We start from the raw sequence: 115,343 nt of genomic DNA, 5'->3' as shown, positions 1-115,343 counted from the left end.
TCCTCCAGCTGTAACTGAAATGATTAAGCGCATGCAGTCTGAAAATCTCATCTTAAAAGATAAGAAGAAAGGATACTTGCTAACCGATATTGGGCTAACACTTGTATCAGAACTTTATCGTAAACATCGTCTGATTGAGGTTTTTCTGGTCCACCATCTAGACTATACCAGTGACCAAATTCATGAGGAAGCTGAAGTATTAGAACATACTGTTTCAGACTTTTTTGTGGAAAGATTAGAAAGTATGCTAGGTTTCCCAAAAACTTGCCCTCACGGTGGTACCATTCCTGCTAAAGGAGAGCTTTTGGTTGAAATCAACAACCTACCACTATCAGAAACCAAAGAAGCTGGAACCTATCTCCTAACTCGGGTTCACGATAGCTTTGATCTCCTAAAATATCTGGAAAAACATGCCATCAATATCGGAGACAAACTCCAAGTTCAACAGTTTGATGATTTCTCTAATACCTTTACTTTGATTCACAACAATGAAGAACTCTTGGTAAGTCTAGAAATCGCCAAACAGCTCTATGTTGAAAAAATGAACTAAATACGTCACAAAAAAACCAAGCTAACAAGCATGGTTTTTCTTATTTATTTTTTGTATCAAGGATGATAGTTACCGGCCCATCATTGACCAGTTCTACCTGCATATCTGCTCCGAAGACACCTGTTTCAACGGGAACCTCTTTGGCTAGTTCCTGGTTAAAATTTTGATAGAAGGCCTCAGCCATATCTGGTTTAGCGGCGCCTGTAAAGGCTGGACGATTGCCTTTTTTGGTATCAGCAAACAGAGTGAATTGAGAGATGGAGAGAATTTCTCCTTGGATATCCTTAACAGATAGGTTCATCTTGCCTTCAGTATCTGAAAAGATTCGCATATTGACAAGTTTTCTCACTGCATAATCCAAATCTTCCGGCTGATCCTCAGGTCCAACACCCACTAAGAGCAAGAGCCCCTGCTTGATTTGACCATGCATCTGCCCATCAATTGAGACATAAGCTTCCTTGACTCGCTGAACGATGATTTTCATAGAAATCCTTTCTGACTGTATCGAACATACTTAACCATTGGTCCGTTTGACTGAGTAGACTTCTGGTACACTCTTAATCTTATCAACCACAGTTGTCAACATTGAAAGGTTAGAAATTCCAAAGGATACATGGATATTGGCAAATTTCATATCCTTGGTCGGTTGGGCATTAACTGACGAGATATTCTTAGTTGTGTTTGATAGGACTTGCAAGATATCATTCAAAAGACCAGAACGGTTGAGTCCATAGATATCGATATGAGCCATATATTCCTTGGTTGAGAATTGGTCTTCCCATTCAACATCTAGCAGACGTTGCTCATAGTTTTCCTGTGAACGAAGGTTCATACAGTCCACACGGTGGATGGCAACTCCTCGACCCTTGGTAATATAACCAACGATATCATCACCTGGAACAGGGTTACAACATTTGGCAATCCGAACCAAGAGCCCCGAAGCACCTTGGATGACAACTCCACCCTCATGCTTCACCTTAAGCGTGTCCTTGTTCTCTACTTTGACTTCGCCACCCTTGACCAGTTCTTCAGCTTCTGCCTTAGCCTTGGCACGCTCTTCTTCACGACGTTCTTTTTCCGTCAAACGGTTGAAGACGGTAATGGCTCCGATTTCTCCAAAACCAATGGCTGCAAAGAGAGCTTCTTCTGTCTTGTAGCTGGTTTTTTGAAGAACTTCATCCATGTGGCGCTTGTCCATAAATTTATTGGCCACATAGCCGTTTTCTTGGAGCTGACTAATCAGCATTTCACGGCCTTTATTGATGGATAATTCTTTATCCTGGTTTTTAAAGAACTGACGAATTTTGTTACGGGCCTTGCTGGTCTTAACCATATTGAGCCAGTCACGGCTTGGTCCAAATGAATTTGGATTGGTGATGATTTCAACCTGGTCACCCGTTTTCAACTTGGTAGTCAAAGGTACCATACGACCATTGACCTTGGCACCAGTCGCTTTTTCTCCAATCTTGGTATGAATCTCATAGGCAAAGTCAATAGGTCCAGAATCCTTTGGAAGAGAACGAACCGCTCCATCTGGAGTAAAGACATAAATCTCTTCTGCCAGATAGTTTTCTTTGACCGTATCTACAAATTCCTTGGCATCATCCGCCTGGTCTTGGAGCTCCATCATCTCCTTGATCCAGTTCATCCCAATCGCAGATTCCTTGCTATTAACTTGGCCTTTCATTCCTTTTTTGTAGGCCCAGTGAGCCGCAACCCCGTACTCAGCAACCTCGTGCATTTCCTTGGTACGGATCTGGAACTCGATCGGTCCTTTTGGTCCATAAACAGTCGTATGGATAGACTGGTAACCATTGGCCTTACGATTGGCAATATAATCCTTGAAACGTCCTGGCATTGGTTTCCATAGCTCATGAACGTAACCCAACATGGCATAGACATCACTCTGAGTATCTAGGATACAGCGAATGGCAATCAGGTCATAGATTTCCTCAAAGCGTTTTTTCTTGTCCTGCATTTTACGGTAAATAGAGTAGATATGCTTAGGACGGCCATAGATTTTTCCTGTAAGATTGCGCTCAGATGAATACTCCTCAAGCTTCGTCACAACTTCATCGACCAAGGCTTCACGTTCTTGACGTTTCTCCTTCATCATATGAGTTATCTTGTAAAACTCTGTCGGATTGAGGTAACGGAAGGAAAGATCCTCTAGTTCCCACTTAACACTTGAAATCCCCAGACGGTGAGCAAGTGGTGCGTAGATTTCCATGGTTTCTCTGGAAATTCGTTCCTGCTTATCTTTACGAAGGTGATTAAGGGTTCTCATGTTATGCAATCGGTCAGACAGTTTGACCAAGATAACACGGATATCCTCTGACATAGCCATGAGCATCTTGCGGTGGTTTTCAGCTAGCTGCTCCTCGATAGACTTGTATTCGACCTTACCAAGCTTGGTAACACCGTCTACAATCACTCGAACATCATGACCAAACTCGCGCTCTAAGTCATCCAAAGTAGCATCTGTGTCTTCTACCACGTCATGCAAAAAACCACAAGCAACAGTGACAGCGTCTAGCTTGAGCTTAGCCAAAATACCTGCTACCTGAATAGGATGGATAATGTAGGGTTCGCCAGATTTACGACATTGACCACAATGGCATTCTACAGCATAAACCAAGGCCTTATGGACAAAAGCCACATCTTCTTTCGATAAATATTTTTGCGTTAAAGCGACGACTTCATCGCCAGAATAAATTACTTCTTTTGGCATGCATACTCTCCAGTTCTTCCTACCATTTTAACACTTTTTAGTGAATAAGAAAACTAGTAAAGTCTCCTTCTATCCGAGTTTCTAAACTTTATAAAAAACACTACTAGAAAAACTCTAGTAGTGTTGTTTTATTCAAATCTATCTTAGTAAACTGTCTTCTCAGTTTCTACATCGAAGAAGTGAGCTTTGTTCAAGTCAAATCCAAGTTCCACAGTTGCTCCAGCTTGCAAGTAGTCACGTGCGTCAACCTTAGCAACGAATTCATCTTTACCAACTTGGCAGTATAGGTGAGATTCTGAACCAAGCAATTCTGATACAGAGATAGTTGCTTTCACAACTGATTCTGGGAATGTTTCAAGGAAAGCAGGTTCTGCGTTCACGTCTTCTGGACGGATACCGAAGATCAATTCTTTACCTTCGTAACCTTTATCGCGAAGAACTTTCAAAGCACCTTCTGGAACTTTCAAGTTAAAGGCGTCACCAACGATGTGGTCACCGATCAATTTTACGTTGATGAAGTTCATAGCTGGGCTTCCGATGAATCCTGCTACGAATTTGTTAACTGGGTTTTTGTAAACTTCTTGAGGAGTACCGATTTGTTCAACACGTCCGATAGTACCAGTACCAGCAGGGTTTTTAGTAGCTGACATGATAACGATACGATCTGCAAGTGTCATCGCTTCTGTTTGGTCGTGAGTTACGTAGATAGTTGTAGCTCCGATACGACGGTGGATTTTAGCGATTTCAGCACGCATAGATACACGAAGTTTTGCATCCAAGTTTGACAAAGGTTCGTCCATCAAGAATACCTTAGCATCACGGACAATCGCACGACCCATGGCAACACGTTGACGTTGTCCACCTGAAAGGTCAGCTGGTTTACGATCCAAGAATTCTTTCAAACCAAGAATTTCTGCTGCTTCTTGTACACGTTTGTCGATGTCTTCTTTGCTGTATTTACGCAATTTCAAACCGAAAGCCATGTTATCGTATACAGTCATGTGTGGGTAAAGAGCGTAGTTTTGGAATACCATGGCGATGTCACGGTCTTTTGGAGCTACGTCATTGACAACAACGCCATCGATAGATGCAGTACCTTCTGTGATGTCTTCAAGACCTGCAATCATACGGAGAGTAGTTGATTTACCACATCCTGAAGGTCCTACGAAAACGATAAATTCTTTGTCTTTGATGTCCAAGTTGAAGTCTTCAACTGAGTAGTGTTCGCTGTTTGGATATTTTTTGTAAATGTTTTTAAGATTTAATTCTACCATTTCGGTGAACTCCTTTAATTTTTGATAGTTTTATTATAAATGAAAACGCTTTACATTTCTATGGCAAGGTGACCAAAAAAATAAAAAAGTTCTGTGCAACTTGCACAAAACTTTAAATAATATCTGGTAAAATCAATTGATAACACAAGGTCAAATCTGTCAATTCTTTCAACTGAATCCCTGTCAATTCTTCCCATTTATCAATCTTGTATTGGAGAGAATTGCGGTGCAAATAGAGTTGCTGAGCTGTTTTAGTTAGAACTGCACTATTTTCCCATAAGGAGAGAATGATTTCCTGAATTTGATCCTGATCCAAAATCATCTGGTGTAGATAATCTTTTATCATTCCGAGATCCACCATTTTTTCACCCATGCTCCAAAGGTAGAGCTGAGAAAATGTATGGAATCCTTGATGACCTTGACGCCACCAATTTTTGAACAAGTCACGTTCTGCTTTGATGAGATCTGTCAAACTTTGATTTCCTGATTGCGACCAAACCTGCCCCAGCATAATGGACAGACGAACCCCAAAGTCATACTCTACTGCTTCCAAGGTATCCATTAAGATAGAGCGAACAGAAGTGTATTTGTCCTGTTGGAGAACAAATAGGTAATCCTGAGCCCCCACCTGAAGCACTGTCTCGCAATTAGGAAAGAGGGTTCTCATCATATCCAACCAAGAAGTCAAGTTTTCCTGTTGGTAATAGGAAAGGTGACAATAGACAACTTGTAGCTTTTTAAAACTTTGCGGTGCTTGTCCCTTGCCCTCAATCAAATAACTATACCAAGGATTGAGCGAGATCGTTTGTTCCTGCTGGGTTAAGAGAGCTACCAACTGTTTCTCACGTTCACTTAGTCCAACTTCCTCCAGTAAAATCCACTGTTGCGAGGAAACTGGTAGCGTAAGAAAACCTTCCTTATCAATTGGCTGGTCTACGATTTGAGCTTGTGGAAACCAGTCTAGTAATTCTTTTGCAATCATTCCTAGCCCTCCACTTTTTGGATACACCAAGAGATCAAAGTTTCTAGGCGCTCCACATTTTCTGTCATATGAAGATAACCCATGACCGCTTCAAAACCTGTAGACATACGGTAGGTCACTACATCTGCGTTCTTTGCCTTGGTATGGCTATTGGTATTGCGACCACGTTTATAGATTTCTTCTTCCTTTTCCGTTAGGACTTCTTCTTCTAACATAAGGGAAATCAAGCGTGCCTGAGCCTTGGCTGACACATACTTGGTTGCCTCTTGGTGGAGTTTATTGGGCTTGGTCATACCTTTGAGGATGAGGTGACGGCGAATATACATAGAGTACACCGCATCTCCTTCAAAGGCTAGCGCAATCCCGTTAATGAGATTGACATCAATCACGTGTCCACCTCACTCCATCCTTGGTATCCAGTAGCTTAATCCCTTGAGCAGCCAGTTGGTCACGGATTTGGTCAGCTGTCGCAAAATCACGATTGGCACGCGCTTCTTGGCGTTTTTGAATCAAAACTTCAATCTCTTCATCCAAAACTTCCTCAACAAAGACAATACCAAAGACCTCTAACATAGCCGCAAGTGCTTCCTTAACCGCTGCATCATAGTTACCTGAGTTGATCCACTTGGCCATTTCAAAGACGACTGTGATACCATTTGCTGTATTGAAATCCTCATCCATAACAGCTACGAACTTATCTTTAAAAGCTTGCAATTCCCCCGCATCTACAGTTCCAGTAAATGGTTGCTCATAAGTGTTCTTGAGATACTTGAGATTGGTCTCAGCATCACGCACAGCTTTTTCCGTAAAGTTGATCGGTTTGCGGTAGTGTTGAGTCGCAAAGAAGAAACGAAGCACTTGGCCATCAATGGTCTTGAGGGCATCATGTACTGTGATGAAATTTCCCAAAGACTTAGACATCTTGACATTGTCAATATTGACAAAACCATTGTGCATCCAGTAGTTAGCAAAGGTTTTACCTGTCTTGGCTTCTGACTGGGCAATTTCGTTGGTATGGTGTGGAAACTCAAGGTCAGCTCCACCACCGTGAATATCGATGGTATCGCCTAAAATCTCCGTTGACATAACCGAACATTCGATATGCCAGCCTGGACGTCCAGGTCCCCAAGGGCTATCCCAAGAAATCTCACCTGGTTTGGCAGCTTTCCAAAGAGCAAAATCTACCGGATTTTCCTTGCGAGCTGTTTCTTCGTCTGTCCGACCTGAAGCTCCTAGCTCCAAGTCTTCTAGGGTTTTATTGGCTAACTTAGCATAGTTGTGGGATTTTTCCACACGGAAGTAAACATCCCCTTGACTCTCATAGGCATAGCCTTTTTCAATCAAGTCAGAGACAAAGCGGATGATATCAGCCATAAACTCGACTACACGAGGATGACGAGTCGCAGGCTTAACACCAAGAGCCGTCACGTCTTCACGGAAGGCAGCGATGTACTTATCCGCTACTTCTTGAGGTGTGATGCCTTCTTCCTTAGCACGGTTGATAATCTTATCATCCACATCCGTGAAGTTAGAAATATAGGCAACCTCATAGCTACGGTACTCAAAGTAGCGACGAATGGTATCGAAGGCTACTGTCGAACGGGCATTCCCCACGTGGATATAATTGTATACAGTTGGCCCACAGACATACATCTTAACCTTGCCGTCCTCGATTGGGACAAAATCTCGCAAATCACGAGACATGGTGTCATAGATTTTAATCACTCACTGACTCCTTTCTGTGTCTTGTTTATCGTAAAGAGTCGTTTCAATCCAACTCTCTAGCAATGACTAATGCTATCTCAAAGAAAGTCATAGCATCTGCTTTTCTTTCTTCGTATCTTGCATCCCACTCATGATTATGATGGTCAACATAATCAGCTGTATAAAAAAATTGATAAACTTTTGCTTGTCGAAATTGTGCCCAAGCCATGATTGCTGAGGCTTCCATATCTACAACAGTCGCACCTGCTGCTAGTCTTCGTTTGACCTTATCAGCTGTTTCACGATAGAAAGCATCTGTGGTCCAAGCCTTTGTTCGAATGTGCTCAATATCAGATTTGTTTAAAGCTTCTTCTATGGTTAGGAGTAGAGTTTCATCATAAGCTATTTCATCACTTGCAGGAGCGTAATGGTAACTTGTACCTTCATCACGTAGAGCTGAACTTGGTAGGATAATCTTATCTGCATGAATAGACTGATCTAGAACTCCGCAAGAACCCAAAACAATAAAGTTCTTAAATCCTCTTGCTTTGAGTTCTTCTAAGAGTCCAACAACCATCGGGGCTCCAATCGTAGCAATAGCAACTGCTACCTTACTCCCATCTTTTTCATAGATATACCATGGAAATCTACCATTTAGATTGGTTAGATAGCCACCTTCGTAAACATCTTCAAACTGCTTTACTCGTTCAACGATTTCTCCATTAAAAGATAAAATAATCGTATCACAGATTTCTCCACCACTAAGGAGGCTTCGATCAGTTGGTTCGATAACAGCAGGTACATTTTCGAATTCTTCTAATAGCATTTACCTAACCTCCTACCTAAAGCATTACTACTCTCTACAAACCAGACGACCTGTGGCTGGCTTCTCTAGCATGTTCAAGTTTATTGACGTAGTATTCGCGTTTTTCTTCGACTTCGTGAATGGTTGGTTCATCCTTTTGCCCGTGAACACGAACAATTTTAGCAGGAATACCGACAACCGTTACATCGCTAGGAACATCTGCCACAACGACCGCTGCAGCACCGACTTTGGCATTTTCACCGATTTCTACAGGTCCGATGACTTGGGCATGAGCAGAAATGAGCGCTCCTTTACGAACAGTCGGATGGCGTTTGCCACTATCCTTACCTGTCCCACCAAGAGTAACCCCATGGTAGAGAAGAACACCTTTTTCAACGATAGCTGTCTCCCCAATCACAAGTCCTGCCCCATGGTCAATAAAGACACCTGATTCAATCTGAGCTCCAGGGTGAATCTCTATCTGTGTCCAAAAACGCCAAAACTGGCTGTGCATACGAGCTAAAAGCTTAAAGCCATGTTTCCAGAGAAAATGAGAGAGACGGTGAGCAGCCAAGGCTTTGACACCCGGATAGGTCAGCAAGACTTCCAATGTAGTGCGAGCCGCTGGATCATTTTCTTTTACGATATCAATGGTTTCACGCCACCATCCCATACATTTCTCCTTTCTTATTCTGAGTCTTTTGGTGTTTCTGTAGTTTCTTTCTTAGGTTTGTGGTCCTTGTGGTGGTGACGAGGACGATCGCCATGACGATGACCTTTATCCCCTTTTTCTTCTGAACGTTCAGGTTTTGGCGGACGTGGCAAGAGTGCCTTCATAGAAGCATCTACACGACCTTTTTCATCGATCTTAATAACCTTCACATCTACAAAATCACCAATTTGAACTAAATCTTCTACATTGTTAGTACGAGTCCAAGCCATTTCAGAGATGTGAACGAGGGCATCTGTCTTGTCAAAGAGGTTGACAAAGGCACCAAATTTCTCGATACGAACAACTTTGGCATGGTAGACTTCGTCCACTTTGGCTTCACGAACCAAACCAGCAATGATTTCTTTAGCACGGTTGATAGCATCTTGGTCGCTAGAGTAGATAGATACGTTACCTTCTTCGTCGATATCAATCTTAACGCCTGTTTCAGCGATGATCTTATCGATGGTTTCTCCACCCTTACCGATGACAATCTTAATCTTGTCCACATCAATTTTGATGGTATCAATTTTCGGAGCTGTTGGAGCCAATTCTGGACGAACTTCAGGAATAGTAGCTTCGATCACATCAAGGATTTCAAAACGAGCTTTCTTGGCTTGAGCAAGAGCTTCCGTCAAGATTTCAGCAGTAATCCCTTGGATCTTGATATCCATCTGAAGGGCTGTAATACCATCGCGAGTACCTGCAACCTTGAAGTCCATATCTCCAAAGTGGTCTTCCAAACCTTGGATATCTGTCAATACTGTGTAGTTGTTTCCATCTGAGATAAGTCCCATAGCAATCCCTGCTACTGGTGCCTTGATTGGCACACCACCAGCCATAAGGGCAAGTGTTCCGGCACAGATAGAGGCTTGAGATGAAGAACCGTTTGATTCCAAGACTTCTGCTACTAGACGGATAGCGTATGGGAATTCTTCCAAGCTAGGCAATACTTGAGCAAGAGCACGCTCACCAAGAGCACCGTGACCAATTTCACGACGACCAGGCGCACCGTAACGACCTGTTTCCCCTACAGAGTATTGTGGGAAGTTATAGTGGTGCATAAAGCGTTTCTTGTACTCTGGATCCAGACCATCGATGATTTGTGTTTCACCCATTGGCGCCAAAGTCAAGATAGAAAGAGCCTGAGTTTGTCCACGAGTAAAGAGACCTGAACCGTGCACACGGGGAAGGAAGTCAACAACCGCATCCAAAGGACGGATTTCATCGACCTTACGACCGTCAGGACGAACCTTGTCTTCTGTGATTAAACGGCGCACTTCTGCGTGTTCCATTTGTTCCAAGATTTCAGCTACATCACGCATGATTCGGTCAAATTCTTCGTGGTCTGCATATTTTTCTTCGTAAACAGCTGTGACTTGGTCTTTTACTGCTTGAGTTGCAGCTTCACGAGCCAATTTTTCTTCTACTTGGACCGCTTTTTGAAGGTCGCTGTTATAGGCTGCGATGATTTCAGCTTGCAAGTCAGCATCTACATGAAGCAATTCAACTTCTGCTTTTTCCTTACCAACTGCCGCAACAATTTCTTCTTGGAAGGCAATCAATTCTTTAACGGCTTCATGTCCTTTGAGAAGAGCTTCCAACATGATTTCTTCTGACAATTCTTTGGCACCAGACTCTACCATGTTGATAGCGTGCTTAGTACCTGCTACTGTCAATTCAAGAAGTGATTGCTCTGCTTGTTCTTGAGTCGGGTTGATGATGATTTGACCATCAACATAGCCCACTTGTACCCCAGCGATTGGGCCGTCAAATGGAATATCTGAGATAGACAAGGCCAATGATGAACCAAACATAGCTGCCATTGGAGCAGATGCATTTTCATCGTAAGAAAGTACAGTGTTGATGACTTGCACTTCATTACGGAAACCTTCCGCAAACATTGGACGGATTGGACGGTCAATCAAACGCGCTGTCAAAGTCGCATCTGTTGAAGGACGTCCTTCACGTTTCATAAAGCCACCAGGAAATTTCCCAGCCGCATACATTTTTTCTTCGTAGTTGACTTGAAGCGGGAAGAAATCCCCAGTTGCCATCTTCTTAGACATAACGGCAGCAGTCAAGACAGTTGACTCACCGTAACGCACCACAACAGAGCCATTTGCTTGCTTAGCAACCTGACCAGTCTCTACGATCAACTCACGACCCGCAAAAGTCGTTTGAAACACTTGTTTTGTCATTGTAATCCCCTTTGGATTGATAAAATTATACGCCTTGCCTACAAAGATCAAGATATTTTGGACGGTTCGGTTTGCCGAACATTTCTGTAGAAAAATAGGAAGGTGACGCCGCACTCGATGAGTGCAAGGAAGCTTATCTTTTTTCCTAAGAAATGAGGCCAAAATTCAATTAAGAATTTTTTTGATATTTCACTAGAATAGTGCGGACGGGAGCAACTTCCCTCGGAATTTCATCCCTAATTTTTTAGCCTGAAGTCTAAAAAATTCCGTCCTAGATAATAACAGAGTTATTCTCTAGGATACCACTATAGCGTGAAATATCTTTTAATACTCACTTCGTTTTTTTTATAGACACCTATTATCTTATTTTGTTTAAAAATAATCCACTTTAAACAAACTTCTACAACCTAAATACCCTCATCTTTGTATCAAGTACGTACAGAGTCTATTTTATCATATTTTTCTTAAAAAGTACGGTCTTTTCTATCAAAAAGGAACCATTCCTCTATGAAAAGAAGAATGGTTTGCTTTTTAATATTTTAAGATTGGTGATTGAACAAGGCATGGGTTGCTTGGTGGATGTACTGAGCAGTGTCTGCATTGTTCATAGTGTAGAGATGTACCCCTGCTACGTCTTGCGTTACCAAGTCCACGATTTGGTCCACGGCATAGGCAAGTCCTGCTGCTCTGAGTGACTCAGGGTCATTCTCATACTTGTCCAAGATAGCCTTAAATTTACGTGGGAGATGGATATTCTCGCAAGTCTTCAAGAGACGAAGAGCTTGGTTACGATTGAGGATTGGCATGATTCCAGCATGGATAGGAACATCAATCCCAGCCAAGGTACATTTGTCTTGGAAATCGTAGAAACGCTCGTTGTCAAAGAAAAGCTGAGTGACAAGACTTGAACAGCCTGCATCTACTTTTTTCTTGAGATTTTGAATATCTGAGATTTGGTTTGGCGAATCAGGATGTCCTTCTGGATAACAAGCTCCAATAATCTCAAAGTGTGGCGCCTGTTCCTTGATAAACTCAATCAAATCAGTCGCGTAACGAAAATCTTTTTGTGGCTCCACATCCGGAATGATATCTCCACGAAGAGCCAAGATTTTCTGAACCCCAACCTTATCCAAATCTGCAATGGTCTCAGCTACCTTATCCTTAGTCAGATAGATAGCTGGCAAGTGAGCAATGGTCGGAATCTCCAAGTCATTTTGGATATAGTCTGCCAAACGAACCGTCGTCTCTTTGATATTAAATTTATTATTGCTAGCAGTCACACTAATGAAGTGGGGTGCCAAGCCCTGCATATCTTTTAGGGCTGCAATAATTTTTTCATTGCCTACTGCTGGGTTTGGAGGGAAAACTTCAAATGAGAGTGACGGTGTTTGACCTGACATATTCATCATCCTTTTCTAGTTGATTTTTTACTGATCAACCGTGTAGGGAGAACTGTCCTTTTCTTACAATTTCTCACGCGCAGCTTTAGCAGCTTCTACAAGGCGGATCAAGCTTTCTTTCGTTTCTGGAATACCACGTGTTTTCAAACCACAGTCAGGGTTGATCCAAACTTTTCTGCTTGGAACTTTAGCAAGGATTGCTTCGATGGTGTGGTCGATTTCGCCTTCGTTAGGCACACGAGGTGAGTGGATATCGTAAACCCCAGGTCCAACTTCTGTTTGGAAATTTTTCGCTTTGAGTTCGTCCAAGATTTCAAGGTTTGAACGGCTAGCTTCAAATGAGATAACGTCTGCATCCAAGTTGTCGATAGCTGGGATGATATCTGTAAATTCTGAGTAACACATGTGAGTGTGGATTTGTGTGTCTGGTGCTACTGTTGAGTGTACCAAACGGAAGGCTGGAATAGCCCAGTCAAGGTAGTCTTCGTACCAGTCGCTACGACGAAGTGGCAATTTCTCACGAAGAGCAGCCTCGTCGATTTGGATGATTTTCACGCCTGCAGCTTCAAGGTCAAGAACTTCATCCTTGATAGCAAGAGCGATTTGAAGAGTTGAATCCTTGATAGAGATGTCTTCACGTGGGAATGACCAGTTAAGGATAGTAACAGGTCCAGTCAACATCCCTTTAACAGGCTTGTCCGTACGGCTTTGTGCATAGCTAGACCATTTCACAGTGATAGGGTTGAGACGAGTCACATCACCCCAGATGATTGGTGGTTTAACCCCACGCATACCGTATGATTGTACCCAACCATTCTTAGAGAAGAGGTAACCTGACAAGTTTTGACCGAAGTACTCAACCATGTCGTTACGCTCGAATTCACCGTGTACAAGCACGTCAAATCCAACTTCTTCTTGCCATTTAATCCATTCGTCGATGGTTTCAGCAAGGAAGGCATCGTATTCCTCTTGTGACAATTCACCCTTACGGAAGGCCAAACGTTTGGCACGAACTTCCTTAGTTTGAGGGAATGAACCGATGGTTGTTGTTGGAAGAGATGGAAGTTTGAAAGCTTCTTCTTGGATTGCTTCACGTTCTGCGAAGGCTGGCAAACGAGTGTAGTCTGCATCTGTCAATCCTGCGATACGAGCACGAAGTTCCGCATTTTCACCAACACGTTCAGCCGCAAAGAGTTCTTTGTTTGCTGCAAGAGCTTCTGCACCTTGACCGTTGCGGATAGCATCCAAGTCACGGATTTCATCTAATTTTTCAACTGCAAATGCAAAGTGGTTCAAGATAGCTGGTTCAAATTCTTCGTTAGCAGTTGTAAATGGCACATGAAGAAGTGAACATGAGCTTGTCAAAACGATGTTTTCAGCTGGGATTTGCTCAAGAACAGCCAAGCTCTTTTCGTAGTTATTGCGCCAGATGTTCTTACCATTGACAATACCTGCATAGAGAGTCTTGTCAGCTGGGAATCCACCTTTAACGAGTTCAAGAGTTTTCTTACCTTCAACGAAGTCAAGACCGATCGCATCTACTGGCAATTTCACAAGGTCAGCGTAAACGTCACGAACGTCACCAAAGTAAGTTTGAAGCAAGACTTCAAGACCTTTTTTGTCAGCCAACAATTTGTTGTAGATGTTCAAGAAGAGAGCTTTTTCTTCTTCTGTCAAATCTTTGACAAGAGCAGCTTCATCGAGTTGGATACGAGTTGCACCAAGTTCAGCCAATTTAGCAAAAACATCTTGGTAAGCAGCTACTAAGCTATCTACGAAGTCTTCTGCTTTCACGCCTTCTTCATAGTCTGACAATTGAAGGAAAGTGAATGGACCTACAAGGACAGGACGAGTGTTAAGACCAAGTTCTTTAGCTTCTTGGAACTCATCGAAGATCTTGTGACCAGCCAATTTTACTTGAGTGTCTTTTTCAAATTTAGGAACGATGTAGTGGTAGTTAGTGTTGAACCATTTCTTCATCGGAAGGGCACGAACATCCCCTTTTTCTCCTTGGTAACCGCGTCCCAAAGCAAAGTAACGTTCAAGATCAGACAATTCCAAGTTTTGAACAGATGCAGGAACTACGTTGAAAAGGAAAGCAGCATCTAGGAAGTTGTCATAGTGAGAAAAGTCATTTGATGGGATTTCAGTGATGCCTTTTTCTTTGACGATGTTCCAGTGTTTAGCACGCAATTCTTTAGCCGCAGCCAAGAGTTCTTCTTCTGAGATTTCTTTTCTAAAGTATTTTTCAGTTGTAAATTTTAATTCGCGGAATTCACCCAAACGAGGGAAACCGATAATTGTAGTTGACATGTTTTGTCCTCCAAAAATTGTTGTTGAAACTATCTTAACAGAAAAGAAACTGTCTGTATAATTGTAAAAAATTAGGCTTTGATATAGTTTGAAACTATATCTCGATTTAAAAGACAAAAAAAGATTTAGAGAAGATTCCCCAAATCCTTTGGTATATAAAGATTGATAAGCTTTCAAGGTTGCTGTGTTCTGCGCAAAAAAATATTGAATTGAAAGCTACCTATGGCTTGTTATTAGAAAAGACTATAGGTTGATCCCCTTTTCACGGAGATTAGCCAGACACTCCTCATAGTAGGCATGGTCATGCTCACTATAGATAGGACTTTTCAGCTTTTCCTCTGCTAAGTCTTGATAAGGAGGGCAGGTCTTGCCACGGTAGTTCTTATCCAGCCACTCTGGACTGACATTGTAACCACGGCTAGCCATCTCCTCCATGATCAAACGATGATAGGCATAGAGACGATAGGGCGAGTGGGTAAAGACATAGTCCACCGTCGCATGCTTTCTGCCCCAGCCATTGCCACGCAGAGCGCAACACTCTCGATGCTGTCCCAAGAGCTGAGGACGGGGAAGTTGTGAAATCAAAGCCTCATGCCAAAGTCTCATGGGAGTCTCCTTTCAGCAAGGTAGAATGTTGCAGATAAGCATTTGGGTAACGCTCAAGCAAGTCTCTCGTCTTAACAATTAATTCTTCTTTGGTGACATGACCAGAGTGATAACGCTCCAGTAAAAACATATAATCCTTGCGTTCAGTTTCCGTTGCTTTCTTCTTGAAATAGCCCCAAATATGCTGAAAAGCATTGCAAACCTGACCCCTGTGCTCTGGAATCTGGCAGGCACGGTCAATCATCTCTTGAACCTGACTCAGCTCCACCACTTCTTGCTTGAGATACTGGCGAATGTCCTTGTAAATATTGCTGGAATGACTCAAAACAAGGTATTTGTTTTCCGCCCAGAGTTGCTGACAAAGGGCACGTTGGTTGTTAGTTTCCATATTTCTCCTAACCTTCTACTAGTTCCCAGGAAATACGGAAACAAAGTTATATCTATAAAATGAGCGAATTATGAGCGAATTATGAGCGAATAAATAGTGTTTTTTGTAGTTCCTGATTTTTCTAATAAACCTTGATTTACAAATAGTTGGAGATAACGACGCATAGTTGCCGCACTCAAACCTGTTAGTTCTTGTGCAATTGCATTTGTTATCTGATAATGCTCTATAAGATAAGACTCTATTTTTTCAAAAATAGCTAACTCACGTGGTTTCAAAAGCACTTTAACCGACTTGTCCTTACTATCAATTTTTTGCTGACTATAATCCAGCAAGGTTTCTAAAATCGCATCAAGCATAAATTGGATAAATTTTGTAGAATCATTAGCTTCATTACTATCAGTTAAGGCTTGATAATATCCTGACTGATGTCGGTAAATAACAGACTCGACAGGAAGCCACTCAAATAACGGATTCCATCTACTCAAAATTAGGCTCTGCCACATCCGACCCATACGACCGTTCCCATCCTCAAAGGGATGAATAATTTCTAACTCAAAATGCACGATGCAAGATTTGACAATATCAGATATATGGCTGGCCTCAGCCCAAACAAATAAATCCGATACCAGATTAGGAACAAACTGGGGTCTCGCTCCAAGGTGAACAACTTTCCCTGCTCCATCAAAAACACCCACATCGCCTAATCGAAACTGTCCAGGATGCTTGACCAAATCCTGGGTCAACAATCGATGAGCTAATAAAAAATCATCTATACTATATGGATTTAAGCGAAAAACCTTCTCATAAGCTTCATAAGCATTTTGGACCTCATGGATATCCTTAAGAGGGCCTAGAACTCTTTTTCCCTCTATAACATCAGTCACCTGCTCCAAAGAAAGACTATTATTCTCAATGGCAAGGGAAGACTGGATGGAGCGAATCCGATTTTCCTTGCGTAGGTGTAATTCCCTCGTTTCGAAAGAAAGCTGAGTCGCCAACTCAGAAATCTTCTGCACGAGATTCAATATTTCTTCTGTTATTTTATAGTTGGGGGTCATGGTCTTCCTTTCTAAGTAAATCTTCAAGTAAAATCTTTACATTCTATCTATTCTACCACATTAAACTAGTTAGGATTCCCTGTCAATTGTCGTTTCTTACAAAGCTATAAAACCTGTTGGAATAGGTATAGACTCTAGCAGAAATTTATTTTCCAAACATGCAAATCTCTTTTAGTTTAGATTCCCCTACTCCACCTTGACCTGTCCATTCATCAGCATTGGCAAGAGCCAGTCGCGAAGTTGGGTGAGTTCTTGATTTTGATTTTCTAGCATCTGCTGTTTTAACATTATGGGTTGTAGTTTAGCATCTAATTTTGAAATAAGATCAATAGGTGGAACTACAATCTTAGCCTGCTTTAAATGGTCCTGAGTAATATGTCCCATAGTTGTTTTTCTCAACTCAGCAATTGCTTTAAATACCTTCAAATAGCTTTTCAATTCAAAGTAGATGAAGGATTTTGGATAAGTATCCGAAGTAACTTTAAAAATATGTTGATTTAAAGCTCCTCTTTCTTTCCCCCAGATTATAACCTCTAATGTTGCAGACCAAGAAAATAATATATCTCCTCTCTCTACAATTGCTTCTGTTGGAATATCTAATCTCGCTTTTTCCGTATCCTTTGAGAAACCATTCATCATTTCTCGAATTTTAATGACAGGAAGGTAATCATCCTCATTTGTATCTGGTCTATATTTTTGCATAGCAAGACCATTATAAAAATTCGCTATATTCCATAAAGAATCCACTCCCCACCCCTCTGGGATTTCGCGTTTGAGTTCTGGGTGATAGACCATCTTTCCGCCGGATGATTTGTAGGGTTTGCCATTCTGGTCTGGGAAATCAAACTGCACAAACCAGTAGTCATAGAGGGTCTTAGCCATGGCTTCCAACTCTTGGTTGATTTGGTTGTTGATTTCAATCTTGTCATCAATTTTTGAAAGTATTGAAACCATTTTACGTTGTTGGTTTAAATCCAATTCAACTTTAAATCTCAAATTATCAAAATCAGTTTTATTTAGAATTGGAATTGCTGTACTACCTGATGCAGCATTTCTAAATACAGCATAGTTATTTTTAAAAAGATAATAAATATAGTCAGAATCAAAATTTTCATTAACTATAATAGAATTTATCTGCTGATTAGTAACTGAAGGCAAACTATTCTTTGCCACTTTTCCCATAGCTGAGCCTATACAAGTAACCATAATACTATCAGAAGAAATGATTTTATCTTTTAGACGGTCTGAACCTAAACGTGATAAGTATCTTTCTGGCCTACTTATGTATTTTTTCTCAAAGGAATCGGATGGAGTAATAAAAGGTACTTCATCTCCAAAATCCTCAGGATATTGAGACGATGGTGTTTTCCCAGTTATTGTTTTCCCTAATTCTGATAAACTTACTTCTTTCCACTCACTCATACTTCAACCCCTTCATTTGCTCTTCAATCTCCTGCTCCAGTACATGCGATTGCTGGAAGAGGTCTGAGAGTTTGTTTTGAAAGGCGGTCATCTTAACTTCAAACTCTTCTGCTGTGATGTCCACATAGTCAATCTTGATGTCAAAGTATTGACCTGCGCTGAGAGAGTAGTTTTTCTCCTTGATGTCCTCATAAGAGACAGTGACAGAAAAGTCCTCGACGGCTTCTTTCTTGATAAAGGTCTCGACGATCTTCTGCTCTTCCTCAGGAGAGAGTACAGTCTTTTGGTTCTTGCCTTCCTTGACCTTGGTTCCGAGGTTTGAGGCATCGATGAGGACGACGTCACCCTTGTTTTTCTTATCGATAAAGAGGATAGAGACGTTGGTACCTGTCGTCGCAAAGATATTGGACGGCATGGAAACGACACCTGCCAGCATTTGATTATCCACCAAGTGTTGACGGATGGTCTTGTCAATCCCTGACTGGGCAGTGATAAAGCCTGTCGGCAAGACAACAGCTGCCTGACCATCTGGTTTCAGGGAGTAGATGATATGCTGAACAAAGAGCTCGTAAATCGCCATCTTGTCCTTAGACTTGGCAGGAACCTTTGGCACACCTGCAAAGAAACGCTCACTGGCTTCTGGCAAGGTTTCCACTTGATCACGCCACTCTGAAAAGTCCAGCTTGAAAGGAGGGTTAGACACGATATAGTCCATCTTTTCAGGATGACGGTTAGCGATGATAGTATTTCCCTGTACGATATTATGAATGGAGTGTTGCAGTCCATTCAAGATCAGATTGAGTCGGAGGAGATTGGATGATTTTTGCGAGATATCCTGACTATAAACAGTGGTCTTATCCACACCGATACGACTAGCCAGATTCATCAGCAAGGTGCCCGAACCAGCAGACGGGTCATAGATCCGCACGTTTTGAGGTTTATCTTCTCCCACTAAGATATCAGCGATAATCTTAGCTACAGAGTGAGGTGTGTAGTACTCGGCATACTTTCCACCACCATCTTTGTTGTAGTCCTTGATCATGTACTCAAAGAGAGTTGAGAAAAAGTCAAAGCCTTGTGAAAAGATGGTCTCATCAAACTTGACGCGTGCAAGGAGATTGATGATGGCCTTAGCCACCTCGTTACGCTTACTGCTATCTGAAATGGTATCCGTAATCAAACGTTCATCAAAGAGACGAATGGCTGTGTCTCCTTCTGTATGAACCGAGAAGATATCGTTATTGTCAATGGCGATTTGGTTGAGGGTATTTTCAAAAGTTTCGTAAAAAGTCGCCTCATTTTGCTGACGGTGAAGCGTTTCGATCAACTGGTCTGGCTTGAGCCAAGCGGTGCTGGTACCGATATCCTCCAAAAGCCAGTCATAGTCTTCCTCGCTCATATCCAGCAGGTTTTCATAGGTGTTTGATTCATCTAGGACCTTGGCTTGATACAAAAACTTGTCGTTTAAAAATTTGTAGAGGAAGGATTGGGTGAGGAGTTTGTACTCACCCGCTTCTCCTCCTAGTCCCGCGTGGGTAAAGACAGCTTTCAAATCATCTACCAAGCCTTGGACTTGGACTTTGTATGTTTCATTCATTAGTGTTGGTATTCCTCTTCATATCCTTCAAATAGTGACTCGACGATATAATTAAAATCCTCTCTTGTCAAACTACTTGCAGATTGGTTGGTTTTCATTTCAATCCGAGCTTCTTCTCGAATCATCTTCTTGAGAAAGTCCTCGTTATCGAGTACTCCTTGGTTTTGACCGATTTTACGGTCTAGTCTAACTTTAGAACCCTTGATGACATGGTAAATAGCAGGAAACTCACTAACCATAGTCGAGTTGGTCACGTGCTTGTAGGAACGAGCTGCCATCTCATCTCCGTTAAAGTTCATAGCTAGGCGTCTCATACGAGTATGATAGTCCTCCACGGACTTAAAGAGCTCCTCATAGTCTTTTTGGATTTCTTTGATATTCTCCATGGTAAAGCCTTCTTGGCCATGGATCAGGTGTTTTTTCATGATGCGCTGGAATTCTTCGTAGAGAGTGACCCACTCAGGATCCTTTTCATCACGCTGGTTCTTAATACCACTTGCAACTCGACGTTTCAAATCTTCCAAGTCATTGGCTGCTAGACGAAGCTCTTCCTCTGCAATCTTGACAAAGCTAAAGCTAGTCTCAGACATGGCAAGATTTAAGAGAGTCCGACTAGAGAAGTCATCTGGTTTATCGATCAGAGATAGCGTCAGCATCCGTCTAGAGAGGACATTGAGCAGGGTTGCAATCTGAGCAATGTCAATCTGCTGGAGCAGGTGGTCGTAGCCGAGGAGACGGGCGATATTGTAGTACTGCTTAATAGACTCCAAGGCCTTACGAAGATCGATTAACTGCTTCTTGTCCTTGATATCATTGATGGCTTGGGAGAAGTATTCTAGATTGTCCGTTGGATAGTCGATGAGGATATGCTCGGTCTTGCTCAACTCTTGAGAAATCTCATCTGCTGACACAAAGAGCGAGCCAAAAACATCCTCGCCATTTTCCCCAGTCAGGGTCGAATCATACTCTTGATTGAGTTCTTCCAGATAGGCACGATTGGTCTTGTCAAACTCCTTGGAAATATCCGCAAAGTCAATGACATAGCCAAAGAGGTAGTCCTTGTAAGGACGATTGACACGGGTTAGAGTCTGTAAAAGATTGTGAGCCTTGATCTTGCGCCCTAGATAGAGGCGCTTGAGCCGAGGTGCATCAAATCCTGTCAGGAGCATAGAGTAGACGATGATAAGGTCAATTTTACCTTCCTTGTATGCATCTACCTTGTCCTTCTTCTCTTCCTTGTCTCCCTCATCATGGAGGATGAGAGCGGAAGTCAAGGTGGTTGAGCCAGCTTGACGTCGTTCTTTTAATTGCTTTTCAAGCTCACGCGCCTGCTTGGACGAGTCACAGACAATCATACCACCGATGGTCTGGTCATCAAAGATCAGATTACGAGCACGATTAAAGTCTTCAATGATAAAGTCCAACATAGGCTCTACGTAATGTGGATGGGCAAAGATATCTTCCTTGGACAGGTCGCCACGTTGGATTTCTTCGTTGATGGTTCTGAGATTATCCTTATAGGAGGTCTCGATATCTTCTCGCATCAGGCGTAGGGTAAAGCCGTCATCGATAGACTGGTTGTAGTAGTATTTGTGGATATAGTCTCCAAAGATATCACGCGTGGTCGCATGACTTTCCTTGGTCTTGCCATCTTTCTTATAGGTGATGAGAGGCGTTCCTGTCAAGGCAATCTTAATGGCCTTGGTGTCAGCCTGATAGAGATTTGGCAGGTAGGAACCTCGTTCATTGTAAGAACGGTGGGCTTCATCGATAAAGTAGATATTTTGACGATTGAGATCATAGCCAGATCGGTCTGTCAGATCCGAATCATCCTTAAACTTCTGGATATTAACCACAGCGACATCATAACTGTCTTGTTTTTGATTGAGTTCTTGTGGGTTATTGATGCGCTTAACCTTGAGGCCTCGTTTGGTGAATTCCTTAAAGGCTTGGTCTGCCAAGTCCAAACGATCGACGACAAAGTAAAACTGAGGAACGATTCCCTCTTTTGAGAAATAGTTGGTTAGATAGCGAATATTAAAGAAGGCCAAGGCAGTCTTACCTGAACCTTGGGTATGCCAGATAACCCCTTTCTTGACACCTTTTGCGATTGTTTCTTCGATAGCACGTGTCGCAAAATACTGAGGATAGCGCATGACGTGCTTCTGCAGTTGCATCTGACCGTCCTTGCTCTCTTCTTCGACATAGACCAGACCAAAACGAAGCATAAAGAGCAAGCGTTCCTTCTGGTACAAAGAAGACAGAAAGGCATTGCAAGGTGTATCAGGGTTTAGGTTTGTTGTAAACTCTGGCTGAGATTTGAGGGCAAAGCGCTTCATGTCTTCTAGGACAAAGTCGATTTGGTCCTCGGTTAGAGGGGAAAGGGAATGAAGGAAATCTTCTACTCTTTCTTCCTTGAAAGCATTAAATTTGGTTTTTGAATAGGCGTTTGAACCATAATAAGAACCCTGTTTTTGCTGACCTTGCCCACTGATATACGCTAAGTTATCAGATAAGGATATCAACTGGGTGATATTGTTAAAACGACGGAACTTACGATTTTCAAAACGGTATCTGGTTCTGTCCTGCTCTGACTGAATTCCAGTCTTGCCATCACGAATCGCATTTGGCTGTTTCACTTCGATATAAGAAAGAGGCAGACCATTGACAAAAATAACGATATCCGGACGAAATTCATCCTGACCATTTTGGCAAGTAACTTCAAGCGCCAGATGGAAGGTATTGTCTTCAGGATGCTCCCAGTCAATATAAATAGCATCTTCCTGACCTTGCAGACGTTTAAAGAAAGAACGTCCTAAATCGTTTTGATCTAGTTCCAACTTGATATTGGCTAGTTCTCTCTCAAAGTCATCCTCTGTCAAGTAGTTGTTAAATTTTAAAAATTGCTCCTTAAAAACAGATACAAGGATATTAGTATCTGGATCTCTTTCTGCAATCTCCTTCCCATTGCGAGGAAGATAGGTATAGCCCATACGCATGAGATGCAGAGCTGCTGGAATTTGAACCCTAGTTAATTCAGAAAAATCTTTTCTCTTTGCCATAAAACTTCCTTTTGCTAGTCAGAACTGTCTATTTTTACTAACAATATCTTTCAGACTATCTCTCCAATTTATCGAATTCTTAATTATCTATTATTATATCATATTCCTAGAAGAAAACGCCTTCTAGATCCTACTTCCTTCCCAAAAACCATATAGTCTTTCTCCCTAAAATATGGTATAGTAGAATCATACTACACAAGAGGAGTTTACATGTCACACGAGAAAGAAATGAAAGCTGTTTCTCCCCTTCTACAGCAAGCCATTCATATTTCCTCCATCGTCGGTGGAGTTGCTACTGTAATATTCTGTATCTGGGCCTATCAGGCGGGTATCTTGCACTCCAAGGAAACCCTATCAGCCTTTATCCAACAGGCGGGTATATGGGGGCCACCACTCTTTATCTTTTTACAGATTTTGCAGACAGTTGTTCCTATCATTCCAGGTGCTCTCACCTCCGTTGCAGGCGTCTTTATCTATGGTCACATCATCGGGACCATTTACAACTATATCGGTATTGTCATTGGTTGTGCCATTATCTTTTACTTGGTTCGACTCTACGGAGCACCCTTTGTCCAGTCCATGGTCAGCAAGCGCACCTATGACAAGTATATCGGTTGGTTAGATGAGGGCAATCGCTTTGACCGATTCTTTATCTTTATGATGATTTGGCCAGTTAGTCCAGCTGATTTTCTCTGCATGTTGGCTGCTTTGACCAAGATGAGCTTCAAGCGGTATATGACCATTATCATCCTGACCAAGCCCTTTACCCTGGTCGTTTACACCTATGGCTTGACCTACATCATCGATTACTTTTGGCAGATGTTTGGCTAATACACAAAAAACTCAAGGATTCATCCTTGAGTTTTTCTTTGTTAGGCTTCTTTTTTCAATAATAAGGAAACTAGTACGGATGTAGCAATCATCCACGTTCCTAGTATGATAAAGGTCATTCGACCATTCGTAGTCACCAAGCCAATCCCTGATAGCACAAAAGGTGTTAAAGATGCACCAGAAGAGCAGCCCAAAACCGCATAGGAAGTTGCTTTGTTGAGGAGGTTTGCTGGGATTCTCTCAGATATCAACTGAAAGACTGTCGTCAAAGCAATACTGTAGGCAAATCCTCCAAGAATCGAACCTGCAACGACCACCCAGAGTGATGGTGCTAAGGCAATGATGATTTGCCCGATCCCAAAAGTTACACCAGCGACCAATAGAAGTCTTTCTTTGAAGGTCGAGATCAGGAAAGAAAAGCTGATTCCAGCTAGAATCCCAATCAACTGCATGGCACTAAGTACCAAACTGGACAACTGAGCATCTCCAAACCCTGCCTCAATCATGAGACTAGGGATGCGGAAGGTAATGGCCGTATTGGTACATACAATCACTGCGGCTGCAATAGCAAGGAAGAAAATGAGCTTTTTCATAGAAGCAGTCAATCTTACTGCTTCTTCTGTCTGATGCTTGGACTCATGAACTTCTTCCTTGTTGTAAGGGACAAATAGAAGAAAGAGCACCAAGACTACCAAGCCTGCGGCATAGGCTAAGAATGTTGCGGTCCAGCCAAATGCTAACAATTGCCCGACTGCTAAAGTTAAAATAGATGCTCCTACTACCTCAGCCGATCCACGAAAACCAAGCATCTGGATACGAGTTTTGCCGTGGTAACGTTCACTGATGATCGAAATAGCCTTGGCATTGAGCATCCCAACTCCAAGCCCAAATAGCAAACGGGTTGCAAAGACAAAGTAATAACCTTGATACCAGAAAGGTGCAGTTCCACTGATGGATAAAATCAAGAGTCCCAAGGTCAACTGGAGACGTTCAGGAAAAATACGCTCTAGAACTCCGTTTAATAAAAGCATGGCCATAATCCCAAAGGATGGGAGGCTGACCAAGAGTTCGACCTGACCGGTCGAATAGCCCTGATAATAGTCAAACATAGCAGGCAGGGCGCTCGAAATAGAAAACGATGTGATCAATACTAACGATAGGGAGAGTATGCTCACTTTTTCCAAAAATTGTTTCATCTTTTCCTCATTCATTGTTCATTTTTCATATTAGTAAAAAGGTCCTTTCCTATCATACACTCTTTAGCCAAAATTGGCAAGCGACTGAGCACCAAGACCAAAAGAAAAAGCGGGGCATCAAGAGCTGTGAAGTCTTGATGACATCCCACTTTTTTATGTGTTTTATCCAGTTATGTGACTTAGATTTTCAAGAATCGACGCATTGAGATTCCTGAACCAAGTGAACCGATACAGATTCCGATGAGGAACAAGAGACCAATCATCAATGGAATAAAGGTATTCGGTGTAATCAAAGATAGGTTTTGACCAACCAAGGATGGGTTGACAGATTGGAACACTCGGTTATAGATAAAGTAAACCAATGCTGATGGAAGAGCTGCTCCCAACAATCCGATAAAGGCACCTTCTAGCAAGAATGGGCCACGGATATAACCGTTTTTTGCACCAACCAAACGCATGATTTGGATTTCACGGCTACGTGAAATGATAGTAATACGGATGGTATTTGAAATCAAGAAGACTGCGATGAAGATCAAGAGTCCTGCGATGACCAATCCCCATACACGGATGAAGGAAGCCAACTTGAAGAGACGTTCGGTATTGGCACCACCGTCTTGAACTTCAGAGACACCTTCGATTTTCTTAGCTTCTTCAGCTACAGGTTTTACATCACTTGGTGAATTGGTATCTACGATGTAGGCATCATGAAGAGGGTTTGCATCTCCTTCAAATACCTTCCACTCATCACCCATAGTTTCAGTCAGCTTTTGGTACTGCTCTTCTTTACTTGAGAAAGTTACATTTTTTACAGCTGGCAGAGCTTTAAGGGCGTTATAGACCTTGTGGTAGTCATTGTTCGTGACTGTTTGGCCTTCTTTTACAATGGTTTCACTGTTGTCTTCAACGTCTTTACGAACATAAACCATGACGCGGACGTTGTTTTCAATATCAGTTGCTAATTTCGCAGTATTGAAGATAACTGAAGCAAAGATAGCAACCAAGGTCAAGGTAATCATTACTGAACTGACAGCAGCAATGGTCATCCATCCATTACGCTTTAAACTTTTTAAAGCTTCGAACAGATGGCGGAAAAATCTACTAATCATCGTATCCGTACTCTCCTTTCGCTTCATCACGTACCACGCGACCATTCTCGATGGCAATAACGCGGTGGCGCAAGGTATTTACGATTTGGCTGTTGTGGGTCGCCATCAAAACAGTTGTTCCTTGAAGATTGATACGTTCCAAGAGGTTCATGATTTCCCATGAGTTATCTGGGTCCAAGTTTCCTGTTGGTTCGTCGGCAATCAAAACCTTAGGATTGTTTACGATAGCACGCGCAATGGCGATACGTTGTTGCTCACCACCTGAAAGTTCATTCGGGAATGAACGAACCTTGTGCTTCAAACCGACAAGGTCCAAGACTTCCATAACACGTTTTTTGATGTTGCGACGACTTTCACCAACAACCTCCATGGCGTAAGCAATGTTCTCATAAACGGTTTTCTTTGGCAAAAGTTTGTAATCCTGAAAGACTACTCCAACGTTTCTACGCAAGAACGGAATATCTTTCTTTTTAATCTTAACGAGGTTATAACCTGCAACTTGCAAGCTTCCTTTGTCGATTTTGACCTCACGATACAAGGCACGGATAAAGGTTGATTTACCAGCACCTGAAGGTCCTACGATGTAGGCAAATTCTCCTGCATCGATATTTACAGTGATGCCACGTAGGGCTGTTGTCCCGTTGTCATATTTTTTGACAACATCTCTCATTTCAATGATTGACATGTGACTTCCTTTCTTTTAACTGATACGCCATTTCAGATAAGCATCGATGAAACCATCTAGGTCTCCATCCATTACCTTATCTACTTGCGCTACTTCAAAGTTGGTACGATGGTCTTTTACCATTGTATAAGGCGTAAATACATAGGAGCGGATTTGGCTTCCCCATGTAATTTCCTTTTTCTCACCCTTGAGCGAGTCTACCTCAGCAGCTTTCTTTTCCTGCTCCATCTGGTAGAGTTTTGCCTGAAGCATCTTCATAGCACGGTCACGGTTTCCGTACTGAGTACGGTCGACGGTTGATGCTACGACGATCCCTGTCGGAATGTGAGTCAAGCGCACACCTGTTGAAACCTTGTTGACGTTTTGTCCACCTGCTCCACCTGAACGGAAGGTATCCATCTTGATATCATCCTCACGGATGTCAACTTCGATGGTATCATCCAACTCTGGCATCACTTCTACAGAAGTAAATGAGGTGTGGCGACGTTTAGCAGAGTCAAATGGTGAGATACGGACCAAACGGTGAACTCCCATCTCTGACTTGAGAAGACCATAAGCATTTGGTCCTTCAAAAGACAAGGTTACTGACTTGATTCCTGCCTCATCACCTGCTTGGTAGTCCAAGACCTCGACCTTGAAGCCTTTGGCATTTCCATAGCGAGTATACATACGAAGGAGCATATCGCCCCAGTCTTGAGCCTCTGTTCCCCCAGAACCTGGATGGATTTCAAGGATGGCGTTGTTGTGATCGTAGGGTTCTGACAAGAGAAGGGTCATTTCGTAGCTAGTCATCATCTGATCTAACTCATCGAGTTTTTCAACCAACTCATCCTTAACGGATTCATCCTCTGCCAAAAAGTCCAGTAAAATCTCAACTTCATCCTGCAACTCATCCATCTTGTGGAAGGTATTGTAGGTATTTTTGAGTTCGTTTAATTCTTGCGACGTTTTTTGGGCCGCAATATTATCGTTCCAAAAATCAGGTTCTGTCATTTTGTTTTCCAAAATGGCAATCTCTTCCTCTAAACCTTCGAGGTCAAAGAGACCCCCTGAAAGAAGCTAATTTTTCACGATTTGCGTCAATTTTTTGACGAATTTCTGAAATGTCCATAGATACTCCTTTTTTTGCATCTTATTATTATACCACAATTTTTTTTTTTTATCTAATCGGTGTTTTTCTAATTTAGTATCAATATATTTTGCAAGACATCTACTGACCTTATTTCTAGCAAAAATCTAAAAACCTCACAAGAAATTTCCTATGAGATTTCGTAAATTTATACTACTTTTTACAAGTTAACAGTCAGCACTTGGCCGTCTTTCACGACTTGCTCACCAGCGATATAGACATCATTAACATCACTGGATTTGACGGCATAAACGAGGTGAGACAGCATGTTTTCTTGAGGTTGGAGATGGATTTTGCCTTGGGGTTGGATGACGAGGAAATCAGCTTGCTTGCCGACTTCCAAACTACCAATCTCATCTGCCATTCCTAACACCTTAGCACCCTCGATTGTCAAGGCCTTGAGGGCAGTTTCGATTGGAAATTGGCTGGCATCGCCATTCTTCATTTTCTGTAAGAGTGCTGCCGTCCGCCCTTCCTCAAACATATCCAGGTTATTGTTAGAAGCAACTGAATCTGTCGCAATACCAACTGCTACTCCTGCCTGTTGAAGTTGGACGACTGGTGCAATCCCTGAGGCTAATTTGAGGTTGCTGATAGGATTGTGGGCGATAGCCACTTGCGAATCTGCCAGGCGGGTAATTTCTGCTTCATTTAACTCAACACCATGGGCAAAGATAGCTTTATGGTCTAAATAGCCAAGTTCATCTAGAAAGGCTAATGGGCGTTTACCATAACGTTTCAGGATAATGCCTGACTCTTCCTGGGTTTCTGCTACGTGGATATGAAGTGGAATGTTTTCTTCTTTTGCTAGCTCAAGACTTGCCTCCAGCAAATCTCGACTACAACTGTAGGGCGAATGAGGGGCCACCATCACCTTGAAATCTGGGTCTTGATAGCCTTTGATTGTCTCGATAATAGCTCGAGTTCTGGCTATAGTTTCAGCCGTCGACTCCACATCTGAAGAAAAGAGGGTTGGAGAAAAATAGCAACGCATCTTGGAAACCTTGACCGCCTCATAAATCTCCGCTATATCCACTCCATTAGGATTGTACATATCATTGAAAGTTGTCGTTCCTGACTGGAGCATCTCTGTTAGCGCCTCTTTGACGGCTTTTGTAGTCATCTCTGGTGTGAATTCTGCTTCTGCTGGCCAGATATAGTCCTCTAGCCATTCGTGGAGATTGCTATCATCACGAATGCCTCTCAAGCCTGTCATGGCAGAATGAGTATGGCAGTTAACCAAGCCAGGAATAATCCAGGCACCCTGATAGTCTATGATTTGATCTGCTTGTTTAAGAATCTCTTGATTTTCCTGACCGACATAGACGATTTGGGATTCTTTGACAGCCAAAATCCCATCTAGATATACATGGAAATCTTGGTCACAAGTCACGATATTTACATACTGAAAGACTTTCATCCCTAGGCTCCTTTTCTATATAAGTATTCATACTGGATAATTTTTCTAGCTATTGTAACAAAAAAGTCACCCGAAGGCAACTTTTCTTGTTGTTTATGGGGTTTAAAGTAAGAAAGTAAGTATTTCATGTGTCCCGTCTATTTCCAAAATGAAGAAGGTGGAAAAACCACCATCTTTTTACTTATTCAAATATGGAAGCAAGTAGCCATAACCAGCCTCTTCCATTTCATCCTTAGCGATGAATCGTAAGGATGCAGAATTGATACAATAGCGTAAACCACCTAGTTCCTGAGGCCCGTCTGTAAAGACATGTCCCAAGTGTGCATTTCCTGAACGTGAACGAACTTCGATACGCTCCATACCGTGACTCAAGTCCTGGTAATAATGAATAAGTTCCTTGGAAATAGGACGGATAAAACTTGGCCAACCACAGCCTGAGGCAAACTTATCCTTGGCAAAGAAGAGAGGCTCACCAGTCGTGATATCGACATAAATTCCTTCCTCAAAAGTTTGGTCATAAGCATTGCTAAAAGGAGCTTCCGTCGCAGCCTCTTGCGTGACTCTATAGGATTCCTCAGATAGTTTTTCTTTTAGCACTGCCTGACTCGGTTTTTCATAGTTGGCGGCATCTATCAGTGGTTTCTCAGCATCCCTCACATCAATGTGGCAATAGCCACCAGGATTTTTTTTGAGATAGTCTTGGTGATAGTCTTCAGCCAGGATATAATGACGAAGCTTCTCCACTTCTACTGCTATTTTACGACCGATGAGGAGTTCTTGTTCGCGAACTACTGTATTGATCGTTGGTAGATCAGCTTCTTCTAGGTAATAAATCCCTGTGCGGTATTGACGACCACGGTCATTCCCTTGTTGGTTGACAGAAAGGGGATCGATAACTCGGAAATAATAGAGTAAAACCTCACGGAGCGAGACCACCTTTTCGTCATAGACGACTTGCACTGTCTCTGCGTGATCTGTTTCTTTGATCAGTTGATAATTGGTGGTTTCTACCTGACCATTGGCATAACCAACACTTGTTTGCAATACTCCAGAAATACGGGAAAAGTATTCTTCCAAGCCCCAAAAACAACCGCCTGCTAAATATATTTCTGCCATTTCAAATCCTCCTTGACCTTCCAGCGGTCGACAAAACTGGGAATCATTTCATATCCCATGTTTCATTTTCAAAAAAAGGACAGGAAGCCCTCTAATAGAGAGTTTCCCCATCCCATTGTTCTGTTTATTTTGTTTCGACGCGAACGCCTTGTGTATCTACTTGCAAATCATGAAGCTTGCCTTTGAAAGGTTGATTTTCAAGCTCTGCCTTAATCTTAGGCATCTTGTCAGGATCAGCCAAGACCATAACAGTCGGACCAGCACCAGACAAGTAGGTTGCATAAGCACCATTTCTCTTAGCAACTTTCTTGATCGTCGCAAATTCTCTCACCAGTTCTTGACGGTAACGCTCATGAAAGAGGTCACTCTCAATCGCCTGGCCTGCTTTGACCATATCTCCAGTCAGTAGGGCTGCAATAGCCACATTAGCGATAGAACTTGCCGCAACAGCTTCCTTGTAAGAGAGTTTCTTAGGCAAGACACCACGACTATCGCGAGTTCGCAATTCATAGTTCGGAATGTAGGCTAGGAAGGCACACTCTGGAAAAGGCGCCACTACTGCTGAAACCTGACCTTCGACTGAGCTTGCAATGACCAGATTACCATAGATAGCAGGTGCAACATTATCAGGATGCCCTTCAATCTTAGTCGCCAATTGTAATTTTTCATGTTTGCTTAGCTTCAAGTTTCCGAGTTGATTTGCCAGTTCAATCCCAGCAACGATGACCGAGCTCGATGAACCTAGTCCACGCGCAAGCGGAATATCACTGACCATCTTCAGACGTCTAGGTTGGAGGTCTGGAACAATTTGTAGAGCAATCTTCAGCAAAAGATTACGTTCATCACGTGGAATCCATTTGCCTAATTGGTGCTCAATCATCCATTCTTCACGTTCCTCACAAACCTGAATTTCTAGATACTTAGTTACAGCTACACCAACCGAGTCAAAACCAGGACCCACATTGGCACTTGTAGCAGGTACAATAATCTTCATCTTAGTCTCCTAAAACCTTGAAGGTGTTGAGAAGTTCAAATTCAGCTACACCCTTCAAGGCTGCTGTAATATTTTCAAGTTGCGCCTTGTTGATTTTATGAGTGATGATGACAACACGAGCCTTTCCTTCTTGCTTACCATCTTGAAGGATTTGCTTGAAGGAAATATCTTCTGCGTTAAAGAGCTCTGCCAATTTCAAGACTTGCCCTTTTGAGTCTGGAGCCAAGATTGAGAAATAGTAGTTAGCTTTGACATCTTCTGGCTTAGCCAAGACTACTGGACGGCTGTATTCATTAAAGGCTTTTCCAATTGTTCCATCATTCAGGCGACGAACGATGCGGGCAATATCAGCCACAACACTTGTTGCAGTTGGCTTTTGACCTGCACCTGGTCCATAGTACATAGACTCGCCGATACCGATAGATTCCACAAAGACAGCATTCATAACACCATTAACACTTGCAAGCGGGTGAGTTTTAGGAAGGAAGGTTGGCGTAACCTCAGCAGCAATTCCTGAAGCTGTTTCTTCGATAGAACCAACTAATTTCACAACATAACCAAGTTCTTGAGCTACTGCCACATCTTCTGGAGTGATGTTGCGAATTCCTTGGTGACCCACATCTTCAAACTTAACATTCATTCCAAAGGCGAACTGACTGAGGATGACCATCTTGTAAGCCGCATCAATTCCATCAACGTCATTGGTAGGGTCGCTTTCAGCAAAGCCAAGTCGTTGGGCTTCTGCCAAAGCATCTTCATAAGACCAACCTTCTGTTACCATTTTGGTCATCATGAAGTTAGATGTTCCGTTCACAACACCAAGAACACGTGTGATTTTATCTGATGCTAGTGAGTTGACCAAGGTACGAAGGATTGGGATTCCTCCTGCAACAGCTGCTTCGTAGTAGAGAGCAACATTGTGAGCTTTGGCAATCTCAAGTAATTCTGCACCATGGACTGCCAAAAGATCCTTGTTAGCAGTTACGACGTGTTTACCTGCTTCTAAAGCACGAGTGATAAAGGTTTTAGCAGGTTCGATACGCCCCATCAACTCAACAACAATCGTGATGTCTTTGTCTGACAAAATTTCATCGATATTTGTTACAAAATCAAAATCATTTCCTGCTTCAAGCAAGCGGGCTTTCTCTTGATCGTCTTTGACCAAAACTTTAGCTACTTCAATTTCTGACTGGGCTGCTTGAACAATTTTTTCTCTATTTTCCTTTAGCAAGAATGGCACACCACTGGCTACTGTACCAAATCCAAGTAAAGCAATCTTAACTGACATGTTTGTCTCCTCGAAATTTTCTAATAGTCCTATTATACCAAAATTGTGAGAAAATTCCTACCATTCTAAACTAAAAATAGGAGCACCAAATCACAAAAAAAGGGCTGGGACAAAAGTCCTAGCCTCTCATTTGTCTATGGATTGTCGAGCAAGACGCAGTGGTTGAGTGGGCTCCACTACGCTGATTTCATCAGCTTTTACAGCCCTACTCAACTGTGTGGAGGTGGGACGACGAAATCAAATTCTAACGAATTACCGATTTCTGTCCCACTCTCTCTATTTTCAATCTATTTCACAAAAGCCAATTCCTTGTCACTAGACAAGTCTTCTCGATAATTGAAACCCGCAAAGTTGAGCTTTTTAATCTCTTCAACCGAAGTTACCTGACCTTCCATCAAGGCTGTCAAAAAGGCTCCTCGGGCTTTTTTAGAAATGGTTGAGTGGATTTTTAGTTTTCCATCTCTTTCTTCCATAAACTTGAAGGTCACCATTTTCTCACGGATTTTTTTAGGAAAGACAGTTTCAAACTCTGAAGACAAGAGAGAAAAGATTAGTTCTTCACCCTTCATTGACTCCTCATAGGCCACCTGCCAGTGATTTTTTAGGCTTTTCCCAGCAACTTTAAGCTTCATCAAAAAGTCCAGTCTGTGAGGCGCAATCGGTTCAAAGGCTGGAATCACACCATAGAGAGCTGACGTTATCATGAGGTGTTTCTCCAGAAAGGTTTGCTCCTCCTTGGTGAGATCGTTTCGTTTGATGTTGCGATACATGAGTCCATCAAAGAGGTGCAAGGCTGGATAGTTTGTCGCAGTTTCATTTTTCAAGGCCTGGATATGGTCATACTCCTCTTGCGCTTTTCCGGCAGATATTTTGTAAAAACTCTCCAGCTCTTGGGCAGAGTATGTCGCCAATTCATCCAGCACTGCCTGACTTTCAGGACACAAGGGTTTAGCCTCTAAACTAGGGATTTCGGTGTTCATTTCTTTTGCGGTTGGGATTAGAATTTTCATAGTGTTAGTGTAGCATATTTTTTTAGGACTACCAAGGATTTGAGCCTAAAAACCTCGGTGAATACCGAGGCTTCTTTCCTTATTTTGGCAATCCTAACCAGATTGCAAAGAGAACTAGTGCTGTCCCAAGGCAGCTTGCCAAGATAGATGACAGATTAAACTTTTTCTCCTTTAGATGAGAAAATCCTATCTTCAAAGCGAAAAGACCAAGCAACATCGAACCAATCATCAGATAAAACCCCATTTGACTGTCCTCCATTTATTATTCTTTCATTTATTATCACAAATTTCAAACAAGAGTGCAAGAAAAACGAGGTTGTTTCCTTAAGCTTAAAGGATGTACCCTGATCTGGGATACAAGGCCTATATGATAATCCCTTCCAAATGATCCAATTCGTGTTGACAAATCTGAGCCGGAAAACCTGTCAGGGTAATGGTCTGCTCTTGCCAATGGATATCTCTGTAGCTCACTGTAATTTTCTCATACCTAGTTGTCGGTCTTACACCCGTCAAAGACAAACAACCTTCCTCTGTCTCGTATGATCCTTCAAAAGATTGGAGAACTGGATTAAACATAACCATGGGAATCATTCCGATATTAAAAATAATGACGCGTTTTTGTACCCCAATCATATTGGCCGCTAGTCCAACACAGGTTTCTCGGTTAGCCTGTAGGGTATCCTGCAAATCCTTTACTAGGGGTAAATCTTCCTGACTAGCAGGCTGGGATACCTGCGACAAAAACAAGATATCTTTGACAATTTTCTTTTCCAACTACTCTTTCCTCCATCTTTCTCTCTACTTGATTATATCACAAAATCTTTGTCAGTTTATCTTATATAAAACCAAAAAAAGCCATCCGAAGATGACTTTTCATAATTGTTTAAATAGCGTTTTTATCTTTTCCAAGCGCTCGTTGGACTGCTTTAACAATCTCAACAAGGACCACGATCATAAGTGCTCCTACGGCAACAACCATCCATTGAGTCAAACTCAAGTGTGACACGTGGAAGAGATTATTAAATCCAGGAACTAAAATCGTCACCACAAAGAGGACAAAGGCAACTGGGATAGACCAGTTAAAGGTCTTGTTGGTAAAGAGTCCCACTTTAAAGATTGATTGGTAAACCGACTTAACGTTAAAGGCATGGAGCAATTGGATCAAACCGAGAGTTGCAAAAGCCATGGTAAGGGCATCCGCATGGATTTCAGTATGACTTTGGTGCTCTGGGAAGAGAAGAGCCCAACCATAAACACCCAGAACCAGCATGGTTTGGAAGATCCCTTGATAAATGATTGCTCCGAAGACACCACCATCAAAGAAGTTAGACTTACGACCACGAGGTTTGTGGGTCATGACACCTGGTTCAGCAGGTTCCACACCAAGGGCGATGGCTGGTAGCGTATCTGTTACCAGGTTAATCCAGAGAAGATGCACTGGTTGAAGCACATCCCAACCTAACAATGTTGCAAAGAAGATGATGAAAACTTCAGCCATATTAGCAGACAAGAGGTATTGGATGGATTTTTGGATATTTGAGAAGACCTTACGTCCTTCTTCTACCGCTACGATAATGGTTGCAAAGTTATCATCAGCAAGGACCATATCAGAAGCTCCTTTAGAGACTTCTGTACCAGTAATCCCCATACCGATACCGATGTCAGCTGTCTTAAGTGAAGGCGCATCGTTAACTCCATCACCTGTCATGGCAACAACTTTACCTTCATTTTGCCATGCTTTCACGATCCGAACCTTGTGCTCAGGTGATACACGTGCGTATACAGAGTATTGCTTGAAGACTTTTTGGAATTCTTCATCAGTGAGTTCATTCAATTCAGCACCAGTGAAGACATGGTCTTCTGTATCATTTGGATCGATGATACCGAGACGTTTAGCAATAGCTTCAGCCGTATCTTGGTGGTCACCAGTGATCATAATCGGACGGATACCTGCTTCTTTAGCGACACGTACAGCTTCTGCAGCTTCTGGACGTTCAGGGTCAATCATGCCGACCAAACCAGAGAAAATAAGGTCAGATTCAACAATTTCAGATTCCAAGGGTGGAATTTCGTTGCTTGTCTTATAAGCCATCATCAAGACACGAAGGGCTTGTTTAGCCAAGTCTTTGTTGGTGGCAAGGATGGCATTTTTATCTTCTTCTGTGATTGGGCGAACTTCCCCATTGACTTCAATACGAGTCACACGCTTGAGCAATTGATCAGGCGCACCCTTAACAGCGATAAAGTATGAACCGTCAGTTTCCTTATGGATGGTAGACATGAGCTTACGGTCAGAGTCAAATGGCAACTCAGCCACACGTGGCTCATCCTTCAAGACTTCACGAACATCAAAGTTGTGGTCCAAACCAAACTGTACAAGAGCAGTTTCAGTAGGGTCACCGATCAATTTGCCAGATGGGTCTACCTTGGTATCGTTGGCAAAGTTCATGACACGAAGGGTATTGTTGCTAGCCGCAATTTCAGATGCCGAGCTTTGCAATTGACCGTTGGTATAAACCTTTTCAACAGTCATTTGGTTCATAGTCAAAGTACCTGTTTTATCAGATGCGATGATTTCTGTTGAACCGAGAGTCTCAACCGCTGGCAATTTACGGACGATTGAATTCCGTTTTGCAAGGGTTGTAGTTCCCAAAGATAGAACGATGGTTACAATAGCAGGAAGCCCTTCTGGAATAGCTGCAACCGCAAGGGCAACCGCCACCATCAAGCCTTCTAATGGATGTTCGCCACGAACAAAGACACCAACCAAGAAGGTAATCACTGCAATCACAATGATTAAGTAAGTCAAGGCCTTAGATAATTGTTCCAAGCTTTGCTTCAACGGTGTTTCTGTTTCGTCTGCGTTGGCCAACATGTCCGCAATCTTACCAACTTCTGTGTACATACCAGTGTTGGTCACGACACCAATCCCACGACCGTATGTTACGTTTGAGTTTTGGTAACCCATGTTAACACGATCCCCGATACCAGCATCTGCTTCAACAAGTCCTGTCACATCTTTTTCAACTGGGACAGACTCCCCTGTAAGAGCTGCTTCTTCTATTTTAAGAGAAGCCGCTTCAAACAAACGCATATCTGCAGGCACGACATCTCCCGCTTCAAGCAAGACGATATCTCCAGGTACTAATTCTTTCGAGTCAATCTCAATAACATGACCATCACGACGAACACGAGCCATCGGGCTAGACATATTTTTCAGAGCTTCAATGGCTGCTTCTGCTTGCCCTTCTTGGTAAACCCCAAAGGCAGCATTCAAGACTACAACAGCCAAGATGATAATGGCATCCGTTAGACCGTCCATTCCTTCTGTAATCACAGAAAGTGCCGCTGCCGCAAGCAAGATGATAATCATCAAATCCTTAAATTGATCAAGGAATTTAGCTAGTAGGCTACGTTTCTCTCCCTCTTCCAACTCATTACGACCATAAGTCGCTAGTCGTTCTTGAGCTTGAGCAGTTGACAAACCCTCGATAGATGAGTCTAAGTTCTTTAGGACTTCTTCTGAGGTTTGTGTGTAAAACAAGTCTTTATTTTGTTCTTTTGACAAAACAGTCTCCTCCTTTTTGGCCTCTTTTTACAAAAAAAGAGACCTGTTTTTTAAAAAAACAAGTCTCGCTGTTTAATATAGTGCCGGAAATAATTCGTAATGACGACACTATCGCGGTTAACCGCCAGCTACTCCCTTGAGTAGTTCTATTATATCAAAATTTCAAAAGTTTTCAAGTTTTGAAGTGTATTTAACTTACTTCCCACATTTGAATTTTCCATGGAAAACCAGTATAATGAAAACAGACTATAATGCTAGAAGGGGAGTTAGATGAATCAATCGGTTTCAAACTTAAAATTGGCTGAGCGTGGTGCCATTATCAGTATTTTGACCTATCTATTCTTGTCTGCAGCTAAGCTAGCGACCGGACACCTCCTCCATTCATCCAGTTTGGTGGCAGATGGTTTTAACAACGTTTCAGATATCGTCGGAAATGTGGCCCTTCTCATTGGGATTCGTTTAGCTCGCCAACCGGCAGATAGAGACCATCGTTTCGGCCACTGGAAAATAGAGGATTTGGCAAGTCTCATCACTTCCATCATCATGTTTTACGTTGGATTTGATGTTCTACGGGACACCATTCAAAAGATACTCAGCCGAGAGCAAACGATCATCGACCCACTTGGGGCGACTCTAGGACTCATCTCTGCTATCATCATGTTTTCCGTTTATCTCTACAATACCCATCTGAGTAAGCAAGCTAAATCAAAGGCTCTCAAGGCAGCAGCTAAGGACAATTTGGCAGATGCCGTGACATCTCTTGGAACATCTATTGCTATCCTGGCAAGTAGCTTCAACTATCCAATCGTGGATAAGTTGGTCGCGATTATCATCACCTTCTTTATCCTTAAAACTGCTTATGACATTTTTATCGAGTCATCCTTCAGCCTTTCTGATGGTTTTGATGAACACTTGCTCGAAGATTATCAAAAGGCTATCATGGAAATTCCTAAGATTAGCAAGGTCAAATCACAACGTGGTCGTACTTACGGAAGCAATATTTATCTAGACATTACTCTGGAAATGAACCCAGATCTCTCTGTTTTTGAAAGTCACGAAATTGCGGACCAGGTTGAATCCATGTTATCAGATCGCTTTGGTGTCTTTGATACAGACATTCATATCGAACCAGCACCAATCCCTGAGGATGAAATTCTAGATAATGTCTATAAAAAATTGCTCATGAGAGAGCAACTAATCGACCAAGGAAATCAACTGGAAGAGTTACTTGCGGAAGACTTCATTTATATCCGCCAGGACGGACAAGAACTGGACAAGGATGCCTATAAGGCAGAGAAAGAACTGACCTCTGCCATTAAAGAGCTTCATTTAACCTCTATCAGCCAGAAAACAAAGCTCATCCGTTACCAAGTTGGTGATACCATTCATACTAGCATCTGGCGTCGCCACGAGACTTGGCAAAATATTTTCCACCAGGAAACAAAAATAGATAAAGACTAAAACAGAACTCCCAACTTTCTCAGTTGGGAGTTTTTTATATTCTTATTTTGCAACGCTCTTAGCAAGAACGAAGTTTCCTAGTGTAGCTGAACCATTGCCAGCAACAGCTGGAGTCACGATATAGTCACGTACATCTGGAACTGGTAGGTAGCCATTTAGTAGGGAGGTGAATTTCTCACGTACACGGTCAAGCATATGTTGTTGAGCCATAACCCCACCACCAAAGACGATGACATCTGGACGGAAAGTTACAGTCGCATTCACTGCAGCTTGAGCAATGTAGTAGGCTTGAACATCCCAGACAGAGTTATTGAGTTCAATGTTTTCCCCACGAACACCTGTACGAGCTTCCAAACTTGGACCAGCTGCATAACCTTCCAAACATCCATTATGGAAAGGACAAACACCTTTAAATTCTTTTTCAATATCCATTGGGTGTCTAGCCACATAATAATGACCCATCTCAGGGTGACCAACACCGCCAATAAACTCGCCACGTTGGATAACACCTGCACCGATACCTGTACCGATTGTGTAATAAACCAAGTTTTCGATACGACCGCCGGCATTATTACGAGCAACCACTTCACCGTAGGCAGAACTGTTTACGTCTGTGGTGAAATACATAGGCACGTTTAGAGCGCGGCGAAGAGCACCGAGCAAGTCTACATTTGCCCAGTTAGGCTTTGGAGTTGTTGTGATAAATCCGTAAGTTTTTGAGTTTTTATCGATATCGATTGGACCAAATGAACCAATGGCAAGTCCGGCAAGATTATCAAATTTTGAGAAGAACTCGATGGTTTTATCGATTGTTTCAATAGGTGTTGTTGTAGGAAATTGTACCTTTTCTACAACGTTATAGTTTTCATCTCCGACAGCACAGACAAATTTTGTACCGCCTGCTTCCAAGCTTCCATATAATTTTGTCATGATAAACCTCTAGTTTTTATTTTCTCTATTATAGCATATTTCCAGAAGGAAAGTTGCTCAATATTTTAGTTTTTCCTCTGTAAATTTTACCATTCAATCAAAAACGAACAAACATAACATTTGTTCGTTTTTTTGATTTATTAAGGTTTAACTTCGATGATTGCATCACCCTTAGCAACTGATCCAGAAGCAACTGGATTTACTGAAGCAAAGTCCGCAGTGTTTGTTACGATAACCATAGTAGTGTTATCAAGACCTGCAGCAGCAATCTTAGCTGAGTCAAATGTTCCAAGAACATCTCCAGCTTTAACCTTGTCACCTTGAGCAACTTTATGGTTGAATCCTTCACCGTTCATTGAAACAGTGTCGATACCAACGTGGATCAAAATTTCAGCTCCGTTAGCTGTTCTTAGGCCATAAGCATGTCCTGTTGGGAAGACAATTGTCACTTCAGCATCAGCTGGTGCGTAAACGACATCTTCACTAGGTTTTACAGCGATACCTTGTCCCATAGCTCCACTTGAGAAGACTGGATCATTCACATTTGAAAGAGCAACGACATCACCAACGATTGGTGTTTGAATAACACCTTCGCTCGGTGCAACAACAGCACCAGTTACTGCTTCTTCAGTCAAACGGTCAGTTTCAGCTTCAGTAATAGCACCTGCAGCTTCTTCTACTTCATCTTCATAACCAAACATGTAAGTAAGAGCAAAACCAAGTACAAATGATACAGCTACCATAAGAAGGTATTGTAGAAGTTGTCCGTTACCAATGTAAAGCATTGTACCAGGGATGATTGTGATACCATTACCAGTACCAGCAAGTCCAAGGATAGATGCCAATCCACCACCGATTGCACCAGCAATCAATGAAAGGAAAAATGGTTTACGGAAACGCAAGTTAACCCCGAAGATAGCAGGCTCAGTAATACCTAGGAAGGCAGAAAGAGCAGCTGGGAAAGCAAGTGTTTTAAGTTTAGGATTTTTAGTTTTCACACCAACGGCTACTGTCGCAGCACCTTGAGCAGTCATGGCAGCTGTGATGATAGCGTTGAATGGGTTAGCATGGTCAGCAGCAAGCAATTGAACTTCAAGCAAGTTGAAGATGTGGTGAACACCTGATACGACGATTAATTGGTGAACTCCACCAATCAAGAAACCACCAAGTCCGAATGGCAAGTTAAGAATTGCTTTAGTTCCAATGAGGATGTAGTTTTCAACAACGTGGAAGACTGGTCCGATAACAAACAATCCAAGAATTGACATTACAAGGAGTGTTACGAACGGTGTTACCAAGAGGTCAAGTACATCTGGAACAACCTTGCGAACTGCTTTTTCAAACTTAGCTCCGACAACCCCGATAATGAAGGCTGGAAGAACTGAACCTTGCAAACCTACAACTGGGATAAATCCGAAGAACTGCATTGCAGTTACTTCACCACCAGACGCAACAGCCCAGGCATTTGGAAGCGAACCAGAAACGAGCATCATACCAAGAACGATACCAACGGCTGGGTTACCACCGAATACACGGAAAGTTGACCAAACAACCAAACCTGGCAAGATAATAAATGCAGTGTCAGTCAAGATCTGAGTATAAGTTGTCACATCTTCTGGAAGTGTCATTCCAAGAGCAGTCAAGAGACCACGAACACCCATGAAGAGACCAGTTGCTACGATAACTGGAATGATTGGAACGAAGACGTCACCGAAAGTACGGATGGCACGTTGGAACCAATTTCCTTGTTTAGCAGCTTCTGCTTTCATTTCAGCTTTTGTTGAAGTTGGCAAACCAAGAGCTACGACTTCATCGTACATCTTGTTTACTGTACCAGTACCAAAGATGATTTGGTATTGACCTGAGTTAAAGAAAGCACCTTGAACTTTTTCCAAGCTCTCGATAGCATCTTTGTTAATTTTCGCTTCATCTTTAACCATAACGCGAAGACGAGTCGCACAGTGAGCTACACTATTAACGTTCTCACGTCCACCTAAGGCTTCGATGACTTTTTTTGCAATTTCTGTATTGGTCATTTGCAAAAATCTCCTTATAAAAATTTTTGTTCTTGTTTGAAAGCGATTTATTCGCCCTACGCATATAATTCTATCATGTTTTTAAAATATGTCAAGCGTTTTGCAGAAAAAATTTTAGCATTTTGAATTTTTTGATTGTTTTTGATGTTTTTGAAATAAAACAAGCAATATTTTACCTATTATTGTGAGGTTTTTAAAGATTTTTTTGCAAATTCTTTCATTTTTTCATTTATTTTCATAAAATCCTTCAATCTGTTTCTGTCAATCGTTTGATATTTTTTTCTTAATTTTATGATAAAAGACTTGCTTTTTTAAAAGGAAACGTTTACTATAAAGATAGTAGAATTTATGGAGGGAATATAAATGGAATGGACTACTGAACGTCGTTACAGACGTTATGAAGATTGGACTCAAGAAGAAAGAAAAGAAATCCAAGAAAAGATGGCACAATCCCCATGGCATGTCAGCTATCATATAGAACCAAAGGAAGGACTCCTTAACGACCCAAACGGTTTTTCTTACTTTGATGGCAAGTGGGTTGTCTTTTACCAAAACTTCCCCTTTGGTGCAGCTCATGGTTTAAAATCTTGGGTTCAGCTTGAAAGTGACGATTTGGTTCACTATACTGAAACTGGTGTTAAAATCTTACCTGATACTCCACTTGATAGCCACGGCGCTTACTCAGGATCTGCTATGCAGTTTGGCGATCAACTGTTCTTATTTTATACAGGAAATGTTCGTGACGAAAACTGGGTACGTCACCCTTATCAAATCGGTGCCTTAATGGATAAGGATGGAAAAATCGAAAAGATTGATAAAATCTTAATTGATCAACCAGCTGATGCTACTGACCACTTCCGTGATCCACAAATTTTTAACTTTAAAGGACAATACTATGCTATCGTCGGCGGTCAGGACTTGGAGAAAAAAGGATTTGTCCGTCTCTACAAAGCAGTCGATAACGATTATACAAACTGGCAAGAAGTTGGTGATTTGGACTTCAACAATGACCGTACTGCCTATATGATGGAGTGCCCAAATCTTGTCTTTGTCGGAGAACAACCTGTCCTTCTCTACTGTCCACAAGGTTTGGATAAAAAAGTTCTTGACTATGACAATATCTATCCAAATATGTATAAAATTGGTGCTTCCTTCGACCCTGAAAATGCTCGTTTGGTAGATGTGTCTGAACTACACAATCTAGACTATGGTTTCGAAGCCTATGCCACTCAGGCCTTCAATGCTCCTGATGGACGTGCCTTAGCAGTAAGTTGGCTTGGTTTACCAGATGTTTCTTATCCATCTGATCGCTTTGATCACCAAGGAACTTTCTCATTGGTCAAAGAATTAACTATTAAAGATGGAAAACTCTATCAGTATCCTGTAGCAGCCATCAAGGACCTCCGTGCTTCAAAAGAGGAATTTTCAAATCGTTCTGAAACTAAGAACACCTACGAACTTGAACTAAACTTAGAGGCTAATAGCCAAAGTGAAATCATCCTTCTTGCTGATAAAGACGGCAAGGGGCTCTCTATCAATTTCGATCTTGTCAATGGCCAAGTAACCGTTGACCGCAGTCAAGCAGGTGAGCAATATGCTCAAGAATTTGGAACTAGTCGCTCATGTCCAATTGATAACCAAGCCGCTACTGTAAATATCTTCATCGATAATTCAGTCTTTGAAATTTTCATTAATAAAGGAGAAAAAGTATTTTCTGGTCGTGTCTTCCCACATGAGAACCAAAATGGAATCGTGATTAAATCTGGAAACCCAACTGGAACATACTACGAATTAGAATATGGTCGCAAAACTAACTGATGTCGCAAAACTAGCTGGCGTCAGCCCTACTACTGTTTCACGTGTCATCAACAAAAAGGGGTATCTGTCAGAAAAAACCATTCAAAAGGTTAATGATGCCATGCGTGAGCTGGGCTATAAACCCAACAACCTAGCTCGAAGCCTTCAAGGAAAATCAGCCAAGTTAATCGGTTTGATTTTCCCTAAAATCAGCCATGTTTTCTATGCTGAATTGATTGATAAATTGGAACACGAACTCTTCAAAAAAGGTTACAAGACCATCATCTGTAATAGTGAACACGATTCGGAAAAAGAACGCGAATACATCGAAATGTTAGAAGCTAACCAGGTGGACGGTATCATTTCGGGAAGTCACAACCTTGGGATTGAGGATTACAATCGCGTGACGGCTCCAATCATTTCATTTGACCGTAACCTATCACCAGATATTCCTGTTGTTTCTTCTGACAACTATGCTGGTGGTGTCCTAGCCGCTCAGACATTGGCTAAAACTGGAGCCCAATCTATCATCATGATTACAGGTAATGATAACTCCAACTCACCAACTGGACTTCGTCATGCAGGCTTTGCTTCTATCTTACCCAAGGCTCCTATTATCAATGTTTCCAGTGACTTTTCGCCCCTTCGTAAGGAAATGGAAATTAAAAATATCTTGACCAAACAAAAACCAGATGCGATTTTCGCATCGGATGATTTGACAGCCATCTTGGTGATGAAGATCGCTCAGGAACTTGGTATTTCTGTGCCTGACCAACTCAAGGTTATTGGCTACGATGGAACTTATTTTATCGAGAATTTCTATCCTCACCTTACTACCATTAAACAACCCTTGGAAGAAATCGCTCGCCTGACAGTCGATTTACTACTTCAAAAAATCGAGGGCAAAGAAGTTGCCACGACTGGTTATTTCTTACCAGTTAGTCTCTTACCAGGTAAAAGTATTTAAGCACAAAAAAACTCAGACTAGTTTCGTCTGAGTTTTTCTTATGATCTTAAGTTTTTCAGAAGAGTTTGGGCTTTTTCTAAATTAAAGGTTTTTTCAGCAATCAAGCTTTCTACCAACTTAGGCACTTCTACCTCTGTAGCTCCTGCAAGGAGGGCTAGAGACTTCGCTTGAAGTTTCATGTGTCCATGCTGAATCCCTGTACTGACCAAAGCCTTAAGGGCTGCAAAGTTTTGGGCGAGACCAATTGAAACGATAATTTGAGCCAATTCTTTGGCAGATGGGTGACCTAGCAACTCATGGCTGAGGACGACTCGAGGATTGAGACCAATTGATCCACCCTTGGTAGCAACTGGCATCGGCATAGTCAGCTCTCCTATTAGCTCTTCTGTTCCCAAATCCATCGTCCAACGACTGAGACCTCGATAGGAACCATCATGACTGGCATAGGCATGCGCTCCCGATTCAATGGCACGCCAGTCATTTCCAGTCGCAATCAAGAGGGCATCGATCCCATTAAAAATTCCTTTATTGTGAGTAGCTGCTCGATAAGGATCTGCTTGAGCAAACTGGCTGGCTAAAACCATTTTTTCTGCTAGTTCACGCGCTTCATCCTTTTGGCGACTCAAATAACGAAAGGCAATCCGACAAGTTGCAGTTACTAGAGAATCTGTGGCATAGTTGGATAAGATTCCCATTAAACTTTGCCCTTGACTTAGAGCCTCTAAGCTTGGTTTTAAAGCCTCAAGCATGGTATTGAGCATATTAGCTCCCATGGCTTCCTGAGTATCCACATGAAGATAAACCACTAAAAAGTCAGCCTCACCAGAAATTTTCTCAACTGTTAGCTCTCTGGCTCCACCACCACGTTTGACAATAGATGGATAGGCTTGGTTTGCTTGCTCGAGTAGCTCTGCCTTCTGACTCAAAATAGCCTGACATGCTTTATCCCTATCTGGAACCTGATAAAGAGCTACTTGACCAATCATTTGGCGTTGATGAACCTGAGCAGTAAAGCCACCCGCACGTTTGATAATCTTACTAGCAAAACTAGCCGCAGCAACGACAGATGGCTCTTCGGTCACATAAGGAACGGTGTACTCTTGACCATTTACCAGTACTTCTGGCACTACTGAGTAGGGTAGTGAGAAAGTCCCCACTACATTTTCACTCAGTTGGTCCGCAACTGCTATACTAAGATTTTCATTTTGCTCAAGACTTTCTTGGGCTTCCATAGAAGTAAGCGCCTGAGACTTAACGAACTCAAGGCGCTCTTGAATTGATTTTTTAGCAAATCCATTCCAATTTTTTTTCATTATTTTTCAACCTTGCTGTAGCGACGTTGGTGTTCTACAATCTCAACCAGAGCATAGTCTTGTCCTTCATAACCTGACATGGTTGCAGAACCTGTCTCATCCAAGTTTGTTTCCTCAAAAAAGATTCGTTCATAGTCCGCAACAGTCAAAGCTTGACGTTGATCTATCAGCTCTAGACGATTTTTCTGTAACTGTTTCTCGTATCCTTCAACCAGTTCCACACTGAAGAACTCAGAAACAGCACCACTTCCGTAGCTGTAGAGAGCAATCTTGTCTCCTGCCTTGAGACTATCAGAGTTTTCAAGAAGAGACAAAAGCCCTAAAAAGAGTGAACCCGTATAGATATTCCCAACCTTTTGGCTATAAACAATTGATTCATCAAAGTGTTTTTGGAATAAATCCTTTTTCTCTTGAGATAGAGATTTATCGAGAATTTTTTTCAATCCCTTAAGAGCTAGTTTCGGATATGGCAAGTGGAAACAAATAGCTTCAAAGTCTTTCAAGCTACAGTCATAACGCTTTTGATACTCTGACCAAGTTGTTTTTAAACTATCAAGATACTGCTGCGTTGAGTAGACTCCATTGACAAATGGTGTCGTTGAATAATTTGGACGCCAAAAGTCCATAATATCACGAGTTTGCGCAACGTTGTCATTGTTGAAAATCATAACACGCGGATCTTGACTAATCAACATGGCAACACAACCTGCTCCTTGAGTTGGTTCCCCAGGAGTTTCGACACCATATTTTGCAATATCACTAGCAAGTACCAAGACTTTTGATTTAGGAGAATTTTCTACGTGTAACTTAGCATAGTGAAGGGCCGCAGTTGCACCATAGCAAGCTTCTTTGATTTCAAAACTACGAGCAAAAGGTTGAATTCCAAGTAGACCGTGTACAAAAACCGCAGCCGCCTTACTTTGATCGACTCCAGATTCTGTCGCTACGATAACCATATCAATCTCTTGTTTCTCTTCTTCAGTCAGGATAGAATTTCCTGCACTGGCAGCCAAGGTAACAATATCCTCTGTTAAAGGAGCAATACTCAATTCTTTTAAAAGGAGTCCTTTACTCAATTTTTCAGGATCAGTCCCTCGAGCTTCTGCTAAATCTTGTAATTTCAAAACGTATTGACTGGTCGCAAAACCAATCTTATCAATACCGATTGTCATATTTACCTCTATTTTTATCATTCATTGTAAAAATTCGTTCACCTCTATTTTATCATAATTGAGGTCAAATGAGCGAAAAAAGACTTGATTCCCCAAATCAAGTTCATTTCTATCGTCATACTCATGTTCTTTCAGCCACTCTACCCACGAAAAAATCGAGACTTAGCTGGCTCGATTCTTTTTGAGATAATAATACATCTTCAGAACAACTGTCCCACTTGCCATTCCTATAGAGATAACAAGGGCCAGCATCATGACTAACATTGCACTGGTAATGGCGTTTCTATAGTCGCCTGTCACAAAGAATGAAGTCGTTCGATAAGATAGATACCCTGGTACCAGCGGAGCCAAGATGGCTAAAGTAAAAACAACGGCTGGTGTTTTGTAGATAATACTCATAATCTGGCTGATACAAGAACCAATTACAGCGGCAATAAAGGTCGCCAAAATAACATTAGTTGGCTCCTTGAGTATTAGATAGAGCAACCAGATTGACATTCCCAAAACTCCACCAGGAATGAGCATAGAACGTTGAACGTTTAAAACGATTAAAAAAGTAATAATAGCTAACAGACTAGCTAAAGCCTGCAATAAAAATGTTGTTAGAGTCATATTAGTTCATGAGTAGGAGGGCGACAGAGGTGCCTGCCCCTAAGGCAAGGGTAACCAGCAAGGATTCAAACATCTTGCTCATACCAGAGTTAATGTGATTGGTCATAATATCTCGAACAGCATTGGTCAGAGCAATTCCAGGTACAAATGGCATGACCGCACCTGCAATGACCAAATCGGCTGTCGAAGGAAAGCCAGAATAGCGAGCCCAAAATTGTGCAATCAAACCAAAAACAAGAGCACCTGCAAAAGCTGTCATAAAGGGAATACGAATAAATTTTTCTACGTAAAGAGAAAAGGTGAAAGCAAATATGGTTGCTACTCCTGCACCAATGGCATCGTAGACATTCCCCCCGAACATGATAGAGAAGAAGGGAGCACTAAGGGTCGCTGCAGCAGTTAGCTGAACATTGGTGTAGGGAGATGCCTTGGCATTCAATTCCTTTAATTGGATAAAGGCTGTCTCCAAATCAAGCTGTCCCGATACAAGTTGCCGTGAAATCTGGTTGACATCACACACCTTCTCAATATTATAGGCAGAGGAGGTTACTCGTTTCATTCGAGAGATATTTGTATTTTCAATGGAGAAAAAAATAGCTGCAGGCATGGCCAAAACATTACAATCCATGATGCCTTGTGAATGAGCAATTCGAATCATGGTGTCTTCGACACGATAGATTTCAGAACCATTACGAAGCAGAATTGTACCTGCTAACATAATGACATCAATGACTGCATTCAGTTTTTTTGATTCGTCCATGTTCCCCTCCTTTTTAAACTCCTTTTATTTTATCATAAATTTTAAGGAAAAAAAATCTTTGCCACAAAAACTGTGACAAAGATTGATTAGTTCTCACCTTGATGGATATCTGAAGTTGTGGTAGTTTGATTAGTCTGTGGTTCTCTAATCTGTGGAGATGTTTCTCCACGATAAGGGTTCCCTTGTGATGGATTTGTTGTTGTAGTTGTTTTCGGTTTATAGATAGAAATCTTGATACGAGTTGTATTCAAATCTACACCTTCACCTGGTTTTGGACTCTGACTGACAACAGTTTCCTCAGCAGTTCCTTCTGGAGCTGTAGAGACCTCTACCACTTCAATATTAGCTTCTTTTACACCAACTATCTGAATCAAGTTATTCTTAGTAAATTCAAGACTTGATCCAATATAACTTGGCATAGGAACGCTAGTTACCTTCTTGGCTACTGTCAAGGTAATCTCTGTCGCCTTACTAAGATCATAAGTGGTTCCTTCTGGCAGACTCTGTCTCATAACAAGTCCTGCCTCTGTTTCACTTGATTCTTCTTCTACAACCTTGATGAGATTTTCAGGAACTTTTTTCCCTTTCAGTTCTGCTATGACGTCCGTAGATTTGCGTCCAACATAGTTTCCAATCTTAAACGATTGCTGACCTGAAGAGATAATGAGATTGACTTTAGTCCCTTCCTTGCGAGCTGAACCAGCATCTGGATCCGTTCGAATAACTCGGCCTTCTTCTACTGTATCACTAGCTTCAGACTTCTCTTCACCAATTTCAAAATTAGCTTTTTTAAGTTTTTCCTTAGCTTCAGCTACAGTTTGTCCTGCAACATTTGGAATTTCAACAGTTGCTGGTGTTTTCGATACAATCCAAAAGAGAGAAGCTAAAACAAGTATAAAGCTGGCTAAAAGCACCAAATATCTCGCTTTAAAACGACGCTTCTTGACTGGTTTTGCAACAGCTTCTTTACCCGGTGCCTTTTTAGCCGGATTTTGGCTCTGTGGAGCTTCTTCCTTCGGTTGCACTTTAGGAATCGCTGTTAAGGTAGACTGTGACATTTTCGGTAAAGTTTTTGTATCAACTTTACTCGTATCTTCAAATACTAACTTTGGTTCATTTCGACGGTTATAAGAAAGGCTGCTCAATAAGTCAACATACATTTCTGAAACAGTTTGATAACGGTCTGTTAACTTTTTAGCTGTCGCTTTTATAACTACGTTTTCCAAGGATTGTGGTACTGATGGATTTTCAGCAATGACAGAAGGAAGTGGTTTTTGGAAATGTTGAAGTGCAATGGTCACAGCACTATCACCATCATAAGGAATATGACCTGTCAACATTTCGAAAAAGATAATTCCCATTGCATAAATATCACTCTGTATGGTCGCTTTAGAACCACGCGCCTGCTCAGGTGATAGATAATGAACAGAACCCAACATGGAATTGGTCTGTGTCAAACTGGTTTCCGCAAAGGCCACTGCAATCCCAAAGTCAGTCACTTTTGCAGTTCCATCAGGAGTCAAGAGTATATTTTGAGGTTTTAAATCTCGGTGAATAATCCCCTTTGCATGTGCTAAACGCATCGCCAAGAGAATTTGACCCATGATACGAACAGCTTCCTCGTTTGATAGAGGGTAGTGTTCTTTGATATAGCGTTTGAGGTCAAGCCCAGCTACATATTCCATAGCTAGGTACTGTTGACCGTCTTCTTCACCGATATCCGTAATTCGAACGATATGAGGATGATCTAGGTCTGCCATCGCACGCGCTTCACGCTGAAAACGTGCAACAGCGATAGGGTCCGTCTGATAGTTGGTCCTTAGGACCTTCACAGCAACCTCTTCCCCATCAAGAATCAAATCTTTGGCCAGGTAGACATCTGCCATTCCTCCACGGCCAATTTGTTTGATAATCCGATATCGTCCGGCAAATATCTTGCCGATCTGGATCATTTTGATTCCTCCTCAATCGCAATCAAGGCAACCGTGATGTTGTCAAGCCCTCCAGCATTGTTTGCAAAACGTACTAAGGTTGCCGCCTTGTCATCAAGCGAAATATCACTTGTCACGATATCATAGATTTCGCTACCAGAAATCATGTTGGTTAGACCATCACTATTTATAACGATATAGTCACCCGGTTCCAAGCTCATGATCCCTAAATCAGGTTGAATCTCATCTTTTTGTCCAATAGACTGGGTGATGATATTTTTTTGCGGATGCGCTTCAGCTTCTTCAGGTGTTAATTGACCTGCCTTGAGCAACTCATTGACTAATGAATGATCACTCGTTAATTGGTGGTACTCTTCTCCACGAACCAAGCCAATACGAGAATCACCAATATGAGCATAGATGGCTTGGTTATCAATGATTGCAAGGGCTTCTAGAGTTGTACCCATCCCTTTATATGCTTCATCACGCCCCAATTGATAAATTTTTTGATTTTCAATTTCTAGGTGTTCCGCAAACCATTCACGAACTTCATTCACGGTATCGATCTGAGTATCTACCCAGGCAACACCTAAGTCCGTAACTGCCATCTCACTGGCAATATTACCCGCTCGATGTCCTCCCATCCCGTCAGCCAAGATAATCATCGTACGACCGGCACGGTTGACAAAAAGATTGACATAGTCTTGATTATTTGTACGTTTCTGACCCACATCTGTTAATAATGAAATCTCCATTGTGTCAGTTCCTTCCTAATTGGATATCTTACGAAATTGGCTAATAAAGAATCCATCACTTCCGTACAATTCTGGAGTAATGAGGATGCAGCCATCTTTTAGGATATCCTTGCATTCGTGTTCTAGTTTAACCTGCTCGAACTCTGGATGACTTTCTAAAAATGCTTGAACCACTTGAAAGTTCTCCTCAGAGACAATAGTGCAGGTACTATAAGTTATTATACCACCTTTACGTAGCGTTTGACAAACACTACCTAATATTTCCAACTGAATTTCCTGTAATGACGCGAAATCAGCAGTGTCTTTGTTGTATTTGATATCTGGTTTCCGACGCAATAGACCAATCCCTGAGCAAGGGGCATCAACAAGAATCTTATCAAATTGATTCTTACCAAAAAACTCGTGAACCTTTCGGGCATCCAATTTTTGTGTTTGAACACGGTCCGCTACACCTAGACGCTCCGCATTCTCTTGTATCAAAGTGAGTTTATGATTGTAGAGATCCAGAGCTGTTACCTGACCTGTCGTTAGATAAGAGGCCATATGGGCTGTTTTCCCACCTGGAGCTGCACAAGCATCCAAAACCTGCTCCTCTCCTTGTAAATCAAGAGTTGGAGCAACCAGTTGACTAGACTCATCCTGGATAGTAATAAGTCCTTCCGAAAATAAGTCAAGACCCGCAAAATGCCCCTGCTCCTTGACCAGACCAGAAGCCGATAAATCAGAATCACTTGCATCAAGCAGAGCTTTAATTGCCTCTTTTCGGCTCAAATCTGTCACACGGATACTGGCCTTATTGCGTTGCAAAAGACTCTCAAAAATCGCTTGCGCTCGCTCTTCTCCATACTCTTCCTTGAGCTTAGAAACTAACCACACTGGCAAAGAGTAGGCGATAGAATCACGCTTGTTTTTACGCTTGATACTGGCAATATCTGGCAAACCTTCTCGCAATATACGGCGCAAAACAGCATTGACCAATTTTTCGCTACCTTTTTTACGAAGTTTAGCCAGCTCCACCGCTTCATTGACCACTGCATGATCAGGAAGCTTATCCAAGTATTGGAGTTGATAGATGCTCATGAGAAGCAAAACATAGAGCCAGCTGTCTAGCTTGTCTCTATCCTCAATAAAGTGAGACAAATACCATTCTAAAGTTAGTTTACGAGCTACGGTTCCATAAACAAGCTCTGTCACTAAGCCTTTGTCAGTTGCTGACAGTTGACTTCCCTTAAGGTGTTTATTTAAGGCGATATTGGAGTAGGCTTGATTGACAAAGACATCCTCTAGCACCTTTAAGGCTAAGTTTCTAGCCGTTTCTACTTTAGTCACCAAATCGTTCTCCTACAGCCAAACTTCGTCCAACACCGTTGAGGAAGGAAGCAATGTCCATTTTAGGTTTCCCAGCTGGTTGAACCTGTTTGAGAGATAGAGCTCCTTCTGCTGTTGCGACAATCAATTCTTTCTTACCGATGGAGAGTATCTCACCCGGATTCCCCTGACCTTCTACAGGTAGGGCTTCATAGATTTTGAAACGTTCTCCTTTTAGGAAGGTATGAGCAACTGGCCATGGATTCATCCCACGGATTTGGTTGAAAAGTTGACGGTTGGTCTTGTTCCAGTCCAGTTTTTCCTCCTCAGGTTTGATATTTGGTGAGAAAGTTACTTGGCTTGGATCTTGCGGTTGAGGCTGAATTTCACCAGCTATATAAGCAGGTAGAGTATCCAAAAGCAAATCACGCCCAACAATGGCCAATTTTTCGAACAAAGTTCCAACATTATCCTCATCAGTAATGGGAATACTGCGACGAGAAATCATGTCCCCTGCATCCATTTCCTTGACCATTTCCATAATGGTTACTCCTGCTTCTTCATCACCTTGAATCAAGGCATAATGGATAGGAGCTCCACCACGGTGCTTTGGAAGAAGCGAAGCATGAACATTGACTGCAAAATCCATGCTATCAAGGAGTTTACTTGGGAGAAATTGTCCAAAAGCTGCTGTTACAATCCCATCAGCTCCCAAATTCATGATGGCTTCCATTTCTGGACTACCCGATAATTTTTCAGGTTGGTAAATAGGAAGTCCTGCCTCTTTGGCTGCTTGTTTGACAGGGGTTTCTTGGATGACTTTTTTACGCCCAACTGCGCGATCTGGTTGTGTTACAACAGCTACAATCTCGTAGCGATCATCTGTCAAAAGTCCCTTCAAAACAGTTGCTGAAAAATTGGGAGTTCCCATAAAGATTAGTTTTGTCATCTTTTCTCCTTTTTACAAAAATTGCTGCGGTTCGTGATCAATACTGAGACGAAGCTCACTGTTTTCACGCTCTTGAGTTAGGGCCAAGACCCGATTAAGGGTCGAAGCCAACTCATCTTCTAAACGGTATTTAATCAATATTTGGTAGTGATAGAGGTTATGAGTACGAGCGATAGGTTTAGGCGTTGGACCAAGGATGATACTAGCATCCGACAAACCTGACCGCAAAATTTCCATGACCTCATAAGCTCTTCTAAGAACCTCTTCTTCTTTCTTATGAGACAAGGTGATCCCAATAGTGAAATAATAAGGCGGATAACCCAACTGACGTCTGATGCCCATTTCATAGGCATAGAAACCTTCATAATCCTGATCCTTGGCAAAACGAATAGCATAATGATTAGGATTGTAGGACTGAATCAATACCTGACCTGCCTTTTCAGCACGACCGGCACGACCGGCTACCTGGGTCAAGAGTTGGAAGGTTCTCTCAGAAGAACGAAAATCAGGCAGATTCAAGGCTGTATCCGCATTAAGAACACCAACCAAGGTTACATTTGGAAAATCCAAGCCCTTGGCAATCATCTGGGTGCCAAGTAAAATATCCACTTCCCCTTTTCCAAACTGGTCAAGCAAGGCTTGGTGACTACCCTTTTTGCGAGTTGTATCCACATCCATGCGCAGAATACGTGCATCTGGAAAAAGTTCGGCCAGCTCATCGTAGGCCTTTTGAGTCCCCGTCCCGTAATAACGAATGCTGTGACTCTGACAGTTTGGACAGACATGTGGAATTTCCTTAGAAAAGCCACAGTAATGGCAGTTCATGGTTTTGGTATCCATGTGGAGAGTCAAGGAAATATCACAATTCGGACAGGTATCCACGGTCCCACATTCCCGACACATGACAAAGCTAGAATAACCACGGCGATTGAGCATGAGAACAACCTGCTCTTTTTTATCCAATCGATTTTGAATGGCCTCAATCAGAGGTGGTGTAAAGTTCGACGTTTCATTTTGTCCGATGTAATCACGGAAGTCAATCAGTTGAACTTCAGGAATGCTTGCTAAAGGATTGGCACGTTGAGTCAGACGTAGATGTTGATAAACACCCTTGCCAGCACGCGCACGACTTTCTAGACTTGGTGTTGCAGAACCAAGGACTAGGGCAGCTTGATTGTACTGGGCACGTAAAAGAGCCACATCTCTAGCATGGTAACGAGGATTGCTGTCTTGCTTGTAGCTAGCCTCGTGCTCCTCATCGATAATGATTACCCCTAGATTTTTCAAAGGTGCAAAAATGGCAGACCTAGCACCAACAACTACTTGGGCTTCTCCTCGCTCCACCTTGCGCCATTCGTCGTACTTTTCACCATTGGACAAACCTGAATGGAGAATCGCTACTTTATCACCAAAACGAGCAATGAAACGCTCTGTCATTTGAGGTGTCAGAGAGATTTCTGGGACTAAAACGATAGCTGTTTTCCCCATATCCAAGGCTCCTTGGATAATCTGCAAGTACACCTCCGTTTTCCCACTTCCTGTAATTCCTTGTAGAAGAAATGGAGGATGCTCTTTCCCAATCGCTCCAACAACCGCCTCACAGGCTTGTTTTTGCTCTGGATTTAACTCTAAAGATTGACTGGATTCAATTCCTTCAAAGTAGGCAGCTGAGCGTTGGACTTCCTTTTGAACGATGGTAACAGCACCATGTTCCACAAAGAAGTTAACTTGTTCGCGTGAGTAATGTTCTAACAAATCAGCCAAAGGAACTGTTTCAGGATGTACTAATAAATAATCTCGCAACTCCAATTTCTTCTTGGCACGATTTGAGATTTCTAGATTTTCTAATTTATCAAGATTCACTTCAACCCAAGACTGTGTCTTAACTTTCTTCTGATCCACAGCCTGGTACTCTAGTTTTAAAAGACCTTTTCGAGTCAATCGCATCATCTCAGCCTGCTTTTCTAAATCTAGAGATGAAAATGCTAGAGACTCTTGCGAACCGAATAAACGTTCCTTGTCCTCCTGACTCAAGCCTTCCAGAGGATAGAGGATTTTATCATAGCTAGAATTTAAAAATCCTGGAAGCATAGCTTTTAGAATAGAAATCTTGTATGAAAAAACTGACTTACGTAGTTCTTCAGCCAACCAGAGTTGTTCCTCCGTTAAGACAGGAGAAAAATCCAGCACCTCAGCAATTTCTTTCAAGTCATCATCTGCCATTTCCGATTCTTGTTCCATTCCAAGAACAATTCCCTGAATCAAGCGATTGGCCTTCCCAAAAGGCACATGAACCCGCATACCAACTTCCAGCATGTCTACAAATTCCTCAGGGACCTTATAACTGTATGGTTGGTCCGTCTGCATCAAGGGAACATCCACAATGATTTTTGCAATAGCCATATCCTCACCTCCTTCTTTACTTAAATCGTTTCAATTGATTGAGTATTCTTGCAATAGAAAAAATAAGATTGAGTCCCCCCAACCTTAAATTTTTTCACCTTCTTCTTTTTCTTTCGCGATTTGCTCTTTGATTTTCTTTTCTTCTTCTTCTCTCAATCGTCTTTCTTCTTCGATACGACGACGAACAGCTTCGCGTTTCCCTTCTGGATCTGGGTGGATGGTTACATTCCCTGATTCAATTTCTTCCAAGGCACGAAGTGTAGATTTTTCAGATTTGAATTCTTGCGTTGGAGTTGCTCCAGCTTCTAATTCGTGAGCACGTTTTGCTTCCAAGATGACGAGTGAATATTTTGATGGTACCTTGTCAAGCAAGGTATCAATAGAGGGTTTAAGCATCATTTGTTTGTACCTGTTTTCTATAGTTTATCGAATAGTTGGAGACTTTGGTAGCATATCCTGGTAGTGACCGATGACACGATCGACCCGGAAATGTTCTGCTTCAATCACACGTTTGACACGTTCTGCAGCAAGAGGAACATGATCATTGACAATAGCATAGTCATATTCACGCATCAAAGCAATTTCTTCTTTGGCTTTTTCGATACGCTGGGCAATCACTTCTGCGCTATCGGTACCACGGCCTACGAGACGATCTTGCAATTCTTCCAAATCTGGTGGTGTCAAAAAGATAAAGACTGCGTCTGGAACTTTTTTCTTGACCTGAAGAGCTCCCTGCACTTCAATTTCAAGGAAGACGTCAATCCCCTTATCAAGGGTTTCATTGACATAGGTCAGAGGAGTTCCGTAGTAGTTACCTACATACTCTGCATACTCTAACATCTGTCCTTGACGGATCAATTCTTCAAATTCTTCACGTGTACGGAAGAAATAGTCAACTCCGTCTACTTCACCTGGACGTTGAGCCCGTGTTGTCATAGATACAGAATATTGGAATTGATTTTCAGAACTCTCAAAAATTTCTCGTCTAACCGTTCCTTTTCCAACTCCTGAAGGACCTGAAAAAACGATTAGTAAGCCACGGTCTGCCATGATGTCTCCTTTGGATAGTTTGTGAAATGCCTCGAAAATTCATCTGAATTCACTATGTAAAGCCATTTCTGCATACTACAATCTTTCTATCTAGTGTAACAAAAAAGCAGTAATTTTTCAACTGCTCTTTCTTATTTATTTTGCATAATCAACTGCACGAAGTTCACGAATCACGGTTACCTTGATATTTCCTGGGTAATCGAGATTACTTTCAATTTTCTCACGAACTTTGTGAGCCAAAATTGTGACCTTATCGTCCTTGATTTGACCTGGGTTTACCATGATGCGGATTTCACGACCAGCTTGAAGGGCAAAGCTATTTTGAACTCCTTCAAAGCTATTAGCAATTTCTTCTAAATCATGGAGACGTTTGATGTAGCTTTCAAGCGATTCGCTACGAGCTCCTGGACGGGCTGCGCTTAAGGCGTCCGCTGCAGCAACGAGAACTGCAATCACACTTTCAGGCTCTACATCTCCGTGGTGACTAGCAATCGTGTTAATCACGACTGGATGCTCTTTGTACTTGCGAGCCAATTCAGTACCAATCTCAACGTGGCTACCTTCTACTTCACGGTCAATGGCTTTACCGATATCGTGAAGGAATCCTGCACGACGGGCAAGAGCTGCATTTTCACCAAGTTCGCTAGCCATGATACCAGCCAACTTAGCCACTTCGATTGAGTGTCGCAAGACATTTTGTCCGTATGAAGTACGGAACTGTAAGCGACCCATGATCTTCATCAAGTCTGGGTGAAGGTTTGGTGCACCAATTTCATAGGCAGCAGCTTCACCATATTCACGAATACGGTTATCAATTTCTTGACGGTTTTTCTCAACCAACTCTTCGATACGAGCTGGGTGAATACGTCCATCCTTAAGCAAGGTTTCCATCGTCATACGGGCAATCTCACGGCGGATAGGATCAAAACCTGACAAGGTTACCACTTCTGGCGTATCATCAATGATGACATCAACCCCTGTCAAACTTTCAAAAGTACGAATATTACGACCTTCACGACCAATGATACGACCTTTCATGGTATCATCAGGCAGATGAACAGTTGAGTTGGTAGACTCAGCTACATACTCACCAGCAATTCTCTGCATGGCTTGGGACAGAATATCCTTAGCAAGCTTATCAGAACGTTCCTTGACTTCTTGCTCCGCCTCACGAATGCGGCTAGCAATTTCCTTGCTCAAGTCTTCCTCTGTCTGAGCTAAGATAATATCTTTTGCCTCTGATTGTGTCAGACTTCCGACACGCTCAAGTTCAGCTTGCTTTTGCTTTTCAATTTCTTCTAGTTGCTCTTCACGTGCATCAAGGTTTTTTGCTCTATCAGAAATACTTTGTTCTTTTTGTTCAAGTGTTTTTTCTTTGTTCGTCAAATTATCGTCTTTACGGTCAAGGCTCGTAGCTCTCTCCGTCAAACGACTTTCGATTTGCTTGAGTTCTTGACGCTCTGACTTAAATTCAGCGTCCACTTCTTCGCGGTATTTTCTGGCTTCCTCTTTAGCCTCCAATAGTGCTTCTTTTTTAAGGGATTTGCTTTCGCTTTTAGCTTCATTGAGTAATAAATCCGCTTCGCGTTCAGCTTGTCCTCGTAAATTAGTTGCTTCTTGTTCAGCATTTAAAAGCATCAACTCTGCAGCCTCTTGTGATGATTTCATCTTGACTGAGATGCTGACATATCCAATGACTAAACCAATGATGACGGCAAAAACAACTATAACAATCGCCATAATTTCCATGTTTTTACCTCAATTTATTTGTTTATCCGAATGACATGCATTCCTATACATTTTACCACAAAAAACTATTTTTAACAAACCTTAAATGGAAGATATTTTGGTCATTTTTTGAGTTAAAATTGTTATTTTCCCTAGTAAAATAGGCTTCTTTAACGAACCCAATCTTTTATAGAATTTTTTACAAAAAAATAAGTAAAAAGCCTACCTTTCAGTAGACTTAGTTTGTTTCGATTCTGATTGGCACTCTGCCAAAATTTTGTTCTTCGATACTTGGGTGTCCTAGTTGGTAGATCTGGTCTGCCTTTTGAGTCATGACATCCCAGGGCTCTTTACCGATTCGACTGACTAAATGGACCTGCTCTTTCAGAGACTTGAGATGTTGCCTACCTTTTTCGGTAAATCCAAGGATATGAATGGCTTCTGGCAAGTCACTCTCTCTGGTTTGTACCAAGATATAAGTCAAGAGTCGTCTAACTCGTGCTTTTGTGTATCGTTTGGTAGCAACCGCCTCGACTAATTCTTCCATAGTTTGCGCCATTTTGATAGCCTCCCTAATGCGCACCTCCATTTCCTGATTGACCTGATAGATAGTGGTTAGGTCAGGATTTGACAAGATTTGGTAGCGAAGCAAAGGGTAATAATCTTCCCAGCTTACCTTGCTAGCATTTGCAAAAAGGGCAACAGAAGGCATAAAGCGCTCTAGAAAATTCTGGTCTGATTGGTGCTGACGAAGAGCTGTCGCTGAGGCAAAGTCCACATTCTTGTCCACAGAATGGTAACCTGCTCCCTGACGTTGAATTGGATGAAGCTTGATCTTTCGCCCTGCTACCGCTTTAGCATAGGCAAGTGCAAGGACATGATTGGGCGTATCACCAGAAAAATCAAGACCTGCAAATTCCTTCCACATGGCTTGGGTTTTCTGAGGGTAGGAAAGAGAATCCGGTAAGTTTTCCATGAAGAGTTCCATCTCTTGACCACGTTCTGTATATAGGTTAGCAATTTGCTGGTAATCCAGAACTTCTTCTGTCCCAAAGGCTAGGGTATCCATCCCCAAACGAGCCAAGATAGCCACTGCACCTTGACCAAAAAAGTCCGCCGCTTGGACACTGACTAAAAAGGGCAATTCTACAACTAAATCCGCCCCATTCTCTAGTGCCATTTGAGCCCGTGTCCACTTGTCCACAATAGCAGGTTCGCCACGTTGAACAAAATTCCCAGACATGGCAACGATTTTCAGTCCTTCCGCCTGATCCAGCAGGTATTTGTGGCCATTATGAAAAGGATTGAACTCTGCGATAATACCTGTAATGGTCATGGTAATCTCCTACTTCTGTGCGACGAAAAACCAACGGGTACTAGTCTCTGTTGGCTCCTTGTCTTCAAAGTCCGCAAAGAGTTTAAAAGACTTGAAACCAGCCTGCTCAAGCAGAATATCATAGGTTAAGACCTCGTAAGTGCGCTCCTCATGCACTTCATCATGACGACTAAAGGAACCGTCTGCTTCCTTGACAAAGAAAGTCAACTCATGGACGATAGAATGTGGTGCTGCATCCTCATAGGTATCCCAGAGCATGGCAAAATCTTCCGCATTTTCATGATAAGAATAACCTGGGAAAACCTCATCAGTTTGGTAGGTCGAATGCACATCAAAGATAAAGACTCCGTCCTCATTAAGAGCATCATAAACTTCTTTAAAGACATCCCCTACTTCCACCTCGTCCTGCATATAGCAGATAGAGTCCGAATAGCAAGTCACAAAGTCGTATTTACCAGCCTTGGATAAATCCAGCATATTGCCTTCAATAAAATCAATCTTTTGTTTGGCTGAAGCCGCTCTCTTCTCAGCAATTTTCAGCATATCAGCACTCAGGTCTAATCCTGTCACATCAAAACCAGCTTGAGAAAAGCGCACAGACTGAATCCCTGTCCCACAAGCCAATTCCAAGAGTCTCTTTCTCTCCTTAGTCTTAGGCAGATGACGGAGGGAAAAGTCCGTCCATTTGTCATATAAACTATCATCCATGACTGCATCGTAAACAGCCGCAAAAGTTTCATAAGTAGCCATAATTAAGTTACAAAGAGCGTCCCTGGCAAACACCACTCGCCCTTTACCTTTCAATCAATTTTTCTAAAATAAGCAAATAAAACCCAGTTGACTGCAACTGAGTTCATCTCCTATGCTAAGGTCTCTGAAATATCTACAGAATCCGCCTCATGCCAGAGTTTTTCTAGATTATAGTGGGCACGCATTTCTTCTGAGAAGATATGCACAACAACGCCACCAAGGTCTAGCAAAACCCAGCCACCAGCTGCATCGCCTTCGACATGGCTACCTTTAAAGCCTGCTTCAGCTACTTTTTCACGAATATTGTCTGCGATAGCATCCAACTGACGACTGTTCATAGAGCTAGTAATGACAAAGTAGTCTGTCACACTGGTCAATTCTTGTACGTCAAGCGCGAGGATATCCTCCGCGCGTTTCTCATCAGCCGCTTTCACGACTAGTTCTAGTAATTCTTTTTCGTTCATTTATTCCTCTTTCTAGAAAATATGTTTGTAATCTAGGACATCTGCAAAGCGCCCCTCCCAAATGCCCTCATAAAATTCATTTATCGTTTCTGCTGGAATGTCATCGCCATCAAACGTTGTGCAAGTTCCTTCTGGAATAATAAGCTGATAGCCATATTCAAAGGCAACCTTGACAGAGGTATCCACACAATATTCTGTCTGCATACCACATAAAACTAATTTTTCAATCCCCTGTTTATCCAAGTATTCTTTTAAACCAGTTTCTTTGAAAATACTGTTATACTTCTTCTGAAAGACCTTTTCATTAGGTTTTCGACTTAAAAGCTCAGATAACTGCCAATCTTCTGATGTTTGAGCTTCAGAGTTCTCAATATGTTGAACATAGATAATTTCGATATTCTTGCTTCTAGCCTGGTTTTGTAAATAAGAAATTTTTTCCAATAGACTTTTTGTCTGAAACCCAGTTTCCACTAAAATATTCTGAACATCAATGATTATAAAAGCCGTCTTCATTTAGTCCTCTTTCAAATAGTGCACATAGGCGTTATAGGTTTCAAGGGTTTGGGGGTAGATGGGAAATCCTTGGTAAGCTAAATGCTCTACTGTGTGAGCTGTTTCGTAGGCCACCGCCTTATTTAGCGATAGTTCAGCAATTTCACGCGCCTCATCCACTCCTGGAAAGGCACGATTGTGCTCGATATAGTCTGCGACGTAGATAACCTTGTCAAGGTCCGTCATCTGACTCGCTCCTACTGTATGGATTTCTATTGCACGCAGAATTTCAGAGTCTTGCAAGTTCAAATCTTCTTGAATTTTGTAGATACCGACCATACCATGCCAAACATTATTACCCCAGTTTTTGAGGTCAGGATCTAGCTGATAACGGTCAATCAAGTCTAGAAATTCCTGGTCTGACAACTTTTTAGCATAGTCATGAAGGAGACCTGCTAGACCTGCTTTCTCGGCATCCACTCCGAATCGTTCTGCAAGTTCAATGGCTGCGTGCTCTACACCCAAACAATGGGTCAAACGCTTCTCAGGTAGAAGCTCTGCCATTTTTTTCAATAATTCCTCACGGGAACAGTTGATATAGTCCTGATATGCCATTAGTAAAGTCCTTCTTTCTCGATATAGTCTAATACAGGCTTAGGTAGGAGAAAGTTAGGTGTGCGTCCTTGGACAATGAAATCACGCACCATGCTGGATGAAATATCCATAAGAGGTACATCCACCCAGATAACTGGGTAAGAAGTCCCTGCCTTGTAACGCGGACGTTGAACCCCTACAAACTGAACTAGTTCCACCAACTCATCAATTCGGTACCATTTAGGCAGATAGTCTACCATATCTGCACCGATAATGAAATAGTAATCTGTGTCTGGATTCTTCTCTGTTAGAAGCTTCATGGTGTCGTAGGTGTAAGAAATACCCTTACGATCTAGCTCGATGGTCTCAATAGCCAGACCTTCAATCCCATCAATCGCCAATTCTAACATCTTGAGGCGATGGTGCTCAGGAATGGTTTCTTTTTTATCTACGTGAGGTGGTTGGTATTCGGGCATGAGCAGAACCTGATCCAATCCCAACTGTTGGCGCACTTGATCTGCAACAATCAGATGGGCATTATGAACGGGATTAAAATTCCCTCCTAAAATACCGACTTGTTTCCGTTTTTTATCCTTGATTTCTGGCTCTAACTCCACTTTCGTAAAGGGAGTTAATAATTCGATTGCCATAGGTTAATCTCCTTTACTCTTCTGTAAAAACAGTTTTTGGGAGTGTCATTCTTAGATTTCTTTAACTTTTTTAGAAATCTTGCGATTTTCTTTCTTGCTGGATTGTTTATACAAAATCAAGATGCGTCCGATTTTTTGAACTGTGTCCACACCGATTTCTTCTTCCAAGATTTCAGCTACTTCGTGGATATTCTCATCTGTGTTTTGCAAGAGAGTAACCTTGATCAATTCACGAGCGTCAAGAGCCTGACGAACACTTGTTTTAATTTGGTCGTTGAGACCATTTTTCCCGATTTGGATGATGGGTTTGAGGGTATGTGCCTGGCTGTTGAGGAAGGCACGTTGTTTTGATGTTAATGACATATTTTCTTTAAAAGAGTTTTTATACTTTTCTGAAGTGGTGACGGACGTCAGCAAAGTCCTTCGGACTTTCATGACTAAAATCTGAGCCTAAGGTCTCAGATTTTCCGTTGTTGGTACAATTTCTTGTACCAACTGCCACCACGGCGAAAAGTATTCGTTATGGGCTCGCAATGCTCGCCTTTATATATAACTCTTTCCTTTCTGTGTTTAAATAATGGCTTTTCGTGTGACGACTGCGACGCCTTCTGGTGCCCAGACGGCGACTTTAGCAGTTCCTGTTACACGAATCCAGCCTAGTCCTGAGATAACTAAGTCAGTCTTATCCTTGATAGTAAAGACATGTTGGACTAGTTTTGGAAAATCTTCTTTTTCCTTGCTATTTGGTGGTGTGAGAAGAGTTCCCCGGTGCTTGTCGTAAAAAACACTAGCTCCCTCCAGTTTGGTACGATGAAGTTTGAGTTCATTGTCAAAGAAGGCTGTGAAACCTTGCTTTTCTCCTGCAATAAAGTCAAAGCGTCCCAATCCACCTAAAAACAGAGTTTGTTCAGGGTTTAACTGATAGGTTTTTGGTTTGATTTCCTTTTTAGGACTGACATACTTGAGGTTTTTATCCGTCAAGTAGTGAGCCATCTGATGACGGTGAATAATCCCCGGTGTATCATAGATATAAGATCCGTCATCAAGCGGAATCTCAATCTTATCTAAGGTTGTCCCTGGGAAACGTGATGTTGTGATGACGTTCTGGTCACCCGTAATTTCCTGGATAATTGCGTTGATAAGAGTTGATTTCCCAACATTGGTAACCCCAACTACATAGACGTCACGACCCTTACGATAGTGCTCAATTTTATCAATGACTTCCTTGATAGCATGCTTGTTTTGGGCTGAAGTCAGGACGACATCGACTGGACGAAGACCCTCCTCATGGGCACGTTCCATCAGCCATTGGCTAATCTTACCAGGCTTAACAGACTTAGGAAGGATGTCTTTTTTGTTTCCAACCAAGAGAACATCATTGCCTGATACAAAGCGAGGCAATCCTGGGATAACAGAGCCATTAAAGTCAAAGATATCGATAACGTTCACTACTAAGGCATCACTGTCTCCTACCTCGTGCAAGAGTTTGAGGAAATCATCATCCGTCAACTGCACATCTGTGATTTCATTGTAATGACGAAGACGGAAACAACGTTGGCAATAAACTTCACCAGTTTCCAAACCTTTTTCGAGTGCTGACTGAGGTGTAAAGCCTAGACCGGTCTTATCTGTCGTCTGAATGGTTGCTCCACAACCAATACAGAGAATTTCTTCCATAGTTAGATTCCTTTTTTATATGTGATAGGCCCGTACTTTTCAGTGATTTGTTTCATAACACGGCGCTCACGAGCTCTGTTAATCTGTGTTTTGATAGAGTCATGCTGGACCAAGGGTTTGACCAAAATCGAACGAATCCCTGCTCGGTGAGCAGCTCGAATATCCGTCATGAGCTGATCCCCAACCATGACCACTTCGTTTTTCTCATAGTGGAATTCCTTCATGGCGCGGTCAATTCCGAAAGTAAAGGGCTTCAAAGCCCAATAAACATAGTCAATCCCAAATTTTTCAACCGCACGTTGAACTCGTTTTTTAGAGTTGTTGGACACTACGATAATGCGAATACCAGCATCACGAAGGTCATGTAACCATTGCTTCATCTCTGAAGTCCCATCAGGGTTATTCCAAGCAATCAGAGTGTTGTCCAAATCCACCAAAACAGCTTTGATCCCTTGGTTTTTCAGGCTTTGGACTGTCAAATCATAAACTGCTTCTACAGCAAAGTCTGGCATGTAGTTTTCAATCACCATTTTGGCTCCTTTTCTGTTATTTTCTAGTAATTTTCTTCAGCCATTGAGATAAGGCCACCCATAAAATCAAGCTAGTCATTAAGATATAAATCCAAGCATTTGGCTCTTCTGTAAATGGTAGAGGAACATTCATTCCGAAGAAACCTGTAATAACCGCAAGTACTGCTAGTAAGACGGAGATAATAGTCAAAATTGACAAACTATCATTCAAGTTATTGTTTAGGATGTTGTTGTAAGAAGCTGAGAGTTGTTGCAAGACTTGAGAAATCAAGTCTGTCATAGACACCAACTGATGGGCTTCAATCATGGCATCATCAAACTGCTCTCGTTCGACATCATTAAATCTCCGATAAAGAGCATGGCCCTGGATATGTTCCAAGAGGAGTCGATTTTGTTTTGCTGCTGCTGTCAAGTAAACCATACCAGTCTCCAAGTCGGAAAGGGCGAAGAGATTTTTCTTTGTTGTAGTTTGACGTAGCAAGGCACTAATTTCGTCCTTACTTTTATCCATCTCTTCAATGACAGGATAATAAGCGTTACTGATAATCTCTAAACTGGCAAAAAGAAATTTGTAAATAGAAAGTGACTCATGGCTATCTAGATAAGCTAACATCTGATCAATGACATAAGCATTCTTATGGTTGCTGATGGTAATCATTCGTTTGTTTTCAACGATAAAGGTCATGGGAATCGCTTCATAGTAATCCTTGTCCTTTTCTAAGTCTAGAACATTGTAGATAAAGGTCACAGTCCCATTCTCACGGTTGTAATCCATATGGGCACGTTCATTTTTATCCAGCGCATATTCGATGGTTTCCTTATCCAATCCGTAGATTTCAGATAAATCTTCAAGATTTTTAATTTTTTCTACATCTAGATTGATCCAAACACAACCATTTCCTAATTGCTCATCTAAAAACATCGTTTCTCCTTTACCAAACTCTTTCTATTGTACCATAAAAGAGGTAAAATTTCAGTTCTCTTCTTTCCTTGAAAAATTGCTGACCACAGTAATATTACGGTTGGGAACAAAGTGGAGAGCCTGGTCTTCACCTCTTAGTTGAGTGGTTCGAATTCCGACACTAACTACTTTTCCCGATACAGTAATGGGACCATTTGTCAAAACAACTTCATCTCCTACATCCAACTGGCGTTCAAAGAGAATAAAGAAGCCATTGATAACATCTGATAAGAAGCCCTGCGCCCCCATACCAATTGCAACCCCGGCAATCCCAGCACCAGCTAGTAAACTGGATACAGGTAGTCCTAGGATAGACAAAATGCAGTAGACTAAAAAGAAATAAAGGGTGTAATTAAAAATATTTTCTAATAAACGCGAGATTGTCTTTTGTCGTCCTGCATCACGCTTTGAATACTTAAGTGAAGGCTTCACAATTCTCTTGACAGCTGCATGGAGAAGCTGTTTAGCTATGTAAAATAGCACAAATAAAATTAAAAGAGAAATCACTTTCGTTAAAAGATTCTCAAATACCGTTGTTAAATCTAGCTTATTAAAATAACTTTTAAAAAATTCTTGCATGTAAAACTCCTTTCTAATTATTATACCACAAAACGAAGTTGTGTCTGGCTTCATAAATATTCATTCTTCCTAAACTATTATTAGATTCACTTGATTTCAAAACATATTTATACTATAATCAAACCACTACATGGAGAACAAATTACTTTCTCAATAACTCTCTTGGAATAGACCTTTCTACCTCACCTACTACTAAAACTTTAAAGCATTTATCTCAAGGAAAGTATTCTATGTCTATCACACAACGCACTCTTAAACTAGTCCTAGCAACTTGTTTTGCTTGTTTACTAGCCTACTTTTTTGAACTATCTTCAGCTGTATCATCTGGTATCATTGCTATTTTGAGTCTCTCTGATACACGAAGAAGCACGATCAAGCTAGCCCGCAATCGTCTTTTTTCAACTCTTCTAGCTCTCCTAGTTGGCGTCATTGCTTTTCAACTAACTGGCTATCATATCTGGAGCTTTGGACTTTACTTAGTAATCTATGTTCCTCTAGCCTATAAACTCGGATGGGAAATTGGAATCACTCCTAGTAGCGTTCTGGTTAGCCATCTCTTAATCCAACAATCAACAGCACCAGCACTTTTACTGAATGAGCTCTTACTCTTCCTAATCGGTACTGGCTTTGCACTTCTGGTCAATCTCTATATGCCTTCACGTGAAAAAGAAATTCAACATTATCATACTCTTGTTGAAGAAAAACTCAAAGATGTTCTTCTACGGCTTTCTTACTATCTGAAAAGAGGAGATGGCCGTAATCAGGCTCAGCTTGTAAATGAACTTGATCAACTACTTGAGGATGCTCTTAAGTTAGTTTACCTCGATCATTCTGACCATCTCTTTCACCAGACAGATTATCATATCCACTACTTTGAGATGCGACAAAGACAAACGCGTATCTTAAGAAATATGGCTCAACAGATTAACACATGCCAACTAGCTGCTAGTGAGAGTTTGATTGTCGCTCAGCTCTTTTCAAAAACAGCTAGCCAACTGAGTCAAACCAATCCAGCCTACGATTTATTGAATGATATCGAGAGCTACCTACAGGTATTTCGCAATCGTAGCCTCCCTAAAACAAGAGAAGAGTTTGAGACACGGGCGACTCTCTTGCAACTCTTCCGTGAATTAGAACACTTTATCCAGATAAAAGTCGATTTTTACAACCGTTATTCTGACAATAACAGTAACAAATAAAAACTTCTATCGGCAACTCAGTTGCTGATAGAAGTTTTTTGTTATGAATAGATTTAATTTTCTCGCTTCTTTCGAATCGACATGAGACTGATGTCTCTCAAACTAAAGTAAGTAAGAGCCAGCATTCCCAATGTAATAAAGATTTCTGCTGGAAGTTGGAAAATCTGTAGGGCAGACAAGAGCAACAAGATTACGAGGGCAACAAGTCCAAAGACTAATATTACAACATTGACCGTCCCCTTGATACTTTGAGGTGTCGCAAATACATAGAGTAGTAATAAGAGTATCCCTATGATTAAATAGACCATCTTTATCTCTTTCTAGCTCTTATTCAGCTGATTTTTTCTTTTTGTTTGCTTTCTCACGCTCTGCCTTGTTAAGGATTTGTTTACGCAAACGGATTGATTCAGGCGTTACTTCCATGTACTCATCATCATTCAAGAACTCAAGTGATTCTTCAAGTGTCAAGATACGAGGAGTCTTGATAACCGCTGTTTGGTCCTTAGTAGCAGAACGAACGTTAGTCATTTGTTTTGCTTTCGTGATATTAACAGTCAAGTCATTTTCACGAGAGTTTTCACCGATGATCATTCCTTCGTAAACCTCAGTACCTGGGTTGACAAAGATAGTACCACGTTCTTCGATAGACATGATTGAGTATGTTGTTGCCTTACCAGTATCGATAGAAACAAGGGCACCACGGTGACGTCCACCGATTTCACCTGGAATCAATGGCAAGTATTGGTCGAAGGTATGGTTCATGATACCGTAACCACGAGTCATTGACAAGAACTCAGTTGAGTATCCAATCAAACCACGCGCAGGAACTAGGAAGACCAAACGAGTTTGACCATTACCAGTTGAAATCATATCCAACATTTCACCCTTACGTTCAGAAAGGCTTTGGATAACAGATCCTTGGTATTCTTCTGGTGTGTCGATTTGCACGCGCTCAAATGGTTCACATTTGACTCCATCGATTTCTTTGATGATAACTTCTGGACGAGATACTTGGAGTTCGTATCCTTCACGACGCATGGTTTCGATCAAGATAGACAAGTGCAATTCCCCACGTCCTGAAACTGTCCATTTATCTGGTGAATCCGTTGGGTCTACACGAAGAGAAACGTCTGTTTGCAATTCTGCTTGAAGGCGCTCTTCAACCTTACGTGAAGTAACCCATTTCCCTTCACGACCAGCAAAAGGTGAGTTGTTCACCAAGAAGGTCATTTGAAGGGTTGGCTCATCAATATGAAGAACTGGAAGAGCTTCAACTGCGTCTGTAGGAGTGATGGTTTCACCAACGAAGATATCTTCCATACCTGATACGGCAATCAAATCACCAGCTTTGGCTTCTTGGATTTCACGACGTTCCAAACCAAAGAAACCAAAGAGTTTTGTAACACGGAAGTTTTTGGTTGTTCCGTCAAGTTTAGAAAGGGTAACTTGGTCCCCAACCTTGACACTACCACGGAAGATACGTCCGATACCGATACGTCCTACGAAGTCGTTGTAGTCAAGAAGTGACACTTGGAATTGAAGTGGCTCATCAGAGTTATCAACTGGAGCTGGGATGTGGTCGATAATGGTGTCAAAGATTGGCGCCATAGTCTTTTCTTGGTCTGCTGGATCATCTGACAATGAAGATGTTCCGTTGATCGCTGATGCATAAACAACTGGGAAATCAAGTTGGTCATCATCCGCACCAAGCTCGATGAAGAGTTCCAAAACTTCATCCACTACTTCTGCTGGACGAGCAGATGGCTTATCGATTTTGTTAACTACAACGATCGGTACAAGGTCTTGTTCCAAGGCTTTTTTCAATACGAAACGAGTCTGTGGCATGGTTCCTTCGTAGGCATCTACGACCAAAACAACACCGTCAACCATTTTCATGATACGCTCAACTTCTCCACCGAAGTCCGCGTGTCCTGGTGTGTCCATGATGTTGATACGAGTTCCGTTGTAGGCAACGGCTGTATTTTTCGCAAGGATAGTAATTCCACGCTCTTTTTCAATATCGTTTGAGTCCATTGCACGCTCAGCTAATTCTGTACGTGCGTCAAGAGTTTCAGATTGTTTCAACAATTCGTCAACGAGGGTTGTTTTCCCGTGGTCGACGTGGGCGATAATCGCGATATTACGGATATCTTCTCTTAATTTTGTCATGATTTCCTCTATTTATTTCAAATTTATTTTCTAACTGAACGATTATACCACAATTTTAAGCAAATGGCATAACTCAAGTAAGTGTAAATGTTTTCAAAAGAAAATTCATGACTTCTCTTTTCTTTTCAAAAATCCTGACTTGTGATAAGATAGGCTGGTATGCGTTTAGATAAATTATTAGCTCAGGAAAAAATCAGTCGAAAAGCCATGAAACAAGCTCTTTTCAAAAAAGAAATCTTAGTTGATGGACTCCCTGCTACCTCCCTTGCACAAAATGTTGACACGGGACTCCAAAAATTAGTCTTCCAAGACAAAAACATTCATGGATATGAACACACCTATCTCATGCTCCACAAACCAAATGGTGTTGTAACTGCAAGTAAGGACAAGAAGCTTCCAACGGTCATGGACCTCCTTCCTCAACATCTCCAGTCAGACCAACTCTATGCCATTGGTCGTCTGGATCGAGATACGACAGGACTGCTCATCTTGACAGACAATGGGCCTTTAGGTTTTCAACTCCTCCACCCTCAGTATCATGTGGATAAAACGTATCAAGTTGAGGTCAATGGACCACTGACTCCTAATCATATCCAAATGTTCAAAGATGGGATAGTCTTTTTAGACGGAACTGTCTGTAAACCTGCTCAGCTTGAGATTCTATCTTCAAGCCCTAGTCTCAGCCGAGCCACCATCACCATCTCTGAAGGGAAATTTCATCAGGTCAAGAAAATGTTCCTCTCAGTTGGTGTCAAGGTCACTGCCCTCAAACGAGTTCAGTTCGGGGATTTTACATTATATTCCGACCTAGCAGAAGGTCAATATCGACCCTTGAATCAGGAGGAATTGAAAATCATTAAAAACTACTTAGAGAAAAGTGGATAAAACAAAAAAGCTTTATGTTTAAAGCTCAGATCGAAGACAAAGTCCTCAGAACAGAAGTTTCTAAGGGCTTTTCTTTGTGTAAAGTCGTATAATAGAGGTAAGAAAAGTTGTGAGGTACTCCCTATGTTTCACAAAGAAAAACCTGATTATCATCGCTGCCAATATGGCTTCTATACGATAGACGAATTGGTCCCAGAAGATCACTTTCTTCGCCAATTGGAAGTTGAGATTGATTTAGATAGGAGAAAACACGAAAAAAAGTCCTTAAAGCCCACAAAAGAAAGCGAGGCTAGAGAAAAGAAAATCTCAAGGACAGATCCTGAGAGTGGTTGGTTCCACAAGGGGGAACACAAGAAAGTATTTGCCTATTCTGCCCAAGTAGCGTGTGATAAGCATGGTTGGGCCTTGGCTTATACGGTTGAAGCAGGAAATGTTCATGATAGTCAGGCTTTCCCTACCCTCTTTGCCAAGATTGAGCCTTTTCATCTGTCTTCCCCTATACCCGCCCCAAGGGAGTAAGGGGGAACTTAAGACCCAGTGATTTTGTTTATGATGCCTTCTATGACTGTTACCTCTGTCCAGAGAATCAAGTATTAGCCTATCGCACGACGACTAGAGCAGGCTACCGTGAGTATAAGAGTGATCCAACAGTATGTGTCGCCTGTCCTCTATTATCTGTCTGTACCCAGAGCCAGAATCAGCAGAAAGTCATCACAAGGCATGTATGGAAAGATGCGCTTGAATATTGTGAAGAGATTCGACACCAAAGAGGGATGAAGGAACTCTATAAGAAGCACAAAGAAACCATTGAGAGGCTCTTGGGGACCGCCAAAGAATACCACAACCTCCGTTATACAAGAGAGAAAAGCAAGTCCAAGATGGAAGATAAGGTTGGGCTTACTTTAGCGTATTTGAATCTCAAAAAACTAGTAAAAATGAGGGTGGGGAAAACTTTTTATTTTGTTCAAATGACCATTATTCTAGCAAAAGATGGCATTTTAGCCTGACAAACAGAAAAAGACAAACACCATTTGGAATGTTTGTCTTCGGTCTGAGAGGCTAGGACTTTTGTCCCAGCCTCTTTCAATAAACTATTCTCCTAACTGTTTCTTCAACCAGGACTCCGCCTCTTCTAAAGACTGGTCTGTTAGAACATCGGGCTGAATTGCCTCATTCTCATAAATCTTATTTCCATTTCTCACTCTTGGAAAATGCAATCATGAGACCCGAACCAGCTAGAACTGCCAAAATAACAAGACAGATATTTTTCAGAGGATAGAGCCATTCTTTATTTTCCTCATGCCACCTTGACTTCCAAAGGCCAACATAGTCAGCGCTCATATGTTCGGGTTGATTCAGCTGGATATTGATCACAATGGCAAGTAAGATCAGGGCAAGTAAAGCAAGCGCAATCAGCCAAACTTTCTTTTTTTTCGTTAGATTAACATTCTTCATTCTTTTCTCCTTCTACTTTCTGTTTTAAAAAAACTTTTTTACACTACTTTTCTTTCACTTCTATTTCCGAATGACGATAGCCATAGCCAAAGTAAATCAAAATTCCCAAAATCAGACCTACAATTGGAGATAGCAAATCGAGCACAATAGATAGGATACCTAAAACAAGTGATGGTTTTTTCTTTTCTTACATATTGAAAAACTCCTTAAAATTTAATACAAATTAATTATACCATACGAAGCTATTTTAATGAATTCCCGAAAGTTGTGAGATAAGTGCGATACAGATAAGTGCAGAAATCACAACCCCTAACACAATCCCTATAATAGAGAGAATTTTTTCGTTCTTATAGTCTAGTCCAGACTCTTTTTGATGTGAATTAGCCAAGGCCAAAGCAAAAACTCCAACAAAAATACTTAACACTGGAAATCCAAAGGCAACTATGATAGATATGATAGCCAGAACAAGCGAAGATTTTTTCTTTTCTTGTGTATTCATATTAAAAAACTCCATAAATTTATTACAGATTCATTATATCATACAAAGCGATTTTATCTATTATGCAGTAAATATCTTTTCCCCTGAGCCAGGAAATATTAGAAATGATTGATACCTACTTCGAGAAGATTGTATAAAATAAAAAAGTTTTAAATATAAAGCTTTTTTAGATTCTTGCTAAGCTATAAAATAAAGCGATGTCCACAATCCAGCTAAGGACAGAAACTACGATCCCCACGGTACTTAGGATTCTTTCTCTTTTAAAGTCTAGACCAGATTCTTTTTGACTTGAATTAGCCATGACTAGTCCAACGATACCTAGAATCAGTCCTACAATTGGAGATGGCAATCCAAGGACGATAGATAGGATACTCAAAACAAGTGAAGCTTTTTTCTTTTCTTGCATGCTCTAAAATCTCCTTAAACTAATTACGCAATCATTATACCATACAAATCGGCTTTATCTATTAGGTAACAAGTATTTCCTCTCTGTAACCATCCCTAACCAAAAGAATTAGAAATGATTAAAAATCACTTAACGAAAAATGGGTAAAACAAAAAAGCTTTAAAAATAAAGCTTTTTTTGTTAGAATCCTGATTAGTGCATCATCAAAATGAATCCTGCAATCCAGTTAAGGACTGAAATAACAATCCCTACGATATTGAGAATTTTTTCTGTTTTATAATTTAGTCCAGATTGATTTTGGTGTGAATTACCCAATACTAATCCAATGATACCCAAAATAAGACCTACGATTGGAGATAACAAACCAAGGACAATAGATAGGATACCTAAAACAAGCGATGCTTTTTTCTTTTCTTGCATAATAAAAACTCCTTAAAATTTATATAAATTATTATACCATAAAAAATCGGTTTTCTATATTAAACATATGTGACAAGTTGTTTTCACATTGTTAACTAGATTTAACCTTCCCAGTCCAAGAATCCAATCCATAAGAGAGGATATAGATTTCTGAGAAACCTTGTTTTTTCAAGAAAAGCGCTGCATTTGTAACACGTTGCGCACGTTGGTTCTCATAAAGAAGGACAGGTTTATCCTTACGAAGCGCTGCAAGACTTGTCTTCAATTGATTTGAAGGGATATTACGAGCTCCGAGGATATGTTTTCTGTGGAAGTCAGCTGGATCACGCAAGTCAATTAACTGACCTGTACGAATCAAAGACTCAAACTCTGCATTGTCTACGATTTTCGCTGCACGACGAATGCGAAGATAGTTGTACCCCATCCATGCCAACATCGCTACGACAAGTCCCCACAAAACCCAAGTTACCATAATACTTAATCTCCATTTTTTTCTAAATAGTCTAATTCTAGTTTGTGCTCTCTACGAAGAACAGCTTCCGCTTCTAAATAATCTAACTTGTCCATCAAGCCTGCATCATAGATTCGAGATAGTTCAATCTTCATCAGTTCAATGTCATAGAGACGTTTCCCCATGTAGACAATGATACCGAACTGTTTGAGAAATTGTTGCACATCATAGAGTGTTTTCATAACTTTCATTTTAGCAAATAATCAGAGTTTTTTCAATAGTTCCCGCAGAGGATTCTCTTTTTCACGATTATCTAAATTTCTTTACACTATGACAAAGAAGAAATCCTAGAGTCATTCCAACGATATTTTGCAAGAGATTTGGGATGATTTCTGGAATAGCTGCACCCCAACCATTCATCCAAGCTGATGCCAAGGCATAACCAGCTACCATGAAAAGAGTCGCCAAGACTAAGCCTAGCCATTGCCATTTCCCTTTAACACCTGCGAAATAGCCTTGGAAACCATGATTAAGTAAGCTAAAAAACATCCACTGAGGATAACCTGAAATAAGGTCAATGAGAAATCCTGCTAAACCTCCGACAATGGCTCCTTCACGACTGCCAAAGTAAAAAGCTGTAAAGAAGACTCCAACGTCCAAAAGTGTAAAAATTCCAGTTGGTGTCGGGATTTTAATAAAATAACCTAATACAACCGAACTGGCTGCTAAGATGGATACTAGGGCGATTTTAGTTGTTTTGGTTTGCTTCATATTGTCTCACTCCATATTGATCTGCTTGAGCAATAGCTCGGTAAACAAAGGCCTTGGAACTTTCAATTGCTGGCAAGAGTTCCTCTCCCTTGACTAACTGGCTGGCAATACTAGATGCAAAGGTACATCCTGCACCAGCATTTTGTCCTTGAATGACTGGATTTTCAAGAATGGTAAAATTCTCTCCATCATAAAAGACATCCACAGCCTTATCCTGACTGAGACGATTTCCCCCCTTGATAATCACTGCTGGTGCACCAAAATCATGTAATTTTTTGGCTACAGCCTTCATATCTTCTAAGGTTTCAATCTTTTGGTCCGCAAGCAATTCTGCCTCAGGAAGATTCGGAGTAATCACAGATACATAAGGGAAAAAGCGAATCAACTCTTGACAGAGCTCACTGACTGCAACGTCGTGCGTTTCCTTACAAACCAATACAGGGTCCAAGACTACTGGAACTCCTTCACGTTCCTTGATGAAATTCAAGGCTTTCTCAGCAACACCGACTGTCGGCAAGAGACCAATCTTAATCCCTCCAAAGTCTACACTCTTGAGGCTATCCAACTGTTGTTGAAAAATAGTTTCATCAGTTGGAAAGACTTCAAAGCCATTTTCTGTCAAAGCAGTCAAGCAGGTCATGGCTACAAATCCATGCAAACCATTCAAAGTATAGGTGGCAAGGTCAGCAGCCAATCCGCCACCACTAAAAATATCATTTCCTGAAAGTGCTAAAATACGATTATTCTTCATAACGAATCTCCTTCAAATACAAACCATTGGGTGCTGCAGTTGGGCCAGCCAACTGTCTGTCTTTTTTCTCCAAGATGAGGTCAATCTGTTCAATCGGCATCCGATTGTTACCAATTTTAAGCAGGGTTCCAACCATATTTCGAATCTGCTTATAGAGGAAGCCATTGCCAGAGAAGGTAAAGGTCAAAAACTGCCCTGTTTCATCAACCCTAAGACTAGCTTCCGTAATCGTTCTTACCTTGTCTTCCACACTAGTCCCTGATGCCGTAAAACCAGTAAAATCATGTGTCCCCTCGAGTTTTTTTACAGCAAGCTGCATCCGCTCCACATCTAGTGGATAAGGATAATGAGTCGCATAATGGCGACGCATGGGATTTTTAGGACGTCCTCTATCTACGATAAACTCGTAGGTCTTGCTATGCTTGGCATAACGGCAATGAAAATCATCGGCCACAATCTCAATCGAAATCACATCGATATCTTCAGGACTTTGGGTATCGAGAGCAAAACGAAGTTTTTCCTCATCCATCTGATAGGGAAGATCAAAGTGGATGACCTGACCTAATGCATGAACACCACTATCCGTTCGCCCAGCGCCATGAATGGTAATAGCTTGTCCTTTATTTAATTTGGTTAAAGTTTTTTCAATTTCCTCCTGAACACTACGCGCATGAGGTTGCCGCTGAAAACCGGCAAAAGCGTAGCCATCATAAGAAATTACAGCTTTATATCTAGTCATGTATCTATTTTATCAAGAAAATTTCTCTGCAACAAGTTTGAGAATTAAAAATTGTAAGGGGACAATTTCCAGTGTTATTTAGTTCTTACCTAAATTTTCTCATTATGTATTTACGTTCAGGAACTTCAATAGTTTGAACAATTTCAAATCCCTCTTTGTGGTATAGGTCTCTAGCTATTTGATTTGACTCAAAAACTGTTAGGGAAATACTTTCTATTTCTTCATTTTCAAACATTTCTTGAACGAAGCCTTGGAGAGCTTTCCTACCTATTCCTTTTCCCTGCTTCTGTGGAGCTATGAGAAATCTTCCAATATGAAGATTTTTATCTTCTAGTTTGATTTTCTGGATGATGCCTACAAACTCTTCTCCAACAAAAATGGAAAAAATCCCTTCCATCTTTTGCAAGGATTGGGCAATCAAGGGATAAGAAATCTTTGGCCCCATCCATTGCTTCTGAAAACTTTCTCCCAAAGCATTAGACCACTGACAAATGAGTTTAGCATTTTCTAACTGAAGTCCTTTTTCAAAGTGAATGTTCATATTTGCTCCTATAACTTCTCCTACATCCAACTATTATACTCTTTCTCTTATTTTTTCCGAATAAATAAGTATGATTCATCTTTACTTTTTTCTTGTTGGAACGATTCTTGCTTCCTTTCTAGGCTTGGTCATTGATCGCTTCCCTGAACAATCCATCGTCTTTCCTGCTAGTCACTGTGATTCTTGTCAGACTCGCTTGAGACCTATGGATTTGATTCCAATTGTTTCTCAAGTAATTGGGCGCTTTCGTTGTCGCTATTGCAAGGTACGATATCCTTTCTGGTATGTTTTCTTTGAGTTGTGCTTTGGACTGCTCTTTCTAGCTTTTTCTTGGGAATTTCTAACCTTAGGCCAAGTCATCCTAATCACTGCTGGCTTAACCTTGGGCATCTATGACTTTCGTCATCAAGAATACCCCTTGATCGTTTGGCTAGCTTTTCACTTAATCCTCATGCTTTGCTCTAGTTGGAATCTGATCATGGCTTTCTTCTTGATTCTTGGAATTATTGCCCAAGTTATTGATATTCGCATTGGGGCAGGTGATTTTCTATTTCTGTCTTCTTGTTCCCTAGTTTTTACACTTACAGAAATACTGATTCTCATTCAATTTGCTTCTACAACCGGCATTCTAGCCTTTCTCCTGCTAAAGAAAAAGGAAAGACTTCCTTTTGTGCCTTTCCTCTTACTTGCTGCTTGCGTGATTATTTTTGGTAAGCTACTGCTTCTCGGATAAAGTCAGCGATTTCTGCTACTTGTCCTTCATGCAGAGCCTTAACAATCTTGGAACCGACGATAACACCGTCTGATACAGCATTGAAGCGTTCTACATCTGCCTGAGTGGATACACCAAATCCTGTTAAAACTGGAATGTCAGCCACTTGATGAAGTTGAGACAAGTGCTTGTCCAAGTCATCTCGGTAATTTCCTGATTTCCCTGTCACCCCGTTGATAGCAACGGCATAGACAAATCCTTCTGCCCCTTCAATGAGTTCCTTTTGACGGTCAATTCCTGTCGTCAAGCTGACTAGAGGAATCAAAGCAATGTCAGTATCCGCCAAATATGGCTCTACAAAGTTAGCATGCTCATGAGGGAGGTCTGGAATAATCAAGCCCTTGACTGCTGTATCAGCAAGATCTTTAACCAATTTCTCCACACCGTACTGAAATAGGGGGTTAAAGTAGGTCATGATGACAAGCGGAATTTCTGTTTCAATGGTTTTCAAAGTTTCAACCAAAGCCTGGGTAGAGGTTCCGCGAGCTAGACTGCGCAAGCCTGCTTCTTCGATAACAGGACCATCTGCAACCGGATCCGAGAAAGGAACTCCTACCTCAATGGCAGAAACACCTAAGTCTTCTAAAAAGTGAATTGTATCACTGAGACCATCCAAACCTTTTTCATGATCTCCAGCCATGATATAGGGAACGAAAATTCCCTTTCCAGTCACTTTTATAGCATTCAGTTTTTTTGTTAGTGTCTTAGGCATGAGCTTCTCCCTTCTTTGTTGCGTCTGCTTCCAAGCGATCTTTGACTTGAACTACATCCTTGTCCCCGCGACCTGATAGACAGACAATCATAGACTTGTCTGGACCAAGTTCTTTGGCTAATTTCACCGCAAAGGCGATAGCGTGACTAGACTCCAACGCTGGGATAATCCCTTCCACACGAGACAAGAGTTGGAAGCCTTTCAAGGCTTCCTCATCTGTCACAGGAACATAGGTCGCACGCTTGATATCGTGGTAGTGAGAATGTTCTGGACCGATACCTGGGTAGTCCAAACCTGCTGAGATAGAGAAGGCTTCTAAGATTTGTCCATGGGCATCTTGGAGAACATCCATGAGCGAACCGTGTAGAACACCTGGTCTACCCTTGGTCAAGGTAGCTGCGTGATGCTCTGTATCCACACCAAGTCCTGCCGCTTCAGCTCCATACATAGCTACAGATTCATCTTCCACAAATGGATGGAAGAGACCGATAGCATTAGAACCACCACCAACACAGGCTACTAGGGCATCTGGCAAATCTTGCCCTGTCAAGTCACGGTACTGTTGTTTTGCTTCTCGACCGATAACACTTTGGAAATCACGCACAATTTCTGGAAAAGGATGAGGCCCCAAGGCAGAACCAAGGATATAGTGGGTATCATCGATGTTGGCTACCCATGAACGAAGGGCTGCATTGACCGCGTCTTTGAGCACGCGTGAACCATCTGTTACAGCTTCCACCTTGGCTCCCAAAAGTTCCATACGGAAGACATTGAGGGCTTGGCGTTTAACATCTTCCTCACCCATATAGATAGTACATTCCATGTTAAAGAGGGCCGCAGCAGTTGCAGTTGCTACACCGTGCTGACCGGCACCAGTTTCAGCGATAATTTTCTTTTTGCCCATGCGTTTAGCGAGAAGAACTTGTCCCAAGGCATTGTTAATCTTGTGGGCACCTGTATGGTTGAGGTCTTCACGTTTGAGGTAAATCTTAGCTCCGCCGATATGCTGGGTCAAGTTTTTTGCGTAGTAAAGAGGTGTTTCACGACCTACATACTGGCGCAAAAGTTGGTTTAGCTCCTCTTGGAAACTTGGGTCTGCCTGACTTTCACGATACGCCTCTTCTAATTCCAATACTGCTGTCATCAATGTTTCTGGGACAAAACGTCCACCGAATTTCCCGTAAAATCCATCTTTATTTGGTTCTTGATATGCCATGTTTTACCCTCTCTATAAATCTTCTAATCTTTTCATGATCTTTTTGTCCGTTTGATTCTACTCCACTTGATACATCTACTGCAAAGGGAGTAAAGTGTTGAATTGCTTCTTCTACATTATCCTCATTGAGCCCGCCTGCGATGAAGAAAGACTGAGATAGTTCTGTCGTATCCATTTGCCCCCAGTCAAAGGTTTGACCACTTCCTGCCACAGGGGCATCAAAGAGTAAATAATCTGTCTGTGAACTTGGTACATGACCATCTCCATCCACCTGCACAGCCTGAATGCTGGCACAAGGCAGACTCTCAAATAGATCATCTGCCACCTGACCATGAATCTGTACCAAATCCAAGTCAACCTTTTCAATCGCATCTAGTAATTCTTCCCGACTTGGTGAAACAAATACGCCAACTTTTTTTACATATGTAGGAATAATCTCAGCTAGCTCAGCGGCCTGTTCCAAGGTCACCTGTCTTTTGCTAGGAGCAAAGACAAAACCGATGTAGTCTGCTCCAGCTGACACAGCTGTTTCTACCGCTTCTTTGGTCGATAGTCCACAAATCTTAACCTTTGTCAATTTGCAACTCCTTGATTCTCTGGGCTACATTTTCTGCCTGCATGAGGGCTGTTCCTACCAAAATTCCATTAAAGTAGGGTGCAACTCGTTTCGCATCTACTTCTGTAAAAATAGCAGATTCAGAAATGTAGAAGCAATCGTCCTTAAAATATTGGGCCAAGTCTACGCTAGTCTGCAAGTCAACTTCAAAGGTAGTCAAATTACGATTATTCACACCAATAATTTGAGCTCCCAGACGGTGGGCAACTTCTAGCTCTGCTAGATTATGAGTTTCCACCAACACTTCTAGTCCAAGCTCTGTCGCATAGTCATACAGTTCCTTGAGGCGTTCTTCTGATAAAGCCGCTACGATGAGCAAGATAACTGTCGCACCTGCATTGCGAGCTCGGATGATTTGCTTTTCATCGATAATAAAATCCTTGTTCAGCGTCGGAATCTGTACCTGACTGGAAATCTCACGAAGATAATCCAAATGACCTTTGAAGAAAACTTCATCTGTCAGAACAGAAATCATAACAGCGCCGTTAGCCTCGTAAGTCTGGGCCTGTTGAACGATATCCACATCCAGGTTGATATCACCCATACTTGGACTCGCCTTCTTGACCTCTGCAATAATTTGCAAGCGGTCCTGATGGTTTTTCAAATATTCAGCTAAGCGATAGCTTTCACGCAAGGGTTGAAGCTCCTCTCGTTCCATCTTTTCAACTTCACGCGCCTTCTGCTCTAAGATACGTGACAAAAATTCCTGACTCATTTTTGATACTCCTGTAATAGTCTGAGTTTTTCAAGGGCCTTACCACTGGCAATCACTTGACGTGCCATTTCAACTCCGTCTTTGATACTATCTACCTTACCATTGGCATAAAAACCAAGCCCTGCATTTAAAACTGTTGTTTCCAAGAATGGACTTGGTTCGTTATTAAGAACGCTAACAAGAATGGCTGCATTCTCATGAGCATTTCCCCCACGAATGTCCTCAATGGCAATGTGTTCCATTCCTAAATCTTCTGGGGTAAAGGTTGACAAAGTAATTTCTCCATTTTCAAGAAGGGCAATGCTGGTAGTACCATTCAAACCAGCTTCATCCAATCCTTCTGGACCAGCTACTACGATAGCACGTTTGCGACCCATGTTTTTCAAAACCTGAGCTGTACTTTCTAGAAGTTCTGGACGACTAATTCCTAGAAGCTGTGTTTCCAAGACCATTGGGTGAATGAGTGGACCTGTTAAATTCATGATGGTTGGAATTCCCAATTCCAAGCGTGCTGGCATGATATATTTCATAGCTGGGTGCATGTTTTTGGCAAAGAGAAAGACGATTCCTGTTTGGTCAAATACCTTACCTAATTGTGCTGGTTTGAGGTCAATATTGATTCCCAAAGCTTGCAAGACATCTGCTGAACCAGATTTAGAAGAGATAGAACGATTTCCATGTTTAGCCATGTGGATGCCACCACCTGCCAAGACAAAGGCTGCAGTTGTTGAGATGTTAAAGCTAAATGACTTATCTCCACCCGTACCACAGTTATCCATAGCATCTTGAATGTTGGTTGGAATGTGTTGAGCATGTCCTCTCATAACTTGAGCGAGTGCTGTTCTTTCCTCAGGTGTTTCTCCCTTCATCTTGAGGGCTAAAAGGAGTGAAGCGATTTGTGCTTCTGTCACTCGCCCTGTTACGATGCGTTCGATCACATCTGTCATTTCAACACTTGATAGGTCTTCAAAGTTCGCTAATTTTTCAATAATTTCTTTCATTTTATTTCCCTCACTTTACAACTTTCTCGATAAAATTCTGAATAGAAGATAGGCCATCTGGCGTTCCAATACTTTCTGGATGATACTGCAAGCCATAAATCGGCAAGTTTTTGTGTTGAATACCCATAATAGCTTGGTCATCTGTCGAACGAGCTGTCACTTCAAACTCTTCTGGCATCTCTTCAATTAAAATACTGTGGTAACGCATGACTGGACGATTGTCCTCGATTCCTTGATAGAGAACGGATGGAGTCTCAAAACGAATCTGACTCTGCTTGCCATGCATGACTTTTGGAGCCAAGCCTAACTTGCCACCAAAGACTTCTGCGATGGCCTGGTGCCCCAAACAAATCCCTAGAATCGGTTTCTTACCTGCAAAATCACGAATCATTTCTTCCATCTTCCCAGCATCAGCTGGCCAACCTGGACCAGGAGAAAAGACCAGTCCATCTGCCTTTGTAGCTTCTTCATAAAGGGTTGGATCATCATTTCTTAAAACCTGAACTTCTGCGAAATTCCCGATGTATTGGGCTAGGTTATAGGTAAATGAATCATAATTATCAATCAGTAAAATCATGGTCTTAGTTCTCCCATTCTAGTCATAGATTTAGCTTTATTAATCGTTTCTTGGTATTCGTTTTGAGCGATAGAATCATAAACAATTCCTGCTCCAGCCTGCACATAGGCTGTTTTATTTTTTAGAATCATGGTTCGAATTGCAATGGCAAAGTCCATTTCTCCAGTTGCTGAAAGGTAACCGATAGCTCCGGCATAAACGCCTCGCTTCTCTGTTTCCAACTCATAGATGCGTTTCATAGCCCGAATCTTAGGGGCACCAGAAACTGTTCCTGCCGGAAGAGTCGCTTTCAAGGCATCCATGGCAGTCAGTTCTGGTAACAAACGTCCTTTTACTACGCTGGTCAAATGCATGACATAACGGAAAAGTTCCACTTCCATATACTTGGTTACTTGGACACTTGCTGTTTCAGCAATTCGTCCGATATCATTGCGTCCTAGGTCCACTAGCATTCGGTGTTCTGCCGTCTCCTTTTCATCAGAAAGTAAATCACTAGCTAATGCTGCATCTTCCTCGTCATTGGAACCTCTAGGTCGCGTACCTGCAATCGGATTGGTTGTTACAGTGCCGTTTTTTACGGAAACTAAACTCTCAGGACTGGCACCAATAATTTGATAATCTCCAAAATCATAAAAGTAGAGGTAATTTGATGGATTTGTCACTCGGAGATTTCTGTAGAAGTCAAAAGGATTTCCAGTTACTTCTGCTGAGAAACGCTGACTGAGCACGCATTGGAACATATCTCCATTGCGAATCAAGTCGCGCGCTGTTTCTACCATTTCTTCAAATTTCTGAGGTGCAATATGTGGTCTAAACTGAAGTGGAGAAACGTCCAAGTCTTCAAATTCGTTTGGAGCAGGGATTTTCAACTCCTCTAAAACCTGATCCAAAGCCGCTTCTAGTTCTTCATTGCTTCGATCACTGTAAAGAGCATCCTCGATGATATGAATTTTTTCTTTCTTGTGGTCAAATACCATATAACTCTCGTAAACAAAGAAATGCATATCTGGTGTCCCAATCGTATCCTCAGGAAGCTGGCCAATTTCTTCATAGAGAGAAATCATATCATAGCCAACAAATCCGATGGCTCCACCTCCAAAAGGTAGGTCTGAATGGTGCTGGCTCTTATGAGTCACTTCATAAAGGAAATCCAAGGGGTCACGATCAATCACTTGCCCATTTTGATAAAGAACTCCATTTTCAAACTTAATCTCAAAAACTGGATTATAGGCCAAGATAGAAAATCGAGCATTTTCCTTTTCTCTTGGGATACTTTCAAGTATAACCTTGTGTTGTCCGTTTAAGCGCATATACGCCAAGATTGGTGATAAAACATCTCCATGAATGATTCGTTCCATTGTAATTTCCCTTTCAGTTCCTTATTTTTAATTTTTTATCTTTTTTCTATTTCCCTTAAATAGTGCGGACGGGAGCAACTTTCTCCGAAATTTCATCCCTAATTTTTGAGCCATGTGTCTCAAAAATTCCGTCCTAGAGAAGCATCTTTGCTTCTCTAGAATACCACCATGGCGGGAAATAGCGGTTCGATGCTCACATCGTTCGCAAATATTTTATAGAAATCTACATATTGATGAAGCATAATTTAAAACTGAATAGCCACACCTATAATACATATATAAAAATCCCCACGCAAAATAACTTGCGTGAGGACGAAATTCGCGGTGCCACCTCAATTATAGGATTTCTCCTATCTCTCATTCCTGTCTCAGATAGCTCCTGTAACAGGTTGTGCGATAAAGGGCACTCCCTTGAGAATTATGAATTCTTCTCTCGTTTGAGATGGACCCAACCTTACAGCTTTCTCTGCTTGTTTTCAGCAACCACAAGCTCTCTGTGAGAGAAATAGCTATAATTTTTCCATCTTTTATTTTTTAGCTTCAAGGTAGTCTGCAATAGCAGCTACGTCCTTGTCTCCACGACCAGAGACATTGATGATGATAATCTCATCCTTACTTAGTTTTGGTGCGCGTTTGACTGCTTCAGCGATAGCATGTGAGCTTTCAATAGCTGGGATAATTCCTTCAGTCTTGCTAAGTAGAAGCAAGGCTTGGACAGCCTCTTCATCAGTCGCTGCAACATATTCTACACGACCAGAGTCTTTAAAGAAGGCGTGTTCTGGTCCAACCCCTGGATAGTCTAAACCAGCAGAGATAGAGTAAACAGGTGCAACATTTCCATCTTCACCAAAGACTGCATAGGTTTTCATTCCATCGACAATTCCGACACTACCCTTGGTCATTGTTGCCGCGTGTTTGTCAGTATCTAGACCGTGACCAGCAGCTTCTACCCCAACCAATTTAACTTCTTCATCAGCTACATACTGTGAAAAGGCACCGATGGCATTAGAACCACCACCCACACAGGCAATGACGTAATCTGGCAAACGTCCTTCTTTTTCCAAGATTTGACGACGTGATTCTTCACTGATTACTTTTTGGAATTCATGGACAATCGTTGGGTAAGGGTGAGGACCTACAGCCGAACCTAAAACGTAGAAAGCATCAAGGTCATTCATCCATGCTCCAAAGGCTGCATCGACCGCATCCTTCAGAGTACGTGTTCCCGTTTCAACTGAGTGAACAGTCGCTCCCATCATCTCCATACGGAAGACGTTGAGACGTTGACGTTCCACATCTTCTGCCCCCATGTAGACATCACATGCCATACCAAATTTGGCTGCTGCTGCAGCTGTCGCAACACCGTGCTGACCAGCTCCTGTCTCTGCAATCACACGTTTTTTACCCATGCGTTTAGCAAGAAGGATTTGTCCAAGGACATTGTTAAGTTTGTGTGACCCAAGGTGGTTAAGATCTTCACGTTTGAGATAAATCTTAGCCCCACCTAGATAATCCGTCAAACTTTCTGCAAAATAGAGCGGAGTTTCACGACCTGAATAATCTTTCAAGTAATGACGATATTCTGCCAAAAATTCTGGATCATCCTTGTATTTATCAAAAGTCACTTCCAACTCATCTAATAAAGCCTGAATTGGTTCTGGTACAAAACTACCACCAAATTGTCCAAAATATCCCTTTGTTGTCATAAAATTTTCCTCTTTTCCATTGTTCCAAAATATGAAAACGCCCACACACGGAATTTACTTCCATGTGAGGGCGTTTGTAACGCGGTACCACCTCAATTGTAAAGAAACTATATTCTTTACATCTCTGCCTTGTCTAACAACAAGTTGCACTGTAAGGTGTGCCTACCGAATTTTCATTGTTTCAAATTCACTTTTAAAATCAGCCCAATTTCATTAGTTCCAACCACCTGTTCACAGTAACCACAGGCTCCCTGAAGATTAAAAATAATTACTTTTCTGATTTGATGAGTTAATTATATGTTATTGTTTTTTCTTTGTCAACCGTTTTCACTAATTTTTTACTAATTTTTTTAATTATTTTTGTGAAGCACCTAGAACTTCATCAGAAACTTTGACAAAAGTCTCAATGATATAATCTACTTCTTCATCCGTTAATTTGGTATGAAGCGGTAATGTAATCTCGTTTACAAAGTAGGCATAGGCCTTAGGATAGTTTGCCATTTCAAAGCCAAGATTTTTATAGGCTGTCAAAAGCGGAAGCGGTTTGTAGTGAACGTTACTTGCGATTCCAGCTTTGGCCAATTCTTGGATAATTTGATTGCGTTGTTCGAGACTAGCACCTTCTACATGGGTAACGTAAAGGTGACGACAAGATTCTACAGTATCTGTCTCATGAGCCAATGGATGGATTCGAGTCCCTGCAAATCCACGGTCATAGCGATCTACGATGTCCTTACGACGTTGTAGCAAAGCAGGATAACGGTCCAACTGAACCAGACCAAGCGAAGCCATGATATCTGTCATGTTGCACTTGTAGGCAGGAGTTACGATATCGTATTCCCATGAACCTAGTTGCATCTTGGCAAGAGCATCTTTTGTTTGACCATGAAGAGATAGGATTTGGAATTCCTTGTACATTTCTTCATCATCAATAGCTGGATTAGCTTTCCAAGTAGCACTTCCTCCTTCAGCAGTTGTAAAGTTCTTGACTGCGTGGAAAGAGAATGACGTAAAGTCTGCAATGGAACCAGCTGGTTGCCCTTTGTATGTTGAACCCAAAGCATGGGCGCTATCTGATACAACAACGATACGGTTAAAGACTTTTTGCCACTTGCTAGTAGCTGTAAATAAGTCACGTTTCTTCTCAACAACTTGGAACAAACGGTCATAGTCACAGATAATCCCTGCAAGTTCTACTGGGATGATAACCTTAGTCTTCTCAGTAATCGCTTGTTCAAGCTTGTCATAATCCATTTCAAAGGTATCATCTTGGATATCAACCATAACTGGTGTCGCACCGACGTGAGTGATAACGCTACATGATGCTGTATAAGTCATAGCCGGAACGATAACTTCATCGCCAGGACCCACTTCAAGCACGCGCAAGATCAATTCAAGAGCTGCTGTTGCAGAGTTGAGGCAGACTGTCTTAGGTGTCTGAGTATAGGCAGATAGACGACGCTCCAATTCTTTTGTCTTTGGACCTGTTGTGATCCAACCAGAACGGAGGGTATCTGCTACTTCAGCAATTTCAGCTTCGGAAATATCAGGTGGTGAAAATGGAATATTATACTTTGTCATTGTTTTACTCCTTTGATTGGTTTCAATCTTGCGACTACTTATTTTAAAACTTCAAATACAGTCTGGAACATGATCTTGATATCTCCAAAGAAATTAAAATCACGTAGGTAGGCTAGATTATAGTGCATCTTTTCTGGTAGGACTCTCTCAACATAAGCCTGGTCAACAGTCATACCTTTTGCAGTCATTTGACTGATAATGGCATCCTCATCCTTATAGTTAATGCTAGCAAGCGATGTAATCCCCGCAGGTAAGAGCAAGGTAGCCATCATTTCAGGGCTATACTGCTCTGTGTAGCGTGGTACTTCTGGACGAGTTCCCACAAAGGACATATCTCCTTTGAGAACATTGACCAATTGTGGAAGTTCATCCAAACGAACACGTCGAATGAAATTTCCAACTTTTGTGATACGACTGTCATTTGCAGAAGTTACCAGACTTCCTTTTTTATCAGCATCCGTCACCATAGTCCGGAATTTCCAAATTTTGAAATGTCGGTTATACTGGGTTACCCGCACTTGCTTGTAAATAACTGGACCCTTGCTATCTAGCTTGATCCAGATGCTTAGAATCAGAAATAAGGGGGAGGTCAAGACTAACAAGACTACGGCTAGAAACAAATCTAGACAACGCTTGAAAATCAGTGAGCCTTTTCTTCTAGACACAAGCTGGTAGTATGGTTTTACCTCGCTCAATTGCATTTCTTGAGGTAGTTCATCCCATTTCAGCATGCACATTCTCCTCTGTTTTTTATATATAATCTTTATTAACATTCTACATTATACCACAAAATGAAAGAGGCAGTGCAAGAAATCTGTGTTTTAAAGGAATTCTTCCTTAGGAAAGAGCCCCTGCCTGCAAACTATACATCTTGTGATAGGTTCCACCCAATGCTAGGAGTTCCTCGTGGGTTCCACTTTCGATAATACGTCCCTTATCAAGAACATAGATACAATTAGCATCTTGAATGGTAGAAAGGCGATGGGCGATGGCAATGGTTGTCCGACCTTGTCTCATCTTAGCTAGGGAATTTTGGACCAGAGCTTCTGTTTCAGAGTCGATATTGGCTGTTGCTTCATCCAAAATCAGGATTTTAGGTTGACTGGCAACAGTTCTAGCAAAGGCAAGAAGCTGACGTTGACCAGTTGAAAAACTCGAACCACGCTCAGATACAGGAGCATCATAACCTAAAGGAAGATCTTGAATAAAAGCATCTGCATCCACAAACTCTGCTGCCGCCTTAACTTCCTCATCGCTAATTTCTTGGTACATGGCGATATTAGACTTGATAGTTCCATGATAGAGGAAGGGGTCCTGTAGAACCAAACCGGTGTTTTTTCTCAACTCCTCTTGACTATACTCTCGAATATCCACACCATCTAGGAAAACCCGACCTGACTGGAATTCATAAAAGCGCATGAGAACATTGATGATAGAAGATTTTCCCGATCCCGTATGACCGACAAAAGCAATGGTTTCTCCTTTATTGACAGTAAAGGAAATATCATCTAGAATTTGGTGTTTTCCATCATAAGAGAAGGACACATGTTCAAAACGAATATTTCCTTCTTGAATCTCTGCTTGTCCATCTTCTTGGGCCGGTTCATAGTTGGTCTCATCGATAAGTGCAAAAACACGACCTGCTGACACCATGGATGTTTGAAGGGTAGAAAAGTTTTGCGTTACCTCGATGAGGGGATCAAAGAGACGATTGATATACTGGATAAAAGCATACATAGTTCCTGCTGTTATTCCTATATAAAGTCCGCGATAGCCAAAGTAAGCCATCAAAACTGCATAGCCCAAAAGCTTCAATAAACTCATAGCTGGACGTAAAAAGAGAGAATCCAAGGCTACTGAGCGGTTGGCGTAGACCAGATGTTCCTGGTTTATCTCATCAAACTCTTCTTGCAGGCGTTTTTCTTGGTTAAAGGCTTGAATAATACGAATTCCTTCGATATTTTCTGCCAACTTACTGTTAATATCTGACAGTAGACTTCTAGTTTTTTCAATGACCTTGACCGATTTTTTACGATAGAGATTGACCAAAAGGAAAATCAAGGGTAAAAAGAGTAGAACCAAAGCTGTCAGACGATAGTCCAGAACAAGCATGGTATAAAGAGTCGTCACAAAGATAAAGACTGCTGAGATAAAGCTGGACAAGATCCCTGAGAACATATCACTAATAGTCTCAGTATCATTGGTCAAACGCGAGACGATAGAACCTGCAGGTGTCTTATCAAAATAAGACATGCCTAGCTTTTCCATATTGGCAAAGGCATCACGTCGGATATCTCTAACGATGCTGTAGGACACGCGCGCAAAAAGGAGATTCCCCACATATTGGACAATAGTTTGAAGAATGTAGAGACCATAGTAAACCAACAAAACTGTAACAGCAAGCTGATTGAGATTATGTAGATACTGGTCGATAAAGTGCGAAGCTACCAGGGGGATAATACTCTTGATAACAGTCGTCGCAAGGAGAAAAGCTAAGGCTAAAAAGGTTAAGAGACCATAGGGCTTGAGATAGGACAACAAGCGTTTCAATACAGACCATTGTTCTTGTTTATTCCGCATCTTCTTCTCCTTTCATTTCTAACTGTTGAGACTGGTAGGTTTGGGCATACCAACCATCCAAGGCTAGTAAGTCTTCATGCCTACCTCGTTCAATGATGCGACCATCCTGCATGACCAAAATCAAATCTGCATGAACAACTGCACTGAGACGATGGGCAGTGATGATAGTCGTTTTATCTTTGCGAGTTTCCTTGAGATTATCGATGATTGCGAACTCTGTCTTAGCATCCACAGCTGACAAGGAATCATCTAAAATCAGGATATCAGGATTTAAAATCATAGCCCGACTCATAGCCAGACGTTGCTTTTGTCCACCAGATAGACTGACACCTTTTTCGCCGATAACCGTTTCAAATCCCTGGGGCATGGCTTGAATATCTTGATAGACTTGAGCCAACTTGGTTGCTTCTTCTACTTTTGAGAAAGGCAAGTCAGGATTCCCAAATCGAATATTGTCTAGGATAGAGCTAGCAAAGAGAAATTGGTCCTGTGGGACATAACCCATCAAACTACGTAAGTCAGCTAGTCGATAGTCACGAATATCATGTCCGTTCAGATAAATAGCTCCTTGGTCAACATCATACTCACGTAGGAGCAACTTAATCAAAGCAGTTTTTCCTGAACCAGTTTGCCCAACCAAGCCCAAGGTTTGCCCTTTTTCGAGACTAAAATGTATATCTCTCAGCGTCTCCTCGTCTTCAAAGGCAAAACTATCAATGGCATAGTCTAAACGCCCATTTTCAATCCCGTCAAGTGGAGACTCTGGATTTTTCACAGGTGATTCTTGAGACAAGAGACTCTCAATCCGTTGGTAAGAAACTTTTCCTCTCTGAGTGATATTAAAGAGAAAACCAATTGCCATCAAAGGCCAGACCAGCATATCCAAGTAAGAGATAAAAGTGACCAGATTCCCAACAGTCACCTGCCCCGCTTGTACCATAAAGGCACCGACCAAAAGAGTTAAGGCATAAGAAGAACCAACAAAAAGCAGAACCATCGGGTCAAAGAGGCTATCATATTTCATGGTTTGCAGATTCTTTTGGAAGGTTAAATCATTGACTTCCTGGAAAGAATCCAACTCGTCAGACTGATAGCCAAAGGACTTGGTTACCTTGATACCTGATACAGACTCTTGAACCTTATTGTTAAGTTCAGAAAAGGTTGCTTGGGATTCGCCAAAAGCCTTATGGGTCTTTCTCCCCAGACGACTAGTCCCATAGGCCATAAATGGCAAGGGCAGAATGGCAACTAAGGTCATCTGCCAAGAAATGCTAAAGAGCATAGTCAAGAGAGTCACCAAGGCTGTGATAGAGGCATCCACCGCAGACATAACACCCCCACCTGCTAAACGAGTCAGGGCATTGATATCATTGGTGGCGTGAGCCATCAAATCCCCAGTTCGATAATTCTGATAAAAAGCAGGCGACATTTTTGTAAAGTGCTCAAATAGTCTTGAACGCATGATTTGTCCAAGTCGGTAGGAGGTTCCTAGGATATACATGCGCCAAACATAACGCAGGTAATACATCCCGAAAGCTGCCAGCAGGAGATAAAAGAGATGAAGCAGGAGCTCATCCTGTGTTAATCGTCCCGAAGTGATGGCATCAATCACGCGCCCCATGACCATCGGTGGGATAAGGTTTAGTACAGAGACTAAAACCAAAGCTACAATTCCAACTAGGTAACGGCGTTTTTCTAATTTAAAAAACCACCAGAGTTTTTGGATGATGGACATAAAATTCCTTTCTAATGACAAATGGAAACCTGAGGCGACTACCTCAGGTTTTTCCTATTCATAGGTGATGACACTAACTTAAACTTTGTCATATTCAGCGATAAAGATACTCAAAGGAGTAACATTTCATTTATTTTCAATCTTTTACATAAATCATTCTTTATTATATAGGAATGACCTTGATTTTTCAAACTATACGCTGGGGAATTCCTTCTTTTTCTGGTATAATATTGTCTATAATCTGAATGAAAAGGTAAACATTATGAAACTGATCTCATGGAATATTGATTCCCTAAACGCTGCACTCACGAGCGATTCTGCGCGTGCGAAATTATCACAAGACGTCCTTCAAACATTGGTTGCTGAAAATGCCGATATTATCGCTATCCAAGAAACCAAACTTTCTGCCAAGGGTCCTACAAAAAAACATCTGGAAGTTCTCGAAGAACTCTTTCCAGGGTATGAAAATACTTGGCGCTCTTCTCAAGAGCCTGCTCGTAAAGGTTATGCTGGAACTATGTTTCTCTATAAGAAAGAACTCACTCCAACTATCAGCTTCCCAGAAATCGGTGCACCTTCTACCATGGACTCTGAAGGCCGCATCATCACCCTAGAATTTGATAAATGTTTCGTGACTCAGGTCTACACACCAAACGCTGGTGATGGCCTCAAACGCTTGGAAGAACGTCAAGTCTGGGATATCAAATATGCAGAGTACTTGGCTCAACTAGACAAACAAAAACCTGTCCTAGCAACCGGAGACTACAACGTTGCCCACAAGGAAATTGACCTTGCCAACCCAGCCAGCAACCGCCGTTCACCAGGATTTACAGACGAAGAACGTGAAGGATTTACAAACCTTTTAGCCAAAGGATTTACAGATACCTTCCGCCATATCCATGGCGATGTGCCAGAACGCTATACTTGGTGGGCACAACGCAGCAAAACTTCAAAAATCAACAATACAGGCTGGAGAATCGACTACTGGCTCACAAGTAATCGTGTCGCTGACAAGGTTACCAAGTCAGACATGATTGACTCAGGAGCACGCCAAGACCATACACCGATTGTCTTGGAGATTAAATTGTAAGGATTTTATTTATGGACTACAATGCAGTTATTCCCGAGTTTATGGTCTCAAATATAGAACAGTCTCGTTCCTTCTACTGCGATTTACTGGGTTTTACAATCAAATATGAGCGACCAGAAGAAAAATTTCTCTTCCTGTCTCTTGAAGATTGCCAACTTATGCTAGAAGAAGGCAACGCAGAAGAATTATCCCAACTGACTTATCCTTTCGGGCGTGGTGTCAATATTTCCTTTGGTATCAAGGATGTCCCTCAGCTCCACCAAAAACTGCTGGAAGCCAACTATCCCATCTATCGTCCTTTGACTAAAAGAGAATTTCGAGTTGGTGAACAATATATCTATCCTCATGAATTTGCAGTTTTAGACCCAGATGGCTATTTTTTAAGATTTAGTGAATAGAATAATAAAGCATTAGAGTGGGAAAGTAATAAAAAAAGAGGCGTTTGCCTCTTTTTCTTATTTCTTTTGTCACTTACCTAATTTTAAAGTTCAACAAGTCTATTGTTGAAACAATTCAGATAAAAATCCTTCTCTCAACATTTCTAAGTTAAACACATTAGTAATATGACTAAATGCTTCTGCTAATGGTAAGTGTGCAGTTTTCCATCCTTGACCATCCGTAACCCAGACAAATTCTACATCATCATCTGATTTAACAACAAATTGACTAAGTTCAGTAAATTCTCCGGCTACTGCTTTTAACTTACTTCCTCCTCCACCATAATAATTTGTTTCAATCAACCAAACCTTATGATTTTCTTTAGAATAAACTGCAACGTCAAATCGTCTTTCAGATTTATCTACTGGTACTGTAACCCCCCACTTTTCCTTGATAAATTGAGCTGTTGCTTGAGCTTTCCACTCTAAATTTTGTTCTTGAGCAATCTTTGAGATATGTCGTTCTAAAATACCTTCCATAGTGGTACCACTTCTGTTTTTTCGTGCATTGCTATCCAGTCCAGTCTCTACTCCATAAACATAATCAACTAATGAACGATTCGCATGGTGTTGTAAAAACATTAGTAAACCAGATTGCTCAATAAATTTCATGTAATCATCAATTCTGCTAGCATCTATCGTTTTGAAATTCAATTGCTCAAAAGACATATTATCATCATTGTCTATTGTAAGAATATCTAAAACTCTATCACGACTTGCAATTAGGCTAGGAATTGCTTTTAACAAATTAGGTTGTTTAGTGAACAGGTCAAGAGCTTCTATATAAATATCATCTTTACCAATTAAGTAGTTTAAAGTATTCAACTCTAGTTCATACTTCTTTGTCTCACGGTCAACTTTCTTCCAATTCACATAGTACTCTGGAGTTCTATTGGTAATTGAAAGCGTTGAAAGAAATTCTTCCAATCGTTCCTCTGACGATAAATTATAATAATTTAATAGATTCATTAAGATTCCTTTCTTAAAAATATTTACCTTGATTGCTCAGCTCAAGCCTATCCATTTCTATATATTCAGTTAAATAATAATTTTGGTATCTTTGATCATGAGTAAAATTCGCACCTACAGAAAAAGATTCCTCAGAAATATGTCTACTTAGTTCATCCATATCACCAAATAGAACTTCAATATACCTACCAAAACAATCTGAGCGTCCTCTATATTTGGTATCTCCCTCAATTTTAGGGTAATTAAATTCCTCAATAATTGCAATATAACTTATTATATTTATAATTTCTTGAAATGAAAATTTTCCAACATCATCCAATGAATCCAATACACTTCTTAGCTTTTTAATACCATTATGAATTTCTTCTGATGATAAACATCTGTCATTATATAAAGGACTATTAATTTTTATTAATTGGTTTTCAATTAATAAATAATCTGAAATTGTAGATTCTATTGTTGTTAATGGCCTTTGCGAAATTGACCTCAAGACAATATATACAATATTCTTTATGAGTTCAACAGGAAATTTTCCAATATGACATTTTTCTATTATTTCCTTACAGATTGTTATAAAACTTACATCTTCTTCGTTAAATCTCACTAAACAATCGTAAGAGTTTCTTTTTAATCGTTTTATTGTCCCCGCATTCGTTGCCTTATATCCATAAAATATCAACGTTATATCTTGAGGTGTTGTGAGGGTTCTAGATTTAGCTTTCTCTCCCTCTTTAATTGACTCGGAAAAACCAGAATGCTCTAAACACTTAATAAGATCAAGACCAAAATCTTTATAAGTTGCGTACTCACCTAACTCTAACACTTCTCTATGCCTCCAACCTCTTCTTTGCAATTTTTAAATATTCTTTTTCAGCATCGATACCTATAAACCTTCTACCTAAGCGTTTAGCAACTACTCCAGTTGTTCCACTTCCTACAAACGGGTCTAAAATATAGTCCCCTTCTTTAGTAGAAGCCAAAATTATACGTTCCAATAAATATTCTGGTTTTTGTGTTGGATGCTTGCCGGCCCATTTCTCAGCTTTTTTCGTCAAGGCTCCTGTCCAAACATCTTTCATTTGCTTACCATCATTTAGCTCTTTCATCAAATCGTAATTGTAATAATGACGAGCTTTTTTATCATTTTTTCTTGCCCATAAAATAGTTTCAGTAGAATGAGTAAAATAACGACAGGATAAATTGGGTGCAGGGTTTGTTTTCTGCCAAGTAATATTATTTAGAATTTTAAAACCTTCTTGCTCTAATGCCATTCCAACTGAGTAAATATTATGCAAACTCCCTGAAATCCATATAGTCCCATTAGGCTTCAAAACTTCTTTTGCTAAACGAATCCATTTGCGGTTGAACTCATGCTTTTCCTCAAATGAAGAGATCTTGTCCCAATCTCCTTTATCAACGGAAACAACTTGTCCCCCCGAATTTGATATCCCACCATTACTTAAAAAATATGGCGGGTCAGCAAAGATCATATCCATACTCTCTGGTTTCATTTTTGATAATAATTTAAACGTATCTGCATGAACAAGAATCATTTTGTCTTTATTATAGTATGGTTTTGTCATTAAAACACCCCCATACTTATATTCGTTAATTTTCATAATTTGTGACTATAATTTCAGATATTTTTCCTCGACTGGAAGATTTAGCTCCATTTGTTCGTGTGGCCTCTACATAATGGATATTAAAATCTCGATATAATTCCTCTACTAAATGACTCGATGAATTTGATAACATTACATAAGCGCCTGCATCACTTAGTCTCCTAAATGTATCTCTTAATCTAACTTGGTCCTCATAAGAAAAACCTTCATGAGTATAAGATGTAAAAGCGCTTGTCTCAGATAATGGAATATAAGGAGGATCGAAATAGATAAAATCACCTTCTTTAACATCTAAGAGTGCGTCCTCAAAATCGCCTGTTCTAATCTCTATTTGATTTTTATTTAGATAATTTGAAATAGCAGATATCAACTCTTCATCAACAATTTTAGGATTTTTATAGCTACCGTATGGTACATTAAATTGATTTTTAGAATTCACTCGATATAAGCCATTAAAATCGACTCTTAGCATATATAGAATTCGAGCAGCTCTTTGGACATCGGACATATTGTTTATTCTATCATCACGATCAGCTGAGCGTAATTGTAAGTAATAATCTTTTGAATTATTTTCTTGATGATACTTCAATAAGTCAATTAAATCCTGAGGATTATCCTTAATTTGTTGATAACAGTTGATTAACTCGGCATTATAATCATTAATAACAGCCCTTTCAGGAGCTAAATCAAAAAATAATGCCCCCCCTCCGATAAAAGGTTCATAATAATCATTATACGTTTCAGGCATAAGTTCTTTTATGATAGGTAATAATTGTCGTTTACCGCCTGTCCATTTAGTGAATGGTTGTAGAATAACTTTTTTCGTTTGTTCAATATTCATACTTATCATTATACCACAGAAACATAACCATTAGCTTGGTATTTCACTGCTCTTATATATTTCTCTGGAACTTCTTTAACAAAATAAAATGAGTAGAATACTTTTTCCTACTCATTTTTCTTTTATATCCTCACCTGTCTATCTTCTGACCGTTGTCCTGTGACAAACATGGTGAAGGTTGCTTTGCAGACATTTCGGCCATCTTGGTTGATGATGTCAACATCGACGACACAAGTGGTACGTCCTTGGTGGACACATTCTCCTTTGATAGTGAGAACATCTCCTAGATTTCCAGCTTTCAGATAATTGATGGAAGACTGGAGTGTCACCCCGTCTAATCCAAGCGAAATCACTACAAGTCCACTGATTTGATCACAAAGTGTAAATAGATAACCTCCATGGGCATTCCCATAGTAGTTGAGTGAGGAGTCCACTACTTTTGTTGTCACCACCACGTGACCGTCTCTCATTTTTTCAATTTCGTAATTTTCAAAGGCAGATATAGCGTCAAAGTGAAAATCTTTCATACGTTCCTCCTGATATTTCAAACGACACTATGATACTACTTTTCAAGACTCTACGCAAGAGACAAGTACTTATTCGGGTAAAATACCAACCTGCTCCACAAAGCGCATAAAGGCAGCTTGTCCTTCTTCTGTTTGCTTGTAAACTCCTGCATCTTCCAAAACTCGAGCGAAGATTTTACCTACAGATTCTTGGACGATTTCAAGAGCTTGGTCTTTGTCAGTCAAGTCAGGATGGGAGTCTTTCAATTCATCCGCCCATTCTTTGTGATAATCTGCTACTAGAACATCTTCTCCTACTAGGTAAGCTGCTACCTGCTCCACTTCTTCCTTCAAGCGTGGTGGCAAGATTGCCAAACCCATGACCTCTATCAAGCCGATATTTTCCTTCTTGATATGTTGGACATCCTTGTGGGGATGATAGATACCATCTGGATGCTCTGGAGATGTTTGATTGTCCCGCAAGACCAAATCCAACTCAAACCGCCCATCTCGTTTACGGGCTATCGGTGTAATGGTATGGTGTGGTGTTCCATTACTTTCTGCCAAGACCTGTACACTTGGGTCAGAATACTGACGCCAAGCCAGCAAGATTTTATCCGCTAGTTCTGTCAAATCCTCTTTAGAATCTGAAGTTAGTCGAATGACGGACATAGGCCATTTAACAATCCCTGCTTTGACAGTTTTAAAACCTGCAAATGTAACGCTTTTCTGAATAGGAGCCACTTCCATTGGGAAAACATGACGACCACCTTGATAATGATCGTGTGTCAGGATGGAACCACCCACGATTGGTAAATCAGCATTTGAACCAGCAAAGTAGCCTGGAAATTGCTCCACAATTGCTAACAAACGTTCAAAACTTTGGCGACTAATGGCCATAGGACGATGCTTGCTATCTAGGAAAATACAGTGTTCATTAAAGTAAGCGTAAGGCGAATACTGGAAGCCCCACTCCTGCCCAGAAATATCAAAACGTATAATCCGGTGATTGCTTCTAGCGGGATGATTGACACGACCATGATAACCTTCATTCTCCATACAGAGCTGACATTGAGGATAGTTACTCGACTTGACCAACTTAGCTGCCGCAATCTCTTTTGGATCCTTTTCAGGCTTAGAGAGATTGATGGTAATCTCAAGTTCACCGTAGTCAGACGATACACGATAAGCAATATTCTTTGCGATAGCCTTCAGTTTGATGTAGTCATTCTTCTGACTGAGTTGGTAGAAATCCGCAATTGCCTGCTCTGGTGACTGAGCATAGGTATCCCAAAAATCACGATTAACCTGACTTGGACAAGGCGTTACCAAGTCCATGAGGTCAGCACCGAGAATCTCACGCGCAGTCTGACTATCTTCAATCGTTTCCATGCAAACGGCTTCCTCGACAAGCTGATCTTTTAGTTCAATCAAGTTATCTTGGTCAGTCTCAACATCGAGAACTCCATCTCCCACCAGTGCTAAAACACGATTGGTTAGATAGATCCGATCCAACTCTTCAAAGCTACTTTCTGCAATGACTTTGGTCACAAATTTTTCTACTAAGGTCACTAGATAACCTCCTTCTGACTATTCAAGAACGCGAGTTCCACCTGCCACTTCAGCGATATAGAAACTTGGAGCGTAACCAACGATTTCTTCATAGTGCTTGCCTACAGCTTCTTTAAAGGACTCAACAGCATCCTTTTGAACCAAGGCGATCGCACAACCACCAAAGCCAGCTCCTGTCATACGAGCACCGAGAACACCTTCTTGAGCCCAAGCCGTATGAACAAGGGTATCTAATTCCAAACCAGTTACTTCGTAATCGTGCTCAAGTGAAACATGAGAAGCATTCATCAAACGACCAAACTTGTCCAAATCTCCTGCTTGAAGAGCAGCTTGCGCTTTAAGCGTACGTTGATTCTCAAGAACGGCGTGACGCGCACGTTTCAAACGATTTTCATCTTTGATCAGGTAGCTGTATTCATCAAAAGCCCATTCATCCAATTCACCCAAGGTTTGAATATTTAAGGCCACTTGGAGTTCTTCTACTGCTTTTTCACATTCAGCACGACGTTCATTGTACTTAGAATCTGCAAGTTCACGGCGTTTGTTGGTGTTCATGATAACAACAACATTGTCCTTTAAATCTAGTGGGACCAAGTCGTATTCTAAACTATTTGTATCCAGATAAATGGCACGTTGGTCTGCCCCCATACCGATAGCAAATTGGTCCATGATACCAGAATTAACCCCAATAAAGTTATTCTCTGTCAATTTCCCAATTTTTACTAAATCTAGACGATCCAATTTTAGGTCAAAGAGGTATTCTGCCACGACACCTGTCAATAGCTCCAAAGAAGCTGAAGATGACAAACCAGCACCATTTGGGATATTCCCATAAACATAAAAATCAAACCCTTTATCAATCACATGCCCAGCTTCTTGCAAGAAATGAAGGACACCTTTTGGATAGTTGGTCCAGTTGTGCTCTTTCTCAAACTTAAGGTCAGCCAGAGGAACTTCGATAATGCCTTTGTCCTCAAAGTTTGCGGAGTAGAAACGCAAAACTTGGTCATCACGCTTGCGTGCAGCTCCATAAGTTCCTAGTGAAATAGCAGCTGGGAAAACATGGCCACCATTATAGTCAGTATGTTCCCCAATCAAGTTGATACGGCCTGGTGAGAAGAAGGTTTGATCTGCTTCTTGACCAAAAACAGCAAGAAAGTCCTTGCGAAGTGCATCAGCAGTAAGATGTTGTGTCATATGAATTCTCCTTTGACAATTTGTTAGGTAAAAAAGTTTACCTTGTAATCGTTTTCTTCTATTGTACCCAAGGGTTTTGCTTTGGTCAACATTTTTACCGATATTTTACTAAACTATGAGTAAAAAGTAAGAAAAATATGCTATAATAACCTAAAAAGGAGGGGAATTATGGCTACACTCAAAGATATCGCTCAGCTAGCCTCTGTTTCAATCGCAACTGTATCCCGTGTCCTCAATCGCGATCAGAGTCTATCTGTCACAGAAGAAACCCGACATCGTATTTTAACCGTCGCCGAAGAACTAGGTTACACCAAGCATCTCAAAACTGGTGAATCTCATAAACTCAAACAAAAGATTGCCATTATCCAATGGGTTAGTGAACAAGGAGAGTTAGAAGACCTCTACTACTACCAGATTCGACTAGGAATCGAAAATAGAGCCCAAGAATTAGATTACGAAATCTTGCGTTATTTTAACGACCAACCATTTACGCTTAGCGAAGAAGTCATTGGAATTCTTTGTATTGGAAAATTTAGCCAAGCACAGATTGCCTCATTTGAAGAATATCAAAAACCTCTAGTTTTTCTTGATAGTGATACAATTGCGCTTGGACATACCTGTATCATTACAGATTTTAATAATGCTATTAGACAGGTGGTTGATTACTTTACAGACCACGGGATTAAGAAGATTGGTATCTTATCCGGTCTTGAAACTACTACTGACCAAGAAGAAGTCATCGCAGATAAACGTTTAGATTACTTTAAATCCTATATGCAAGAAAAGGGAATTTATAACGAAAAATTCGTTTTTCAAGGTCAATTTACTGCCCAATCTGGATACTATTTGATGAAGGAGGCTATCGAAAAATTAGGAGAGAAACTTCCACAAGCTTTTTTTGCAGCCAGTGATAGCTTGGCCATTGGTGCCCTTCGCGCCCTTCAAGAAGCCAGCATCAGCATTCCGGAGCGCGTCAGCATTATTTCCTTTAATGATACCATTCTAACCAAGCAAGTGTTCCCACCACTTTCCAGTATCACAGTCTACACCGAGGAAATGGGACGAACAGGAATGGATATTTTGAACAGAGAAGTCCTTCACGGCCGTAAAATTCCAAGTCTCACTATGCTTGGAACCAAACTGACGTTAAGAGAAAGCACCTTGCATTAAGCACACCAGTTGAACATAAAAAAACCTAATAGAGATTCTCAAATCCTATTAGGTTTTTCTTTTTTTTTAATCCATCACAATCATAGACTTAATAGTCTTGCGTTCATCCATAGCCTTATAAGCTTGGTCGATATCTTTCAGTTTATAGCTTGAAGTAAAGACACGACCTGGATTGATATCACCATCAAGAACAGCTTTGAGCAAGAATTGCTTATCGTATGTTGTTGCAGAAGCTGCTCCACCTGCAACAGAGATATTTTGCATAAAGGTTGAACCAAGAGTACGATTCTTATAATGTGGAACACCGACAAATCCCATGCGTCCTCCATTATGGAGGACTCCAAGGGCCTGCTCAACGGCTGCTTCTGTACCAACACACTCAAGAGCGACATCTGCTCCTCCGCCGAGAATTTCACGCACCTTGGCAATCCCTTCTTCACCACGTTCTGCTACAACTGCTGTCGCACCTGATTCTAAGGCCATCTTTTGACGGTCTTCGTGACGACTCATAAGGATAATTTGTGAAGCTCCACGCATCTTAGCTGCGATGACAGCACATTGCCCAACAGCCCCATCCCCAATAACGACAACCTTGTCGCCTTTTTGCACATTAGCCACACGCGCTGCATGATAGCCTGTTGGCATGACATCTGCCAGAGTCAAGAGAGACTTAAGCATCCCTTCTGTGTAGTCAGACGGTTGCCCTGGAATTTTCACAAGTGCCCAATTGGCAAAGTGGAAACGGAGATATTCAGCTTGGAAATTTCCTCCTAGATTATTTCCAATATGATTGTCACAAGAACCATCAAATCCAGCACGACATGCGTCGCATTCCCCACAGCCATGAGTAAATGGCACAATCACAAAATCACCGGGCTTGACTGTTGTAATGGCTTTTCCAGTTTCTTCAACGATTCCAATTGCTTCGTGTCCACTATTTTTGTGACCCTCTTTAATATCTGGATTACGATAGCTCCAAAGGTCCGAACCACAAACACAAGCACGTACCACACGGATAATCACATCATCTGCTTCTTGAATGCTTGGACGCTTGACTTCTTCGATACCGACCTGACCTGCCTTTGTATATACTGCTGATTTCATAAAATTTCCTCTCTGTATCTAACTTATTTCAAGTATACACTTTTTATCAAGCTTTCGCTCACTTATACTATGCCTCATCAATGATGATGATCGTGATCATGGCTTTCTTTTAGGTCTGCCATATTGCGCTTATGGGCTTGGTGAGTTACTAGGTCAGCATCAACTTCAATGGTGATGTTTTGAAAGCCATAATCTTTGAGCATGGCACGGATTGCTTCTTTACAGACTTCCATGTGCTCCACCTTTTTGAGACAAACATGAACAATGGCGTTTTTTTCCAAACCATCCATGGTCCAAAGGTTTAGCTGATTGATACTAGCCACATGGTCCAACTGCTCCAAATCACTCTTCACTTGCTGGATATCCACTCCTTCTGGCACAGCGTCTAGGAAAATCTTGAGTGTAGACCAAAAACGTGGAATAGCTTTTGAGAGAATAAAGATCGAAATGACAAGAGATAAGAGCGGATCCAGAATATACCAGTCGCTAAATCTCAGAACAATGGCCATCAGGATAACAGCCACCCACCCCAGAGTATCTTCTAGAAAATGAAGGCTCAAAATAGACTCATTCTTGGTTTTTCTCTTACGAACTACTAGACTTGCCAACACATTGATACTAACCGCTATGATTCCTAGCCAGAGGATTCCCTCATCATTGACAGGTTGTGGATGAAAGAGTTTCGTTATATTTTCTAAGATAACCAGAACAGAGCCTGTCATGAGAATCACAGCCGTTACCAAGGCACCTAGAAGGCTAAATCGTTTGTAACCCAAGGTATAGTGGCTGTCTTCTTCACGATTGGAGATAGTTTCAAGAAAGGCTGATACCCCAATTGCGATTGCATCTCCAAGATCATGGACAGAGTCAGCAAGAACCGCACTGGAACCAAAAATTCCTCCTGCGATAAACTCAACAATAGCATAACTCAAATTTAAGAAAAAAGCTAACCAAACTGCATGTTTTGTCTTCATAATCCTGTTTCCTCTGATATAATAGATTCATGAACATCCTGTTCACTATCATTATCTAACATTCATTACAGAAAGGATAGGAGCAAACTGTTTACTTTGTAAGATACGGAACAGTTTGTTCAAAGTGTCCATATGACTAGTCAAGATCGTCGCATTACCAAGACACGAAAAGCTATCTATACTGCTTTTTTACAATTACTAAATAAAAAAAGCTTTGAAACGATTACCGTTCAGGAGATAATAGACCTAGCAGATGTCGGTCGTTCCACCTTTTATAGCCATTATGAAAGTAAAGAAATACTCCTAGACGAGCTCTGCCGTTATCTCTTTCATCATCTTTTTGAACGCGAGAAAAATATATCTACAGAAGCTTATTTGTCCCATATCTTTTCACATTTTAAGAAAAACCAGGACCATGTCACCAGCCTCCTTTTCTCAAAAAATGACTACTTCCTCCGTCAATTACAGAAAGAGCTAGAACATCATGTTTACCCCATGGTAGCAGGGGACTTACAAGTTGCCTATCCTAATATTCCTGCTTCCTACCTCAAGCACTTTGTTGTAACTAACTTTATCGAAACATTGACCTGGTGGCTCAAAAAAGGGAAATCTTATAAGGAAGACCAAGTAGTGAGATTTTACTTAGACGTAATGGAAATGAACTCTAAAAAACTATAGATTCAAATACTAAATGAAAGGAAGAATCCTATGTACACCTTTATCTTTCTTGCACTCATCATTCTTATACTAACTCTGCCCTTCTCCCTCTATCACCTGATAGTAGCAGGTTTAGCTATTGCTCAAAAAAACTTTAACAGAGGGATCAAATGTATGTTCATGGGTAGTATTCTCACGATGCTTTCTCTTTTTCTTCATTTCTATATGCCTATTATATTTGAGATTTTTATCCCCATCATTTCTCTATTACTTTGGATAATCGGAGTTATCCTCATCTGTTACGGAGCCTATTGGAATGACAAACAGAAAGGCAACTTTAAAAAGTCACACCATATCATCAGAATTACATTTGCTATCTTATTGACACTTATATTACTTTTAATTTAATACAAAACCCTATCTTGTCTTAAGCAAGATGGGGTTTTTGTTAGTATAAAGTCTTTTCTACGTTTATTTTTGAAGAATTCCTTCTTGAAGGAGAAAGTCCCGTGCTACTTCTTCAGCAGACTTACCTTCTACTCCGACTTGATAGTTCATCTGACTCATCTGGCTCTCGGTGATTTTACCAGCTAGTTTATTAAGAACAGCTTCCAACTCAGGATGTTTTTCGAGTAACTCAGCTTTCATGAGTGGAGCCCCTTGATAAGGTGGGAAGAGGTGTTGATCATCTTCTAAAATCATCAAGTCATACCGTGCAATTTCAGCATCTGTTGAGTAAGCATCTGTAATTTGAATGTCACCTGACTGAATAGCCTGGTAGCGAAGAGCTGGTTCCATAGTGGCTACATTGAGATTTAATCCATAAACAGACTGCAACCCCTTGTTTCCATCCTCACGGTCATTAAACTCCAGAGTGAATCCCGCCTTGAGCTGTCCTTCTACTTTTTTCAAGTCTGAAATCGTCTTAAGCCCATATTCTTGCGCAATTTTTTTGGGAACTGCTATAGCATAAGTATTTTGATAAGCCATGGGTTTAAGAAAGGCTAGTTGATCCTGTTTGGCAATGCCATCACGAGCCACCTCGTAAACCTTTTCCGGGTCATGCCCTATTTGTGGAGATGGTTGGAGTAGACTCTCTGTCACTGTTCCAGAAAATTCTGGATAGATATCGATATCACCCTTTTTCAGCGCTTGATAAAGGAAATCTGTCTTCCCAAAGTTAGGCTTGACCGTCACCGTCATATCCGTATTTTCCTCAATGAGAAGCTTGTACATATTCATGAGAATCTCAGGTTCAGGTCCCAACTTCCCAGCTATAACCAGATTTTCTTTCTCTTTATTTGGAATCATGCTTGGAGCATAACTAGCTCCCAAACCAAGCACCATAACAGCAAAGGCTGCAACAATTGTACGCAACTTTGCCTTTTCCAACCATTTGAGAACAACATTAAAGAGAATGGCCAAAATAGCTGATGAGATTGCACCGATTAAAATGAGACTAGCATTCCGACGATCAATTCCCAAAAGGATAAAGGAGCCCAATCCTCCAGCTCCAACAAGAGCGGCTAGAGTTGCTGTCCCAATGATCATAACGGTTGCTGTACGAACCCCCGATACAATGACAGGCATTGCAAGTGGAATTTCAAACTTCTTGAGTCGCTCCCACTTGGTCATTCCAAAAGCAATCCCTGCTTCCTCAAGACTAGGATCAATGCCGTTCAAGGCTGTGATTGTATTTTCCAAAATCGGGAAAATAGCGTAAATGACAAGGGCTGTGAGGGCTGGTAAGGTTCCAATTCCCATGAAAGGAATAAAGAGACCCAACAAAGCCATTGAGGGTATGGTCTGGAAGATACCCGCAACTTGTAGCACCCAGTTCGCCGCTTTTTTATGACCATGTAGATAAACCGCAAGTGGGATGGTCAGAAAAATAGCAACCAATAAGGTCAAAAGAGACAATTGCAAGTGTTGTCCAAGGGCTGTTAACCATTCCCCAAAACGCTCTTGAAATGTTGAAATCAAATTAGACATGAAGGCTACCTCCAAACAAGTTTGCTACAAAGTCTGTCGCAGGCGCTTGTAAAATTGTTTCAGAGTCTGCCACCTGGCGAATTTCTCCATCCTGCAAAACTGCAATTCGATCCCCTAATTTTAAGGCCTCGTCCGTATCATGTGTTACGAAGATGGTCGTCATACCGAACTCCTTGTGCAATTCTTTTGTAAGAGCCTGCAACTGCTTGCGAGAGATGGCATCCAAGGCTGAAAAAGGCTCATCCATCAGCAAGATTTTTGGTTCCCCAATGATAGCTCGTACAATACCAATCCGCTGTTGCTCCCCACCAGATAATTCACTAGGCATGCGCTTTGCATACTCTGCAGCAGGCAGGCCAACCTTATCCAAGAGTTCTTCTGTTTTAGAAGCGATTTGCTCCTTGCTCCAGCCCTTCATCTCAGGAATGAGAGCAATATTTTCCGCAACTGTCAAGTTAGGAAATAGGGCAATGGCTTGAAGGACATAGCCGGTACTGAGACGTAACTCCCGTTCATCATAGTCCTTGATACGTTTCCCATCCATATAGATATTGCCATCTGTCGGCTCCAAAAGACGGTTAATCATCTTGATCATGGTGGTCTTACCAGATCCTGAAGGACCCACTAACACCATGAATTCTCCATTTTCAATGCGAAGATTGACATCTTTTAAAATGTCCTTTTCTGTATAGCGCAAGGCTACATGTTTGTATTCAATCATTTTTTTCCTCAATAAGTTTTCTATCTCTAAGAATATCCAAAAGGCTGCTTGCTGGATGCCTTAGGACTTTTTCGATATCTGTTGAAACCCCAGCCTGTTCGCCAGCTTTAATCGCTGTATAGGTACTGACCCATGCATCGTACTCCCAAGTTTGTGCTGGCCATTTTTTTCGTGACTCATAGGCTTCTTCTACTGATTCATCTAGATACGTGATGTCCTTACCGGTCTCCTTTGAGAGAAGCGCTACGATTTCTTCCATGGAAAGATCCTCTGGTCCTGTCAAATTCAGGCTTTGATTTTCCCACTCCTTAGGATTTAAAAGAATTTCTTCTGCAACCTTAGATGTATCCTTACGGGCAACAGCTGACACAAGGCCACTGCCAGCCGGACCACGAATCTCTCCATTTTCAAGCGCCATATCAATCAGAAAGTCCAAGTAAAAATTATCTCTCAAAAAAGTGTAGGTGAACCCTAACTCCTTGATATAGGCTTCCGTCTGGGCATGATCTCGAGACAAGGTAAAAGTTGCCTTCTCATCTGCCCCATAAAAGGAGGTATAAACAATATGCTGCACCCCTGCTAGTTTTGCAGCATCTAAAAACTCCTTGTGCTCCTTGACACGCTCTGGATTTTCCCGAGCAGATACCATCAACAAGGTATCGATATCCTTTAAGGCCTCAACCACCTCTGGAGTATTGGCATACACTATTTTACGGATTTCTGCAGACGCGTAGACTTTTGCACGCTCTGGGCTTCTTGCTAGATGGACTGAAGCGATTCCTTTTTTATCGACAAGATCAGCCACATAGGAGCCTAATTTCCCTGTTACACCTGTAATTCCGATCATAACTGTTACTTCCTTTCCCTAGATTTCATTTTCTTTAGCTTTTAGATTTGAGATAATACGCGCTTGATAAGCTTCAAATTCTCGGATTTCTTGATCTGAAAAGCCTTGGTAGAAAATCTCTCCCAGTTCTTTACTGACACGGTCTCCAATTTCTTTTTGCGCCCAACCGAGATCTGTCAAAGAGATATACTTTTTCCTTTTATCCTGTGTGCAAGGTTGAATCGTAACCAAGCCTTGTTCTTCCAATTTCTTAACCATGCTGGTCAATGTATTATTCGCTAGTCCCGTCGCAAGAGCGATATCGGTCGCAGTAGCACACCCCAACTCTTGCTTCCACAAAATCGTTAAAATTTTCTCCTGTTCACTTCGGTATTGAGCATCTGGTTCCTTGCTAAGCAACTTTTGAAAGATACGCCCATTTAACAATCGAATCTGTAGAGCTTGATAGCCCCCAAACATCTTGTCCATTTTGTCTCCTTTTTGTTCTATATCGAACCTTTTGAACTATTGTAACACCCTGGATTACATCTGTCAACTATTTCGATATCGAAATAATATTTTTTTAAAAAAAGAGTTTAGCCAGTGCTAAACTCTTTTTTCATTACTCTTCTTCAACCAAGCGTTTGAACTCTGCTTGTATTTCTGTATTTTCGGTTGGTTTCAAGTACATAATCCCACCATTAGTTGTCGGTGAATGAAAGACAATCGCTTCTCCTGTATTGGTTATCGCAAAGAAGTAGCTGTGCACATCCGGATATTTATCCCAGTTACTATAGCGCTCTACGATTCTATACTTAGCGTTCCCTAAACCTGTATCCGTGTATACAGCATCCATTTTTTCGCTTGGTCCATTTCCAAAGGTATAGAGATTATCCGCACCAACATCTCCTCCTGAAATTCCCTTTTTGTAATTGGGTTGCCCAAGTCTTTCTCCCCATCCTTTAATAAAGGCTTCCAATTTCGCAGATTTATTAGTATTCCAAGGAGCCTTTTGTTTCTCACCAGAAATAGTCCTGCTAGTAGAAGTTTCGAATTTCCGCCAATCAAGTTGTTTAATATCCAGCAATTCGGCTTCACTCTTACCAAAATCCGAATGCAAGCTTTTATTCCCAGGGACTCGAATATCCTGTTCTTGTAGTTTGCTTGCAGCTTGAGGATTTAAATTAAGATGATAAAGTACTCCTCTCCCTTCTCCAGTACCAGAGGACCAACTCAATTCTAGGATATCTCCACCCTTATAGATATTCATAGAATTTCTTGCACCACCATGACCAGCTACAAATCCTTCTGCTAGAAGAACCGGTTTCTCGTTCACTAAATAATATAAACCTGATATAAAATAATCACCACTAGATTGTTCAACACCTATTAATAATTCTTCAACACCGTCCTGGTTCAGATCTGTATAAACATAGTGCATCTTATCCGCTTGATAAACCGCATTTTCAACAGACCAACTATTAATTGGACGATCAGCAACATTCAAACTTTTATATAGATCAGAAATTGCAGTTGGATCTTTAGACGTTGAAAGAATTTTTTGATAATCATCAAATACGGACTTATATAAAGCTTTATAATCCTTTTTAGGTACTTCAGTTGTTTGCTCAATAGTTGTAAAAGGTTGAATAGTAGTAGATAAATTCGAATCTTTACTAGAAACTTCAGTATGATGATTACTACAACCAAACAAACAGAAACTAAACGATAAGACAAAAAAACTTCCTAAAAATATGGGGTATTTCATAAATTTCTCCTCTAAGGTTAATAACAACTAATGTTAGATTTCACTTACATTATAGCAAATAATTTACTATTTTAGAAAGGATAATAAAAGACTACAAGATTAATTTTTTGAAAATAAAAAAAGATCTTTACAGCTCTTTAATTACGGAGAATAAGGGATTCGAACCCTTGCGCCGGTTACCCGACCTAACGATTTAGCAAACCGTCCTCTTCAGCCTCTTGAGTAATTCTCCTATTAATGGGCACGAGTGGACTCGAACCACCGACCTCACGCTTATCAGGCGTGCGCTCTAACCACCTGAGCTACGCGCCCAAGTCAAAAACTTGGTACTTGAACAAAGTTCAAAGCGGGTGACGAGAATCGAACTCGCGACAACAGCTTGGAAGGCTGTAGTTTTACCACTAAACTACACCCGCATGATACTTAATAAAAAAATGGCGCGAGACGGAATCGAACCGCCGACACATGGAGCTTCAATCCATTGCTCTACCAACTGAGCTACCGAGCCAATATTGCGGGAGCAGGATTTGAACCTACGACCTTCGGGTTATGAGCCCGACGAGCTACCGAGCTGCTCCATCCCGCGTTAATAATAAAGGAGGATGTGGGATTCGAACCCACGCACGCTTTTACACGCCTGACGGTTTTCAAGACCGTTCCCTTCAGCCGGACTTGGGTAATCCTCCATCATTTCAATGGACCTTGTAGGACTTGAACCTACGACCACTCGGTTATGAGCCGAGAGCTCTAACCAGCTGAGCTAAAGGTCCAACAAGATCATTATAGCGGCGAAGGGGATCGAACCCCCGACCTCCCGGGTATGAACCGGACGCTCTAGCCAGCTGAGCTACACCGCCATCAATCGGGAAGACAGGATTCGAACCTGCGACACCTTGGTCCCAAACCAAGTACTCTACCAAGCTGAGCTACTTCCCGAGTTAAATGTTTAATGCACCCTAGAGGAGTCGAACCTCTAACCGCCTGATTCGTAGTCAGGTACTCTATCCAGTTGAGCTAAGGGTGCTCATCATTATATGCCGAGGACCGGAATCGAACCGGTACGATCGTTACCAATCGCAGGATTTTAAGTCCTGTGCGTCTGCCAGTTCCGCCACCCCGGCCTCTCTAAGCGAACGACGGGATTCGAACCCGCGACCCCCACCTTGGCAAGGTGGTGTTCTACCACTGAACTACGTTCGCATCGACTCTGCTTATAGTAAAAAAAATGCCGGCTACATGACTTGAACACGCGACCCTCTGATTACAAATCAGATGCTCTACCAACTGAGCTAAGCCGGCTGATTTCTATTATGCGGGTTAAGGGACTTGAACCCCCACGCCGTTAAGCGCCAGATCCTAAATCTGGTGCGTCTGCCAATTCCGCCAAACCCGCAAATATGACCCGTACTGGGCTCGAACCAGTGACCCATTGATTAAAAGTCAATTGCTCTACCAACTGAGCTAACGAGTCAAATAACTTTCGTTATTACGGTCCCGACGGGAATCGAACCCGCGATCTTCGCCGTGACAGGGCGACGTGATAACCGCTACACTACGGGACCTATGGGAGTTAACGGGATCGAACCGCTGACCCTCTGCTTGTAAGGCAGATGCTCTCCCAGCTGAGCTAAACTCCCTAGAGCTAAGCGACTTCCATATCTCACAGGGGGCAACCCCCAACTACTTCCGGCGTTCTAGGGCTTAACTTCTGTGTTCGGCATGGGTACAGGTGTATCTCCTAGGCTATCGTCACTTAACTCTGAGTAATACCTACTCAAAATTGAATATCTATCAAATACTAAGAAAACCTTTCGCTTTCGTATTCTCAGTTACTTTGGATAAGTCCTCGAGCTATTAGTATTAGTCCGCTACATGTGTCGCCACACTTCCACTTCTAACCTATCTACCTGATCATCTCTCAGGGCTCTTACTGATATAAAATCATGGGAAATCTCATCTTGAGGTGGGTTTCACACTTAGATGCTTTCAGCGTTTATCCCTTCCCTACATAGCTACCCAGCGATGCCTTTGGCAAGACAACTGGTACACCAGCGGTAAGTCCACTCTGGTCCTCTCGTACTAGGAGCAGATCCTCTCAAATTTCCTACGCCCGCGACGGATAGGGACCGAACTGTCTCACGACGTTCTGAACCCAGCTCGCGTGCCGCTTTAATGGGCGAACAGCCCAACCCTTGGGACCGACTACAGCCCCAGGATGCGACGAGCCGACATCGAGGTGCCAAACCTCCCCGTCGATGTGAACTCTTGGGGGAGATAAGCCTGTTATCCCCAGGGTAGCTTTTATCCGTTGAGCGATGGCCCTTCCATACGGAACCACCGGATCACTAAGCCCGACTTTCGTCCCTGCTCGAGTTGTAGCTCTCGCAGTCAAGCTCCCTTATACCTTTACACTCTGCGAATGATTTCCAACCATTCTGAGGGAACCTTTGGGCGCCTCCGTTACCTTTTAGGAGGCGACCGCCCCAGTCAAACTGCCCGTCAGACACTGTCTCCGATAGGGATCACCTATCCGGGTTAGAGTGGCCATAACACAAGGGTAGTATCCCAACAACGTCTCCTTCGAAACTGGCGTCCCGAGCTCATAGACTCCTACCTATCCTGTACATGTGGTACAGACACTCAATATCAAACTGCAGTAAAGCTCCATGGGGTCTTTCCGTCCTGTCGCGGGTAACCTGCATCTTCACAGGTACTAAAATTTCACCGAGTCTCTCGTTGAGACAGTGCCCAAATCATTACGCCTTTCGTGCGGGTCGGAACTTACCCGACAAGGAATTTCGCTACCTTAGGACCGTTATAGTTACGGCCGCCGTTTACTGGGGCTTCAATTCATACCTTCGAGTTACCTCTAAGCACTCCTCTTAACCTTCCAGCACCGGGCAGGCGTCACCCCCTATACATCATCTTACGATTTAGCAGAGAGCTGTGTTTTTGATAAACAGTTGCTTGGGCCTATTCACTGCGGCTGACGTAAAGTCAGCACCCCTTCTCCCGAAGTTACGGGGTCATTTTGCCGAGTTCCTTAACGAGAGTTCTCTCGCTCACCTGAGGCTACTCGCCTCGACTACCTGTGTCGGTTTGCGGTACGGGTAGAGTATGTTTAACGCTAGAAGCTTTTCTTGGCAGTGTGACGTCACTAACTTCGCTACTAAACTTCGCTCCCCATCACAGCTCAATGTTATAGAACTAAGCATTTAACTCAATTCACACCTCACTGCTTAGACAGACTCTTCCAATCGTCTGCTTTAGTTAGCCTACTGCGTCCCTCCATCACTACATACTCTAGTACAGGAATATCAACCTGTTGTCCATCGGATACACCTTTCGGTCTCTCCTTAGGTCCCGACTAACCCAGGGCGGACGAGCCTTCCCCTGGAAACCTTAGTCTTACGGTGGACAGGATTCTCACCTGTCTTTCGCTACTCATACCGGCATTCTCACTTCTATGCGTTCCAGCGCTCCTCACGGTACACCTTCTCCACACATAGAACGCTCTCCTACCATACCTATAAAGGTATCCACAGCTTCGGTAAATTGTTTTAGCCCCGGTACATTTTCGGCGCAGGGTCACTCGACTAGTGAGCTATTACGCACTCTTTGAATGAATAGCTGCTTCTAAGCTAACATCCTAGTTGTCTGTGCAACCCCACATCCTTTTCCACTTAACAATTATTTTGGGACCTTAGCTGGTGGTCTGGGCTGTTTCCCTTTCGACTACGGATCTTAGCACTCGCAGTCTGACTGCCGACCATAATTCATTGGCATTCGGAGTTTATCTGAGATTGGTAATCCGGGATGGACCCCTCACCCAAACAGTGCTCTACCTCCAAGAATCTTGATGTCGACGCTAGCCCTAAAGCTATTTCGGAGAGAACCAGCTATCTCCAAGTTCGTTTGGAATTTCTCCGCTACCCACAAGTCATCCAAGCACTTTTCAACGTGCCCTGGTTCGGTCCTCCAGTGCGTCTTACCGCACCTTCAACCTGCTCATGGGTAGGTCACATGGTTTCGGGTCTACGACATAATACTAAGGCGCCCTATTCAGACTCGGTTTCCCTACGGCTCCGTCTCTTCAACTTAACCTCGCATCATATCGTAACTCGCCGGTTCATTCTACAAAAGGCACGCTCTCACCCATTAACGGGCTCGAACTTGTTGTAGGCACACGGTTTCAGGTTCTATTTCACTCCCCTCCCGGGGTGCTTTTCACCTTTCCCTCACGGTACTGGTTCACTATCGGTCACTAGGGAGTATTTAGGGTTGGGAGATGGTCCTCCCAGATTCCGACGGGATTTCACGTGTCCCGCCGTACTCAGGATACTGCTAGGTACAAAGACTATTTTGAATACGAGGCTCTCACTCTCTTTGGCTGATCTTCCCATATCATTCTTCTATAATCTTTGAGTCCACATTGCAGTCCTACAACCCCGAAGAGTAAACTCTTCGGTTTGCCCTCCTGCCGTTTCGCTCGCCGCTACTAAGGCAATCGCTTTTGCTTTCTCTTCCTGCAGCTACTTAGATGTTTCAGTTCACTGCGTCTTCCTCCTCATATCCTTAACAGATATGGGTAACAGGTAGTACCTGTTGGGTTCCCCCATTCGGAAATCCCTGGATCATCGCTTACTTACAGCTACCCAAGGCATATCGTCGTTTGTCACGTCCTTCTTCGGCTCCTAGTGCCAAGGCATCCACCGTGCGCCCTTATTAACTTAACCTTATTTTTGACCTTTCAGTCATAAACTCTTTTAATACTACAGCGTTTCGGTTTATTTTCTTGTTACTATTTGATATAGATATTCAATTTTCAATGTGCATTACTTGGTGATCTCTCACCAATGGAGCCTAGCGGGATCGAACCGCTGACCTCCTGCGTGCAAAGCAGGCGCTCTCCCAGCTGAGCTAAGGCCCCACAAGACCTCTCAAGACTAAACAAGACCAATGTGCATTCCTTATCCTTAGAAAGGAGGTGATCCAGCCGCACCTTCCGATACGGCTACCTTGTTACGACTTCACCCCAATCATCTATCCCACCTTAGGCGGCTGGCTCCAAATGGTTACCTCACCGACTTCGGGTGTTACAAACTCTCGTGGTGTGACGGGCGGTGTGTACAAGGCCCGGGAACGTATTCACCGCGGCGTGCTGATCCGCGATTACTAGCGATTCCGACTTCATGTAGGCGAGTTGCAGCCTACAATCCGAACTGAGACTGGCTTTAAGAGATTAGCTTGCCGTCACCGACTTGCGACTCGTTGTACCAGCCATTGTAGCACGTGTGTAGCCCAGGTCATAAGGGGCATGATGATTTGACGTCATCCCCACCTTCCTCCGGTTTATTACCGGCAGTCTCGCTAGAGTGCCCAACTGAATGATGGCAACTAACAATAGGGGTTGCGCTCGTTGCGGGACTTAACCCAACATCTCACGACACGAGCTGACGACAACCATGCACCACCTGTCACCTCTGTCCCGAAGGAAAACTCTATCTCTAGAGCGGTCAGAGGGATGTCAAGACCTGGTAAGGTTCTTCGCGTTGCTTCGAATTAAACCACATGCTCCACCGCTTGTGCGGGCCCCCGTCAATTCCTTTGAGTTTCAACCTTGCGGTCGTACTCCCCAGGCGGAGTGCTTAATGCGTTAGCTACGGCACTAAACCCCGGAAAGGGTCTAACACCTAGCACTCATCGTTTACGGCGTGGACTACCAGGGTATCTAATCCTGTTTGCTCCCCACGCTTTCGAGCCTCAGCGTCAGTTACAAGCCAGAGAGCCGCTTTCGCCACCGGTGTTCCTCCATATATCTACGCATTTCACCGCTACACATGGAATTCCACTCTCCCCTCTTGCACTCAAGTTAAACAGTTTCCAAAGCGTACTATGGTTAAGCCACAGCCTTTAACTTCAGACTTATCTAACCGCCTGCGCTCGCTTTACGCCCAATAAATCCGGATAACGCTCGGGACCTACGTATTACCGCGGCTGCTGGCACGTAGTTAGCCGTCCCTTTCTGGTAAGATACCGTCACAGTGTGAACTTTCCACTCTCACACTCGTTCTTCTCTTACAACAGAGCTTTACGATCCGAAAACCTTCTTCACTCACGCGGCGTTGCTCGGTCAGACTTCCGTCCATTGCCGAAGATTCCCTACTGCTGCCTCCCGTAGGAGTCTGGGCCGTGTCTCAGTCCCAGTGTGGCCGATCACCCTCTCAGGTCGGCTATGTATCGTCGCCTTGGTGAGCCGTTACCTCACCAACTAGCTAATACAACGCAGGTCCATCTGGTAGTGGAGCAATTGCCCCTTTTAAACAGTTATCATGCAATAACTGTTGTCATGCGGTATTAGCTATCGTTTCCAATAGTTATCCCCCGCTACCAGGCAGGTTACCTACGCGTTACTCACCCGTTCGCAACTCATCCAGAAGAGCAAGCTCCTCCTTCAGCGTTCTACTTGCATGTATTAGGCACGCCGCCAGCGTTCATCCTGAGCCAGGATCAAACTCTCATTAAAAGTTTGAGTTCTCACTCATTTCTGTCACTGACAGATTTATTGTTTTTTCATTGTTCAGTACTATAACCTTAAGTTATAGTGCCCTGCACATTGGTTCGTCTTGTTCAGTTTTCAAAGGTCTTTGTCGCGCTTGCGACAACTATATTAGTATATCACAGTCAGTTTT

The 115,343-nt window shown here is 41.8% G+C and carries 104 protein-coding genes, 18 tRNA genes, 3 rRNA genes, 1 pseudogene and 2 other annotated features (1 of these 128 running past the window's edge); of the genes and pseudogenes, 13 read left to right on the top strand and 113 right to left on the bottom strand.

All coding sequences use genetic code 11. The annotated features are described in order from the left end of the window. Nucleotides 1-550 carry the 3' portion of a metal-dependent transcriptional regulator gene (locus tag HMPREF1481_RS02600; protein ID WP_016465543.1) on the top strand. The gene continues 101 nt to the left of window position 1, outside the view, so only the last 550 of its 651 coding nucleotides appear in the window; its start codon lies off the left edge, out of view; it ends in the stop codon at nucleotides 548-550. Between the two features lie 40 nt (nucleotides 551-590). On the opposite strand, the gene dtd is transcribed toward HMPREF1481_RS02600, so the two are convergent. The 17 genes from dtd to HMPREF1481_RS02515 all read right to left on the bottom strand — a co-directional run bounded on the left by dtd (nucleotide 591) and on the right by HMPREF1481_RS02515 (nucleotide 22,802). Then, the gene (dtd, locus tag HMPREF1481_RS02595; RefSeq protein WP_016465542.1) at nucleotides 591-1,034 is read right to left on the bottom strand and encodes a D-aminoacyl-tRNA deacylase; all 444 of its coding nucleotides are present in this window, start codon (nucleotides 1,032-1,034) and stop codon (nucleotides 591-593) included. Nucleotides 1,035-1,064: 30 nt separating this feature from the next. Beyond that, nucleotides 1,065-3,281 (bottom strand): RelA/SpoT family protein, encoded by a 2,217-nt coding sequence (locus HMPREF1481_RS02590; RefSeq protein ID WP_016465541.1) that lies wholly within the window; start codon nucleotides 3,279-3,281, stop codon nucleotides 1,065-1,067. 143 nt (nucleotides 3,282-3,424) lie between these two features. Beyond that, on the bottom strand, nucleotides 3,425-4,555 hold the full coding sequence (locus tag HMPREF1481_RS02585; protein WP_004251267.1) for an ABC transporter ATP-binding protein: 1,131 nt from the start codon (nucleotides 4,553-4,555) through the stop codon (nucleotides 3,425-3,427). 112 nt (nucleotides 4,556-4,667) lie between these two features. Next, the gene (locus HMPREF1481_RS02580) at nucleotides 4,668-5,537 is read right to left on the bottom strand and encodes a helix-turn-helix domain-containing protein (RefSeq protein ID WP_016465540.1); all 870 of its coding nucleotides are present in this window, start codon (nucleotides 5,535-5,537) and stop codon (nucleotides 4,668-4,670) included. 2 nt (nucleotides 5,538-5,539) lie between these two features. After that, the gene (locus HMPREF1481_RS02575; RefSeq protein ID WP_004251273.1) at nucleotides 5,540-5,926 is read right to left on the bottom strand and encodes a Mini-ribonuclease 3; all 387 of its coding nucleotides are present in this window, start codon (nucleotides 5,924-5,926) and stop codon (nucleotides 5,540-5,542) included. After that, nucleotides 5,919-7,262 (bottom strand): cysteine--tRNA ligase, encoded by a 1,344-nt coding sequence (gene cysS / locus HMPREF1481_RS02570; RefSeq protein WP_016465539.1) that lies wholly within the window; start codon nucleotides 7,260-7,262, stop codon nucleotides 5,919-5,921. Before cysS ends, HMPREF1481_RS02575 begins: the two co-directional genes overlap by 8 nt. Before the next feature lie 43 nt (nucleotides 7,263-7,305). Continuing rightward, nucleotides 7,306-8,067 (bottom strand): nucleoside phosphorylase, encoded by a 762-nt coding sequence (locus HMPREF1481_RS02565; RefSeq protein WP_016465538.1) that lies wholly within the window; start codon nucleotides 8,065-8,067, stop codon nucleotides 7,306-7,308. 34 nt (nucleotides 8,068-8,101) lie between these two features. Next, on the bottom strand, nucleotides 8,102-8,719 hold the full coding sequence (cysE, locus tag HMPREF1481_RS02560; protein ID WP_004251281.1) for a serine O-acetyltransferase: 618 nt from the start codon (nucleotides 8,717-8,719) through the stop codon (nucleotides 8,102-8,104). Nucleotides 8,720-8,733: 14 nt separating this feature from the next. Continuing rightward, nucleotides 8,734-10,956, bottom strand: a complete 2,223-nt coding sequence (gene pnp / locus HMPREF1481_RS02555; protein WP_016465537.1) for a polyribonucleotide nucleotidyltransferase — start codon at nucleotides 10,954-10,956, stop codon at nucleotides 8,734-8,736. 539 nt (nucleotides 10,957-11,495) lie between these two features. Further along, nucleotides 11,496-12,356: a methylenetetrahydrofolate reductase [NAD(P)H] gene (metF, locus tag HMPREF1481_RS02550; protein ID WP_016465536.1), complete on the bottom strand. Its 861-nt coding sequence runs from the start codon at nucleotides 12,354-12,356 to the stop codon at nucleotides 11,496-11,498. A gap of 63 nt (nucleotides 12,357-12,419) precedes the next feature. Continuing rightward, nucleotides 12,420-14,669: a 5-methyltetrahydropteroyltriglutamate--homocysteine S-methyltransferase gene (metE, locus tag HMPREF1481_RS02545; protein ID WP_016465535.1), complete on the bottom strand. Its 2,250-nt coding sequence runs from the start codon at nucleotides 14,667-14,669 to the stop codon at nucleotides 12,420-12,422. A 243-nt stretch (nucleotides 14,670-14,912) separates the two neighbouring features. Beyond that, on the bottom strand, nucleotides 14,913-15,275 hold the full coding sequence (locus HMPREF1481_RS02540; protein ID WP_016465534.1) for a TIGR02328 family protein: 363 nt from the start codon (nucleotides 15,273-15,275) through the stop codon (nucleotides 14,913-14,915). Next, complete coding sequence (locus tag HMPREF1481_RS02535; RefSeq protein WP_016465533.1) at nucleotides 15,259-15,663, bottom strand: YbgA family protein; 405 nt, start codon at nucleotides 15,661-15,663, stop codon at nucleotides 15,259-15,261. The genes HMPREF1481_RS02540 and HMPREF1481_RS02535 overlap by 17 nt, the downstream gene beginning before the upstream one ends. Nucleotides 15,664-15,731: 68 nt before the next feature. Beyond that, nucleotides 15,732-16,721 (bottom strand): Fic family protein, encoded by a 990-nt coding sequence (locus HMPREF1481_RS02530; RefSeq protein WP_016465532.1) that lies wholly within the window; start codon nucleotides 16,719-16,721, stop codon nucleotides 15,732-15,734. Nucleotides 16,722-16,907: 186 nt separating this feature from the next. Beyond that, complete coding sequence (locus HMPREF1481_RS10610; protein WP_016465531.1) at nucleotides 16,908-18,143, bottom strand: restriction endonuclease subunit S; 1,236 nt, start codon at nucleotides 18,141-18,143, stop codon at nucleotides 16,908-16,910. Continuing rightward, nucleotides 18,136-19,740 (bottom strand): HsdM family class I SAM-dependent methyltransferase, encoded by a 1,605-nt coding sequence (locus HMPREF1481_RS02520; RefSeq protein ID WP_016465530.1) that lies wholly within the window; start codon nucleotides 19,738-19,740, stop codon nucleotides 18,136-18,138. The genes HMPREF1481_RS10610 and HMPREF1481_RS02520 overlap by 8 nt, the downstream gene beginning before the upstream one ends. Next, complete coding sequence (locus tag HMPREF1481_RS02515; protein WP_016465529.1) at nucleotides 19,740-22,802, bottom strand: DEAD/DEAH box helicase family protein; 3,063 nt, start codon at nucleotides 22,800-22,802, stop codon at nucleotides 19,740-19,742. Before HMPREF1481_RS02515 ends, HMPREF1481_RS02520 begins: the two co-directional genes overlap by 1 nt. Nucleotides 22,803-23,012: 210 nt before the next feature. Here HMPREF1481_RS02515 and HMPREF1481_RS02510 point away from each other — a divergent pair, with 210 nt between their 5' ends. Further along, the gene (locus HMPREF1481_RS02510) at nucleotides 23,013-23,633 is read left to right on the top strand and encodes a TVP38/TMEM64 family protein (protein WP_006148916.1); all 621 of its coding nucleotides are present in this window, start codon (nucleotides 23,013-23,015) and stop codon (nucleotides 23,631-23,633) included. Nucleotides 23,634-23,674: 41 nt separating this feature from the next. Here HMPREF1481_RS02510 and HMPREF1481_RS02505 read toward each other — a convergent pair whose 3' ends face one another. The 12 genes from HMPREF1481_RS02505 to HMPREF1481_RS02450 form a co-directional block, all read right to left on the bottom strand. Further along, a complete protein-coding gene (locus tag HMPREF1481_RS02505) occupies nucleotides 23,675-24,829 on the bottom strand; it encodes an MFS transporter (RefSeq protein ID WP_016465528.1) in 1,155 nt (384 codons plus the stop codon). 179 nt (nucleotides 24,830-25,008) lie between these two features. Continuing rightward, nucleotides 25,009-25,935, bottom strand: a complete 927-nt coding sequence (gene ftsX / locus HMPREF1481_RS02500) for a permease-like cell division protein FtsX (RefSeq protein ID WP_004251331.1) — start codon at nucleotides 25,933-25,935, stop codon at nucleotides 25,009-25,011. Then, nucleotides 25,928-26,620 carry a cell division ATP-binding protein FtsE gene (gene ftsE, locus HMPREF1481_RS02495; protein WP_004251332.1) on the bottom strand — a complete coding sequence of 231 codons (693 nt, stop codon included), beginning with the start codon at nucleotides 26,618-26,620 and terminating at the stop codon, nucleotides 25,928-25,930. The genes ftsX and ftsE overlap by 8 nt, the downstream gene beginning before the upstream one ends. A 15-nt stretch (nucleotides 26,621-26,635) precedes the next feature. Continuing rightward, nucleotides 26,636-27,731, bottom strand: a protein-coding gene (prfB, locus tag HMPREF1481_RS02490) for a peptide chain release factor 2 (RefSeq protein WP_100249482.1) whose coding sequence is annotated in 2 segments (ribosomal slippage) — nucleotides 26,636-27,658 and nucleotides 27,660-27,731 — 1,095 coding nt in all. Because the reading frame shifts where the segments join, the coding sequence is not laid out codon by codon here. Nucleotides 27,732-27,909: 178 nt separating this feature from the next. Further along, on the bottom strand, nucleotides 27,910-29,169 hold the full coding sequence (locus HMPREF1481_RS02485; RefSeq protein ID WP_016465527.1) for a TRZ/ATZ family protein: 1,260 nt from the start codon (nucleotides 29,167-29,169) through the stop codon (nucleotides 27,910-27,912). 177 nt (nucleotides 29,170-29,346) lie between these two features. Continuing rightward, nucleotides 29,347-30,285 (bottom strand): peptide-methionine (R)-S-oxide reductase MsrB, encoded by a 939-nt coding sequence (gene msrB / locus HMPREF1481_RS02480; protein ID WP_016465526.1) that lies wholly within the window; start codon nucleotides 30,283-30,285, stop codon nucleotides 29,347-29,349. 124 nt (nucleotides 30,286-30,409) lie between these two features. Next, nucleotides 30,410-31,279, bottom strand: a complete 870-nt coding sequence (thrB, locus tag HMPREF1481_RS02475; RefSeq protein ID WP_016465525.1) for a homoserine kinase — start codon at nucleotides 31,277-31,279, stop codon at nucleotides 30,410-30,412. Nucleotide 31,280: 1 nt separating this feature from the next. Further along, nucleotides 31,281-32,567: a homoserine dehydrogenase gene (locus tag HMPREF1481_RS02470; RefSeq protein ID WP_016465524.1), complete on the bottom strand. Its 1,287-nt coding sequence runs from the start codon at nucleotides 32,565-32,567 to the stop codon at nucleotides 31,281-31,283. Between the two features lie 287 nt (nucleotides 32,568-32,854). After that, nucleotides 32,855-33,577 (bottom strand): peroxide stress protein YaaA, encoded by a 723-nt coding sequence (gene yaaA / locus HMPREF1481_RS02465; protein WP_016465523.1) that lies wholly within the window; start codon nucleotides 33,575-33,577, stop codon nucleotides 32,855-32,857. Nucleotides 33,578-33,656: 79 nt separating this feature from the next. Next, nucleotides 33,657-33,821, bottom strand: a complete 165-nt coding sequence (locus tag HMPREF1481_RS10600) for a hypothetical protein (protein WP_006155852.1) — start codon at nucleotides 33,819-33,821, stop codon at nucleotides 33,657-33,659. Between the two features lie 119 nt (nucleotides 33,822-33,940). Then, entirely contained in the window at nucleotides 33,941-34,351 is a 411-nt protein-coding gene (locus HMPREF1481_RS02455) for a peptide deformylase (protein ID WP_016465522.1), read from the bottom strand. A gap of 109 nt (nucleotides 34,352-34,460) precedes the next feature. After that, nucleotides 34,461-37,145, bottom strand: coding sequence for a cation-translocating P-type ATPase (locus HMPREF1481_RS02450; RefSeq protein ID WP_016465521.1), 2,685 nt, complete (start codon nucleotides 37,143-37,145; stop codon nucleotides 34,461-34,463). A 270-nt stretch (nucleotides 37,146-37,415) separates the two neighbouring features. Here HMPREF1481_RS02450 and HMPREF1481_RS02445 point away from each other — a divergent pair, with 270 nt between their 5' ends. Continuing rightward, nucleotides 37,416-38,606 (top strand): cation diffusion facilitator family transporter, encoded by a 1,191-nt coding sequence (locus tag HMPREF1481_RS02445; protein ID WP_016465520.1) that lies wholly within the window; start codon nucleotides 37,416-37,418, stop codon nucleotides 38,604-38,606. Between the two features lie 42 nt (nucleotides 38,607-38,648). Here the strand turns inward: HMPREF1481_RS02445 and scrK are convergent, their stop codons facing one another. Together scrK and HMPREF1481_RS02435 are read right to left on the bottom strand one after the other, a co-directional pair. Next, entirely contained in the window at nucleotides 38,649-39,536 is an 888-nt protein-coding gene (scrK, locus tag HMPREF1481_RS02440) for a fructokinase ScrK (RefSeq protein ID WP_006153462.1), read from the bottom strand. 140 nt (nucleotides 39,537-39,676) lie between these two features. Further along, nucleotides 39,677-41,572 carry a sucrose-specific PTS transporter subunit IIBC gene (locus HMPREF1481_RS02435; RefSeq protein ID WP_016465519.1) on the bottom strand — a complete coding sequence of 632 codons (1,896 nt, stop codon included), beginning with the start codon at nucleotides 41,570-41,572 and terminating at the stop codon, nucleotides 39,677-39,679. Between the two features lie 363 nt (nucleotides 41,573-41,935). Between HMPREF1481_RS02435 and HMPREF1481_RS02430 the strand changes: the two genes are divergently transcribed. Together HMPREF1481_RS02430 and HMPREF1481_RS02425 are read left to right on the top strand one after the other, a co-directional pair. After that, nucleotides 41,936-43,390, top strand: a complete 1,455-nt coding sequence (locus tag HMPREF1481_RS02430; protein ID WP_016465518.1) for a sucrose-6-phosphate hydrolase — start codon at nucleotides 41,936-41,938, stop codon at nucleotides 43,388-43,390. After that, a complete protein-coding gene (locus HMPREF1481_RS02425; RefSeq protein WP_016465517.1) occupies nucleotides 43,371-44,336 on the top strand; it encodes a LacI family DNA-binding transcriptional regulator in 966 nt (321 codons plus the stop codon). Before HMPREF1481_RS02430 ends, HMPREF1481_RS02425 begins: the two co-directional genes overlap by 20 nt. A gap of 38 nt (nucleotides 44,337-44,374) precedes the next feature. On the opposite strand, the gene HMPREF1481_RS02420 is transcribed toward HMPREF1481_RS02425, so the two are convergent. The 23 genes from HMPREF1481_RS02420 to HMPREF1481_RS02310 form a co-directional block, all read right to left on the bottom strand. After that, nucleotides 44,375-45,649 carry a hydroxymethylglutaryl-CoA reductase, degradative gene (locus tag HMPREF1481_RS02420; RefSeq protein WP_016465516.1) on the bottom strand — a complete coding sequence of 425 codons (1,275 nt, stop codon included), beginning with the start codon at nucleotides 45,647-45,649 and terminating at the stop codon, nucleotides 44,375-44,377. Continuing rightward, on the bottom strand, nucleotides 45,649-46,821 hold the full coding sequence (locus HMPREF1481_RS02415) for a hydroxymethylglutaryl-CoA synthase (RefSeq protein ID WP_016465515.1): 1,173 nt from the start codon (nucleotides 46,819-46,821) through the stop codon (nucleotides 45,649-45,651). Before HMPREF1481_RS02415 ends, HMPREF1481_RS02420 begins: the two co-directional genes overlap by 1 nt. A gap of 162 nt (nucleotides 46,822-46,983) precedes the next feature. Next, nucleotides 46,984-47,433: a threonine/serine exporter family protein gene (locus tag HMPREF1481_RS02410; protein WP_016465514.1), complete on the bottom strand. Its 450-nt coding sequence runs from the start codon at nucleotides 47,431-47,433 to the stop codon at nucleotides 46,984-46,986. 1 nt (nucleotide 47,434) lies between these two features. Then, nucleotides 47,435-48,193 carry a threonine/serine exporter family protein gene (locus HMPREF1481_RS02405; protein ID WP_016465513.1) on the bottom strand — a complete coding sequence of 253 codons (759 nt, stop codon included), beginning with the start codon at nucleotides 48,191-48,193 and terminating at the stop codon, nucleotides 47,435-47,437. A gap of 86 nt (nucleotides 48,194-48,279) precedes the next feature. Continuing rightward, entirely contained in the window at nucleotides 48,280-50,145 is a 1,866-nt protein-coding gene (pknB, locus tag HMPREF1481_RS02400; protein ID WP_016465512.1) for a Stk1 family PASTA domain-containing Ser/Thr kinase, read from the bottom strand. Continuing rightward, nucleotides 50,142-50,879 (bottom strand): Stp1/IreP family PP2C-type Ser/Thr phosphatase, encoded by a 738-nt coding sequence (locus tag HMPREF1481_RS02395; RefSeq protein ID WP_016465511.1) that lies wholly within the window; start codon nucleotides 50,877-50,879, stop codon nucleotides 50,142-50,144. The genes pknB and HMPREF1481_RS02395 overlap by 4 nt, the downstream gene beginning before the upstream one ends. Before the next feature lie 15 nt (nucleotides 50,880-50,894). Next, the gene (gene rsmB, locus HMPREF1481_RS02390) at nucleotides 50,895-52,208 is read right to left on the bottom strand and encodes a 16S rRNA (cytosine(967)-C(5))-methyltransferase RsmB (protein ID WP_016465510.1); all 1,314 of its coding nucleotides are present in this window, start codon (nucleotides 52,206-52,208) and stop codon (nucleotides 50,895-50,897) included. Continuing rightward, the gene (gene fmt / locus HMPREF1481_RS02385) at nucleotides 52,201-53,136 is read right to left on the bottom strand and encodes a methionyl-tRNA formyltransferase (RefSeq protein WP_016465509.1); all 936 of its coding nucleotides are present in this window, start codon (nucleotides 53,134-53,136) and stop codon (nucleotides 52,201-52,203) included. Before fmt ends, rsmB begins: the two co-directional genes overlap by 8 nt. A 12-nt stretch (nucleotides 53,137-53,148) precedes the next feature. Then, the gene (locus tag HMPREF1481_RS02380; RefSeq protein ID WP_016465508.1) at nucleotides 53,149-55,539 is read right to left on the bottom strand and encodes a primosomal protein N'; all 2,391 of its coding nucleotides are present in this window, start codon (nucleotides 55,537-55,539) and stop codon (nucleotides 53,149-53,151) included. An 84-nt stretch (nucleotides 55,540-55,623) separates the two neighbouring features. Then, nucleotides 55,624-55,938, bottom strand: a complete 315-nt coding sequence (rpoZ, locus tag HMPREF1481_RS02375; protein WP_004251389.1) for a DNA-directed RNA polymerase subunit omega — start codon at nucleotides 55,936-55,938, stop codon at nucleotides 55,624-55,626. A 24-nt stretch (nucleotides 55,939-55,962) separates the two neighbouring features. Then, a complete protein-coding gene (gene gmk, locus HMPREF1481_RS02370) occupies nucleotides 55,963-56,589 on the bottom strand; it encodes a guanylate kinase (protein WP_000775049.1) in 627 nt (208 codons plus the stop codon). Between the two features lie 135 nt (nucleotides 56,590-56,724). After that, complete coding sequence (locus HMPREF1481_RS02365; RefSeq protein ID WP_016465507.1) at nucleotides 56,725-58,338, bottom strand: ribonuclease Y; 1,614 nt, start codon at nucleotides 58,336-58,338, stop codon at nucleotides 56,725-56,727. Nucleotides 58,339-58,555: 217 nt separating this feature from the next. Next, the gene (locus HMPREF1481_RS02360; protein ID WP_016465506.1) at nucleotides 58,556-59,653 is read right to left on the bottom strand and encodes a nucleotidyltransferase; all 1,098 of its coding nucleotides are present in this window, start codon (nucleotides 59,651-59,653) and stop codon (nucleotides 58,556-58,558) included. 9 nt (nucleotides 59,654-59,662) lie between these two features. Next, nucleotides 59,663-60,403, bottom strand: a complete 741-nt coding sequence (locus HMPREF1481_RS02355) for a class I SAM-dependent DNA methyltransferase (RefSeq protein ID WP_025173248.1) — start codon at nucleotides 60,401-60,403, stop codon at nucleotides 59,663-59,665. 110 nt (nucleotides 60,404-60,513) lie between these two features. Next, entirely contained in the window at nucleotides 60,514-60,867 is a 354-nt protein-coding gene (gene rsfS / locus HMPREF1481_RS02350) for a ribosome silencing factor (protein ID WP_016465504.1), read from the bottom strand. Nucleotides 60,868-60,879: 12 nt separating this feature from the next. Continuing rightward, nucleotides 60,880-61,380, bottom strand: a complete 501-nt coding sequence (locus tag HMPREF1481_RS02345) for a cysteine hydrolase family protein (RefSeq protein ID WP_016465503.1) — start codon at nucleotides 61,378-61,380, stop codon at nucleotides 60,880-60,882. After that, the gene (gene yqeK / locus HMPREF1481_RS02340) at nucleotides 61,381-61,974 is read right to left on the bottom strand and encodes a bis(5'-nucleosyl)-tetraphosphatase (symmetrical) YqeK (protein ID WP_016465502.1); all 594 of its coding nucleotides are present in this window, start codon (nucleotides 61,972-61,974) and stop codon (nucleotides 61,381-61,383) included. It lies immediately after the preceding gene. Continuing rightward, nucleotides 61,974-62,603 carry a nicotinate-nucleotide adenylyltransferase gene (locus HMPREF1481_RS02335; RefSeq protein ID WP_016465501.1) on the bottom strand — a complete coding sequence of 210 codons (630 nt, stop codon included), beginning with the start codon at nucleotides 62,601-62,603 and terminating at the stop codon, nucleotides 61,974-61,976. The genes yqeK and HMPREF1481_RS02335 overlap by 1 nt, the downstream gene beginning before the upstream one ends. A gap of 51 nt (nucleotides 62,604-62,654) precedes the next feature. Further along, nucleotides 62,655-62,966 carry a ribosome assembly RNA-binding protein YhbY gene (yhbY, locus tag HMPREF1481_RS02330; protein ID WP_000060171.1) on the bottom strand — a complete coding sequence of 104 codons (312 nt, stop codon included), beginning with the start codon at nucleotides 62,964-62,966 and terminating at the stop codon, nucleotides 62,655-62,657. Nucleotides 62,967-63,173: 207 nt separating this feature from the next. After that, nucleotides 63,174-64,280: a ribosome biogenesis GTPase YqeH gene (gene yqeH, locus HMPREF1481_RS02325; protein ID WP_016465500.1), complete on the bottom strand. Its 1,107-nt coding sequence runs from the start codon at nucleotides 64,278-64,280 to the stop codon at nucleotides 63,174-63,176. A 2-nt stretch (nucleotides 64,281-64,282) separates the two neighbouring features. Next, on the bottom strand, nucleotides 64,283-64,810 hold the full coding sequence (locus HMPREF1481_RS02320; protein WP_016465499.1) for a YqeG family HAD IIIA-type phosphatase: 528 nt from the start codon (nucleotides 64,808-64,810) through the stop codon (nucleotides 64,283-64,285). A 16-nt stretch (nucleotides 64,811-64,826) separates the two neighbouring features. Beyond that, nucleotides 64,827-65,732 (bottom strand): magnesium transporter CorA family protein, encoded by a 906-nt coding sequence (locus tag HMPREF1481_RS02315; protein ID WP_016465498.1) that lies wholly within the window; start codon nucleotides 65,730-65,732, stop codon nucleotides 64,827-64,829. Nucleotides 65,733-65,783: 51 nt separating this feature from the next. Beyond that, on the bottom strand, nucleotides 65,784-66,350 hold the full coding sequence (locus HMPREF1481_RS02310; RefSeq protein ID WP_016465497.1) for a mechanosensitive ion channel family protein: 567 nt from the start codon (nucleotides 66,348-66,350) through the stop codon (nucleotides 65,784-65,786). A gap of 230 nt (nucleotides 66,351-66,580) precedes the next feature. Between HMPREF1481_RS02310 and HMPREF1481_RS02305 the strand changes: the two genes are divergently transcribed. After that, on the top strand, nucleotides 66,581-67,549 hold the full coding sequence (locus HMPREF1481_RS02305; RefSeq protein WP_016465496.1) for an aromatic acid exporter family protein: 969 nt from the start codon (nucleotides 66,581-66,583) through the stop codon (nucleotides 67,547-67,549). A 53-nt stretch (nucleotides 67,550-67,602) separates the two neighbouring features. Here the strand turns inward: HMPREF1481_RS02305 and HMPREF1481_RS02300 are convergent, their stop codons facing one another. Both HMPREF1481_RS02300 and typA read right to left on the bottom strand, forming a co-directional pair. Continuing rightward, nucleotides 67,603-67,857, bottom strand: a complete 255-nt coding sequence (locus HMPREF1481_RS02300) for a DUF3165 family protein (protein WP_004251425.1) — start codon at nucleotides 67,855-67,857, stop codon at nucleotides 67,603-67,605. Nucleotides 67,858-67,876: 19 nt separating this feature from the next. Next, nucleotides 67,877-69,718, bottom strand: a complete 1,842-nt coding sequence (gene typA / locus HMPREF1481_RS02295; RefSeq protein WP_016465495.1) for a translational GTPase TypA — start codon at nucleotides 69,716-69,718, stop codon at nucleotides 67,877-67,879. A 159-nt stretch (nucleotides 69,719-69,877) separates the two neighbouring features. Between typA and HMPREF1481_RS02290 the strand changes: the two genes are divergently transcribed. Both HMPREF1481_RS02290 and HMPREF1481_RS10595 read left to right on the top strand, forming a co-directional pair. Beyond that, nucleotides 69,878-70,603 (top strand): pseudouridine synthase, encoded by a 726-nt coding sequence (locus HMPREF1481_RS02290; RefSeq protein WP_016465494.1) that lies wholly within the window; start codon nucleotides 69,878-69,880, stop codon nucleotides 70,601-70,603. Nucleotides 70,604-70,816: 213 nt separating this feature from the next. Further along, nucleotides 70,817-71,583: pseudogene (locus tag HMPREF1481_RS10595) on the top strand (transposase); the annotation flags it as partial. 205 nt (nucleotides 71,584-71,788) lie between these two features. Here the strand turns inward: HMPREF1481_RS10595 and HMPREF1481_RS02280 are convergent. The 10 genes from HMPREF1481_RS02280 to HMPREF1481_RS02235 all read right to left on the bottom strand — a co-directional run bounded on the left by HMPREF1481_RS02280 (nucleotide 71,789) and on the right by HMPREF1481_RS02235 (nucleotide 76,636). Next, on the bottom strand, nucleotides 71,789-72,058 hold the full coding sequence (locus tag HMPREF1481_RS02280; protein ID WP_016465492.1) for a hypothetical protein: 270 nt from the start codon (nucleotides 72,056-72,058) through the stop codon (nucleotides 71,789-71,791). 247 nt (nucleotides 72,059-72,305) lie between these two features. Next, nucleotides 72,306-72,557 carry a hypothetical protein gene (locus HMPREF1481_RS02275; protein WP_016465491.1) on the bottom strand — a complete coding sequence of 84 codons (252 nt, stop codon included), beginning with the start codon at nucleotides 72,555-72,557 and terminating at the stop codon, nucleotides 72,306-72,308. Nucleotides 72,558-72,723: 166 nt separating this feature from the next. Next, nucleotides 72,724-72,963, bottom strand: a complete 240-nt coding sequence (locus HMPREF1481_RS02270; protein ID WP_016465490.1) for a hypothetical protein — start codon at nucleotides 72,961-72,963, stop codon at nucleotides 72,724-72,726. Nucleotides 72,964-73,155: 192 nt separating this feature from the next. Further along, nucleotides 73,156-73,383, bottom strand: coding sequence for a hypothetical protein (locus HMPREF1481_RS02265; protein WP_016465489.1), 228 nt, complete (start codon nucleotides 73,381-73,383; stop codon nucleotides 73,156-73,158). Between the two features lie 91 nt (nucleotides 73,384-73,474). Further along, nucleotides 73,475-73,855, bottom strand: a complete 381-nt coding sequence (locus tag HMPREF1481_RS02260; protein ID WP_016465488.1) for a rhodanese-like domain-containing protein — start codon at nucleotides 73,853-73,855, stop codon at nucleotides 73,475-73,477. Between the two features lie 5 nt (nucleotides 73,856-73,860). Then, complete coding sequence (locus tag HMPREF1481_RS02255) at nucleotides 73,861-74,085, bottom strand: YqgQ family protein (protein ID WP_016465487.1); 225 nt, start codon at nucleotides 74,083-74,085, stop codon at nucleotides 73,861-73,863. 58 nt (nucleotides 74,086-74,143) lie between these two features. Continuing rightward, on the bottom strand, nucleotides 74,144-74,605 hold the full coding sequence (locus HMPREF1481_RS02250; protein WP_016465486.1) for an ECF transporter S component: 462 nt from the start codon (nucleotides 74,603-74,605) through the stop codon (nucleotides 74,144-74,146). Further along, on the bottom strand, nucleotides 74,583-75,356 hold the full coding sequence (locus HMPREF1481_RS02245) for a bifunctional hydroxymethylpyrimidine kinase/phosphomethylpyrimidine kinase (protein WP_016465485.1): 774 nt from the start codon (nucleotides 75,354-75,356) through the stop codon (nucleotides 74,583-74,585). Before HMPREF1481_RS02245 ends, HMPREF1481_RS02250 begins: the two co-directional genes overlap by 23 nt. Next, nucleotides 75,346-76,095 (bottom strand): tRNA pseudouridine(38-40) synthase TruA, encoded by a 750-nt coding sequence (gene truA, locus HMPREF1481_RS02240; protein WP_016465484.1) that lies wholly within the window; start codon nucleotides 76,093-76,095, stop codon nucleotides 75,346-75,348. The genes HMPREF1481_RS02245 and truA overlap by 11 nt, the downstream gene beginning before the upstream one ends. A gap of 85 nt (nucleotides 76,096-76,180) precedes the next feature. Next, nucleotides 76,181-76,636: a GNAT family N-acetyltransferase gene (locus HMPREF1481_RS02235; protein ID WP_016465483.1), complete on the bottom strand. Its 456-nt coding sequence runs from the start codon at nucleotides 76,634-76,636 to the stop codon at nucleotides 76,181-76,183. 70 nt (nucleotides 76,637-76,706) lie between these two features. Here HMPREF1481_RS02235 and HMPREF1481_RS02230 point away from each other — a divergent pair, with 70 nt between their 5' ends. Next, the gene (locus tag HMPREF1481_RS02230; protein WP_016465482.1) at nucleotides 76,707-77,369 is read left to right on the top strand and encodes a prepilin peptidase; all 663 of its coding nucleotides are present in this window, start codon (nucleotides 76,707-76,709) and stop codon (nucleotides 77,367-77,369) included. Here the strand turns inward: HMPREF1481_RS02230 and trpA are convergent. The 12 genes from trpA to HMPREF1481_RS02170 form a co-directional block, all read right to left on the bottom strand. Beyond that, on the bottom strand, nucleotides 77,338-78,120 hold the full coding sequence (gene trpA, locus HMPREF1481_RS02225) for a tryptophan synthase subunit alpha (protein ID WP_016465481.1): 783 nt from the start codon (nucleotides 78,118-78,120) through the stop codon (nucleotides 77,338-77,340). The genes HMPREF1481_RS02230 and trpA overlap by 32 nt on opposite strands. Further along, complete coding sequence (gene trpB, locus HMPREF1481_RS02220) at nucleotides 78,113-79,336, bottom strand: tryptophan synthase subunit beta (protein ID WP_016465480.1); 1,224 nt, start codon at nucleotides 79,334-79,336, stop codon at nucleotides 78,113-78,115. Before trpB (HMPREF1481_RS02220) ends, trpA begins: the two co-directional genes overlap by 8 nt. Further along, nucleotides 79,314-79,913, bottom strand: coding sequence for a phosphoribosylanthranilate isomerase (locus HMPREF1481_RS02215; RefSeq protein ID WP_016465479.1), 600 nt, complete (start codon nucleotides 79,911-79,913; stop codon nucleotides 79,314-79,316). Before HMPREF1481_RS02215 ends, trpB (HMPREF1481_RS02220) begins: the two co-directional genes overlap by 23 nt. Next, a complete protein-coding gene (gene trpC / locus HMPREF1481_RS02210; RefSeq protein ID WP_016465478.1) occupies nucleotides 79,900-80,667 on the bottom strand; it encodes an indole-3-glycerol phosphate synthase TrpC in 768 nt (255 codons plus the stop codon). Before trpC ends, HMPREF1481_RS02215 begins: the two co-directional genes overlap by 14 nt. Continuing rightward, complete coding sequence (trpD, locus tag HMPREF1481_RS02205) at nucleotides 80,664-81,668, bottom strand: anthranilate phosphoribosyltransferase (RefSeq protein ID WP_016465477.1); 1,005 nt, start codon at nucleotides 81,666-81,668, stop codon at nucleotides 80,664-80,666. Before trpD ends, trpC begins: the two co-directional genes overlap by 4 nt. A gap of 10 nt (nucleotides 81,669-81,678) precedes the next feature. After that, complete coding sequence (locus HMPREF1481_RS02200; RefSeq protein ID WP_016465476.1) at nucleotides 81,679-82,245, bottom strand: aminodeoxychorismate/anthranilate synthase component II; 567 nt, start codon at nucleotides 82,243-82,245, stop codon at nucleotides 81,679-81,681. After that, nucleotides 82,242-83,603 carry an anthranilate synthase component I gene (trpE, locus tag HMPREF1481_RS02195; protein ID WP_016465475.1) on the bottom strand — a complete coding sequence of 454 codons (1,362 nt, stop codon included), beginning with the start codon at nucleotides 83,601-83,603 and terminating at the stop codon, nucleotides 82,242-82,244. The genes HMPREF1481_RS02200 and trpE overlap by 4 nt, the downstream gene beginning before the upstream one ends. Before the next feature lie 305 nt (nucleotides 83,604-83,908). Beyond that, nucleotides 83,909-84,134 (bottom strand) — a binding site (T-box leader). Further along, nucleotides 84,131-85,309 carry a tryptophan synthase subunit beta gene (gene trpB / locus HMPREF1481_RS02190; protein ID WP_016465474.1) on the bottom strand — a complete coding sequence of 393 codons (1,179 nt, stop codon included), beginning with the start codon at nucleotides 85,307-85,309 and terminating at the stop codon, nucleotides 84,131-84,133. (Overlaps the previous feature by 4 nt.) Before the next feature lie 63 nt (nucleotides 85,310-85,372). Next, nucleotides 85,373-85,603, bottom strand: a binding site (T-box leader). 60 nt (nucleotides 85,604-85,663) lie between these two features. Continuing rightward, complete coding sequence (locus HMPREF1481_RS02185; RefSeq protein WP_016465473.1) at nucleotides 85,664-86,890, bottom strand: DegT/DnrJ/EryC1/StrS family aminotransferase; 1,227 nt, start codon at nucleotides 86,888-86,890, stop codon at nucleotides 85,664-85,666. A 38-nt stretch (nucleotides 86,891-86,928) separates the two neighbouring features. After that, complete coding sequence (locus tag HMPREF1481_RS02180) at nucleotides 86,929-87,621, bottom strand: sugar transferase (RefSeq protein ID WP_016465472.1); 693 nt, start codon at nucleotides 87,619-87,621, stop codon at nucleotides 86,929-86,931. Nucleotides 87,622-87,727: 106 nt separating this feature from the next. Further along, nucleotides 87,728-89,470, bottom strand: coding sequence for an ABC transporter ATP-binding protein (locus HMPREF1481_RS02175; RefSeq protein ID WP_016465471.1), 1,743 nt, complete (start codon nucleotides 89,468-89,470; stop codon nucleotides 87,728-87,730). After that, a complete protein-coding gene (locus HMPREF1481_RS02170) occupies nucleotides 89,460-91,205 on the bottom strand; it encodes an ABC transporter ATP-binding protein (RefSeq protein WP_016465470.1) in 1,746 nt (581 codons plus the stop codon). The genes HMPREF1481_RS02175 and HMPREF1481_RS02170 overlap by 11 nt, the downstream gene beginning before the upstream one ends. A 262-nt stretch (nucleotides 91,206-91,467) precedes the next feature. Between HMPREF1481_RS02170 and HMPREF1481_RS02165 the strand changes: the two genes are divergently transcribed. Both HMPREF1481_RS02165 and HMPREF1481_RS02160 read left to right on the top strand, forming a co-directional pair. Continuing rightward, nucleotides 91,468-92,295, top strand: a complete 828-nt coding sequence (locus HMPREF1481_RS02165) for an exodeoxyribonuclease III (RefSeq protein ID WP_016465469.1) — start codon at nucleotides 91,468-91,470, stop codon at nucleotides 92,293-92,295. Nucleotides 92,296-92,306: 11 nt separating this feature from the next. Further along, nucleotides 92,307-92,693, top strand: a complete 387-nt coding sequence (locus HMPREF1481_RS02160) for a bleomycin resistance protein (protein ID WP_016465468.1) — start codon at nucleotides 92,307-92,309, stop codon at nucleotides 92,691-92,693. A 99-nt stretch (nucleotides 92,694-92,792) separates the two neighbouring features. Here HMPREF1481_RS02160 and HMPREF1481_RS02155 read toward each other — a convergent pair whose 3' ends face one another. The 7 genes from HMPREF1481_RS02155 to HMPREF1481_RS02125 all read right to left on the bottom strand — a co-directional run bounded on the left by HMPREF1481_RS02155 (nucleotide 92,793) and on the right by HMPREF1481_RS02125 (nucleotide 99,439). Then, nucleotides 92,793-93,701: a type II restriction endonuclease gene (locus tag HMPREF1481_RS02155; RefSeq protein WP_016465467.1), complete on the bottom strand. Its 909-nt coding sequence runs from the start codon at nucleotides 93,699-93,701 to the stop codon at nucleotides 92,793-92,795. Between the two features lie 13 nt (nucleotides 93,702-93,714). After that, a complete protein-coding gene (locus HMPREF1481_RS02150) occupies nucleotides 93,715-94,524 on the bottom strand; it encodes a hypothetical protein (protein WP_016465466.1) in 810 nt (269 codons plus the stop codon). Between the two features lie 4 nt (nucleotides 94,525-94,528). Beyond that, nucleotides 94,529-95,284 carry a DNA-methyltransferase gene (locus HMPREF1481_RS02145; protein ID WP_025173246.1) on the bottom strand — a complete coding sequence of 252 codons (756 nt, stop codon included), beginning with the start codon at nucleotides 95,282-95,284 and terminating at the stop codon, nucleotides 94,529-94,531. A gap of 25 nt (nucleotides 95,285-95,309) precedes the next feature. Beyond that, the gene (locus HMPREF1481_RS02140) at nucleotides 95,310-96,164 is read right to left on the bottom strand and encodes a DNA adenine methylase (protein ID WP_025173245.1); all 855 of its coding nucleotides are present in this window, start codon (nucleotides 96,162-96,164) and stop codon (nucleotides 95,310-95,312) included. A 122-nt stretch (nucleotides 96,165-96,286) separates the two neighbouring features. Continuing rightward, the gene (locus HMPREF1481_RS02135) at nucleotides 96,287-96,691 is read right to left on the bottom strand and encodes a PaaI family thioesterase (RefSeq protein ID WP_006152721.1); all 405 of its coding nucleotides are present in this window, start codon (nucleotides 96,689-96,691) and stop codon (nucleotides 96,287-96,289) included. A 69-nt stretch (nucleotides 96,692-96,760) separates the two neighbouring features. Next, complete coding sequence (locus tag HMPREF1481_RS02130) at nucleotides 96,761-98,242, bottom strand: UDP-glucose--hexose-1-phosphate uridylyltransferase (RefSeq protein ID WP_016465463.1); 1,482 nt, start codon at nucleotides 98,240-98,242, stop codon at nucleotides 96,761-96,763. An 18-nt stretch (nucleotides 98,243-98,260) separates the two neighbouring features. Continuing rightward, the gene (locus HMPREF1481_RS02125; protein WP_016465462.1) at nucleotides 98,261-99,439 is read right to left on the bottom strand and encodes a galactokinase; all 1,179 of its coding nucleotides are present in this window, start codon (nucleotides 99,437-99,439) and stop codon (nucleotides 98,261-98,263) included. Nucleotides 99,440-99,607: 168 nt separating this feature from the next. Here HMPREF1481_RS02125 and HMPREF1481_RS02120 point away from each other — a divergent pair, with 168 nt between their 5' ends. Further along, nucleotides 99,608-100,609 (top strand): LacI family DNA-binding transcriptional regulator, encoded by a 1,002-nt coding sequence (locus HMPREF1481_RS02120; protein ID WP_016465461.1) that lies wholly within the window; start codon nucleotides 99,608-99,610, stop codon nucleotides 100,607-100,609. 66 nt (nucleotides 100,610-100,675) lie between these two features. Here HMPREF1481_RS02120 and HMPREF1481_RS02115 read toward each other — a convergent pair whose 3' ends face one another. Together HMPREF1481_RS02115 and HMPREF1481_RS02110 are read right to left on the bottom strand one after the other, a co-directional pair. Beyond that, nucleotides 100,676-101,713 (bottom strand): zinc-binding dehydrogenase, encoded by a 1,038-nt coding sequence (locus HMPREF1481_RS02115; protein WP_016465460.1) that lies wholly within the window; start codon nucleotides 101,711-101,713, stop codon nucleotides 100,676-100,678. A 77-nt stretch (nucleotides 101,714-101,790) separates the two neighbouring features. Beyond that, nucleotides 101,791-102,687: a cation diffusion facilitator family transporter gene (locus HMPREF1481_RS02110; RefSeq protein WP_016465459.1), complete on the bottom strand. Its 897-nt coding sequence runs from the start codon at nucleotides 102,685-102,687 to the stop codon at nucleotides 101,791-101,793. A 132-nt stretch (nucleotides 102,688-102,819) separates the two neighbouring features. On the opposite strand from HMPREF1481_RS02110, the gene HMPREF1481_RS02105 reads away from it, so the two are divergent. Continuing rightward, nucleotides 102,820-103,365, top strand: a complete 546-nt coding sequence (locus HMPREF1481_RS02105; RefSeq protein WP_016465458.1) for a TetR/AcrR family transcriptional regulator — start codon at nucleotides 102,820-102,822, stop codon at nucleotides 103,363-103,365. 450 nt (nucleotides 103,366-103,815) lie between these two features. On the opposite strand, the gene HMPREF1481_RS02095 is transcribed toward HMPREF1481_RS02105, so the two are convergent. From HMPREF1481_RS02095 to HMPREF1481_RS01970, 26 genes are all read right to left on the bottom strand, one after another. Beyond that, entirely contained in the window at nucleotides 103,816-105,336 is a 1,521-nt protein-coding gene (locus HMPREF1481_RS02095; protein WP_016465456.1) for an ABC transporter permease/substrate-binding protein, read from the bottom strand. After that, a complete protein-coding gene (locus HMPREF1481_RS02090; RefSeq protein ID WP_016465455.1) occupies nucleotides 105,329-106,057 on the bottom strand; it encodes an ATP-binding cassette domain-containing protein in 729 nt (242 codons plus the stop codon). The genes HMPREF1481_RS02095 and HMPREF1481_RS02090 overlap by 8 nt, the downstream gene beginning before the upstream one ends. Continuing rightward, complete coding sequence (locus HMPREF1481_RS02085) at nucleotides 106,050-106,904, bottom strand: SDR family oxidoreductase (protein WP_016465454.1); 855 nt, start codon at nucleotides 106,902-106,904, stop codon at nucleotides 106,050-106,052. Before HMPREF1481_RS02085 ends, HMPREF1481_RS02090 begins: the two co-directional genes overlap by 8 nt. An 18-nt stretch (nucleotides 106,905-106,922) precedes the next feature. Further along, nucleotides 106,923-107,372, bottom strand: a complete 450-nt coding sequence (locus tag HMPREF1481_RS02080; protein WP_016465453.1) for a MarR family winged helix-turn-helix transcriptional regulator — start codon at nucleotides 107,370-107,372, stop codon at nucleotides 106,923-106,925. 133 nt (nucleotides 107,373-107,505) lie between these two features. Beyond that, nucleotides 107,506-108,651, bottom strand: coding sequence for a DUF4767 domain-containing protein (locus HMPREF1481_RS02075; protein ID WP_016465452.1), 1,146 nt, complete (start codon nucleotides 108,649-108,651; stop codon nucleotides 107,506-107,508). A 144-nt stretch (nucleotides 108,652-108,795) separates the two neighbouring features. Next, nucleotides 108,796-108,883: transfer RNA gene (locus tag HMPREF1481_RS02070), tRNA-Ser, on the bottom strand. 6 nt (nucleotides 108,884-108,889) lie between these two features. Beyond that, a tRNA-Ile gene (locus HMPREF1481_RS02065) sits at nucleotides 108,890-108,963 on the bottom strand. Nucleotides 108,964-108,996: 33 nt separating this feature from the next. Continuing rightward, nucleotides 108,997-109,067: transfer RNA gene (locus HMPREF1481_RS02060), tRNA-Gly, on the bottom strand. A 19-nt stretch (nucleotides 109,068-109,086) separates the two neighbouring features. Then, nucleotides 109,087-109,159 (bottom strand) — tRNA-Phe (locus tag HMPREF1481_RS02055). A gap of 4 nt (nucleotides 109,160-109,163) precedes the next feature. Then, a tRNA-Met gene (locus HMPREF1481_RS02050) sits at nucleotides 109,164-109,237 on the bottom strand. 10 nt (nucleotides 109,238-109,247) lie between these two features. Further along, a tRNA-Ser gene (locus HMPREF1481_RS02045) sits at nucleotides 109,248-109,337 on the bottom strand. A 10-nt stretch (nucleotides 109,338-109,347) separates the two neighbouring features. Further along, a tRNA-Ile gene (locus HMPREF1481_RS02040) sits at nucleotides 109,348-109,421 on the bottom strand. 13 nt (nucleotides 109,422-109,434) lie between these two features. Further along, a tRNA-Met gene (locus HMPREF1481_RS02035) sits at nucleotides 109,435-109,508 on the bottom strand. Between the two features lie 5 nt (nucleotides 109,509-109,513). Further along, a tRNA-Pro gene (locus HMPREF1481_RS02030) sits at nucleotides 109,514-109,587 on the bottom strand. Nucleotides 109,588-109,601: 14 nt separating this feature from the next. Then, a tRNA-Arg gene (locus HMPREF1481_RS02025) sits at nucleotides 109,602-109,675 on the bottom strand. Between the two features lie 11 nt (nucleotides 109,676-109,686). Then, a tRNA-Leu gene (locus tag HMPREF1481_RS02020) sits at nucleotides 109,687-109,772 on the bottom strand. A 7-nt stretch (nucleotides 109,773-109,779) separates the two neighbouring features. After that, nucleotides 109,780-109,851 (bottom strand) — tRNA-Gly (locus HMPREF1481_RS02015). A 26-nt stretch (nucleotides 109,852-109,877) separates the two neighbouring features. Further along, nucleotides 109,878-109,950, bottom strand: a tRNA-Thr gene (locus HMPREF1481_RS02010). A 12-nt stretch (nucleotides 109,951-109,962) separates the two neighbouring features. Beyond that, a tRNA-Leu gene (locus tag HMPREF1481_RS02005) sits at nucleotides 109,963-110,044 on the bottom strand. Nucleotides 110,045-110,049: 5 nt separating this feature from the next. Further along, nucleotides 110,050-110,122 (bottom strand) — tRNA-Lys (locus tag HMPREF1481_RS02000). Nucleotides 110,123-110,140: 18 nt separating this feature from the next. Beyond that, nucleotides 110,141-110,213, bottom strand: a tRNA-Asp gene (locus HMPREF1481_RS01995). A 2-nt stretch (nucleotides 110,214-110,215) separates the two neighbouring features. Then, nucleotides 110,216-110,288 (bottom strand) — tRNA-Val (locus HMPREF1481_RS01990). A 4-nt stretch (nucleotides 110,289-110,292) separates the two neighbouring features. Continuing rightward, nucleotides 110,293-110,408: ribosomal RNA gene (gene rrf, locus HMPREF1481_RS01985) — 5S ribosomal RNA — on the bottom strand. Between the two features lie 77 nt (nucleotides 110,409-110,485). Beyond that, nucleotides 110,486-113,387 (bottom strand): 23S ribosomal RNA (locus HMPREF1481_RS01980). Between the two features lie 121 nt (nucleotides 113,388-113,508). After that, a tRNA-Ala gene (locus tag HMPREF1481_RS01975) sits at nucleotides 113,509-113,581 on the bottom strand. Nucleotides 113,582-113,631: 50 nt separating this feature from the next. Next, nucleotides 113,632-115,177, bottom strand: a 16S ribosomal RNA gene (locus HMPREF1481_RS01970). Together the 16S, 23S and 5S rRNA genes with 18 tRNA genes alongside form the textbook arrangement of a ribosomal RNA operon. Between the last annotated feature and the right edge of the window lie 166 nt (nucleotides 115,178-115,343).

The sequence above is a fragment of the Streptococcus sp. HPH0090 genome (assembly GCF_000411475.1).
Taxonomy (GTDB): Bacteria; Bacillota; Bacilli; order Lactobacillales; family Streptococcaceae; genus Streptococcus.
The sequence above is the reverse complement of the archived record's forward strand: the minus strand, read 5'-3'. Positions and strand labels throughout refer to the sequence as shown.

Bases quoted from the DNA above. Each gene is read 5' to 3' on its own strand.
- dtd (WP_016465542.1), bottom strand. From the start codon at position 1,034: ATGAAAATCATCGTTCAGCGAGTCAAGGAAGCTTATGTCTCAATTGAT.
- HMPREF1481_RS02590 (WP_016465541.1), bottom strand. From the start codon at position 3,281: ATGCCAAAAGAAGTAATTTATTCTGGCGATGAAGTCGTCGCTTTAACG.
- HMPREF1481_RS02585 (WP_004251267.1), bottom strand. From the start codon at position 4,555: ATGGTAGAATTAAATCTTAAAAACATTTACAAAAAATATCCAAACAGC.
- HMPREF1481_RS02580 (WP_016465540.1), bottom strand. From the start codon at position 5,537: ATGATTGCAAAAGAATTACTAGACTGGTTTCCACAAGCTCAAATCGTA.
- HMPREF1481_RS02565 (WP_016465538.1), bottom strand. From the start codon at position 8,067: ATGCTATTAGAAGAATTCGAAAATGTACCTGCTGTTATCGAACCAACT.
- cysE (WP_004251281.1), bottom strand. From the start codon at position 8,719: ATGGGATGGTGGCGTGAAACCATTGATATCGTAAAAGAAAATGATCCA.
- pnp (WP_016465537.1), bottom strand. From the start codon at position 10,956: ATGACAAAACAAGTGTTTCAAACGACTTTTGCGGGTCGTGAGTTGATC.
- metF (WP_016465536.1), bottom strand. From the start codon at position 12,356: ATGTCAGGTCAAACACCGTCACTCTCATTTGAAGTTTTCCCTCCAAAC.
- metE (WP_016465535.1), bottom strand. From the start codon at position 14,669: ATGTCAACTACAATTATCGGTTTCCCTCGTTTGGGTGAATTCCGCGAA.
- HMPREF1481_RS02540 (WP_016465534.1), bottom strand. From the start codon at position 15,275: ATGAGACTTTGGCATGAGGCTTTGATTTCACAACTTCCCCGTCCTCAG.
- HMPREF1481_RS02535 (WP_016465533.1), bottom strand. From the start codon at position 15,663: ATGGAAACTAACAACCAACGTGCCCTTTGTCAGCAACTCTGGGCGGAA.
- HMPREF1481_RS02530 (WP_016465532.1), bottom strand. From the start codon at position 16,721: ATGACCCCCAACTATAAAATAACAGAAGAAATATTGAATCTCGTGCAG.
- HMPREF1481_RS10610 (WP_016465531.1), bottom strand. From the start codon at position 18,143: ATGAGTGAGTGGAAAGAAGTAAGTTTATCAGAATTAGGGAAAACAATA.
- HMPREF1481_RS02520 (WP_016465530.1), bottom strand. From the start codon at position 19,740: ATGAATGAAACATACAAAGTCCAAGTCCAAGGCTTGGTAGATGATTTG.
- HMPREF1481_RS02515 (WP_016465529.1), bottom strand. From the start codon at position 22,802: ATGGCAAAGAGAAAAGATTTTTCTGAATTAACTAGGGTTCAAATTCCA.
- HMPREF1481_RS02510 (WP_006148916.1), top strand. From the start codon at position 23,013: ATGTCACACGAGAAAGAAATGAAAGCTGTTTCTCCCCTTCTACAGCAA.
- HMPREF1481_RS02505 (WP_016465528.1), bottom strand. From the start codon at position 24,829: ATGAAACAATTTTTGGAAAAAGTGAGCATACTCTCCCTATCGTTAGTA.
- ftsX (WP_004251331.1), bottom strand. From the start codon at position 25,935: ATGATTAGTAGATTTTTCCGCCATCTGTTCGAAGCTTTAAAAAGTTTA.
- ftsE (WP_004251332.1), bottom strand. From the start codon at position 26,620: ATGTCAATCATTGAAATGAGAGATGTTGTCAAAAAATATGACAACGGG.
- HMPREF1481_RS02485 (WP_016465527.1), bottom strand. From the start codon at position 29,169: ATGAAAGTCTTTCAGTATGTAAATATCGTGACTTGTGACCAAGATTTC.
- msrB (WP_016465526.1), bottom strand. From the start codon at position 30,285: ATGGCAGAAATATATTTAGCAGGCGGTTGTTTTTGGGGCTTGGAAGAA.
- thrB (WP_016465525.1), bottom strand. From the start codon at position 31,279: ATGAAGATTATTGTACCTGCTACAAGTGCCAATGTGGGTCCTGGTTTT.
- HMPREF1481_RS02470 (WP_016465524.1), bottom strand. From the start codon at position 32,567: ATGTCAGTTAAGATTGCTTTACTTGGATTTGGTACAGTAGCCAGTGGT.
- yaaA (WP_016465523.1), bottom strand. From the start codon at position 33,577: ATGAAAATTCTAATCCCAACCGCAAAAGAAATGAACACCGAAATCCCT.
- HMPREF1481_RS10600 (WP_006155852.1), bottom strand. From the start codon at position 33,821: ATGGGGTTTTATCTGATGATTGGTTCGATGTTGCTTGGTCTTTTCGCT.
- HMPREF1481_RS02445 (WP_016465520.1), top strand. From the start codon at position 37,416: ATGAATCAATCGGTTTCAAACTTAAAATTGGCTGAGCGTGGTGCCATT.
- scrK (WP_006153462.1), bottom strand. From the start codon at position 39,536: ATGACAAAATTATATGGAAGCTTGGAAGCAGGCGGTACAAAATTTGTC.
- HMPREF1481_RS02435 (WP_016465519.1), bottom strand. From the start codon at position 41,572: ATGACCAATACAGAAATTGCAAAAAAAGTCATCGAAGCCTTAGGTGGA.
- HMPREF1481_RS02430 (WP_016465518.1), top strand. From the start codon at position 41,936: ATGGAATGGACTACTGAACGTCGTTACAGACGTTATGAAGATTGGACT.
- HMPREF1481_RS02425 (WP_016465517.1), top strand. From the start codon at position 43,371: ATGGTCGCAAAACTAACTGATGTCGCAAAACTAGCTGGCGTCAGCCCT.
- HMPREF1481_RS02420 (WP_016465516.1), bottom strand. From the start codon at position 45,649: ATGAAAAAAAATTGGAATGGATTTGCTAAAAAATCAATTCAAGAGCGC.
- HMPREF1481_RS02415 (WP_016465515.1), bottom strand. From the start codon at position 46,821: ATGACAATCGGTATTGATAAGATTGGTTTTGCGACCAGTCAATACGTT.
- HMPREF1481_RS02410 (WP_016465514.1), bottom strand. From the start codon at position 47,433: ATGACTCTAACAACATTTTTATTGCAGGCTTTAGCTAGTCTGTTAGCT.
- HMPREF1481_RS02405 (WP_016465513.1), bottom strand. From the start codon at position 48,193: ATGGACGAATCAAAAAAACTGAATGCAGTCATTGATGTCATTATGTTA.
- pknB (WP_016465512.1), bottom strand. From the start codon at position 50,145: ATGATCCAGATCGGCAAGATATTTGCCGGACGATATCGGATTATCAAA.
- HMPREF1481_RS02395 (WP_016465511.1), bottom strand. From the start codon at position 50,879: ATGGAGATTTCATTATTAACAGATGTGGGTCAGAAACGTACAAATAAT.
- fmt (WP_016465509.1), bottom strand. From the start codon at position 53,136: ATGACAAAACTAATCTTTATGGGAACTCCCAATTTTTCAGCAACTGTT.
- HMPREF1481_RS02380 (WP_016465508.1), bottom strand. From the start codon at position 55,539: ATGGCTATTGCAAAAATCATTGTGGATGTTCCCTTGATGCAGACGGAC.
- rpoZ (WP_004251389.1), bottom strand. From the start codon at position 55,938: ATGATGCTTAAACCCTCTATTGATACCTTGCTTGACAAGGTACCATCA.
- gmk (WP_000775049.1), bottom strand. From the start codon at position 56,589: ATGGCAGACCGTGGCTTACTAATCGTTTTTTCAGGTCCTTCAGGAGTT.
- HMPREF1481_RS02365 (WP_016465507.1), bottom strand. From the start codon at position 58,338: ATGGAAATTATGGCGATTGTTATAGTTGTTTTTGCCGTCATCATTGGT.
- HMPREF1481_RS02360 (WP_016465506.1), bottom strand. From the start codon at position 59,653: ATGACCATTACAGGTATTATCGCAGAGTTCAATCCTTTTCATAATGGC.
- HMPREF1481_RS02355 (WP_025173248.1), bottom strand. From the start codon at position 60,403: ATGGCTACTTATGAAACTTTTGCGGCTGTTTACGATGCAGTCATGGAT.
- rsfS (WP_016465504.1), bottom strand. From the start codon at position 60,867: ATGAACGAAAAAGAATTACTAGAACTAGTCGTGAAAGCGGCTGATGAG.
- HMPREF1481_RS02345 (WP_016465503.1), bottom strand. From the start codon at position 61,380: ATGAAGACGGCTTTTATAATCATTGATGTTCAGAATATTTTAGTGGAA.
- yqeK (WP_016465502.1), bottom strand. From the start codon at position 61,974: ATGGCATATCAGGACTATATCAACTGTTCCCGTGAGGAATTATTGAAA.
- HMPREF1481_RS02335 (WP_016465501.1), bottom strand. From the start codon at position 62,603: ATGGCAATCGAATTATTAACTCCCTTTACGAAAGTGGAGTTAGAGCCA.
- yhbY (WP_000060171.1), bottom strand. From the start codon at position 62,966: ATGTCATTAACATCAAAACAACGTGCCTTCCTCAACAGCCAGGCACAT.
- yqeH (WP_016465500.1), bottom strand. From the start codon at position 64,280: ATGGAAGAAATTCTCTGTATTGGTTGTGGAGCAACCATTCAGACGACA.
- HMPREF1481_RS02320 (WP_016465499.1), bottom strand. From the start codon at position 64,810: ATGGTGATTGAAAACTACATGCCAGACTTTGCTGTAGAAGCAGTTTAT.
- HMPREF1481_RS02315 (WP_016465498.1), bottom strand. From the start codon at position 65,732: ATGTTTTTAGATGAGCAATTAGGAAATGGTTGTGTTTGGATCAATCTA.
- HMPREF1481_RS02310 (WP_016465497.1), bottom strand. From the start codon at position 66,350: ATGCAAGAATTTTTTAAAAGTTATTTTAATAAGCTAGATTTAACAACG.
- HMPREF1481_RS02305 (WP_016465496.1), top strand. From the start codon at position 66,581: ATGTCTATCACACAACGCACTCTTAAACTAGTCCTAGCAACTTGTTTT.
- HMPREF1481_RS02300 (WP_004251425.1), bottom strand. From the start codon at position 67,857: ATGGTCTATTTAATCATAGGGATACTCTTATTACTACTCTATGTATTT.
- typA (WP_016465495.1), bottom strand. From the start codon at position 69,718: ATGACAAAATTAAGAGAAGATATCCGTAATATCGCGATTATCGCCCAC.
- HMPREF1481_RS02290 (WP_016465494.1), top strand. From the start codon at position 69,878: ATGCGTTTAGATAAATTATTAGCTCAGGAAAAAATCAGTCGAAAAGCC.
- HMPREF1481_RS02280 (WP_016465492.1), bottom strand. From the start codon at position 72,058: ATGAAGAATGTTAATCTAACGAAAAAAAAGAAAGTTTGGCTGATTGCG.
- HMPREF1481_RS02275 (WP_016465491.1), bottom strand. From the start codon at position 72,557: ATGAATACACAAGAAAAGAAAAAATCTTCGCTTGTTCTGGCTATCATA.
- HMPREF1481_RS02270 (WP_016465490.1), bottom strand. From the start codon at position 72,963: ATGCAAGAAAAGAAAAAAGCTTCACTTGTTTTGAGTATCCTATCTATC.
- HMPREF1481_RS02265 (WP_016465489.1), bottom strand. From the start codon at position 73,383: ATGCAAGAAAAGAAAAAAGCATCGCTTGTTTTAGGTATCCTATCTATT.
- HMPREF1481_RS02260 (WP_016465488.1), bottom strand. From the start codon at position 73,855: ATGGTAACTTGGGTTTTGTGGGGACTTGTCGTAGCGATGTTGGCATGG.
- HMPREF1481_RS02255 (WP_016465487.1), bottom strand. From the start codon at position 74,085: ATGAAAGTTATGAAAACACTCTATGATGTGCAACAATTTCTCAAACAG.
- HMPREF1481_RS02250 (WP_016465486.1), bottom strand. From the start codon at position 74,605: ATGAAGCAAACCAAAACAACTAAAATCGCCCTAGTATCCATCTTAGCA.
- HMPREF1481_RS02245 (WP_016465485.1), bottom strand. From the start codon at position 75,356: ATGAAGAATAATCGTATTTTAGCACTTTCAGGAAATGATATTTTTAGT.
- truA (WP_016465484.1), bottom strand. From the start codon at position 76,095: ATGACTAGATATAAAGCTGTAATTTCTTATGATGGCTACGCTTTTGCC.
- HMPREF1481_RS02235 (WP_016465483.1), bottom strand. From the start codon at position 76,636: ATGAACATTCACTTTGAAAAAGGACTTCAGTTAGAAAATGCTAAACTC.
- HMPREF1481_RS02230 (WP_016465482.1), top strand. From the start codon at position 76,707: ATGATTCATCTTTACTTTTTTCTTGTTGGAACGATTCTTGCTTCCTTT.
- trpA (WP_016465481.1), bottom strand. From the start codon at position 78,120: ATGCCTAAGACACTAACAAAAAAACTGAATGCTATAAAAGTGACTGGA.
- trpB (WP_016465480.1), bottom strand. From the start codon at position 79,336: ATGGCATATCAAGAACCAAATAAAGATGGATTTTACGGGAAATTCGGT.
- trpC (WP_016465478.1), bottom strand. From the start codon at position 80,667: ATGAGTCAGGAATTTTTGTCACGTATCTTAGAGCAGAAGGCGCGTGAA.
- trpD (WP_016465477.1), bottom strand. From the start codon at position 81,668: ATGAAAGAAATTATTGAAAAATTAGCGAACTTTGAAGACCTATCAAGT.
- HMPREF1481_RS02200 (WP_016465476.1), bottom strand. From the start codon at position 82,245: ATGATTTTACTGATTGATAATTATGATTCATTTACCTATAACCTAGCC.
- trpE (WP_016465475.1), bottom strand. From the start codon at position 83,603: ATGGAACGAATCATTCATGGAGATGTTTTATCACCAATCTTGGCGTAT.
- trpB (WP_016465474.1), bottom strand. From the start codon at position 85,309: ATGACAACAAAGGGATATTTTGGACAATTTGGTGGTAGTTTTGTACCA.
- HMPREF1481_RS02185 (WP_016465473.1), bottom strand. From the start codon at position 86,890: ATGACAAAGTATAATATTCCATTTTCACCACCTGATATTTCCGAAGCT.
- HMPREF1481_RS02180 (WP_016465472.1), bottom strand. From the start codon at position 87,621: ATGCTGAAATGGGATGAACTACCTCAAGAAATGCAATTGAGCGAGGTA.
- HMPREF1481_RS02175 (WP_016465471.1), bottom strand. From the start codon at position 89,470: ATGCGGAATAAACAAGAACAATGGTCTGTATTGAAACGCTTGTTGTCC.
- HMPREF1481_RS02170 (WP_016465470.1), bottom strand. From the start codon at position 91,205: ATGTCCATCATCCAAAAACTCTGGTGGTTTTTTAAATTAGAAAAACGC.
- HMPREF1481_RS02165 (WP_016465469.1), top strand. From the start codon at position 91,468: ATGAAACTGATCTCATGGAATATTGATTCCCTAAACGCTGCACTCACG.
- HMPREF1481_RS02160 (WP_016465468.1), top strand. From the start codon at position 92,307: ATGGACTACAATGCAGTTATTCCCGAGTTTATGGTCTCAAATATAGAA.
- HMPREF1481_RS02155 (WP_016465467.1), bottom strand. From the start codon at position 93,701: ATGAATCTATTAAATTATTATAATTTATCGTCAGAGGAACGATTGGAA.
- HMPREF1481_RS02145 (WP_025173246.1), bottom strand. From the start codon at position 95,284: ATGACAAAACCATACTATAATAAAGACAAAATGATTCTTGTTCATGCA.
- HMPREF1481_RS02140 (WP_025173245.1), bottom strand. From the start codon at position 96,164: ATGAATATTGAACAAACGAAAAAAGTTATTCTACAACCATTCACTAAA.
- HMPREF1481_RS02135 (WP_006152721.1), bottom strand. From the start codon at position 96,691: ATGAAAGATTTTCACTTTGACGCTATATCTGCCTTTGAAAATTACGAA.
- HMPREF1481_RS02125 (WP_016465462.1), bottom strand. From the start codon at position 99,439: ATGACACAACATCTTACTGCTGATGCACTTCGCAAGGACTTTCTTGCT.
- HMPREF1481_RS02120 (WP_016465461.1), top strand. From the start codon at position 99,608: ATGGCTACACTCAAAGATATCGCTCAGCTAGCCTCTGTTTCAATCGCA.
- HMPREF1481_RS02115 (WP_016465460.1), bottom strand. From the start codon at position 101,713: ATGAAATCAGCAGTATATACAAAGGCAGGTCAGGTCGGTATCGAAGAA.
- HMPREF1481_RS02110 (WP_016465459.1), bottom strand. From the start codon at position 102,687: ATGAAGACAAAACATGCAGTTTGGTTAGCTTTTTTCTTAAATTTGAGT.
- HMPREF1481_RS02105 (WP_016465458.1), top strand. From the start codon at position 102,820: ATGACTAGTCAAGATCGTCGCATTACCAAGACACGAAAAGCTATCTAT.
- HMPREF1481_RS02095 (WP_016465456.1), bottom strand. From the start codon at position 105,336: ATGTCTAATTTGATTTCAACATTTCAAGAGCGTTTTGGGGAATGGTTA.
- HMPREF1481_RS02090 (WP_016465455.1), bottom strand. From the start codon at position 106,057: ATGATTGAATACAAACATGTAGCCTTGCGCTATACAGAAAAGGACATT.
- HMPREF1481_RS02085 (WP_016465454.1), bottom strand. From the start codon at position 106,904: ATGATCGGAATTACAGGTGTAACAGGGAAATTAGGCTCCTATGTGGCT.
- HMPREF1481_RS02080 (WP_016465453.1), bottom strand. From the start codon at position 107,372: ATGGACAAGATGTTTGGGGGCTATCAAGCTCTACAGATTCGATTGTTA.
- HMPREF1481_RS02075 (WP_016465452.1), bottom strand. From the start codon at position 108,651: ATGAAATACCCCATATTTTTAGGAAGTTTTTTTGTCTTATCGTTTAGT.